The following is a 113,617-nucleotide window of genomic DNA, read 5'->3' on the forward strand; positions in this document are numbered from 1 at the left end:
GTGGATCGGGAACCGGTGCTGACGGCATTCCGGCGACACGCGCCGCACGTGCCGGTCTTGGAGGCGGTCCCTGGCGACACTGGAGGGGTCATGGATCGCGTCGTGGAACTGGCCACCGGGATGATCGACGGCGAGGGGACGGTTCTGCTGGCCCCCGCAGCGGCCTCCTTCGACCAGTTCTCCAGCTACGCGGACCGGGGAGAGCGCTTCGCCCAGGCGGTGCGCGGCTGGATCGGACGGGGGAGCGCGGATGACGCAGACGGCTCACCCACCGCGCACTGAGAGCCGCGGTCTCGCGGCTCGCGTCTCGCTCGGCAGGCTCTTCGTCCCGCCGTCCACCGAGTTCGTGATGATCGCGTCGACCGCGGTGCTGCTGACCATCTTCGGTGTCGTGATGGTGCTCTCGGCCACCAGCGCGAGCCCGACGGCACCACTGGAAGGCGCGCTGAAGCAGGGGGTGTTCGCGCTCATCGGCATCCCGCTGATGTTCCTCGTGAGCCGCCTGCCGATCGTCTTCTTCGGGAGGATCGCCTGGCCGGCGCTGATCGTCGCCGTCATGTTCCAGCTGCTCGTCTTCGTGCCGGGCATCGGCGTCTCCTCCTACGGCAACCGGAACTGGGTGAACATCCCCGGCCTCGGCCAACTGCAGCCGTCCGAGTTCCTCAAGTTCGTGCTGGCGATCTGGATCGCCTTCGTGCTGCTGCGCAAGCAGGCCAAGCTCGGCACCTGGCACCAGGTCTTCATCCCCGTCGTCCCGGTGTCGGTCCTCGCCATCGGCACGGTGATCGCCGGGAACGACCTGGGCACGGTGATGGTGCTCGTGCTGGTCGTGCTCGGGTGCCTGTTCTTCTCCGGGGCCAAGCTGCGGCTGTTCATCCTGCCGCTGCTGCTCGGGCTGATGGCCGTGCTCGGGTTCGCGCTGACCAGCGAGAACCGGATGAACCGCATCCTCTCGGCCTTCGATCCCCGTGCCTGCGACCCGACCAACGAGTGCTATCAGGCCGTGCACGGCATGTGGGGGCTCGCCAACGGCGGCTTCTTCGGCGTGGGGCTCGGCAACTCCCAGGAGAAGTACTGGCTGCCTGCCGCATCGAACGACTACATCTTCGCAATCATCGGCGAGGAGCTGGGCATGCTCGGTTGCCTGCTCGTGCTGGCGCTGTTCGGCGTCTTCGCCGTCGGCGCGTTCCACATCATCCGCAAGACCACCGACCCGTTCATCCGTGTCGCCTCGGGGGGGATCGTGGTCTGGATCATCGGCCAGGCGCTGTTCAACATCGGCGTCGTCCTGCGCATCCTCCCCGTGATGGGCGTTCCGCTGCCGTTCATGTCCCAGGGCGGCACATCCCTGCTGTCGGTGATGATCGCCTGCGGTGCGCTGCTGGCCTTCGCACGCACGATCCCGGCCGCCGCGAAGGAGACCGCTGGGCGCTCGAGCGCAGGTCGCAGGGGTAAGGTCGCTCGGTGACCACCTATCTTCTGGCCGGCGGGGGAACCGCCGGCCATGTGAATCCTCTGCTCGCCGTCGCCGATCGGCTTCGCGAACGCGACGACGCCCGCGTGCTGGTGCTCGGCACGCAGGAGGGGCTCGAATCCCGGCTCGTGCCCGCCCGCGGCTACGACCTGCTGGTCGTGGACAAGGTGCCCTTCCCTCGGCGACCGAACGGTGCGGCGCTGGCCTTCCCCGTCCGCTTCCGTCGCGCGGTGTCGCAGGTGCGCGCGCACATCCGCGCGCACGGCGTGGACGTCGTGGTCGGGTTCGGCGGCTACGCGGCCGCCCCCGCCTACGTCGCCGCACGGCGCGAGAAGGTGCCGTTCGTCGTGCACGAGGCCAACGCGAGGCCGGGACTGGCCAACGTGCTGGGCGCGCGCCGCGCGGCCGCGGTCGGCGTCGCCTTCGAAGGCACTCCGCTGCGCGGCGGCGAGGTCGTCGGAATGCCCCTGCGCCGTGAGGTCGTGGAGATCGATCGGCAGGCATTGCGCGCCGAGGCGGCGGCCGAGTTCGGGCTGGACCCCGCGAAGCCGGTGCTGCTGGTCTTCGGTGGATCTCTGGGAGCGCTGCGGCTCAACAACGCCTTCGCCGACTCCTGGCAGGACGTGCTGGACGCGGGCTGGCAGCTGCTGCACGTCACGGGTGAGCGCAGCGACCTGACGAGTCCGGACGTGCAGGGGTACAGCCTGCGCCGCTACGTGGACCGGATGGACCTCGCCTTCGCCCTCGCCGATCTGATCGTCTCCCGCGCCGGGTCGGCGACGGTCAGCGAGATCAGCGCGCTCGGCCTGCCGGCCGTGTACGTGCCGTACTCGGTGGGCAACGGCGAGCAGCGGCTGAACGCCGGCTCCGCCGTGGCTGCCGGTGCCGCCCTGCTGCTGGACGACGCGACCTTCGACGGCGACGTGGTGCGCAGGCAGGTGGTGCCGATGCTGGGCGACCGCGAGCGCATCGCCCGGATGACGGATGCCGCGCAGCATGTCGGCACCCGCACCGGCACCGAGAACCTCATCGGTCTCATCGATCGCGCTCTGGCGCGAAAGTAGAATGGTGTCGACATGATCAGACCCGACCTCACCCTTCCCATCCCCGAGACCATCACCTCCGCGCACTTCATCGGCATCGGCGGCTCCGGGATGAGCGGGCTCGCCAAGATGTTCCTCGATGCCGGCATCCGCGTCTCCGGATCCGATCGCTCCGACAGCGACAGTCTGCGCGCGCTGGCCGCCGCGGGCGCGACCGTGCACGTGGGTCACGACGCCGCGCACCTGGGGGACGCCGACACGGTCGTCCACACCGGGGCGATCTGGCCGGAGAACCCGGAGTTCGTCACCGCCAAGCAGCGCGGCCTGCACGTCATCCACCGTTCGCAGGCGCTGCACTGGCTGATCGGCGGACGCCGCCTGGTCTCCGTCGCCGGCGCGCACGGCAAGACGTCGTCCACCGGGATGCTCGTGACGGCGCTGCAGGCGCTGGGCACCCACCCGAGCTTCGTCAACGGCGGTGTCATCGAGCAGCTGGGGGTCTCCAGCTCCTCGGGCACCGACGAGCTGTTCGTCATCGAGGCCGACGAGTCCGACGGCACGTTCCTGCTCTACGACACCGCGGTCGCGCTGATCACGAACGTCGACCCCGACCACCTGGACTTCTTCAGCTCCGAGGACGCCTTCTACGACGCCTTCGTGCGCTTCGGCGACGAGGCCACCGAGGCCGTGGTGATCTCCAGCGACGATGCGGGGGCTCAGCGCGTGCGCGACGCCCTGAGCCACCGGCGCGTCGTCACCTTCGGTCGTGACGCGGAGGCGGACCTGCGCGTCGAGGACATCGACACCTCCGGCGCCGTCGCCGCGACGCTGGTGCACGACGGCGAGTCCGTGCGCATACGGCTCGCCGTGCCCGGCGCGCACAACGCGGTCAACGCCGCAGGCGTCGTCGCGGTGCTGATCACACTCGGTCACGGCCTGGCCGACGCCGCCCACGCCGTGGAGGGGTTCGCCGGAACGGTGCGCCGCCTGGAGCGGCACGGCGAGGCCCGCGGTGTTCAGGTGTACGACGACTACTCCCACCACCCGACGGAGGTGCGCGCCGCGCTGGAGGCGATGCGCGGCATCGCGGGAACGGGCCGACTCATCGCCATCCAGCAGCCGCACACCTACTCGCGCACCCAGCACATGTATCGCGAGTTCGCCGCCGTCCTGGAGGAGCTCGCGGATCACACCGTGATGCTCGACGTCTACGGCGCGCGGGAGGATCCCGTGCCCGGCGTGACCGGTGAACTGGTCAGCGGTGCGTTCGCCGACCCCGCCAAGGTGCACTACGTGCCGGATTGGCAGGCAGCCGCCGATCACACCGCAGAGGTGGCTCGTGACGGCGACGTCGTCGTGACCCTCGGCTGCGGCGACGTCTACCGGATCATCCCGCAGGTGCTCGACTCCCTCCGGCGGACGTCCGAGGTCTGAGCCATGCGTCGACCGGCCCCCCTCCCGGCCTCCGCCGGGCAGCCTGAGAAGGCCGAGGCGGAGGGTCGCCGCGAGCCCGGGTCCCGGGTGTTCGGCTTCCGCGGCGCTGCCGTCGACGAGGCGGGTCGCGCGGATGCCGAGGAGCAGCCGACCGGCGGGCCCATGGCGGGCGCGGACGGGGACGCGGTCACCGCCGTCATCGACGACGCCGTTCGTCCCGCAAGGGGGGACGACACGACGCCGCCCGTGCGCAGCAGCGACGTGTGGCGCGCCGCGCGTGCCAGGCGCAAGGCGCTGCGCGCGGAGATCCGGCGCTTCACCCAGCGCTCGCGCCGCAGGCGCATCGTGCTGTGGGGTTCACTCGGGGCGGTGCTGGCGCTGATTCTCGGCAGCATCGTGGCCGCCTACAGTCCGCTGTTCGCGGTGGAGAAGATCACGGTCGCCGGTGCGCGCACGCTCGACGCTGCCGCTGTGCAGCAGGCGCTCGACGGTCAGATCGGCGCACCTCTCGCGCTCGTGGACGCGAGCGCGGTGAAGGCCGCACTGACGCAGTTCCCCATGATCGAGTCCTACGCACTCGAGGCCCGGCCGCCGCACGACCTGCTCGTGCGCATCGTCGAGCGCACGCCCATCGGCGTCATCCGGTCCGAGGCCGGGTACACGCTGGTGGACGCCGCCGGAGTCGTCCTGGCGACGACGCCGGAGAAGCCCGACGGGCAGCCGACACTGTCGATCACGAGCGGGGTGAGCTCGGCGGCCTTCCGAAGCGCCGGACTGGTCGTGCGATCCCTGCCTGCGCAGCTGCGCGCTCAGGTCGCGACGGTCAAGGCGTCGTCGGCCGATGACGTGACGCTCACTCTGGGAGACGGGAAGACCGTCGTGTGGGGGAGCGAGGAGGACTCCGTCGAGAAGGCGCTGGTGCTCGTCGCGCTGATCGAGAAGGCGCCGGACTCGCGGACCTTCGACGTGTCCGCGCCCACGGTGCCGGTGGTGCGCTGAGGCGCTTCCGCGCTGCGGACCACGCCGGCGCGACGTGTTGTCGCGGAGATCGCCCCGACACGCCGTGTCGTTGCGCCCCCAGGGCCGGCTTGCGCTTAGCGTCGAGGACGAGAACGCAATACCGGGAAACAGTTTAACCCTCTCGTAGAGGTTGAAGGTTTATCCCTCGTCAGGCTCGAATAACGGAGGCCGGCCATGAGCCAGAACCAGAACTACCTCGCCGTGATCAAGGTCGTCGGCGTCGGCGGTGGCGGCGTCAACGCCGTCAACCGAATGATCGATCTCGGACTCCGCGGAGTCGAGTTCATCGCCGTGAACACCGACGCGCAGGCGCTGCTGATGAGCGACGCCGACGTCAAGCTCGACGTGGGTCGCGAACTCACTCGCGGACTCGGCGCGGGGGCGGACCCGGAGGTCGGACGCCGCGCCGCGGAGGACCATGCGGAGGAGATCGAGCAGGCCCTCACCGGCGCCGACATGGTCTTCGTCACCGCCGGAGAGGGCGGTGGCACCGGAACCGGTGGCGCACCCGTCGTCGCCCGCATCGCCAAGTCGATCGGCGCCCTCACCATCGGTGTCGTGACCAAGCCGTTCTCCTTCGAGGGTCGTCGCCGCCAGAGCCAGGCCGAGGCCGGCGTCGCAAAGCTGAAGGAGGAGGTGGACACCCTCATCGTCGTGCCGAACGATCGTCTGCTCGAGATCAGCGACCGCGGCATCTCGATGATCGAGGCCTTCGCCACCGCCGACCAGGTGCTGCTCGCCGGTGTGCAGGGCATCACCGACCTCATCACCACTCCCGGTCTCATCAACCTCGACTTCGCCGACGTGAAGTCGGTGATGCAGGGTGCCGGCTCGGCGCTGATGGGCATCGGATCCGCCCGCGGCGCGGACCGCGCGATCAAGGCTGCCGAGCTCGCGGTCGAGTCCCCTCTGCTGGAGGCCTCCATCGAGGGTGCGCACGGCGTGCTGCTGTCGATCCAGGGTGGTTCCAACCTCGGCATCTTCGAGATCCACGACGCGGCGGACCTCGTCAAGGAGGCCGCGCACCCCGAGGCCAACATCATCTTCGGAACGGTCATCGACGACACCCTCGGCGACGAGGTGCGCGTCACGGTCATCGCCGCCGGGTTCGACGGGGGCTCGCCCTCGCCGCGTCTCGAGCCGATGGTCGTGGAGCGCCCGGCGGCGAACCCGCTGCCCGAAGTGCGCCTGGACGCCGACTCCCGCGAGGAGCGCGTGGAGCCGGTCAAGCCCGTTGTTCCCGCTCCCGTGACGTCGAGCATCGAGCCCGCGTTCAGCGACGACAGCGATCTCGACATCCCCGAGTTCCTCAAGTGATGAGCGCCTGACGACAGCGATGTCCGCACCTGACCTGGCCGCCCGGCTGTCGGCGATCGACGAACGGATCGCCGACTCCGCGCGCGGTGCCGGCCGCGATCCGGCTGAGATCACCCGGATCGTGGTCACCAAGTTCCATCCGCCTCAGCTCGTCCGCGACCTGCACGCCCTCGGGGTCCGCGAGCTGGGCGAGAACCGCCAGCAGGAGCTGACGGCGAAACGCGCCGCCCTTCGAGAGCCTCAGGGACCACATCTCGATGACCTGCGCTGGCACTTCATCGGACAGGCACAGACCAACAAGGCAGCGGCGATCCGACGGGCATCCGACGTGGTGCACTCGGTCGATCGTGCGCGTCTGGCCGACGCCCTGCACCGCGCCGCGACCGACGACCGCGTCCTCGACGTGCTCGTCCAGGTGAATCTGACCGAGGATCCCGGCCGGGGCGGCAGCACACTGACGGATGCCGAAGCGCTGGCGGAGCACGTGCTGGGCCTGGATTCGCTGCGCCTGCGCGGCGTCATGGCCGTGGCCCCTCTCGACGAGGAGCCGGCTTCGGCGTTCGGCCGACTGCGCGACGTCGCCGACCGCATCCGCCTGCTCTCACCGGAGGCCACCTGGATCTCCGCCGGCATGACCGGCGACTTCCCGGCGGCGATCGCCTCCGGCGCGACACACCTGCGGATCGGTTCCGCAATCACCGGACCCCGCCCCGACCGGGGTTAACCTGTGAACCAGACCAACCCGAACCGTTCAACCGGAGGACACGATGGGTAACCCGCTGAAGAAGACCATGGTGTATCTCGGCCTCGCCGACGAGGAAGAGGTCTTCGAGGAGGAAGCCGCTCAGGCTCCCGCTCGCACGCCGCGCGACCGCAGCGAGCGCGAGCAGCGCGAAGAGCAGCCTCCCGCTCCCGTCACGCCGCTGCGCCGCCCCACCGCGGTGCGCCAGCCCTCCGCGGGCGCGGTCAACGAGATCCTCACCGTGCACCCCAAGCAGTACCGCGATGCGCAGGTCATCGCCGAGAACTTCCGCGACGGCGTTCCGGTGATCATCAACCTGTCGCAGATGAGCGATGCGGACGCGCGGCGACTGATCGACTTCGCCAGCGGGCTCTCGCTGGGTCTCTACGGTCGGATCGAGCGGGTGACCAGCAAGGTGTTCCTGCTGTCGCCCGAGAACATCGCGGTGTCCGGCCAGGGCGGCCTCGCCCAGGCGGAGTCCGCCTCGTTCGACTCCTGACCTTGGGTGCTGTGCTCGGCGTCATCGGCAGCATCGTCGAGCTGGTGCTGACGCTGTACGTCCTCGTGCTCATCGCGCGCCTCGTCCTGGACTACATCCCGCTGTTCAACAGGCAGTGGCGTCCGAAGGGCGCCGGCCTGGTGCTCGCAGAGCTGGCGTACACGCTCACCGACCCGCCGATCCGGTTCTTCCGTCGGGTCGTGCCGCCGTTGCGGCTGGGCAGCATCTCACTCGATTTCGGGTTCGCGCTGACCATGATCGTCGTCCTCATCCTGATGACGGTCGTGCGCGCCCTCACATGACCTGCCGGATGCGTGCTCATCGCGTCGCACAGGCTGGGGGGCTATGCTTGGCTCCCAGGCGCGCGCCCCGGGTACGCGTCGACTGAACACCGCGCCATCGTCTGACGACTGGCCGAAAGAACTCATCGAAAGAGGAGCCACCCATGGCACTTACCCCGGATGACGTCGTCCACAAGGAGTTCCAGCACGTCCGGTTCAAGGACGGTTTCGACCCTGAAGAAGTCGACGACTACCTCGACGAGATCGTCGTCGAGTGGCGCAAGACCATCGAGGAGAACAACGAGCTCAAGGCGAAGCTCGCCGCGTTCGAGTCGGGTGAGGGCGCTGCCGCTCCGGTCGCCGAGGCTCCGGCGGCTCCTGTCCAGGCGGCACCCGCCGCGGACTCCTCGGCCACCGGCACGTCCGCGGGCATCATCGAGCTCGCACAGCGTCTTCACGACGAGCACGTCGCCGAGGGCGAGGCCAAGCGCAGGCAGCTCATCCAGGAGGCCGAGGCCGAGGTGGCGCGCATCCGCAGCGAGGCCGAGGCCAAGCAGCGCGAGGAGTCGGCTCGTCTCGAGCGCGAGCGCAACACCCTGGAGGGTCGCATCACCGAGCTCCGCGAGTTCGAGCGCGACTACCGCGGAAAGCTGCGTGCGCTGATCGAGGGTCAGCTCCGCGACCTCGACCAGAAGTCGTCGACGGACGCCACGCCCGTCTCCGCCATCGGCCTGTAGGTCACCGTTGGCAGGACGTCGTCCCCTTTCTCGGTCGGCGGCCGGTGCGATCGTTGCGGTCCTCGCAGCGGTCGTGCTGGCCGCCGACCAGTTCGTGAAGTACCTCACCGTCGAACACCTCCCGCTGCAGGAGTCCGTTCCGGTGCTGGGCAACTTCCTTCAGCTGTTCTACATCCGCAATTCCGGCGCGGCGTTCTCGATCGGCGCCGGGATGACCTGGATCTTCACGATCGCGCTGACGATCGTGGCGGGCGTGATCGTCTGGAAGACGCTGAGTGTGCACTCCCGCCTCTGGGCCGTCGTGCTCGGCGCGCTGCTCGGCGGCGTCCTCGGAAATCTCACCGACCGGCTGCTGCGTGAGCCCGGCTTCGCCGTCGGACACGTCGTCGACATGATCTCGATGCCCTGGATGCTTCCGGCGATCTTCAACGTGGCGGACATCTTCATCGTCACCGGCATGATCGCCGTGGCGCTGCTCGTGGTCATCGGCCTGCGACTGGACGGCACGCGCGAGCGCGACCAGGTCACCGGCGAGGACGCGGCTCCGGCAGCGGATGCCGAGCCGGCGGCGTCCGCGAACGAGGCCTGAGCGTGCAGAGCCGCAGTCTGCCCGTCCCCGACGGGCTGGACGGATCCCGCGTGGACGCCGCGCTGGCGAAGATGCTCGGTTTCTCGCGCACGTTCGCGGCAGAGGTCGCCGAAGCAGGCGGCGTGCTGCTGGACGGCGCGCAGCTGGGCAAAGCCGACCGGCTGCGTGCCGGGGGCTGGCTCGAGGTGAGCTGGACCCCCAGGGAGGAGCCGCGCATCGTGCCCATCGCGGTCCCGGAACTGGGGATCGTGCACGATGACGACGACATCGTCGTCGTGGACAAGCCCACGGGCGTGGCCGCACATCCCTCGGTCGGATGGGAGGGACCGACCGTCGTCGGCGCCCTCGCGGCCGCCGGGTTCCGCATCGCGACCAGCGGCGCCCCCGAGCGTCAGGGCGTCGTGCACCGGCTGGACGTCGGCACGAGCGGCCTGATGGTGGTGGCCAAGACCGAGTCGGCGTACACCGCACTCAAGCGCGCCTTCAAGGAACGCACGGTGCAGAAGATCTACCACGCGGTCGTGCAGGGGCACCCCGATCCGCTCGCCGGCACCATCGACGCCCCCATCGGGCGCCACCCGAACCACAACTGGAAATTCGCGGTGGTCCCCGACGGCAAGCCGTCGGTCACGCACTACGAGACGCTCGAGGCGTTCCCCGGGGCGTCACTGCTGGAGATCCACCTGGAGACCGGCCGCACCCATCAGATCCGCGTGCACATGGCCGCCCACCGGCATCCGTGCGTCGGCGACCCGCTGTACGGGGCGGACCCGACCCTGTCGGCGAAGCTGGGGCTGACCCGCCAGTGGCTGCACGCGCACCGGCTGGGCTTCTCGCATCCCGCGACGGGCGAGTGGGTGCAGTTCGAATCCCCGTATCCCGCGGACTTCCAGCACGCGCTGGAGATCCTCGATCCGGGACGTCCGCCGGAGCACTGAGGGGTCGCAGCACTGGGGCCCGGAGCACTGAGCGGCGTCGTTCAGAGCCGGGAGCTGCGCGCGGCGGTGACGACGCCCGCCAAGGTGAGCTCCAGGAAGGTGATCAGGTCCTCGGTGCGATCGCGCTCCGGCGGCATCGGCGCCTCATCTCCGGCCGACGCCATAGCCACGAACGTCTCCTCGGCGAACGCCACCCAGGAGCGCAGGGCAAGACGCAGCGCCGAACTGTCGGGCTCGCCGCGCTCCGTCAGCGCCTCGCGCAGCCGCTCGGCGTTCGCCTCCCGCGCCTCGTCGACGAGCGCGCGCACGGTGGGATCGCCGCTGGCGGCGCCGCGCACCAGGGAGAAGAACGTGCCGCGGTGGTCGGCGACGAAGCTCATGATCCGCACCAGCACGTCGTGCACGCGTTCCTCGGGGTCGAGGTCCGGCCGGGGGAGGGTCGAGTGCAGCAACGCGTCGCGTGCGGCCTGGACGACAGCACGCTGCATGCCCTGTCGTGTGTCGAAGTAGTGGAAGATCAGGGCACGGGAGACGCCCGCGCGCGCGGCGAGCACGTCGATCGTGAGGTCGTCGAGCGCGTGATCGGCGAGGAAGCTCACGCCTGCGGAGATGAGCTGAGCACGGCGGGCGTCCGGGCTGAGACGGACGCGGCGCTCGACGGACATGGGGTGATCCTATCGGCCGCCGGTATTGACTCGAAGTCAATGAGGGGTATTCTGGCTGGGCGCCGACGACGACGCGAGCACTGGAGGATCGATGAAGTTCCGCACGCCGAAGAAGCTGATCACGAAGGCCACCGCCACGCACGCGGGTCGGATCACCCTGGCGGCGGTGCCCGTGGGCATCGTCGCAGCCGTTCTCATGGGCGGAGTCGCGCAAGGGCAGGTGCCCGTGTCGTTCGCGGTGTCCGGCAGCCAGTTCCAGATCAGCGCCAGCCTTCTGGAGGGGACGGGCTTCTCGCAGTACGCCGGTGTCGCCGAAGACACGGAGGGCGGCGACCACACCGTCGCGATCGCGAACATCAAGAGCGCCACGCTGGCCGATCTCTGCCAGTCCGTGGTCTCGGAGACACCGCTCGGCAAGGTCGGCGTGCTCATCAAGGCCGGCGGCGGCGGCAGTCCGGCCAGCGCCTCCGACCTGCAGATCGGCATGACCGGACTCGGAGGCGACGCGTCGTTCGGGAACATCCGCATCGGCGTGGATGCCTCGACGGTGAGCACCGGTGCGAAGGGATCCGCAGGGGATTTCGCACAGGATGCCGACACCGTCACCATCAAGAACCTGCAGCAGACCGCATGGAGCACCCAGGCGTCCGTCTTCACCCTGACCGGCATGACGCTGGAGCTGACGGACGGATCGCAGGGATGCTTCTGAGCAGAGGCGTCACCGTGACCGAGGACGAGCGGATCGCCGCCGGCCACCAGCGATCCGAAACCGCCGCGTCGACGTTCCGGCAGTGGCGGCGCGGCCGGCCGTTCGTCGGGGGAGTGCTGCTGGTGATCTCGGGGATCGAGATGTTCTTCTCCGGCCAGCTGGACTTCGGTGAGCTGCACATCCAGCTGGGCATCGAGGGTCTGCAGGCGACCGTCATCCCCATCGCGCTCGTGCTGCTGGGCATCCTGGTGATCACGATGCCGACGCACCACGTCTTCTACGGGGTGATCGCCCTGGCGGTGGCGCTCTACTCGCTGGTGGGAGTGAACCTCGGCGGCTTCGTCGTCGGGATGCTGCTGGGATGCATCGGCGGGATCCTCGTGGTCGCCTGGATGCCATGGGAACGCCGTCAGCCGCATGCGGATGACGATTCGGATGCGGATGACGCCTCGCGGGCGGTCATCGAGGGGCTCGACGCGTGAGCCGACGCCCTGCTCGCTCCATCACCGCTGTCGCGGCGCTGTGCCTGCTGCTCACCCCGCTCATGGTCGGGGCGGCGGCGTCCACAGCCGTGCGCCCGGCGCTGTGCATCCCGATCCTCTGGTGCCCGAAGCCGTCCGCGACCCCCACGCCTGCGCCGACGCCGTCGTCGTCGCCCGCGCTTCCCGGCATCCCGCTTCCCGGCACCCCGACACCGGCGGCACCGACGGTTCCCGGCGAGCCGACGCCGAGCGCCCCGGGGACGACGCAGCCGGATGAGGCCGCCCCGGATGCGACGCCCGCGCCGGCCGTGCCGGATGACGGCGCCCCGATCTTCACGAAGACGCCGGCGCAGATGTCCTCCCAGGGACTGTCGTTCACCGGTCTGAAGGGCATCGCCCTGGTGACCGTGCCGACGAATGACGGGGGCAGCATCCGCGCGCTGAAGCTCAGCGCCGACACCATCACCATCACCGGGTTCGCGCTCTCCGTGCGTCCGGCCGGCGGTCCCGGTCTCGTCACGGATGCGGACACCATGACGCTGCGGGGGCACGTGTCGGTCTATCTCGGCTCGCTCACGGCGACCGCGCAGAACGGGAAGTCGCTCACCATCGGCGCCGACACGCCGCCGTCGTTGGATGACATCGAGCCAGGGCTGCTGCACGTGGACATGGGTCTGGTCGGCACGATCGCCGACTCGATCGCGTACACGAACACTGATCAGCGCATCGTCGCCGCGAAGTGACGCGACTGCTCGCGAGTGGCGTGCCGGGGCGCGTCAGCGCGTGACGCGACCGCCGCGGAAGTGCGCGGGATCGTCCTCGGCCATGGCGAGAGCGATCTTGCGCACGTGCGCGTCGTCGACCTCGCTCATCATCTCCGCGAGGTCGTAGAAACCGACCTCGGTCAGCTCGCCGTCGGCAGGATGCGGTTCGCCCGACACCCAGGTGCAGCGGAAGACGATGTCGAGGTAGTCGACCTGGTCGCCGTTGACGTAGGTGATGCGCGGAAGGGGCTGCACCAGTGCCAGGCGGTCGACCGACACCACCACCCCGGCCTCCTCGAGGCACTCACGGGCGGCGGCATCCGCGGGCTCCTCACCCGGTTCGACGATGCCCGCGATGGTCTGCCACGCGCCGTTGTCGGCCCGCTTTCCCAGCAGCACCTGCTGGTCGCGGAACACGACCGCGGTCGTCCCGACGAGGGGGAGCGGGTCGTGTCCGATGCGCTCGCGCAGGGCGAGCACGAAGTCAGGGGTGGCCATGCGGTTCAGCGTAGCGGGCACGGTCCGGGGGGCCGCCGTCGGATGCCGCGGGTAGGCTCGAGGCATGGCATCCGACTCCTTCGTGCACCTGCATGTCCACAGCGAATACTCCATGCTGGACGGCGCCGCGAAGATCTCCGCGATGACCCAGGCGGCCGCCGATTACGGGATGCCGGCGATCGCCGTGACCGATCACGGCAACACGTTCGCGGCCTTCGAGTTCTACAATGCGGCGCGCGCCGCCGGGGTCAAGCCGATCATCGGGCTCGAGGCGTACGTCACCCCGGGAACGCACCGCAGCGACAAGTCGCGGGTGTCATGGGGATCCCCCGATCAGAAGAGCGACGACGTCTCCGGATCGGGCGCGTACACCCACATGACGATGTGGAGCCAGAACAAGGAGGGGATGCACAACCTCTTCCGGCTCAGCTCGCTCTCCAGCCTCGAGGGCTACTACTTCAAGCCCCGCATGGACCGCGAGCTGCTGCAGACCTACGGCAAGGGCCTGATCGCCACGACCGGATGCCCCTCCGGTGAGATCCAGACGCGGCTCCGGCTCGGACAGTACGACGCGGCACGGGCCGCGGCCGCCGAGTTCCAGGACATCTTCGGCAAGGAGAACTACTTCGCCGAGATCATGGATCACGGCCTGTCCATCGAACGCCGGGTCATCACCGACCTCATCCGGCTGTCGAAGGATCTCGACATCCCCCTCGTCGCCACCAACGACTCGCATTACACGCACCAGCACGAGGCCGACGCGCATGAGGCGCTGCTGTGCGTGCAGTCCGGCTCCACCATGGACGACCCGAACAGATTCAAGTTCGACGGCGACGGCTACTACATCAAGACCGCGCAGGAGATGCGCCAGCTGTTCCGCGATCACCCCGAGGCGTGCGACAACACGCTGCTGATCGCCGAGCGCTGCGAGGTCGAGTTCGACACCTCGGCGAACTACATGCCGCGCTTCCCGGTCCCCGACGGCGAGACCGAGGACAGCTGGCTCGTCAAGGAGGTCGAGAAGGGCCTGCACTACCGCTACCCGGCCGGCATCCCCGACAAGGTGCGCAAGCAGGCCGAGTACGAGGTCGGCATCATTCTGCAGATGGGCTTCCCCGGCTATTTCCTCGTCGTCGCCGACTTCATCAACTGGGCGAAGGACAACGGCATCCGCGTCGGCCCCGGCCGCGGCTCCGGTGCAGGCTCCATGGTCGCGTACGCGATGCGGATCACCGACCTCGACCCGCTGGAGCACGGGCTCATCTTCGAGCGGTTCCTGAACCCGGACCGCGTCTCGATGCCCGACTTCGACGTCGACTTCGACGACCGGCGCCGGGGTGAGGTCATCGACTACGTCACCGAGAAGTACGGCTCCGAGCGCGTCGCCCAGATCGTCACCTACGGCACGATCAAGTCGAAGCAGGCGCTGAAGGACGCCGGCCGCGTGCTGGGCTTCCCGTTCAGCATGGGTGACCGTCTCACCAAGGCCATGCCGCCGGCCGTGATGGGCAAGGACATGCCGCTGAGCGGGATTTACGACAGTTCGCACCCCCGCTACAAGGAGGCCAGCGAGTTCCGCGCGCTGATCGACACCGATCCCGAGGCGAAGACGGTCTTCGATCGCGCCCTGGGACTCGAGGGGCTGAAGCGGCAGTGGGGTGTGCATGCCGCCGGCGTGATCATGTCGTCGCATCCGCTGCTCGACATCGTCCCCATCATGAAGCGCGAGCAGGACGGCCAGATCGTCACGCAGTTCGACTATCCGTCGTGCGAGGCGCTCGGCCTGATCAAGATGGACTTCCTCGGGCTGCGCAACCTCACCATCATCTCCGACGCCCTGGACAACATCCGCACCAACCGCGGCGAGGAAGTCGACCTGGAGCATCTCGCTCTGGACGACCGCGCGGCGTACGACCTGCTCACCCGGGGCGACACCCTGGGCGTGTTCCAGCTCGACGGCGGGCCGATGCGCTCCCTGCTGCGCCTGATGAAGCCGGACAACTTCGAGGACATCTCCGCGGTCATCGCGCTGTACCGCCCGGGCCCCATGGGTGCCAACTCGCACACCAACTACGCGCTGCGCAAGAACGGACTGCAGGAGATCACGGCGATCCATCCCGAGCTCGAGGAGCCGCTGCGCGACATCCTCGACGGCTCGTACGGCCTGATCATCTATCAGGAACAGGTGATGGCCATCGCCCAGAAGGTGGCCGGGTTCAGTCTCGGACAGGCCGACATCCTGCGCCGGGCGATGGGCAAGAAGAAGAAGTCCGAGCTGGACAAGCAGTACGAGGGCTTCCACCGGGGCATGATCGACCGCGGCTTCGGCGAAGGCGCCGTCAAGGCGCTCTGGGACATCCTGCTGCCCTTCTCCGACTACGCCTTCAACAAGGCGCACTCCGCTGCCTACGGGCTGGTGTCGTACTGGACCGCGTACCTGAAGGCGCACTATCCGGCCGAGTACATGGCCGCGCTGCTCACCAGCGTCGGCGACTCCAAGGACAAGATGGCCATCTACCTCAACGAGTGCCGCCGCATGGGCATCAGGGTGCTGCCGCCGGACGTCTCGGAGTCGATCAACTTCTTCGCCGCCGTCGGCGAAGACATCCGCTTCGGACTCGGCGCCGTGCGCAACGTCGGCAGCAACGTGGTCGACGGGATCATCGCCTCGCGCGCGGACGGTCCGTTCACGTCCTTCCATGACTTCCTGAACCGGGTGCCCCTGCACGTGGCCAACAAGCGCACGGTGGAGTCGCTGATCAAGGCGGGCGCCTTCGACTCGATGGGCGACACGCGCCGGGCGCTGATGGAGATCCATGAGGATGCCGCCGAAGCCGCCGTCGACCGCAAGCGCAACGAGGCGCAGGGGGCCATCGGGTTCGATTTCGACAGCCTCTACGACGGGACCGAGGAGGCGCCCCCGGCGAAGGTGCCCGACCGGCCCGAGTGGATCAAGAAGGACAAGCTCGCCTTCGAACGCGAGATGCTCGGCCTGTACGTCTCGGATCACCCGCTCGCGGGCCTGGAGGTGCCGCTGGCGAAGCACGCGTCGATCTCGATCAACGACCTGCTCACCTCGGAGGACCTGCAGGACGGCGACCAGGTGACCGTCGCGGGCCTGGTCACCAGCGTGCAGCACCGCGTCGCCAAGGCGAGTGGAAACCCCTACGGCATGATCACCGTGGAGGACTTCAACGGCGAGGTGACGGTCATGTTCATGGGCAAGACGTACACCGAGTTCCAGCACACGCTGCAGCAGGATTCGATCCTCGCCGTCCGCGGCCGCATCTCGCGGCGCGACGACGGGTTGAACCTGCACGCGCAGTCGGCGTTCGCGCCGGACATCGGCTCCTTCGACGCGGCGGGCCCGCTCGCCCTGCTGGTGGCGGAGCAGCGAGCGACCGAACGCGTGATGCTCGATCTCGCGGAGGTGCTGCGCCGCCATGCGGGCGAGACGGAGGTGCTTCTGCGTGTGCATCGCGGCGGGTCGGCGAAGGTCTTCGAGGTGCCGATGCCAGTAAAGGTGTCCGCCGATCTGTTCGGAGACCTCAAGTCCCTCCTCGGACCCGCCTGCCTCGGCTGACGGTACACGCGAAGACACCTCCCACCGCGGGTTCGGGACGAATCGGTAGGATCGGGACTCGCGCGCCCGCGTGACGACGCGAACGCGACAGCGACGAAAGGACAGCTCTGATGAGCACCGAAGAGGCGAGCACCGGCTCGGGCGCAGAGCCCGAACGGGACGTCATCGGCTTCGTGCCTGCGCTGGGAGGCGCGGGCGACGAGGCCGCCGACGGGGCAGCGGGGGGCGAGAACCCCACCGATGCGCCGCAGGTCGACCACGTGCCCGACGCGACTGACCACGTTGCCCACCCGACCGATGACGACGCGAGTATCGACAGTCCTGAGGCCGGCGGCGACGACGCGCGTGTCGACGAGGAAGCGATCGACGACGACGCCGTCTTCTACGAGGACCAGGTGGAGCCGGAGTACGGCATCCTCGGCTTCACTCTTCGCGAGCTCGTGATCGTCGGCGCGTGGGCACTGGCGTTCCTCGTCTCCTTCTTCCCCGTGCTGCATGGCGGAGCATCCGTGTGGACCAGCGGCATCGACTGGATCCTGACGATCGGCGTCCCGACGGCCGCCGTCTTCCTCGTCGTGCTCCGCAGGTTCTCGCCCGAGGGCATCCGACGCGTCGGCTCCCTGGGCATCGACCAGTTCGCCTCGGTCGCCGCCGCGGTGGCGGCAGTGACCTGGACGCAGGTGGTGTGGCACCAGGTCACGGCGAGCATCCAGAGCGGAGCGCTCCTCCTCGGATGGGTGCCGGTCGTCGCGCTGGTCGCGACTCTCGCGCTGGTCGCGGCCACCGTGGTCGCCCCTCTCATCCCCGGGCTGCGGGAGGACTTCGAAGGGCGCATGGAGACGCTGGCGCACCGCAACGCCGATCCCGTGCGGCCCGTGATCCGCCGCCCCCGGCCGGTTCCCGCCCCGCCCGTCGTCGATGCGGAGGCCGACGACGAGTCCCAGATGGTCGCCGCGACGGCGGAGACCGCCGTCGACCCGGAGCCGGGAAACACCCCGATCGCCGGCGCCGACGCGACGGAAGAGGCGGAGGGGGAGGCGGATGCCGATGCCACGCGCGTGATCGAGGTGGTTCCGGACGTCGAGGCTCCGCAGCCGCAGGCCGCCTCGGTCGCCGGACTCCCCGCTGATCCGGGACCGCGCCAGGAGGGGACCGCCTACACCGACCCGATCGGCGCGCTCCACGAGATCTTCGAATCCCGGGGCACGCCCGTGCCGGGCGACGCCGAGCATCCCCCCGGGGGCCAGGACCCTGCCGGGCGTGACGGGTCCGAGCAGAACCGGGCGGGGGGAGAGGCCGAGGCGCTGCTCCGGCGCAACCGCAGCGAGTACGTCCGGGACGTGCAGACCGAGGCGCAGCCGTTCTGGATCCTCGCAGCCACGGAGCGCGACGTGCTCGACGAGCGGGGACAACCGCTGTACCGCATCGGACCGAACGCATGGACGCTCGTCATCGAGGACCGCGACGGCGCCTACGTCGTGCGGCACGACGACGGCCGCATCGGCTACCTCCACGACCTCTCCGACATCACGAAGGGCTGACCACGTGCGCACCATCGATCTCCGGGGCCGCCGTCTCTCCGCCGCCGACATGCTCGCCGCCGTACCCCGGGCGACCTCGGCGCGTGCCGAGGCCCTCGCCGCGGCCGCGCAGATCGTCGACGACGTCCGCACGGACGGCGTGGCCGCCCTGCGCGAACAGGCCGAGCGCTTCGACCGCGTGACCGGTCATGCGATCCGAGTTCCCGCCGAGCACCTCGCGGATGCCGCGGCATCCGTCGACCCCGAGGTCCGCGCAGCGCTCGAGACCGCGATCGACCGCGTGCGCCGCGGATCCGCCGCACAGGTGCCCGCCCCGCGCATCACCGAGATCGAGCCGGGTGCCCGCATCACCCAGCGCTGGCAGCCGGTGACCCGCGCCGGTGTCTACATTCCGGGCGGCAAGGCTCCGCTCGCCTCCAGCGTCGTGATGAACGTCGTTCCGGCGCAGGTCGCCGGCGTCACCAGCATCGCGCTGGCTTCCCCGCCGCAGGCGGGCCACGGGGGGCGGGTGCATCCCACGATCCTCGCGGCGGCGGCACTGCTCGGCGTCGACGAGGTGTATGCGATCGGGGGCGCGGGCGCCATCGGAGCGCTCGCCTACGGCGTGGCGGAACTCGGCCTGGATCCGGTCGACGTCGTGTCCGGTCCCGGCAACAACTATGTCGCCTCGGCCAAGCGCGCGGTCGCCGGCGTCGTGGGCACTGATTCGGAGGCGGGCGCGACCGAGATCCTCGTCGTGGCCGATGCCCGGGCCGATGCCGAGCTCATCGCCGCCGACCTCATCAGCCAGGCGGAGCACGACGAGCAGGCGTCGGTCGTGCTCGTGACCGACGCCGCCGACCTCGCCGAGCGCGTCGCCGCGGAGGTGGCACGCCGGGCCGCCGCGGCCGTCCACGCCGATCGCGTCCGCGCGGCCCTGGCGGGGCCGCAGTCCGCGATCGTCCTCGTCGACGACCGCGCGATGGCCGAGGCGTTCAGCAACGCCTACGCGCCCGAGCACCTGGAACTGCACCTCGCGGACGCCGCCGAAGCGGCCGAGCGCTTCACCAGCGCCGGTGCGGTCTTCGTGGGCGATCAGACCCCGGTGAGCCTCGGCGACTACATGGCGGGCAGCAACCACGTGCTGCCCACCGGGGGACAGGCCCGCTATGCGGCCGGACTCGGTGCCTACACGTTCCTGCGTCCGCAGCAGGTGATCGAGTACGACCACGCGGCTCTCGCGCGTGCGCGTGCGGGTGTCGTCGCGCTCGCGAACGCCGAGATCCTGCCCGCCCACGGCGATGCCGTGCAGGCGCGCTTCGTCGCCGCGGACGACGGACGTTCAGATGACGTGGAGGGCGCCGAGTAGGCTGGGCCATCATGCACTGCCCCTTCTGCCGGCACCCGGACTCCCGCGTCATCGATTCCCGCACCAGCGACGACGGTCTCTCCATCCGTCGGCGACGGCAGTGCCCGGAGTGCGGCGGGCGCTTCTCGACGACCGAGACCGCGAGTCTGATGGTCATCAAGCGCTCGGGAGTGCTGGAGTCCTTCAGCCGCGACAAGGTGATCGCGGGGGTGCGCAAGGCCTGCCAGGGGCGTCCCGTCACGGATGCCGACCTGGCGGTGCTCGCCCAGAAGGTCGAGGAAGCGGTGCGGCAGACCGGCGTGTCGCAGCTGGACACCAATGAGATCGGGCTAGCCATCCTCGGTCCGCTCCGCGAGCTGGACGAGGTCGCGTACCTCCGCTTCGCGAGCGTGTATCAGGAGTTCGACTCACTGGACGACTTCGAGCGCTCCATCAGCGAGCTGCGCGCCGACCACGCGAAGACGGGATCGGATTCCCCCGACCGCTAATCTGGTCAGTGATGTATCCCCTGCTCTTTCGTCTCGTCCTCTCGCGCCTGGACCCCGAGTTCGCTCATCACGCCGCGATGGCGGTGATCCGCGCACTCGGCGTGCCGCCGTTCTCCTGGGCGGCTCGGGCGCTCACCGCACCGGCGCCGGAGCTGAAGGTGCAGGCGCTCGGGCTGACCTTCCCGTCGCCCTTCGGCGTCGCAGCCGGATTCGACAAGAACGCCGTGGGGGTGCGAGGACTCGACGCGCTCGGATTCGGGCACGTGGAGGTCGGAACGGTCACGGCGATCCCGCAGGACGGGAACCCGAAGCCGCGACTGTTCCGGCTGGTCGCCGATCGCGCCGTGATCAACCGGATGGGATTCAACAACGAGGGTGCCGAGGCCGCCGCCCGTCGTGTGGCGGCGCTGCGCCGGCGGGCTCCGAAGGCGGTGATCGGCGTGAACATCGGCAAGAGCCGTGTCGTCGCCGTGGACGACGCGGTCGGAGACTACGTGGCATCCGCCGCCCTGCTCGCGCCGCTGGCGGACTATCTGGCCGTGAACGTGTCCTCGCCCAACACGCCCGGTCTGCGGGGACTGCAGGCGATCGAGACGCTCGCCCCGCTGCTGCGCGCCGTGAAGCAGGCGGCGGGCTCGACGCCGCTGCTGGTGAAGATCGCGCCCGACCTCCCCGATGACGAGATCGCGGGCATCGCCCGCCTCGCCGTCGACGAGGGACTCGCCGGCATCATCTCCCACAACACCACGATCGCCCGCGAGGGTCTTCTCACCGATGTCGCGGTCGTCGAGGCGGCCGGCGCCGGTGGCCTCTCCGGCGCGCCCCTCAAGGAGCGGGCACGCGAGGTGCTCGCGCTGGTGAGATCCGCGGTTCCCGCCGACTTCTGCGTGATCGCCGTGGGCGGCGTCGAGACGGCGGAGGATGTGCAGCGTCTTCTGGATGCCGGTGCGACTCTCGTGCAGGGCTATACGGCGTTCCTGTACCGCGGCCCGTTCTGGGCACGACAGATCAACCGGGGCCTGAGGCGGCGCTGAGCCACCGCAGGTCGTCCCGGTCGCTGAGCCTGCGCTCGGTCCCTGAGCCCGTCGGTCACCGGTCCCTGAGCCTGTCGAACGGTCAGGCCGGGTACTGCCCGCGCTTGACCTGCGGCTTCGGCAGGCGCATGAACCGCATCTGCAGCGCGCGCATCGCGGCGTACCAGCCGAGCCCGCGCTCGCGCCGCTCGGCGCCGAACTTCGCGGCGGCCTTGCGCTTGACACGGGCGCTGAGCAGCACCATGTCGAGGATCGCGATGAGGAGGTACCCCCACAGCGCGGCCATCGCCCAGAGCTGGATGTTCGGAACCGGGACGAGGTTGAGGAGGATGACCAGGAGCATGGCGGCCATCAACCACTCCGAGATGTGCCAGCCGGCGTCGACGTACTCGCGCACCCAGCGGCGCTGGGGTCCCTTGTCCCGCGCCGGCAGGTACTTGTCCTCGCCCATCTCCATGCCGATGCGGGCACGCTGACGGCGCTCCTGCAGGTCCGCCTTGGCGGCCGCGCGCGCCTCCTTGGTGTTGGCGACGAGCGGACGACGGTTGGCGGCCTCGCGCTCGGCACGCGTCGGCGTGGGGCGTCCCTTGCCCGCGGCGGGCGTCTCGGGGGCGTCGTCGTTGGCTGCAGGAGTGGGCTTGGGCACGTTCGACCTCAGTTCGGAATCGGGTTCGCCTTAAGATTACTCGCATGACCTCGACTTCACCGTCGGCACAGCCGGCATCCGAGACCGCCGTCCTCGAAGCAGTCGCACTCGGCATTCCCGCCGCGCTCTCCGATCTCGGCGGTCTCGTGCGCATCCCCGGCATCGCCTGGCCCGCATTCGACCAGAGCCAGCTGGAGCGCAGCGCCGAGGCGATCGCCGGACTCGCTCGCGACACGGGCGTCTTCGACGAGGTGCGAGTGCTGCGCGCCCACGTGGACGACACCGAGGAACTCGGTCAGCCCGCCGTCCTCGCCACCCGCGCCGCGCGCAACGGCCGGCCCACGATCCTGCTCTACGCGCACCACGACGTGCAGCCGCCCGGAGACGACGAGCTGTGGGAGACGCCGCCGTTCGAGCCCACGGTCCGCGACGGCCGCCTGTACGGACGCGGAGCCGCGGACGACAAGGCGGGCATCATGGCCCACATCGCGTCTCTGCGCGCCGTCAGCGACGTGCTCGGCGAGGACTTCGACCTCGGCGTCGCGCTGTTCATCGAGGGGGAGGAGGAGTACGGTTCCCGATCCTTCGCCCGCTTCCTGCGCGACAACGCCGAGGCGCTGCGCGCCGACGCGATCGTCGTCGCCGACTCGGGAAACCTCGATTCCGAGACCCCTGGTCTGACCGTCTCCCTGCGCGGGAACGCGCGATTCACGCTGCGCGTGCGAACGCTCGAGCACGCGTCGCACTCGGGGATGTTCGGCGGCGCCGTACCCGACGCCATGATGGCAGCGGTCACGCTGCTCGCCACGCTCTGGGACTCCGACGGCGGCGTCGCCGTGACGGGCATGACGCACCGCGAAGGACAGACCCCCGAGTACACGGAGACGACCCTGCGCGACGAGGCGGGTCTGCTGCCCGAGACGACCCCGATCGGCCGGGACGACATCCTCGGCCGCATCTGGAACAAGCCGTCCATCACGATCACCGGCATCGACGCCACGAGCGTCGCGCAGGCGTCCAACACACTGCTGCCCGAAGTCAGCGTCGTCATCAGCGCCCGCGTGGCCCCGGGGCAGTCGGCGAAGGAAGCCTACGCGGCGCTCGAATCGCACCTGCGCGCGCACGCCCCGTTCGGCGCCGAACTCGACTTCAGCGACGTCGACCTGGGCGACGGCTTCCTCGTCGACACGGGTGGTTGGGCGGTCGACCTGACGCGCGGCGCCATGTCCGACGGCTACGGCCGGGAGCCCGTCGATCTCGGCGTGGGCGGCTCCATCCCCTTCATCGCCGATCTGGTGCGCGAGTTCCCTGAGGCGCAGATCCTGGTCACCGGCGTGGAGGATCCGCATTCGCGAGCGCACAGCCCGAACGAGTCCCTCCACCTGGAGACGTTCCGCAACGCGGTCCGCACGGAGGCGCTCCTGCTCGCGCGGATGAACGCCAGGCACGCCGGATCGTGACGACACGGCCGTGCGGGCGGGGGACCGCCCCCGGCCGCACGGGCGGCGGTAGAATCGGCCGTGAGCAGCAGGCCCTGCTGCCGTTCTGCAAGGAGTGACATGAGCGACACCACACTGACCGAAGCGGCCACCGGCGCGCACAACGTCTCGCTGACGGATGCCGCAGCGCAGAAGGTCAAGAGCCTTCTCGAGCAGGAGGGCCGCGACGACCTGCGTCTTCGCGTGGCCGTCCAGCCGGGCGGATGCTCCGGCCTGATCTACCAGCTCTACTTCGACGAGCGCTACCTCGAGGGCGACGAGACCGTCGACTTCGACGGCGTCGAGGTCATCGTCGACAACATGAGCGTCCCCTACCTGGACGGAGCCTCGATCGATTTCAAGGACACCATCTCGGAGCAGGGGTTCACCATCGACAACCCCAATGCAGGCGGCAGCTGCGCATGCGGGGACAGCTTCCACTGAGTCCGTCCAGCCTGCGTGGTTGGCATGAATCAGGTGTGAGGTTGCCCTAGACTGAGGTTGCTCCTGTCCGAGATCTGAAAGGTGCATCGTGCCCTCGAAACGCCGCCTTCGTTGGGCCGCACTCCCTCTGGGAGTCGCGGCAGCCGTGGCATTGGCAGGATGTTCTGCCAATGAACTCCATGGCTTCCTCCCCGGCTTCGTGGAGGGCGCCCCTGCGGCGACGAACCAGACCGAGACCGTCGCCGGCCTGTGGGTCACCTCCTGGGTGATCCTGCTGATCGTCGGCGTCGTCACCTGGGGTCTGATGGCCTGGGCCCTGGTCATGTACCGCCGTCGCGCGGGACAGACCGGCCTTCCGGTCCAGCTTCGGTACAACATGCCGATCGAGATCCTCTACACCGTCATCCCGCTGATGCTGGTGCTGGGCATGTTCTTCTTCACCGCGCGTGACCAGGCCGACATCGAGACGCAGTGGGACAATCCCGACGTCAGCGTCACGGCGATCGCCAAGCAGTGGGCGTGGGACTTCCAGTACAACGGTGAGGAGGAGGACAACTCCGATGCCGTCTGGACCATGGGCGTCCAGGCCGACGCCGACGAGAACGGCGACATCGATCGCGCGAAGCTCCCCACGCTGGTGCTCCCCGTGGGCCAGCAGGTCACGATTCACCTGCAGTCCCGCGATGTGGTCCACTCCTTCTGGATCATCGACTTCCTCTACAAGAAGGACATGTACATCGGCAGGGACAACACGTGGTCGTTCATCCCGACCCGTGTCGGCGAGTACGACGGCAAGTGCGCCGAGCTCTGCGGTGAGTATCACTCGATGATGCTCTTCAACGTGAAGGTGGTCTCGCAGGACGACTACGACGCCTACCTCCAGTCCCTCGAGAACCAGGGCAACACGGGCGACATCAACGACGCCTACGATCGACTCAGCAATCTCCCGGGCACCGGCGCCAGCACCGATGCCGGGGAAGGGGAATAAGCCATGACGACCACAGCAGAACCCACAACGACGCAGGGCGCTCGTCCGACGACGATCCCGCCGCGTCAGGCCGCACTTCTCACCTCCACGCGCGTGGAGCAGAAGGGCAACATCGTCGTCAAGTGGATCACCTCGACGGACCACAAGACCATCGGGTACATGTACCTGATCACCTCGGTGCTGTTCTTCCTGCTGGGCGGCGTGATGGCCCTGGTCATCCGCGCGGAGCTCTTCGCGCCCGGCATGCAGATCGTGCCCACCAAGGAGCAGTACAACCAGCTCTTCACGATGCACGGCACGATCATGCTGCTGATGTTCGCGACCCCGCTGTTCGCCGGCTTCGCCAACGCGATCCTGCCGCTGCAGCTCGGTGCACCCGACGTGGCGTTCCCGCGGCTGAACGCGTTCGCCTTCTGGCTCTTCAGCTTCGGCTCCATCATGGCGGTGGCCGGCTTCCTCACCCCGCAGGGTGCGGCCTCGTTCGGATGGTTCGCCTATCAGCCGCTCGCCAACGCCACCTTCTCCCCGGGGGCAGGTGGAAACCTGTGGATGCTGGGACTGGGCATGTCCGGTTTCGGAACGATCCTGGGTGCGGTGAACTTCATCACCACGGTCATCACGATGCGCGCGCCCGGCATGACCATGTGGCGCATGCCGATCTTCTCGTGGAACACGCTGATCACCAGCCTTCTCATCCTCATGGCGTTCCCCGTCCTGGCCGCGGCCATCCTGGCCGCAGCCGCAGACCGCATCCTCGGGGCCCACGTCTACGACGTGGCCAACGGCGGCGTGCTGCTGTGGCAGCACCTGTTCTGGTTCTTCGGACACCCTGAGGTCTACATCATCGCGTTGCCGTTCTTCGGAATCGTCTCGGAGATCTTCCCGGTGTTCAGCCGCAAGCCGATCTTCGGGTACAAGACCCTCGTGTACGCGACCATCTCCATCGCCGCGCTGTCGGTGTCGGTGTGGGCCCACCACATGTACGTCACCGGGGGAGTGCTGCTGCCCTTCTTCGCGCTGATGACGATGCTCATCGCGGTGCCGACGGGTGTGAAGATCTTCAACTGGATCGGCACGATGTGGCGAGGGTCGATCACATTCGAGACGCCGATGGTGTTCTCGCTCGGCTTCCTCGTCTCGTTCGTGTTCGGTGGTCTCACCGGCGTGATCCTGGCATCGCCGCCTCTGGACTTCCACATCAGTGACACCTACTTCGTCGTGGCGCACTTCCACTACGTCGTCTTCGGCACCGTGGTGTTCGCGATGTTCGCCGGCTTCTATTTCTGGTGGCCGAAGTGGACCGGCCGGATGCTCAACGAGCGGCTCGGGTACATCCACTTCTGGATGCTGTTCATCGGCTTCCACATGACCTTCCTCGTCCAGCACTGGCTGGGTGTCGACGGCATGCCGCGCCGTTACGCCGACTACTCGACCTACGACAACTGGGAGTGGGGCAACCAGGTCTCCACGATCGGTGCCGTCATCCTGGGCGCCTCCATGCTGCCGTTCTTCCTGAACGTGTGGATCACCGCCCGCCGGGCGCCGAAGGTCATGGTCGACGACCCGTGGGGCTACGGGGCATCGCTCGAGTGGGCGACCTCCTGCCCTCCGCCGCGCCACAACTTCACGTCGATCCCGCGCATCCGCAGCGAGCGCCCTGCCTTCGACCTGAACCACCCCGAGGCCGCCGAGCACCCGGTCGCCGCACCGGCCGGCGCCGCAGCTGGAGAGGCCAAGTAACCCATGCGCAGCAACATCGTCGTCTGGTGGATCATCACCGGATTCTTCCTGGTCACCTCGGCGCTCTACACGGCCTGGAGCATCCTCGACACCAACCACGGCTACGTGGAGTGGGTCGGCACCATCGCCCTGCTCTTCGTCGCGTTCATGGGCGCCATGATTGCGGTCTACCTTCGCAAGACCTACCGGGCGCAGGGCGGCGAGCTGCCCGAGGACGTCCTCACGGCGGACATCGACGACGGAGACCCCGAGCTCGGGGAGTTCAGCCCCTGGTCCTGGTGGCCGATGGTCCTCGCCGGGTCTGCCATGGTGTTCCTGCTCGGACTCGCCGTCGGACACTTCCTGCTGCCGATCGGCGTGGCGTTCTTCATCGTCGCCATCGTGGGCTGGGTGTACGAGTACTACCGCGGTCACTTCGCCCGCTGAGTTCCAGAATCGCGGAAGGCCCCGGAGCGTCAGCTCCGGGGCCTTCCGCTGTCGTCCTGCTCGTCTTCGCAGGATATCGTTCGGGTCAGGCGCGGGTCCGCACACGCGGGACGCCCGTGAGCGGGTCGATCGGGCGGCGATGCACCCCGTCGTGGTCTTCGACGGGGTAGCCCTCGCGCACCCAGTACTCGAAGCCGCCGATGAGCTCACGCACGGCGTACCCGAGCTTCGCGAACTCGAGCGCGCCCTTGGCGCCGGCATTGCATCCCGGACTCCAGCAGTACACGACGACTGCAGTGCCCTCGGGGATCTCCTGAGGCGCCCGCGCGGCGATCTCCCGGTAGTGCATGTGCACGGATCCGGGAACGCGGCCCTGGGCCCATGCCTCGTCCGATCGCACATCGACCACCGTGATCTGCTCTCCGGCTTTGCGGGCGGCGTGCAGATCGCTGGCGTCCGTCTCGTACTGGAGTTTGGCGGCGAAGAAGTCCTGGCGATCGATCATGGCCTCAGGCTACTCCGGAGGGGCGGCCGGCCGCGGCCGGGGGACGCGACGTTACGACCTCGCCCCCGCACTGCGACATGACGCGAGCCAGGACATCGTGGGCGACAGCACGGATCAGCCGTCGGCCACAGGGTGAACACACGCTGCCCCGACTGCACTGAGCGACTGCACTGAGGTCACCGGAGATGCGCTGAGCCCACCGGAGATGCGCTGAGCCACCGGAGATGCGCTGAGCCACCGGAGATGCGCCGAGGGCCCCGTCTGCATCAGACGGGGCCCTCGAGGCGGGGGAGTGCGTGCTACTCGCCGTCCTCCGACTTCTTCTTCGAGCGCTTCTTGTCTGCCGGCTCCTGCGCGATCACGGAACTCGGCGTGTTCGGCGTCTCGCCGACCCTGGCGTCGACCGGGGCCAGCTGGTCCTCCGAGGTCACACCGGCACGAGCGTGCGCACCGAGGATCTCCTCGGTCTCGATCTCCGCGTCGTGCGCCAGGGTGTGCTGCTGGTGCGCATCGGCTTCCTCGATCTGCGTCTGCGTGAGCGGCTGCAGGCGGTCCTCGAAGAACCAGCGCGAGACGGACGAGCGCAGGTTCTCGTGCCACGGGATGCGTCCCTTGGCGTTGGGTCGCACGACCAGAGGCTCATAGGTCTCGTAGTCGATGAGCTTCCAGCGGTCGTACACGTCGACCGGCTGGTGGACCTCGATGTACTCCCCACCCGGGAGGCGCACGATGCGGCCGGACTCGTAGCCGTGCAGGACGATCTCGCGGTCCTTCTTCTGCAGCGCGATGCAGATGCGCTTGGTGATGAAGTATCCGAGCACCGGTCCGATGAACAGCAGCGCCTGGAGGGTGTGGATCACGCCCTCCATCGTCAGCATGAAGTGCGTGGCCATCAGGTCCGACGAGGCGGCCGCCCACATGACGGCGTAGAAGATCACGCCGGCGGCGCCGATGGCGGTGCGCGTGGCGGCGTTGCGCGGGCGGTCGGCGATGTGGTGCTCGCGCTTGTCGCCGGTGACCCACGCCTCGATGAAGGGGTACAGCGCGACGACGACGATGAACAGTCCGAGGACCGCGACGGGGATCAGGATGCCCAGCGACAGCGTGAACTGGCCCAGCTGCACATCCAGGTGCGGCGGCGCCAGACGCAGGGCGCCGTCGGCGAAGCCGATGTACCAGTCCGGCTGGGTTCCCGCCGAGACGGGGGACGGGTCGTAGGGCCCGTAGTTCCACACCGGGTTGATCTGGAAGAACGTCGCGATCAGGACGATCGTGCCGAACACGATGAACAGGAAGCCGCCCATCTTCGACATGTAGACCGGCATCATCGGGTAGCCCACGACGTTGCTGTTCGTGCGGCCGGGACCGGCGAACTGCGTGTGCTTGTTGATGACCATCAGCATCAGGTGCAGCACGATGAACGCGATCACCAGCAGCGGCAGCAGCAGGATGTGCAGGGTGTACAGACGACCGACGATGTCGCTGCCGGGGAACTCGCCGCCGAACAGCAGGAAGGACGTCCAGGTGCCGATCAGCGGGAGTCCCTTGACCATCCCGTCGATGATGCGCAGTCCGTTGCCGGAGAGCAGGTCATCGGGAAGCGAGTAGCCGGTGAAGCCCTCCGCCATGGCCAGGATGAACAGCACGAAGCCGATCACCCAGTTCAGCTCGCGCGGCTTGCGGAACGCTCCCGTGAAGAACACGCGCAGCATGTGGATTCCGATGCCGGCCACGAACACCAGAGCGGCCCAGTGATGGATCTGGCGCACCAGGAGACCACCGCGCAGGTCGAAGGAGATGCGCAGGGTCGACTCGAGTGCCGCCGACATCTCGATGCCCCGCATCGGCTCGTAGGCACCGGTGTAGTGGGTCGGGACCATCGACGCGTCGAAGAAGAACGTCAGGAACGTTCCGGACAGGAAGACGACGACGAAGCTCCACAGCGCGATCTCGCCGAGCATGAACGACCAGTGATCGGGGAAGATCTTCCGCCCGAGCTCCTTGACGAAGCCGGAGAGGCTGGTGCGCTCGTCGAGATAGTTCGCCGTCGCGCCGAGGAAGCGACCGCCGAGCGGCTTCTCCCTCGCCTCTGCGGGCTTGGTGTCCTCATGAAGAGTTGCGGTGCTCAATGACGCTCCCAGAAGCTCGGGCCGACGGGTTCGGTGAAGTCGCTCGTCGCGATGAGGTAGCCCTCGTCGTCGACGGCGATCGGCAGCTGCGGCAGCGGACGGGCGGCCGGGCCGAAGATGACCTTGGCGTGGTCGGTGACGTCGAACTGCGACTGGTGGCAGGGGCAGAGCAGGTGATGCGTCTGCTGCTCGTAGAGGGCGACGGGGCAGCCCACGTGGGTGCAGACCTTGGAGTACGCGACGATGCCGTTGTACGACCAGCTCTTGCGTTCCTCGGACTCGATCAGCTGCTCCGGACGCAGACGCATCAGCAGAACGATCGCCTTCGCCTTCTCCTCGAGCAGTCCGCCCGCGTGACCGAGCTCCTTCAGGCCCTCGGGGATGACGTGCACGGCCGAGCCGAGGGTGACATCCGCGGCGCGGATGGGAGTGCCCTCGGGATCGTGCACCAGGCGGGTGCCCGCCTCCCACATGGTGTGCTTGAGGAGCGCGACCGGGTCGCCGGCCTGGGGGTCCTCGGGCGTTGCGAACGGAGCGAGCCCACGGAACAGCGTGATGCCGGGGACGATCGATGCCACGACGGCCGCGATCAGCGAATTGCGGATCATGGCGCGCCGGCCGAAGCCGGACTCCTCGTTGGCCTCCGCGAAGGCCTGGACGGCTGCCTCGCGGGTCGCGTCCTTCCCGCGGGTGGGGTGGCGGTACTCGACGAACTCATGGTCGTTCATCAGCGCCTTCGACCAGTGGATGGCGCCGAGGCCGATGCTCAGCAGCGCGAGTCCGATGCCCAGACCGATGAACAGGTTGTTGTAACGGACATCGATGAGCGAACCCGACTCGATGGGGAACAGCATGTACGCCGCGACCGCCCAGATGCTGCCTGCCAGCGACAGGTAGAAGAGCGTGTAGACGGTGCGCGCCGCCGCCTTCTCGGACTTGGGGTCCTTGTCCGTCATCCGCTCGCGGTGTGGGGGCAGTCCCGGATCCTGTGCGGGATCGCTGACTGCGACGCCCAGCCCCGGCGAGGGCTGGTAGGCCCTCTCGAGAGCCTGCGTGTCGTCGTCGTGTGCCATGGTGCTCCTCGTGCCTAAATCTTCGATGAAACTGCGTCAGTTGGACTTCGCCGTGATCCACACGGTGAGGGCGACGAGTGCGCCGATGCCGAAGATCCAGATGAACAGGCCCTCAGAGACGGGGCCCAGCGAGCCGAGGGTGAATCCGCCGACCTGCACCTCCTGCTGCTGGAAGACCAGCGCGGCGATGATGTCGCGCTTGTCCGACGTGCTGAGGTTCATGTCGCCGAAGACGGGCATGTTCTGCGGGCCCGTGACCATGGCGGCGTAGATGTGCAGCGCACTGGTCGAGGTCAGCGCGGGAGCGTACTTGCCCTCGGTGAGCGCCCCACCGGCGGCGGCGACGTTGTGGCACATGGCGCAGTTGATGCGGAACAGCTCCGCACCGTGCGAGACGCTCACCTCGTCGGAGGCGTTGTCCGGGTCGACCTCGCCCGCGGTGACCCAGTCGGCGGGGTACTCCGGTCCCGGAGCGACCGACTGCACGTAGGCGGCCATCGCACGGATCTGCGGCTCGGTGAACTGCACGGGCTTCTGCGGCGCCTGCGGCCCCTGCATCTGCAGCGGCATGCGGCCGGTGGCCAGCTGGAACTCCACGGACAGCTCGCCGACGCCGATCAGGCTCGGGCCCTCCTTGGTCCCCTGCAGGTCAAGGCCGTGACAGGTGGCGCAGTTCGCCGTGAACAGCTTCTGCCCGTCCGCTGCGGTCAGCTCGGCCGCCGCGGAGGTCTGCGTGTCCGCGGTGGATGCCATCGCAGCCGATGCGCCGGCGTACACGCCTCCCGTGAGCAGCAGACCGGCGCCGATGATGGCGGCGGCGGCGAAGGGACTGCGTCGACCGCGCGAGCGGTGCTTCTTCTCTCGTGCCATTTCGAAAAACCGCTCCGCTCTTATTTCAGGAAGTAGATGACGAAGAACAGGACCACCCAGACGACGTCGACGAAGTGCCAGTAGTACGACACGACGATCGAGGAGGTCGCCTCCTTGTGGCGGAAGTTCTTCACGGCGTAGGCGCGACCGATGACGAGCACGAAGGCGATGAGGCCGCCCGTCACGTGCAGGGCGTGGAATCCGGTCGTGATGTAGAACGCCGAGGCATAGGAGTCCGCCGAGATGGGCATGCCCTCCGCGACCAGCTGGGCGTACTCCCAGACCTGACCGCTGACGAAGATCGCGCCGAGGATGAAGGTGAGCCAGAACCACTCCACCATGCCCCAGCCGAACAGCCGGCGGCGGCCGGCCGCGTTCACCGAGCCGCGAGCCACATGATAGGGCTGCAGGTCCTCGGCTGCGAAGACGCCCATCTGACAGGTGAACGATGACGCCACCAGGATGAGGGTGTTCACGAGCGCGAAGACCACGTTGAGATGTTCGGTGCGGTCGGCCCAGAGCTCCGGTGAGGTGCTGCGAAGGGTGAAGTAGATCGCGAAGAGTCCCGCGAAGAACATCACCTCGCTGCCGAGCCACACGATGGTGCCGACAGCGACCGGATTGGGGCGCTTGATGGTTCTTGCCGCCGGGGCATGCGTCGCTGAGGTGGTCACCATCCCATTATGGCCGATTCCGCTCGCCGATTCTTGCACCCCCTTCGGCCGTTTCGCTGTCCGGACACTTAGGCCAGCCTAAGAATGTTCTGCGAATCCGCCCGGTTCCGGGACAATTGCGCAGGTCACGCCGGAAGTGCCCGCGCGCCCGGTTCCGCCTCGATCCGACATCTTCTCTCGGCGCTTCACCGCGTCGGAATAGGATCTCAGTCATGATCGACACCCCGACCTGGCCCGACCTGCTCCTGTCCCTGCTCGACCGGCAGGACCTGAGCGTGTGGGAGTCGACCTGGGCAATGCGCAAGGTCATGCGGGGAGAAGTCACGCAGGCGCAGCTGGCCGCCTTCCTGGTGGCGCTGCGCGCGAAGGGCGAGACCGTCGACGAGGTCGTCGGATTCCGGGATGCGATCCTCGAGGCGGCTGTGCCGCTGCCGGTCTCCTCGGACGTGCTCGACATCGTCGGCACGGGCGGCGATCGGGTCGGCACGGTGAACGTGTCGACCACGGCGGCCATCATCATCGGCGCGACCGGGATCCCCGTCGTCAAGCACGGCAACCGCGCGGCGAGTTCGTCCTCCGGCTCCTCGGACGTTCTCGCGGCGCTGGGGCTGAACATCTCCCTCGACCCCGGGCGCGTCGCATCCGTGCTGGATCGGACCGGCATCACCTTCGCCTGGGCGGCGGCCTTCCACCCGGGTTTCAAGCACGCCGGAGCGGTGCGCTCCGAGCTCGCCGTGCCGACGGTCTTCAACGTCCTGGGGCCGCTGTGCAACCCGGCCCGGGCCGAGGCGAACGCGGTGGGCGTGGCGCGCCTGGACCGCGTCCCGCTGATCACCGGAGTCTTCCGCACGCGCGGTGCCACCGCGCTGGTGTTCCGAGGCGACGACGGACTGGACGAGCTGACCACGACCGGCCACAGCCGGATCTGGGAGGTCGTGCGCGGCGACATCCACGAGCACGATCTCGATCCGCGCGACCTCGGCATCCCGCTGGCCGATCTCTCCGATCTCGTCGGCGGCTCGCCGGAGCACAATGCGCGGGTGCTGCGCACGACGCTGGAGGGCGAACGCGGACCGGTGCGCGACATCGTCCTGCTGAACGCGGCCGCGGGCATCGTCGCGTACGAGCTGTCCCATGACGCGTCGCTCACTCAGCAGCCCATCGTCGAGCGCCTGCGGGAGGCGTACGCGGCGGCGAGCGCCGCCGTCGACGACGGCAGGGCGGCCGCGAAGCTGGACGACTGGATCAGCGCCACCCAGGACGCGAACGGTGCCTGACCGGGCCGCCTGATCATGGATGCCGTCGACGCGCTGCTCGAGATCGCCCGCCTGCTGGAGCGCGAGCGCGCGTCGCGATATCGGGCCAGGGCCTTCCGTCAGGCGGCGGCCGTGCTGCGCGAGCTGTCCGAGGAGATCACGGGCGATCCGTCGCGCCTGCGCGAGCAGAAGGGCATCGGCGCGTCGACGTTCGAGGTCATCCGGCAGGCGCAGCAGGGCCGTGTGCCCGATTACCTCGTCGAGCTGCGCGGCGTCGTGGAACCCGAGGTGGCATCCGCGCTTCGCCCTCTCCTGCGCGGCGATCTGCACAGTCACACCGAGTGGTCGGACGGCACCACGTCCATCGAGGAGATGGCGCAGGCGGCGCGAGCCCTCGGTCACCGATACCTGGCGATCACCGATCATTCTCCGCGACTGCGCGTGGCCAGGGGACTGTCCGCGGAGCGGCTGCGAGAGCAGATCCCGCTCGTGCGGGCGCAGTCCGACGACGCTCTGACACTGTTCGCCGGCATCGAGGTCGACATCCTCGACGACGGCGCGCTGGACCAGGAGCCGCAGCTGCTCGCGGAACTGGACGTCGTCGTGGCGTCCGTGCACTCGAAGCTGCGCATGGATGGGGCCGCGATGACACGGCGGATGATCGCCGCGGTGTCCGACCCGCACGTGAACGTCCTCGGGCACTGCACGGGAAGGCTCGTGCAGGGGGAGCGGGGCACGCGCCCGGCATCGGACTTCGACGCCCGCGCCGTGTTCGCGGCGTGCGCCGACAATGGCGTCGCGGTGGAGATCAACTCGCGTCCCGAACGGCAGGATCCCCCGGACGAACTGATCGCGATCGCGCTGGAGGAAGGATGCCTGTTCTCCATCGATTCCGACGCCCACGCACCGGGGCAGCTCTCGCTGCTCGACCACGGGGCGGCGCGCGCCGAGGCCGCGGGGGTGCCGCCGGAGCGGATCGTCACCACGTGGGGACCGGATCGCCTGCGCGCATGGGCGAGCGCAGAACAAGAGGAGTAGCGCCGAAGCGGGCTGGGCGGGTCAGTCCATCGACGCCAGCGCACTGAGCGCGCGGGTCATGGACGAGCCGAGGTTCCACTTCTCCGCGAGGGCCGCGGCGGCGTCCGACTCGGCGGGGTCCAGCGCGCGCACCCGCGCGCCCGGTGCGGTGATGTCGAGATCGGTCGCCACCCGCACGACGTCCGGAGCGACATCCAGGTAGTCGGATGCCGCAGCGAACCGCGCGGATACCGTCGCGCTGAGCCGACCGTCCGCCGCGGCCGCGCGGATGCCGGGCAGATCGCCGTGCGCCTGCAGCAGCGTCGCCGCGGACTTCTCGCCCACGCCCTTGACTCCAGGCAGGCCGTCGGAGGCGTCACCGCGCAGGGTGGCGAAGTCGGCGTACTGCGAGGGGAGGACCCCGTACTTGTCGACGAGCGTGGCATCCGTCACGATCTCGAGGTTGCTCATTCCGCGCGCCGTGTAGATGAGGCGAACGTCGCGGGCGTCGTCCACGAGCTGGAAGAGGTCGCGGTCCCCGGTGACGATATCCACCGGGACGGTGGCGCGGGTCGCGAGCGTGCCGATGACGTCGTCGGCCTCGTGCTCGGCCACCCCGATGATCGGGATGCCGATGGCGCCGAGCGCCGCGCGGATCAGCGGGATCTGCTGCACGAGCGGGTCGGGGGTCTCCTCGACATCAGGGCCGGTGGCCACCACCTCGGCGACGCGGTGCGCCTTGTAGCTGGGCACGAGGTCCACGCGCCACTGCGGCCGCCAGTCATCGTCCCAGCAGGCGACGATCTGCGTCGGCCGGTACAGCGTCACGAGCTTGGCGATGATGTCCAGCAGCCCGCGTACGGCGTTGACGGAGGAGCCGTCCGGCGCCTTCACCTTGTCCGGCACACCGTAGAAGGCCCGGAAGTACAGACTGGCGGTGTCGAGGAGCATCAGGCGTTCGGTCACGGGCTCAGCCTAGACACCGAAGTCCTCCGCGGACGCGTCCCGACGGACGGGAGCTTCGCCGGGCGGGGGAATCTGATAATCTGGAGTGTCACTTCTGGGCGTGCATCCGCATCCCTGGTGACATCGCAATCCCAATCCATTCGCCTCGGCACATCCTGGCATGCCGGCAGTCGAGGCCCGAGCTTCCATCTACAAGGACAACCCACTACATGACTAGCGCAACGACCGCCACCAAGCAGGTCGCAATCAACGACATCGGATCTGCTGAGGACTTCCTGGCCGCGGTCGAGAAGACCCTGAAGTTCTTCAACGACGGCGACATCATCGAGGGCACGATCGTCAAGATCGACCGCGATGAGGTTCTGCTCGACGTCGGATACAAGACCGAGGGCGTCATCCCCTCGCGTGAGCTCTCCATCAAGCACGACGTCGACCCCAACGAGGTCGTCGCCGTCGGTGACCTGGTCGAGGCTCTCGTCCTTCAGAAGGAGGACAAGGAAGGCCGACTGATCCTCTCCAAGAAGCGTGCGCAGTACGAGCGCGCCTGGGGAGATGTCGAGAAGATCAAGGAGAACGACGGCGTCGTCACCGGCACCGTCATCGAGGTCGTCAAGGGCGGTCTCATCGTCGACATCGGCCTGCGCGGCTTCCTGCCCGCCTCGCTCATCGAGCTGCGTCGCGTCCGCGACCTCACCCCGTACCTGGGTCAGGAGCTCGAGGCGAAGATCCTGGAGCTGGACAAGAACCGCAACAACGTCGTCCTGAGCCGTCGTGCGCTGCTCGAGCAGACGCAGTCCGAGTCGCGCTCGAACTTCCTCAACAACCTGCACAAGGGTCAGGTCCGCAAGGGTCAGGTCTCCTCGATCGTCAACTTCGGTGCGTTCGTCGACCTGGGCGGCGTGGACGGTCTCGTGCACGTCTCCGAGCTGTCCTGGAAGCACATCGAGCACGCCAGCGAGGTCGTCGAGGTCGGCCAGGAGGTCACCGTCGAGATCCTCGAGGTGGACCTGGACCGCGAGCGCGTCTCCCTGTCGCTGAAGGCGACGCAGGAGGACCCGTGGCAGGTCTTCGCCCGCACGCACGCGATCGGCCAGATCGCTGCGGGCAAGGTCACCAAGCTCGTCCCGTTCGGCGCGTTCGTCCGTGTGGCGGACGGCATCGAGGGCCTCGTGCACATCTCGGAGCTGTCCAGCAAGCACGTCGAGCTGGCCGAGCAGGTCGTCTCGGTGGGCGAGGAGGTCTTCGTCAAGGTCATCGACATCGACCTCGAGCGTCGTCGCATCTCGCTGTCGCTGAAGCAGGCCAACGAGTCGGTCGACCCCAACGGCACCGAGTTCGACCCGGCCCTGTACGGCATGCTCGCCGAGTACGACGAGAACGGCGAGTACAAGTACCCGGAGGGCTTCGACGCCGAGACGGGTGTCTGGAAGGAAGGCTTCGACGCCCAGCGCGAGGCATGGGAGCAGGAGTACGCCGCTGCCCAGGCTCGCTGGGAGGCGCACAAGGTCGCCGTCACCAAGGCTGCCGAGGCCGAGGCCGCTGCAGGCGACGACTTCGCCGCCGCGCAGTCGTTCACGAGCGACTCCAGCGCCGGCACGCTGGCCGACGACGAGGCCCTCGCCGCTCTGCGCGAGAAGCTCTCGGGCGGCAACGCGTAAGCATCACCGCAGTCGAACGGGCCGTCACCTTCGGGTGGCGGCCCGTTCCGCGTCTCTCAGGGGCCGGGACGCAGCATGCCAGAATGGGACGATGCCGCTCATCGCCCTCACCGGAGGCATCGCGTCCGGGAAATCGACCATCGCCGCACGATTGGCCGAGCACGGTGCGATCATCGTCGACGCGGACAGGATCGTCCGCGAGGTGCAGCGGCCGGGGACGCCGGTGCTCGCGCGGATCGCGGCGGAGTTCGGTGGGGATGTCATCGGCGCCGACGGCGAGCTGGACCGGGTGGCTCTGGGGGCGAAGGTGTTCGGGGACCAGGATGCGCTCAGCAGACTCAACGCGATCGTGCACCCCGCGGTGCGTGCGGAGTCCGCCCGTCGGTTCGCGGCGGCCTTCGCGGAGCGAGCCGATGCCGTCGTGGTGTACGACGTGCCGCTGCTCGTCGAAGCGCGGGCGGACGATCCGTGGGACCTCATCGTCGTGGCCGACGCGCCGGTCTCTCTGCGGGAGCGGCGTCTGGTCGAACTGCGGGGGATGGGGGTCGACGAGGCGAGGTCGCGTCTCGCCTCCCAGGTGTCGGATGCCGCTCGCCGCGCCGTCGCGGACGTGCTGATCGACACGTCCGGCACGCTGGAGAGCACCCGGGCGCAGGTGGATGCGCTGTGGGAGCGGATCCGGTCGCGCCGACTGCGCTCGGACGGGGCCTGATCGGCCGCACGCGGCGCGGAGCAGGAGGCTGCGCGACCCCGATGTCGGAGGACCCGCTTACGCTGGATGGATGCAAACCACACGAAGCGTCCGTCCGTTCGAGGTGGTCAGCGAGTACGTCCCGGCCGGTGACCAGCCGAAGGCGATCGCCGAGCTCGCCGGACGCATCAACGCCGGCGAGACCGACGTCGTGCTGCTGGGTGCGACCGGCACCGGCAAGTCGGCGACCACGGCCTGGCTGATCGAGCAGGTGCAGCGGCCGACCCTCGTGCTCGCGCACAACAAGACTCTCGCCGCGCAGCTGGCGAACGAGTTCCGCGAGCTCATGCCGAACAACGCCGTGGAGTATTTCGTCTCCTACTACGACTACTACCAGCCCGAGGCGTACGTTCCCCAGACCGACACCTTCATCGAGAAGGACTCCTCGGTCAACGCCGAGGTGGAGCGGCTGCGGCACTCCACGACCAACTCGCTGCTGAGCCGGCGCGATGTGGTCGTCGTCTCGACCGTGTCCTGCATCTACGGACTCGGCGCGCCCGAGGAGTACCTCAGGGCGATGGTGGCGCTGCAGGTGGGGGAGCGCTACGACCGCGACGCGCTGATCAGGCAGTTCATCGCCATGCAGTACAACCGCAACGACGTCGACTTCTCGCGCGGCAATTTCCGCGTGCGGGGTGACACGATCGAGATCATCCCGGTGTACGAGGAGCACGCGATCCGCATCGAGCTCTTCGGCGACGAGATCGAGGCGCTGTACTCGCTGCACCCGCTCACCGGAGAGATCATCGAGAGGCTCGACTCGGTGCCGATCTTCCCGGCCTCGCACTACGTCGCCGGCACCGATGTCATCCAGCGCTCCATCGGCACGATCGAGGCCGAACTGGAGCAGCGCCTCGCGGAGCTGGAGCGCCAGGGCAAGCTGCTCGAGGCTCAGCGCCTGCGCATGCGCACGACGTTCGACCTGGAGATGCTCCAGCAGCTCGGGTTCTGCTCCGGCATCGAGAACTACTCGCGGCACATGGACGGGCGCCAGGCAGGCGAGCCTCCGCACACGCTGCTGGACTTCTTCCCTGACGACTTCCTCATGGTCATCGATGAATCGCACGTGACCGTGCCGCAGATCGGCGCCATGTACGAGGGCGACGCCTCGCGCAAGCGCACCCTGGTGGAGCACGGCTTCCGTCTGCCCAGCGCTCTGGACAACCGGCCACTGCGCTGGGACGAGTTCAAGAACCGCATCGGCCAGACGGTGTACCTGTCCGCGACACCGGGCAAGTACGAGATGGGCATCGCCGACGGCGTGGTCGAGCAGATCATCCGTCCCACCGGACTCGTGGACCCGCAGATCATCGTCAAGCCGTCCAAGGGTCAGATCGATGACCTGCTCGAGGAGATCCGCGTGCGCGCCGCGCGCGACGAGCGCGTTCTCGTGACGACGCTCACGAAGAAGATGGCGGAGGAGCTGACGGACTTCCTCGGCGAGCACGGTGTGCGCGTCAGATACCTGCATTCCGATGTCGACACGCTGCGGCGGGTCGAACTGCTCACGGAGCTGCGCGCCGGCGTCTACGACGTACTGGTCGGCATCAACCTGCTCCGCGAGGGGCTCGACCTCCCGGAGGTCTCGCTCGTGGCCATCCTGGACGCCGACAAGGAAGGGTTCCTGCGCTCGGGCACGTCGCTGATCCAGACCATCGGCCGCGCGGCGCGGAACGTCTCCGGCGAGGTGCACATGTACGCCGACAACATGACGGACTCGATGCGCAAGGCGATCGACGAGACCGACCGGCGTCGCGAGAAGCAGCTCGCCTACAACACCGAGCACGGGATCGACCCGCAGCCACTGCGCAAGCGCATCGCCGACATCACCGAGGTGCTCGCCCGCGAGGCGGCCGACACCGCCGACATGCGCGCCGGACGGAACAAATCCGGTCGGGGCAAATCGCCCACGCCGAACCTCCGACGCACGGGGATCGCGGCCGAGGGCGCCATGCAGCTGGAGGAGACGATCGGCGACCTCTCGGATCAGATGCTCGCGGCGGCCGCGGAGCTCAAGTTCGAGCTCGCCGCGCGGCTGCGCGATGAGGTGCAGGATCTCAAGAAGGAGCTGCGCGCCATGGAACGGGCAGGGCACGCCTGAGCGCGGAGCGCAGGGATACGGGGTGCAGGGCCGCCGGGGGCGGCTGACCCGCCGCGCACCGCGGCGGCTGACGTGCGCCCTACGGGCACTGCATCAGCGGCTTCGGACCTCGGCGGTCGAACGTGTGCTGGTTCATCGGACTGCCGCACAGTGGGCACGCCCGTTCGGCACGCTCCTCTGCGCTGGGCGGAAGGGTGCTCTCATAGGGACCCACGGAGGCCGGGCCCGCATACCTGATCAACCGCGAGTTGAACCAGGTGTACAGGCCGCCCGCCTGACGGATGCGCGTGCGCAGCGGGAGACGCTCGGACGAGTTCGGCATGATGATTAGTGTACTAACTGTTCGTGTTTGTGCCTATGATCGAATCGTGTCGACGGATGACGATCTTCTTCTGCTGGAGAATCAGCTCTGCTTCTCGATGGTGACCGCTGCGCGAAACGTGGTCTCGATCTATCGGCCGATTCTCGCTCCCCTGGGGCTGACGCACCCGCAGTACCTGGTGATGCTCGCCCTGTGGGAGCGTTCGCCGCGAGCGCTCCATGACCTGGCGCACGAGCTCGCGCTCGAGCCGGCCAGCGCCTCGCCGCTGGTCAAGCGTCTCGAGCGCGACGGGCTGCTAGAGCGAACTCGCAGTGCCGAGGACGAGCGCCGTCTGGAGATCGCCCTCACCGAGAAGGGGCGCGCGCTGCGGGCACAGGCCGTCGGCGTGCCGCGAGCGGTCATGGCCAGTGCGGGCATCGATCTGCAGGCCGCCGCCGGCCTGCGCGAGGCGCTCAAACCCTTCTCCGGTGCCCACCCGGCAGACAGCTGATCGGGCTGCACGGGAACGTCGAGCGGGCGCGATCGGGTCCGGATGATCCGCCCACGCCCTCCGGCCGACCCGGAGCGTTCACGAAGGCTGAAAGCGCTCTCGGCCCCAGTGTCGGTGGTCACTCATAGACTTGACCGGTGCCAATCGTTCCCGTCGCCTCCTCCGGAAAACTCAGTGTCCGCGGTGCCCGCGTGCACAATCTCAAGAACGTCGACATCGACATTCCTCGCGACTCCCTCGTCGTGTTCACGGGCCTGTCCGGGTCGGGCAAGTCCAGCCTCGCATTCGACACCATCTTCGCCGAGGGGCAGCGTCGCTACGTCGAATCCCTCAGTGCCTACGCGCGTCAGTTCCTCGGCCAGGTCGATCGGCCCGATGTCGATTTCATCGAGGGACTGAGCCCGGCGGTGTCGATCGATCAGAAGTCGACGAACCGCAACCCGCGCTCGACCGTCGGCACGATCACCGAGATCCACGACTACATGCGCCTGCTGTGGGCGCGCATCGGCGTCCCGCACTGTCCCGAGTGCGGTGAGCGCATCCAGCGCCAGACCGTCCAGCAGATCGCCGATCAGCTCGTGGAGCTGCCTGAGCGCACCAGGTACCAGATCGTCGCTCCGGTCGTCACGCAGAAGAAGGGCGAGTTCACCGATCTGTTCAAGGAGCTCGGCGCCAAGGGGTACTCCCGTGCGATCGTCGACGGGGATCTGATCCAGCTGGCGGAGCCGCCGAAGCTGAAGAAGAGCTACAAGCACGACATCGCCGTCGTGGTCGACCGGCTGGTGGCATCCGACGACATCCTCGGTCGCGTGACCGATTCCGTCGAGACCGCACTGGGCCTGGCCGGCGGAATCATGCAGGTGAACTTCGTCGACGAATCGGGCGACGACGCCTGGCAGTCGTTCTCCGAGAAGCTGGCCTGCCCCAACGGGCATCCCATCGCGCTCACCGAGATCGAACCGCGCACCTTCTCCTTCAACGCGCCGTTCGGTGCATGCCCGGCCTGCGCGGGACTCGGCACCCGCATGTCCGTGGACTCCGACCTGCTGCTCGGCGACGAGGAGCTCTCGATCCGCGAGGGCGCGATCCTGCCGTGGACGACGCAGGGCAAGGGTCTGTTCCAGTACTACGAGCGGCTGCTGGAAGGGCTCGCGCGCGACCTGGACTTCTCGCTGGACACCCCGTGGAACCAGCTGCACTCCGACGTGCGCGAAGCGGTGCTGCGCGGCGACAACTACAAGGTCAGCGTCAAGTGGAAGAACCGCTACGGGCGTGAGATGCGCTACACCTCCGGCTTCGAGGGGGTCGTGCCGTACATCGAGCGGCAGTACCTGCAGGCGGAGTCCGACACTCAGCGCAGCCGCTGGGGCGAGTACCTGCGCGAGGTGCCGTGCCCGGTCTGCGACGGCGCACGGCTGAAGCCCGAGGTGCTCGCGGTGAAGGTGCACGGCCATTCCATCGCGGAGGTGTCGAATCTGAGCCTGGCCGATGCCAGCACGTTCATGCACACCCTCGAACTCACCGACCGCGAGGCGAAGATCGCCGCGCAGGTGCTGCGCGAGATCCGGTTGCGGCTGGAGTTCCTGCTGCAGGTGGGTCTGTCGTACCTGAACCTCGGTCGCTCGGCCGGCTCGCTCTCCGGCGGCGAGGCGCAGCGCATCCGGCTGGCGACCCAGATCGGATCGGGACTGACCGGCGTGCTGTACGTGCTGGACGAGCCCTCGATCGGGCTGCACCAGCGCGACAACCGACGTCTGATCGAGACGCTGGTACGGCTGCGCGACCTCGGCAACACTCTGATCGTCGTCGAGCATGACGAGGAGACCATCGAGGCGGCCGACTGGGTCGTCGACATCGGCCCTGGCGCAGGCGTGAACGGCGGCTCGGTGGTCCACTCCGGTCCGTATTCCGCGCTGCTCAGCGAGACCGAGTCCATGACGGGCGACTACCTGGCGGGGCGGCGCGAGATCGCCACGCCGAAGAAGCGTCGCAGGATCGACAGGAAGCGGATGCTGAGCGTCGTGGGCGCCCGCGCCAACAACCTCCGCAACGTCACGGCCGATTTCCCGCTGGGCGTGCTCACCGCGGTCACGGGTGTGAGCGGGTCCGGGAAGTCGTCCCTCGTCAACGACATCCTCTACCAGGTGCTCGCCGCACGACTCAACGGTGCCCGCACGGTGCCGGGAAAGCACACCCGAGTCACGGGGCTCGACAACCTCGACAAGGTCGTGCACGTCGACCAGGCGCCCATCGGGCGCACCCCGCGGTCGAATCCGGCCACGTACACGGGTGTGTTCGACCGCATCCGCACCCTCTTCAGCGAGACGCCGGAGGCGAAGGTCCGTGGCTACCTGCCGGGTCGATTCAGCTTCAACGTCAAGGGCGGACGCTGCGACGCATGCTCGGGTGACGGCACCATCAAGATCGAGATGAACTTCCTCCCGGACGTGTACGTGGACTGCGAGGTCTGCCACGGCAAGCGGTACAACCGCGACACGCTGAGCGTGCACTACAAGGGCAAGAACATCGCAGAGGTCCTCGAGATGCCCATCGCCGAGGCCGCGGAGTTCTTCGAGCCGATCCAGGCGATCCACCGCTACATGAAGACGCTCGTCGACGTCGGCCTCGGCTATGTGCGACTGGGCCAGGCGGCGACCACCCTCTCCGGCGGCGAGGCGCAGCGCGTCAAGCTCGCCACCGAGCTCCAGCGTCGCAGCAACGGCCGCAGCATCTACGTGCTCGACGAGCCGACCACGGGCCTGCACTTCGAGGACGTCCGCAAGCTCCTCGAGGTGCTCAACGGACTCGTCGACAAGGGGAACACCGTGATCGTCATCGAGCACAACCTCGATGTCATCAAGTCGGCGGACTGGGTGATCGACCTGGGCCCGGAGGGCGGCTCGGGCGGCGGAGAGATCCTCGCGACCGGCACGCCGGAGAACATCGCCGCCGTCGAGGAGAGCCACACCGGTCGCTTCCTCGCCGAAGTGCTGGGCACGTCGACAGCCGGTCGGGCCCGCAAGGCGGGCTGATGGCCGACATCCTGCCGTATCGACCGCGCACGGGCGAGATTCCCACGGACCCGGGCGTGTACCGCTTCCGCGACGCCGAGGGGCGCGTGCTCTACGTCGGCAAGGCGAAGAACCTGCGTCAGCGGCTGTCGAACTACTTCGCACCGCTGCGCACGCTGCACGAGCGCACCCGGCGGATGGTCACGACCGCGGCGTCCGTGGAGTGGACGGTGGTCGCCACCGACGTGGACTCCCTTCAACTGGAGTACATGTGGATCAAGGAATTCGATCCGCCCTTCAACGTGCGCTACAAGGACGACAAGTCCTATCCGTTCATGGCGATCACCCTCGCCGACGAAGCGCCCCGGGTGCTCGTCACGCGCAACCGCAGGATCCCCGGCGCACGCTACTTCGGGCCCTTCCCGAAGGTGTGGGCCGTGCACGACACGATCGACCTGATGATCAAGGCGTTCCCGATCCGCACCTGCAGCGACGCCAGTTACAAGCGCGCCATGCAGACCGGCCGGCCATGCTTCCCCGGACAGATCGGGAAGTGCGGCGGACCGTGCTCCATGACCGTCACGATCGAAGAGCACCGCGCCATGGTCGACGACTTCGTCGCCTTCATGGCCGGCGGCGACGAGCGGTTCACCCGTGACCTCACGACGCGGATGCGGGCGGCATCGGCAGCCATGGACTACGAGGCCGCCGCGAAGTACCGCGACAAGCTGGCGGCCATCGAGGCGGTCCTGGGCAAGAGCGCGCTGGTGCTGCCGGCGGATGAGGACGCCGACCTGTTCGGCGTCGCCGAGGACGAGCTGTCCGCGGCCGTGCACCACTTCGTGATCCGCGGTGGTCGTGTGCGGGCCGTCCGCTCGCTCACCCTCGACAAGGAGCTCGACATCGCGGGCGGCGAGCTCGTGGACCAGGTGCTCCAGCGCGTCTACGGCGACGCCACCGACATCCCTCGCCGTGTCCTGGTGCCGGTGCTGCCGGACGACGCGGCGGAGCTGGAGCAGTGGCTGCGGGATCGCCGTGGGCGCAGGGTCGAGATCGCCGTGGCCCAGCGCGGTCAGCGCGCGGAGCTGATGCGCACCGCGACACTGAACGCCCAGCAGGCGCTGCTGCGGCACAAGACCCGTCGCACCAGCGACTACGTCGCACGGACGCAGGCGCTCACCGATCTGCAGGAGGCACTGGGCATGACCGAGGCGCCGCTGCGGATCGAGTGCTTCGACATCTCGCACCTCGGCGGCACCAACGTGGTCGCCTCGATGGTCGTGTTCGAGGACGGTCTGCCCCGCAAGGACCAGTACCGCTCCTTCAACATCGCGGAGACGACCGACGACACCGATTCGATGTACCAGGTGCTGATGCGCCGGCTGGCCCGCGTCGACGCGACGCCGGAGGACGACGAGGAGGACGAGGCCGCACCCGGTAGGCGCCGGCCGCGCTTCGCCTACAAGCCGCAGCTGCTGGTCGTCGACGGCGGTCAGCCGCAGGTTCAGGCGGCCGCACGCGCGCTGCGGGACAGCGGGCGCACCGACATCGCGCTGTGCGGCATCGCCAAGCGGCTCGAGGAGATCTGGCTCCCCGACGACGAGTTCCCCGTGATCCTGCCGCGCACCAGTGAGGCGCTCTACCTGGTGCAGCGGCTGCGGGACGAGGCCCACCGCTTCGCGATCACTCATCAGCGCCGCCGCAGGCGACGCGACATCAGCAGCGTGCTGAGTGAGATCCCCGGGCTCGGCGAGTCCCGGATCAAGGCACTGCTTCGGCACTTCGGCTCCGTCACCGCGCTGCGTGCGGCGACCGTCGAGCAGATCTGCGAGGTCTCGGGCATCGGCCCGACGCTGGCCGCGAGCATCCACGGACACCTCGTGGGCGAGCAGGCCGCCCCGACTGGATAGGCTGGAGGCCGAGGAAGGGAGCCGACGATGGCGGCGGCAGAAGAAGGCGAGTTCCTGATCGTGACGGGAATGTCGGGCGCTGGCCGCACGACGGCCGCCAACGCGCTCGAGGATCTCGGCTGGTACGTCGTCGACAACCTGCCTCCGCAGATACTTCGTCCGCTCCTCGAACTCACCGACATGGGCGCGGGCAACCTGCCCAAGATCGCCGCAGTGGTCGATGTGCGCGGTCGCAGCCTGTTCGACGACTTCCCCGACGTGGCCAGCGCGCTGCGCGCCCGCGGCGGCGTGAAAGTGCTCTTCCTCGACGCCTCCGACGACGTCCTGGTGCGGCGGTTCGAAGCCGTTCGCCGTCCGCATCCGCTGCAGGAGGACGGGACGCTGCTCGACGGCATCCGGACCGAGCGCGGACGCCTCGCCCCGATCCGCGCGTCGGCGGACCTGCTCATCGACACGTCGGGGCTGAACATCCACCAGCTCGCCACCAAGGTCTCGGACATGTTCAGCGAGGAAGGCGCTGCGCGCCATCGCCTCACGCTGCTCAGCTTCGGCTTCAAGTACGGTCTGCCCACCGACGTCGATCATGTCGCTGACATGCGATTCCTGCCCAACCCGTATTGGAACGAAGAGCTCCGCGATCACACCGGACAGCAGGACGACGTGAGGGAGTACGTACTGTCGCGTCCCGGAGCCGCCGAGTTCCTCGACGCGTACGTGCAGATGCTGCGTCCGGTGCTCGAGGGATATCAGCGCGAGAACAAGAGCCACTCCACGGTCGCGATCGGCTGCACAGGGGGGAAGCATCGCTCGGTGGCGGTGGCGGAGGAGATCGCCCGGCGACTCGCCGACGCGCCAGGGGTCGCCGTGAACGTGCGGCACCGTGACCTCGGCCGCGAATGAGCGCGTCCCGCGGCGGTGCGGACGCGCACGGCCTTGTAGGCTGGTTCCTTGCGTCGCGATCCGGCGCGAGGATCGTGAAGGAGTCCCGTGGCACTAACCACCGACGTCAAGGCTGAGCTCGTCAGCATCCGCAACGCACCCCCGACGGTGCGTGTCGCCGAGGTGACGACCATTCTTCGTTTCGCGGGTGGGCTGCACTCCATCGCCGGCCGCGTGGCGGTCGAAGCCGAGGTGGATGCCGAGACCCTCGCCCGCCGCGTCAGCCGCGATCTCGCCGAGATCTACGGAGTCCGACCGGAGATCGCACAGGTGAAGTCCAGCACCGCTCAGAGCAGCGGCATCAACGACGGCGTCCGCTGGGCCGTCCGCGTGATCGGCGCGGGGGAGACCCTGGCCCGCCAGACCGGCCTGCTCGATGCGCGCCGACGGCCCGTGCGCGGCCTGCCCAACCGGCTCACCACCGGATCGCCCGAGGAACTCGCCGGCATCTGGCGCGGTGCGTTCCTCGCCGCCGGATCACTCAGCGAGCCCGGTCGCTCGGCGGTGCTCGAGGTGTCCTGCCCATCCGGCGAGGCCGCCATGGCGCTGGTCGGCGCCGCGCACCGCCTCGGCGTGGCGGCGAAGGCCAGGGAGGTGCGGGGACTGCCGCGTGTCGTGGTCCGCGAGGGCGAGGCGATCCGCACGATCCTCACGGCGATGGGTGCCAGGCGCACCGCCGTCACCTGGGAGGAGATGCGTCAGCGCCGAGAGGTGCGCGCCGGGGTGAACCGCCTGGTGAACTTCGACGACGCCAACCTCCGCCGCTCCGCCCAGGCCGCCGTCGCAGCGTGCGCACGGGTCGAGCGCGCGCTCGAGATCCTCGGTGACGACGTGCCCGAGCACCTGCGCACAGCCGGGAATCTGCGCCTGGCGCACCGCGACGCCAGCCTCGACGAGCTCGGCCATCACGCCGACCCTCCGATGACCAAGGACGCCGTCGCCGGGCGCATCCGCCGGCTTCTCGCCATGGCGGACAAGCGAGCCCAGCAGGAGGGCATCCCCGGTACGGATGCCGCCGTCCCCGCCGGACTCGACGACTAGCTCTTCGTCGGCGCTTCGTCACGTCGGGAAGGTTCTCTCGCCGCGGCCTGTTGCCGTCAGTAGGATGTGAAACGTCTGCTCCGCGACGCATACGGCACCGCGGAGAACGCAAGCGCCGCGGCGCGGCGCGGATTGGATGATATCGACATGGCGACATACACGCTCCCCGAGCTCCCCTACGATTTCTCGGCACTCGAACCTCACATCAGCGGCAAGATCATGGAGCTGCACCATGACAAGCACCATGCGGCCTACGTCGCGGGCGCGAACGCCGCCCTGGAGGCACTCGCCGAGGCGCGTGACAGCGGGAACCTCGCCAACGTGAACAAGCTCGAGAAGGACCTGGCGTTCAACCTGGGCGGCCACGTCAACCACTCGATCTTCTGGACCAACCTCTCGCCGAACGGCGGCGGTCAGCCGGAAGGCGAGCTCAAGACGGCGATCGAGGAGTTCTTCGGCTCGTTCGAGAAGTTCCAGGCGCACTTCACCGCGGCAGCCATGGGCATCCAGGGCTCCGGGTGGGCCGTTCTCAGCTGGGACTCGATCGGCTCCCGTCTGATCATCCAGCAGATGTTCGACCAGCACGCGAACACCGCGATGGGCACCATCCCGCTGTTCCAGCTGGACATGTGGGAGCACGCCTTCTACCTGGACTACTTGAACGTCAAGGCGGACTACGTCAAGGCGGCGTGGAACATCGCGAACTGGGAGAACGTCGCGCAGCGGTTTGACACAGCACGCGAGAAGACCACCGGTCTGCTGGTACTGTCGTAAAAGATGGGCGTCCTGATGGGCGTTTTGCCCATCAGGACGCCGTTGTCCGTGCAATCCGCGAATTTTACGCACTTCCTTGATTAAGAACCAGGAGACTTTCGTGTCTGTCAAGATCGGTATCAACGGCTTCGGTCGTATCGGGCGAAACTTCCTTCGCGCAGCCCTCGCACAGAACGCTGACCTCGAGATCGTCGCGGTGAACGACCTCACGGACAACGCCGCACTCGCCCACCTGCTGAAGTACGACTCCGTCGGCGGACCGCTGGGCGTCGAGGTCTCGTACGAGGGCGACGTCATCACCGTCGGCGGCAAGGCCATCAAGGTTTTCGAAGAGCGTGACCCCGCTGCACTTCCCTGGGGCGAGCTGGGTGTCGACATCGTCATCGAGTCCACCGGACGCTTCACCAAGGCCGCGGATGCGGGCAAGCACATCGCCGGAGGGGCCAAGAAGGTCATCATCTCCGCGCCGGGCACGGACGTCGACGGCACCTTCGTCGTGGGAGTGAACGAGGACACCTACGACGCCGCGAACCACAACATCATCTCCAACGCGTCGTGCACCACGAACTGCCTCGCGCCGCTCGCCAAGGTCTTCAACGACGCCTTCGGCATCGAGCGCGGCTTCATGATGACCGCCCACGCGTACACCGCCGACCAGAACCTTCAGGACGGCCCGCACAGCGACCTGCGTCGTGCACGTGCCGCGGCGATCAACATCGTCCCCGCCTCGACCGGTGCGGCCAAGGCCATCGGCCTGGTCATGCCCGAGCTCAACGGCAAGCTCAGTGGCTCCTCGTACCGCGTGCCGGTTCCCACCGGCTCGATCGTCGACCTGACGATCATCGCCGATCGCGACGACCTCACCATCGACGAGGTCAACGCCGTGTACCGCGAAGCCGCCGCGAGCGGTCGCCTGCAGGGCATCCTGGAGTACACCGAGGACGAGATCGTGTCGAGCGACATCCAGCTCAACCCGCACTCGTCGATCTTCGACTCCGGCCTCACCAACGTCAGCGGAAACCTCGTCAAGGTCTCCAGCTGGTACGACAACGAGTGGGGCTACTCGAACCGCCTGGTCGACCTGACCGAGTACGTCGCCGAGCGTCTCTGATCTATGACCCTGCGCACCCTCGACTCGCTGGGGTCGCTCGAAGGCCGGCGCGTCATCGTCCGTTGTGACCTCAACGTCCCGCTCCGGGACGGCGTCATCACGGACGATGGCCGCGTCCGCGCCTCGCTGCCGACCCTGAACGCGCTCATCAACGCCGGCGCACGCGTGATCGTGTGCTCGCACCTCGGTCGCCCCGACGGAGCGCCCGACCCGCAGTACAGTCTCGAGCCGGTCGCGCAGCGCCTGTCCGAGCTGCTGGGAAAGCCTGTCGCGTTCGCTCGCGACACGGTGGGGGAGTCCGCCCGCTCAGCGGTCGCCGCGACCGAGGACGGCGGGATCGTCGTGCTCGAGAACCTGCGCTTCAACGCGGGTGAGACGGCTAAGGACGACGAGACCCGTAAGGCCTTCGCCGAGCAGCTCGCCGAACTGGGCGATGCGCTGGTCTCCGACGGCTTCGGCGTCGTGCACCGCAAGCAGGCCAGCGTCTACGACCTGGCGAGCATCCTGCCCTCCGCGGCGGGACTGCTGATCGCGACCGAGCTGGATGTGCTGGACCGCCTGACCGAGAAGCCCGAGCGGCCGTACACGGTCGTGCTCGGCGGCTCCAAGGTCAGCGACAAGCTGGGCGTCATCGCCCACCTGCTGCCGCGCGTCGACCGCCTGCTGGTCGGCGGCGGGATGCTGTTCACGTTCCTCGCGGCCGAGGGTCATGCCGTGGCGTCGAGCCTGCTCGAGAAGGACCAGCTCGACACCGTCCGCGGCTACATCGCCGAGGCGAAGGAGCGCGGCGTGGAGCTCGTGCTACCCACCGACGTGGTCGTCGCCTCCGCGTTCGCGGCGGATGCCGATCATGAGACGGTCGCGGCGGATGCCATCGAGCAGAGCTCGTTCGGCGCCTCCGGCATCGGCCTCGACATCGGACCCGACACGGCCGCGCGCTTCGCCGAGGCGATCCGGGGCTCGAAGACAGTGTTCTGGAACGGGCCGATGGGCGTGTTCGAGTTCCCCGCCTTCGCAGGGGGGACGAGGACGGTCGCTGAGGCGCTCACCGAGGTCGACGGCCTCAGCGTGGTCGGCGGCGGCGACTCCGCGGCCGCCGTGCGCCAGCTCGGGTTCTCCGACGACAGGTTCGGACACATCTCGACGGGCGGAGGCGCCAGCCTCGAGTTCCTCGAGGGCAAGAAGCTACCCGGACTGGAGGTCCTCGGATGGCAGTGAACTCTGCGAACTCGTCTGCTGCGCAGAACCGGCGCACCGCACTGATTGCGGGCAACTGGAAGATGAACCTCGATCACCTGCAGGCGGTGGCGACGGTGCAGAAGCTGCACTGGACGCTGAAGGACGCCGGCCACGAGGGCGACTCGGTGGAGGTCGCGGTCTTCCCGCCCTACACCGACATCCGCTCCGTGCAGACTCTCATCGATGCCGACAAGATCCCCTTCGCGCTCGGCGCGCAGGACGTCTCGGCCCACGACTCGGGCGCCTACACGGGTGAGGTCTCGGGTGCTTTCCTGTCGAAGCTCGGCGTGCGCTATGTGATCATCGGTCACTCGGAGCGCCGCGAGTACCACCACGAGAGCGACGAGATCGTGGCGGCCAAGGTGAAGGCGGCGTTGAAGCACGGTCTGGTGCCGGTCATCTGCGTCGGCGAGACCGCCGAGGACCTGGAGAAGTTCGGCGCCAGCGCTGTTCCCGTCGGTCAGCTCGAGAAGGCGCTCGAGGGGGTGCCGGCGTCGGCCGACGTCGTCGTGGCGTATGAGCCGGTCTGGGCGATCGGGTCCGGGCAGGCGGCGACTCCGCAGCAGGCGCAGGACGTCTGCGCGGTGCTGCGCGGTGTGGTCGCGAAGTCCTTGGACGAGGATGCCGCAGCCCGCACCCGCGTGCTCTACGGCGGATCGGTGAAGTCGGGCAACATCGCCAGCTTCATGCGCGAGCCCGATGTGGACGGCGCCCTGGTGGGCGGCGCGAGCCTCGTGGTGGACGAGTTCGCAGCGATCGTACGCTTCGAAAAGCACGTCGGAGTGTGAGTCGGACCGGGCGCCGCGGCGCCTCGTCCTATAATCGACACCTAGGCGGGTCTTCTCAGGCCCTGGCGAAAGGCTTCATTCCGTGGTGGTACTCGAGTTTGTCCTGCAGGTGGTGCTGGGTATCAGCAGCGTCCTGCTGACGCTCCTCATCCTGCTTCACAAGGGTCGCGGCGGCGGCCTGTCCGACATGTTCGGTGGTGGCATGAACGCCGCCGTCGGCTCGTCCGGTCTGGCGGAGCGCAATCTCAACCGCTTCACGGTGGTGCTGGCCCTCATCTGGTTCGTGGCTATCGTCGCGCTGGGCCTGATCACGAAGTTCTCGGTCATCTGATGGCGACCGGAGGAAACGCGATCCGCGGCACGCGCGTCGGATCGGGCCCGATGGGCGAGCAGGATCACGGGTACCACGCCGACCGGATCGCCGTGTCGTACTGGGACGGTCTCGGCAACGAGACCGTGCGGTACTTCGCCGCCGGGCTCCCTGAAGAGGAGATCCCCGACACGATCGACCACCCGCACTCGGGACTTCCCGCAGGTCGCGATCGGCAGAACCCGCCGGCTCTCGCCAAGCCCGAGCCGTACAAGACGCACCTCGCCTACGTGAAGGAGCGTCGCACCGACGAGGAAGCCAAGCAGCTTCTCGAGGATGCCCTGACGCAGCTGCGCGAGCGCCGCGGCCAGGGCTGACGCCAACCCCGCATTCGTCAAGAGCCCCCGGCATCGACGTGCCGGGGGCTCTGTCGTCCGTCGCGCACGATCGCCGTCGGGGCAGCCGACTTCGATGCTGCGAAGATCACCCGGCTGTGGTCCGCGTGTCACCCGGGACCGCACGGTCGCGCCCGGATGCCCGCTCCTGACCGGGAACCACGACGAACCGCGGCGCGCGGCTCCGATCGTTCGGCTATTCGCGGCCTGCTCGGCCGGCCCGCGACGGCGTCACTTCGCGTAGCCTCGTTCCAGACGAATCTTCGGGGGAGGAGCACGCAGGAGGCAGCCAGGTGACGAGTGTGGATCCGTATGACCCCGACCGAGCGTACGACGAGCTCATCCAGGCGATGGCGGCGAAGGACCCGACGGAGATCGCACGTGTGGCCAACGACCATGCGTGGGTCCTGACCACCTACCATTACGAACTGCTCATGCGGGCGCTCGACTCCCTCCCGTCCGAAGCGTTCTCGCAGTTCGACATTCTGCGACTCGTGCATCCAGTGGCATCCGTACTTGCACGCAGCCATCCCCACTCATCGTGCTCTGCGGACAGCGCTGAACCTGTCGTCCTCGAAGGCCGCAGGATGAATGAGCACCTGGCCAAGCAGATGATCGTGAGGCGCCTGAACGGAGATGTGAAGTCCTCCCTGGAAGTCGCCGAGCGGCTGGACGAGAGGCTCGCGACCTTCGTCAGCGGTGGCGGGCACGGGTGGTGCCCGATCGCCCTCTTCCGATTCCAACTCGCCTACACCTATCTGCTCGACGGTCAGTCAGAAAGGGCGCTGAAGAGCTTCGGCACGGCCCTTCAGCTCTCGGAGCTCATGCCCGGCGACCATGTCCGCAGGGATGCGGCGATCCGCTCGGCCGTGGTGCATGCGCTGCGCGGATCGCGCAGTCGCGCGCTGAGCTGTCTGCAGCTGGCAGATCACCAGCCGGAGTCCCCGGCGTTCTTCGCGGCGTTCAACCGCACCGCCGAGAACATCGTCGTGGCGCTCATCGACGTCGACCGGATGGCGCCGGAGGCGGGGGACCACGTCGAGGCGTTGGGGCTCTCCTCTCCGATCGACGAGCTCTGGCCGCTCATCGCCCTCGTGCGGGCGCGTTTCGAGCTCGCACAGGGGCGGCCGATGGCTGCCATGGAAGAGGTGTCACTCGCCTTCGGATCCCATCTCTGGAAATCGGACACGCTCGCGGACGACGTGCGCATCGCCTGCCTGACCGAGGCGTTCCTCGCGCTCGGGCAGGTCGGGGTCGCGCGAACCATCTGCGACGAGGGCTCCGGTCGCCTGCCACTGGAACGGCTCGCGAGGGTCAGGGTGCTGATCCACGAGGGTCGGCTGGCGGATGCCATGCGGGCGTGCCGGGAACTGACCAGCTCTCGCGACATCGCCCCGGCGACCCGCGCGGAGGCGACGATCCTGCAGGCCTGGGTCGAGTTCGAGCTGGACGGCGAGATCGATCCGTCCGTCGCGCGCACAGTCTCCCAGATCGCGGTCATCGGCGATCAGCTGCGCGTGTTCACCACGGTGCCCGAACCCCTGATCGCCGCCGTGACTCGCGCGATCCCGGAGGCGGAGGCTTCCGTCCTGACGCGCATCCTGCAGGGCCTGCGTCACGCCGCGCCCCGCCGACGGCGCCCGCGACTCACGGCGAGCGAGCTGAAGGTGCTGGCGGAACTGCCCACATCGGCGAAGACCGCCGAGATCGCGAAGAGGCTGTTCGTGACGCAGAACACGGTCAAGACCCAGCTGGCGTCCATCTATCGGAAGCTCGGCGTCGGCAACCGCAGCGACGCGGTCGCCGCCGCCGTGCGTCTCGGCCTGCTCGACCCTTCAAGCGGCTCGGACGCCGAGCCGCGACCGGGCCTCCGTCCTGCAGCGATCGCGCACACCGCGGCGGGTGAGAGGAGGGTGAGGCAGAGGGGGACGAGGTATGAAAATCCCGCCGCGCCGGGCGCCGACAGGCAGCGCACTGGTTCGCTGTCCTGACGACGTTCCTCGTCGGCATCCCCCGAGGAGAGCAGGCGTCGAGGTCACCAAGGGAGAGATGCATGACTCAGCAGGTGCGCACAAGCCGCACGCCGTCGGCCTCCGTCTGGAGCCGTCCCGTGGTCGCGGCCTCGGTGCCCATCCCGTCGGTTGCCGGCTACGCGCCCGTACGCTCCGTACTCACACAGGTGGAGCACCGCTGCGATGACGGCACCTGGCTGTTCCTGCTCGAGGGCGCGACACGCGAGGCGGCCGTCGATGTGACCATCGACTCACGACGACTGTCCGCCGTCGGCCTGCAGAGGCAGGACGATGACCGCTGGGAGCTCAACCCGGAGTACTCCGGCGCAGACCACGCCGATCCGCACTCGCTGGCCGAGTTGACCGATGCGCGCGCCAGGCTCACCATCCACTACGCGGACGGGGAGAGCGAGGTCCTCGCTCTCGTCAATCACCGCGGCGGAACATCGTGCTCCCGCCGCGGTGCAGAGCACGTGCAGCCACGCCGTCATCGCGCCGTCGCCGTCATCCGGCCGCTGGACGCGGTCGCCGGATAGGTCCCGGCGCCATGCCCATCCCCCGCACGGTATGGCGTCGGTCGGGGAGGAGCGTTCCCCAGTGGTCCTCCCCGCTGGGGCGGGTCCATCCCGCACCGCACGAAGGCCTCCACCTGTCCACAGGCGGAGGCCTTCTCAGCGTCAGTGCGGAGCGAGGATGCACCCACGGGAGTAAGGAGAAGGCCCCCACGGAGGTGGGTGCCTTCTCTGATCGGAGGGGCTGACGGGAATCGAACCCGCGTCATTAGTTTGGAAGACTAAGGCTTTACCATTAAGCTACAGCCCCGAAAATGCGCCACACTGCAGGAGCACCTCGTAAAGCATAGCGGACGGCGGGAGTGCTCCCGTCCGTTAGACTCGGTGAGGCCGTTCCCGTGCGCGCGGGTTCAAGCCGGGGCGTAGCTCAGCTTGGTAGAGCGCCCGCTTTGGGAGCGGGAGGTCGCAGGTTCAAATCCTGTCGCCCCGACCACGGCCTCCAGACTTCATGCCGCACCATCCCTGCGGAAATCACAAGGAGAACACACCAGTATGGCCAACAGCACCGTCGAGAAGCTGTCCCCGACCCGCGTCAAGCTCAGCATCACGGTCACCCCGGAGGACCTCAAGCCGAGCATCGCGCACGCCTACGAGCACATCGCTCAGGACGTGCAGGTCCCCGGCTTCCGCAAGGGCAAGGTCCCGGCGCCCATCATCGACCAGCGCGTCGGCCGCGGTGCGGTCATCGAGCACGCCGTCAACGAGGGGCTGGACCGCTTCTTCCGCGAGGCCGCCACCGAGCACAGCCTCCGCGTCGTGGGTCGTCCGTCGGCCGACATCACCCAGTGGCCGAATGAGAAGGACTTCTCCGGCGACCTGCTCGTCGACGTCGAGGTCGACGTGCGCCCCGAGATCGAGCTGCCCTCCTTCGAGGACATCACGATCACGGTCGACGCCGTCGAGGCCGACGACGCCGCCATCGACACCGAACTCGACGAGCTGCGCGCCCGCTTCGGCACGCTGATCCCCGTCGACCGGCCTGCGGCGAAGGGCGACTTCGTCGAGCTCGACCTCATCGCCACCATCGCGGACGCCGAGATCGACCGCGCCGACGGCGTGTCCTACGAGGTCGGCTCGGGCGAGCTTCTCGAGGGGATCGACGAGGCCATCGACTCGCTCACCGCCGGTGAGCAGACCACGTTCCGCTCGACTCTCGTCGGCGGAGACCACGCCGGCGAGGAGGCCGAGGTCTCCGTCACCGTCAAGGCCGTCAAGGAGCGCGAGCTTCCGGAGGCCGACGACGACTTCGCGCAGATGGCATCCGAGTTCGACACCATCGCCGAGCTGCGCAGCAGCCTGGCGGAGCGCGTCGCGCAGCAGGGCGTCTTCACGCAGAGCTCGGCCGCACGCGACCAGCTGCTCGACACGCTCCTCGAGAAGGTGGAGATCCCGGTCCCCGCACAGCTCATCGAGGACGAGGTGCACAACCACCTCGAGAACGAGAACCGTCTCGAGGACGATGTGCACCGCGCCGAGGTCGCCGAGGCCAGCGAGAAGCAGTTCCGCACGCAGGTGCTGCTGGACACCGTCGCCGAGAACGCTGACGTGCAGGTCTCCCAGGAGGAGATGAGCCAGTACATCATCCAGTCCGCCGCGCAGTACGGCATGCCGCCCCAGGAGTTCATCGAGGCGCTGCAGAGCTCGGGGCAGCTGCCCGCGCTCGTCGGCGAGATCGCTCGCAACAAGGCGCTCGCATCGCTGCTCGGCAAGGTCAAGGTCGTCGACAGCAACGGCAAGCCCGTCGACCTGTCCGAGTTCATCGGCGACGCCGACGAGGCGGACGAGGCCGAAGAGGCCCCCGCCGAGGAGAAGCCGGCCAAGAAGCCGGCGGCGAAGAAGGCTCCGGCCAAGAAGGCCTCCGACAAGGCCGACAAGGCCGACGACGGCGAGAAGAAGCCGGCGGCGAAGAAGGCTCCGGCCAAGAAGACCGCCGCGAAGAAGGACGAGGCCGAGAAGGCCGAGTGATCGCGGATCATTCCCGGGGAGGGCGGATGCCGATGGCATCCGCCCTCCCTTTTTCTGCGACGGAGACCGCATCCGCCGACCAGGTCGCCGCGCTGATATGCCGACGGCGAACACGGGAGAAGCAGCATCCGGTCGCCGGTAGATTCGAATCACCGACACACGGAAACAGGAGCTGACATGGCTGAACCCCTGATGGCGACGAGCGTCTTCGACAGGTTGCTGAAGGATCGCATCATCTGGCTGGGCTCTGAGGTGCGCGATGAGAACGCGAATGAGATCTGCGCGAAGATCCTCCTTCTCGCCGCCGAGGATCCCGAGAAGGACATCTACCTCTACATCAACTCGCCCGGCGGCTCGATCACCGCGGGCATGGCCATCTACGACACGATGCAGTTCGTGCCGAACGACATCGTCACGGTGGGCATCGGAATGGCGGCGTCCATGGGACAGCTGCTGCTGACCAGTGGCACCAAGGGCAAGCGCTACATCACCCCGAACGCCCGCGTGCTGCTGCACCAGCCGCACGGCGGCTTCGGCGGCACATCCAGCGACATCCAGACACAGGCGCAGCTGATCCTCTCGATGAAGCAGCGTCTCGCCGAGATCACGTCCGGTCAGACCGGCAAGAGCGTCGAGCAGATCAACGCGGACGGCGATCGCGATCGCTGGTTCACCGCCACCGAGGCGCTCGAGTACGGCTTCGTCGACCACATCCGCGAGCACGCCTCCGACGTGCACGGCGGTGGCGGAACCGGCGCGGACCACGCGGACAAGTAGGACAGGACGAGACACATGCACACACCCACCTTTCGCGCCGCCGGAAACCTGCCCTCCAGCCGCTACGTGCTGCCGCAGTTCGAGGAGCGCACCGCCTACGGCTTCAAGCGCCAGGACCCGTACAACAAGCTGTTCGAAGATCGTGTGATCTTCCTCGGCGTGCAGGTCGACGACGCGTCGGCCGATGACGTGATGGCGCAGCTGCTGGTTCTGGAGAGCCAGGACTCCGATCGCGACATCACCATGTACATCAACTCGCCCGGTGGCTCCTTCACCGCCATGACGGCGATCTACGACACCATGGAGTACGTGGCGCCGCAGATCCAGACCGTCGTGCTCGGCCAGGCGGCATCCGCGGCGTCCGTGCTGCTCGCCGCTGGTGCGCCCGGCAAGCGTCTCGCACTGCCGAATGCGCGCGTGCTCATGCACCAGCCGGCGATGGGTGAGGCCGGTCAGGGGCAGGCCTCCGACATCGAGATCCAGGCGCGGGAGATCCTGCGGATGCGCACCTGGCTGGAGGAGACCATGGCCCGTCACACCGGTCAGCCGGTCGAGAAGGTCCACAACGACATCGATCGCGACAACATCCTCTCCGCCGAGCAGGCCAAGGAGTACGGCATCGTCGACCAGGTGCTGAGCTCCCGCAAGCGCATCTCCTGAACTGACATCGAGAAGGAGCGGCCCGGATCCGTCCGGGCCGCTCCTTCGCGTTCGCGGCCAACGGATGCGCGTGATCCCGGCGTGTCTGTGCGCATATGAGCACGCACGTGCGCGCTCGTCGGGGCCCTTCTAAGCTGGAAGGGAAAGGAGGATGCCGTGGATGACGAACTGCTGATGGTCCGAGTCGCCGAGCTCTCGTACGACGAGAACAAGACCCAGGACGAGATCGGGGCGCTTCTCGGCATCTCCCGCTGGAAGGTCGGCCGTCTGCTCGTGCAGGCCCGCGAACACGGCATCGTGCGCATCGAGATCGTGCACCCTCGAGCCCGGCGTCTCGGTGCCGAGCGTGCGCTCATCGAGCGCTTCGGTCTGAAGGGTGCCGTCGTGGTTCCCGCACCCGACGACCCGGGTGCCGTGCTGGAGCGCGTCGCCAGGGCGGCGGCGGACATGCTCACCGCGCTGCGCCCGGTTCCGCGCACGCTCGCGGTCAGCTGGGGGCGCACGCTCACAGCCGTCGCGGACGCGCTTGCGGACGGATGGGCGCACGGCGTCGCCGTCGTGCAGGCCAACGGGGGAGTGAGCCTGAACCGCCGTTCGGGTGGTGCGTCATCCGTCGCCATCACCATCGCGCAGCGCGGTTCCGGACAGGCGGTGCTGCTGCCGAGCCCTGCGATCCTCGAGCGCGTGGAGACCAAGCAGGCCATCGAGTCCGATCGCACGGTCGCGGCCATTCTCGACCAGGCGGCGCACGCAGACATGCTCCTGTTCACGGCGGGTCCGTGCGACCCTGACTCGGCGCACGTCGAGAACGGGTATCTCACCGTCGACGACATCGCCGAGCTCGCCCGCCGCGGCGCCGTCGGCGACGTGCTCGGCCGCTACATCGATGCGGACGGCAACATCGTCGACCCGCATCTCGACGCCCGCACTGTGGGCGTCTCCCTCGATCAGGTGCGCTCCGCACCCCGATCCATCTTCGTCAGCGCCGGCGCCGCGAAGCACGACATCGCGCGTACAGTCGTCAGCACCGGGCTGTGCAGCGTTCTGGTGACTGACGAATCCACAGCACGAGCACTCTTGGAGGAGATGTGACGACCACAGAACTCATGCGGCGCAACGCCGTCGACGTGCTGGGCGGTGAGCCCGACGACGCGACCCTGCGCCGATTCCTGCACGGACTTCCCGGCGTCGACGCGGTGGGCCTCGAGCAGCGGGCCGCCGGTCTGGGCACCCGCTCGATAAAGACCACTTCGAAGGCCTGGGCGCTCGACAAGATCATCTCGTTGATCGACCTCACCACCCTCGAAGGCGCCGACACGGCCGGCAAGGTCCGCTCGCTGGTGGCGAAGGCGAAGACGCCGGATGCCTCCGACCCGGCCACACCGCTGGTCGCAGCCGTCTGCGTGTACGGCGACATGGTGGGCCACGCCGTCGAGGCGCTGGGCTCGATGCACGGCGACCCGGATGACGGACGCATCTCCGTCGCCGCCGTCGCCACCGCGTTCCCGTCCGGTCGCGCCTCCATCGAGGTCAAGCTCGCGGATACCGCGGACGCCGTCGCCGCGGGAGCCGATGAGATCGACATGGTCATCGACCGCGGAGCGTTCCTGGAGGGACGATACAGCCTGGTCTTCGACCAGATCGCCCGGGTCAAGGAGGCCTGCCGCCGTGAGGACGGCAGCTATGCCTCGCTCAAGGTCATCATGGAGACCGGTGAGCTGAACACCTACGACAACATCAGGCGCGCCTCGTGGCTGTCGATCCTTGCCGGCGGCGACTTCATCAAGACCTCCACCGGCAAGGTGTCGCCCGCGGCGACCCTGCCCACCACGCTGCTCATGCTCGAGGCCGTGCGCGACTGGCACCGGGCGACGGGCGAGAAGATCGGCGTGAAGCCGGCCGGCGGCATCCGCTCGTCCAAGGACGCCATCAAGTACCTCGTCACGGTCGCCGAGACCACGGGCGAGGAGTGGCTGCAACCGCACCTGTTCCGCTTCGGCGCATCGAGCCTGCTCAACGACGTGCTCCTGCAGCGTCAGAAGCTCACGACCGGCCACTACTCCGGTCCCGACTACGTGACCATCGACTAGGACCTCTGATATGTCATTCCTGGAATACGCTCCCGCCCCGGAGTCGAAGGCGATCCTGAACCTCAAGGACAGCTACGGGCTGTTCATCGGCGGTGAATTCGTCGACGGCTCGGGTCCCTCCTTCCACACCATCTCGCCCGCGGACGAGAGCCGCATCGCCGAGATCGCCTCGGCATCCGAAGAGGATGTCGACCGCGCCGTCGCAGCGGCGCGCCGCGCCCACGACAAGGTGTGGTCGAAGATGAGCGGCCGCGACCGCGGCAAGTACCTGTTCCGCATCGCCCGCCTCGTGCAGGAGCGTGCCCGGGAGCTGGCCGTGGCCGAGAGCCTGGACAACGGCAAGCCGATCAAGGAGAGCCGCGACGTGGACGTGCCTCTGGTGGCCGCGTGGTTCTTCTACTACGCGGGCTGGGCGGACAAGCTCGACTACGCCGGGCTCGGCGCGAACCCCAAGGCGCTCGGCGTCGCGGGTCAGATCATCCCGTGGAACTTCCCGCTGCTCATGCTCGCGTGGAAGCTCGCACCGGCTCTCGCCGCCGGCAACACCGTCGTGCTCAAGCCTGCCGAGACCACACCGCTGACGGCGTTGATCTTCGCGGAGATCCTGCAGCAGGCCGATCTGCCCGCCGGCGTCGTGAACATCATCACCGGAGCCGGTGCGCCGGGCGCCGCGCTCGTGCGCCACCCGGATGTCGACAAGGTGGCCTTCACCGGGTCCACCGGGGTCGGCCGCGACATCGCCAAGGCGATCGCCGGCACCGACAAGCGCGTCACGCTCGAGCTGGGCGGCAAAGCCGCGAACATCGTCTTCGACGACGCGCCGATCGACCAGGCCATCGAGGGCATCGTGAACGGCATCTTCTTCAATCAGGGCCACGTGTGCTGCGCCGGCAGCCGCCTGCTGGTGCAGGAGTCCATCCACGACGAGGTCATCGACCGGCTCAAGGACCGGCTGTCGACGCTGCGCCTGGGTGACCCTCTGGACAAGAACACCGACATCGGCGCCGTCAACTCCGCCGCTCAGCTGGCCCGCATCCGTGAACTCAGCGACATCGGCGAAGCGGAGGGTGCCGAGCGCTGGACGGCGGACTGCGCCGTCCCCGACAAGGGGTTCTGGTTCGCGCCGACGATCTTCACCGGCGTCGAGGCGTCGCACCGCATCGCCCGCGACGAGGTGTTCGGCCCCGTGCTGTCGGTGCTGACCTTCCGCACGCCGGCCGAGGCGATCGCCAAGGCCAACAACACGCCGTACGGCCTGTCCGCGGGCATCTGGAGCGACAAGGGCTCCCGCATCCTCGCCGTCGCCGACCGGCTGCGCGCGGGCGTGGTGTGGGCGAACACCTTCAACCGCTTCGACCCGTCGAGTCCGTTCGGCGGCTACAAGGAGTCCGGCTACGGCCGCGAGGGCGGCCGGCACGGCCTGACCGCATATCTGAAGGGGGCATCGGCATGAGCGCGCGTCTCACCGTTCCGAAGACGTACAAGCTCGCGATCGGCGGGGCGTTTCCTCGCAGCGAGTCCGGCCGCACCTACGAGGTGCTCTCCGCCAAGGGCGACTTCCTCGCCAACGCCGCCAAGGCGTCGCGCAAGGATGCCAGGGATGCCGTCGTCGCCGCCCGCGCGGCGGTGAAGGGCTGGTCGGGCGCCACGGCGTACAACCGCGGGCAGGTGCTCTACCGCGTCGCCGAGATCCTCGAGGGGCGTCGTGCCCAGTTCATCGACGAGATCGCCCGGCAGGAGGGTGTCAGCATCGCGGCCGCCGGGGCGCAGGTGGATGCCGCCATCGACCTCTGGGTCTGGTACGCAGGCTGGTGCGACAAGTACACGCAGCTCGCGGGCAACGCGAACCCCGTCGCAGGACCGTACTTCAACATCTCCGTTCCGGAGCCGACCGGGGTCGTCGCGCTCGTCGCGCCACAGGACTCCGCACTGCTCGGTCTGGTGTCGGTCATCGCGCCCGCACTGGTGACCGGCAACACGGTCGTGGCGATCGCCAGCGAGCGGTTCCCCCTCTCGGCGATCAGCCTGGCCGAGGTGCTCGCCACCAGCGACGTGCCCGGGGGAGTCGTCAACATCCTGACGGGATCCGCTGCCGAGATCGCACCCTGGCTGGCCTCGCACGCCGACGTCAACGCGATCGACCTGGCCGGAGCCGGCGACCTGGACTGGGTCGACCTCGAGATCGCCGCCGCCGACACGCTGAAGCGCGTGCTGCGCCCCGGCGCGGTCTCCCACGGCGCCGTCGAGCAGAGCCTGGACCGGATCACCGCGTTCACCGAGACGAAGACCGTGTGGCACACCAAATCGATGCTTTGACGATCGCCTCGGACGCATGGGGGGCCCGGTTCTGCTGACGGCGGACCGGGTCCTTCGTCTTGCGCGCCAATACGGCCCGGTGTCGGTGCGGGCGGTTAGGCTCGATTGACGGCACAGGATCCCGCCTGGCCGCTCGCTTCGAGGAGGACGCGCATGGCACGCATCGGTGAGAGCGCCGACCTGTTCAAATGCTCTTTCTGCGGGAAGAGCCAGAAGCAGGTGCAGCAGCTGATCGCCGGCCCCGGCGTGTACATCTGCGACGAGTGCGTCGAGCTGTGCAACGAGATCATCGAGGAGCGGATGGCCGAGGCCGGGGGAGGCCCCGTCGCCGACTTCGAGCTGCCCAAGCCGCGGGAGATCTTCGCCTTCCTCGAGGAGTACGTGGTCGGTCAGGATGACGCGAAGCGCTCGCTCTCCGTCGCCGTGTACAACCACTACAAGCGGGTGCGCGCACGCGGCACCATCCAGTCCGCCGAGCAGCGGGCCGAAGAGGTGGAGGTCGCCAAGAGCAACATCCTCATGCTCGGCCCGACCGGAACCGGGAAGACATATCTCGCGCAGACGCTCGCGAAACGGCTCAACGTGCCGTTCGCGGTCGCCGATGCCACCGCCCTCACCGAGGCCGGCTACGTCGGCGAGGATGTCGAGAACATCCTGCTGAAACTGCTTCAGGCGGCCGACTACGACACCAAGCGCGCCGAGACCGGCATCATCTACATCGACGAGATCGACAAGATCGCCCGGAAGGCCGAGAATCCCTCGATCACGCGCGACGTGTCCGGCGAGGGCGTGCAGCAGGCGCTGCTGAAGATCCTCGAGGGCACGGTGGCCTCCGTTCCTCCGCAGGGCGGTCGCAAGCATCCGCACCAGGAGTTCCTGCAGATCGACACGACGAACGTGCTGTTCATCGTGGCGGGCGCGTTCGCCGGTCTGGAGGACATCATCTCCGCGCGCGTCGGCAAGCACGGCGTCGGCTTCGGCGCCCCGCTGCACGACAAGGGCAAGGATCTCGACCTGTTCAGCGAGGTGCTCCCGGAGGACCTGCACAAGTTCGGTCTGATCCCGGAGTTCATCGGTCGCCTCCCCGTCGTCACCTCGGTGTCGCCGCTGGACCAGGACGCGCTCATCGAGATCCTCACCGGTCCCCGCAACGCCCTGGTCAAGCAGTATCAGCGCATGTTCGAGATCGACGGGGTGCAGCTGGAGTTCGACGAGGACGCGCTGCGCTCCATCGCCGACCTCGCGGTGCTGCGCAAGACCGGCGCCCGGGGCCTGCGCGCGATCCTCGAGGACGTGCTGGGGCCGATCATGTTCGAGATCCCCTCGGCCGACGACGTCACCAAGGTCGTCGTGACCAAGGCAGCGGTCGACGAGGGCGCCCCGCCCACAGTCGTGCTCGCCCGCAAGCGCAAGAGCGCCTGAGCCTCACAGCACAAGCGCGCAGAAACGCACGACTCCGCAGATATCCGAGCAGGATCTGCGGAGTCGAGCGTTTCTGCGGCGGATGCCGGTCAGCTGTCCAGCCCGCGCCTCTTCAGCAGCGGGGCGATCTCGGCATCCCGGCCGCGGAAGTCGCGGTAGGCCTCCAGCGGGTCCTTCGACCCGCCCACGCCCAGCAGACGGTCACGGAAGCGATCGCCGTTCTCGCGGGTGAGGCCGCCGTTCTCGCGGAACCACTCGACGGTGTCGGCGTCGAGCACCTCGCTCCAGATGTACGAGTAGTAGCCCGCGCTGTAACCGCCGGAGAACACGTGCGCGAAGTATGTCGACGAATAGCGGGTCGGTACGAGCGGGTTCAGCAGGCCGATGTCGGCGAGTGCTGCCGCCTCGAAGCCGGCGACGTCATCGATCGCGGCCTCGGAGCCGACCCGGTGCCAGGCCTGATCCAGCCACGCCGCAGCCAGGTACTCGCTGGTCGCATGCCCCTGGTCGAACGTCTCGGTGGCGCGCAGACGCTCGACGACGCCGGCATCCAGCGGCTCGCCCGTCTCATGATGGCGGGCGTAGTTGTCGAGCACCTCGCTCCACAGGATCCACATCTCGTTGACCTGGCTCGGGAACTCCACGAAGTCGCGGAAGACGTTCGTGCCAGCGAAATGCGGATAGGAGACCCGGGCGAACAGCCCGTGCAGGGCGTGCCCGAACTCATGGAACAACGTGGTGACCTCGTCGAGGGTGAGCAGCGTCGGCTGCCCGTCTCCCGGCTGCGACACGTTGAGGTTGTTGACGACGACCGGCAGGGTGCCCCGCAGCGCGGACTGGCTGACGATCGGGTTCATCCACGCCCCGCCGCGCTTGGAGTCGCGGGTGTACAGGTCGAGTACGTACAGCCCCACCGCGGACCCGTCGGCGTCGTGCACTTCGAACACGCGCGCCCCGGGATGGTAGGCCACCAGGTCCTCGCGCTCGGTGAACGTCACCCCGTACAGCCTGCTCGCGGCGAAGAAGACGCCGTCGCGCAGCACCCGCTCGGCCTCGAACCACGGCCGGAGGGCGGTGGCGTCGATGTCGTAGCGGTCCTGGCGCACCTTCTCCGTGTAGTACGCCCAGTCGTGCGCCTGCAGCGGGAACGGGTCGGTCTCGGAGACGTCGATGATCTGCTGCAGGGCCACGCGCTCCTGCTCGGCGTTGCGCGCGGACGGAACGGCCAGGTCGCGCAGCATCCGCTCCACTGCTTCGGGACTGCCCGCGGTCTCATCGGCCGTGACATACGCGGCATGGGATGGGTAGCCGAGCAGAGCGGCGCGCTCGGCGCGCAGACGCACGATCTCCGTCAGCACGACGCCGTTGTCGTTGGCGTTCCCGCGGGAACCGCGCGACAGTGAGGCCTCGAGGATGCGCCGACGACTCTCGCGGACTGTCAGAGAGGCGAGGTACGGGTGCCCGCTGAACAGCGGTAGGTTCACGAGGAACCCGCCCTTCTCGCCGCGGTCGGATGCCGCTCTGGCCGCGGCGCTGAGCTCGCCCGCCGTGAGACCGTCGAGCTCGGCCTCGTCGTCGAACAGCACCGCGAGGTCGTTCGTGTCGTTCAGGAGGTTCTTCTCGAAGACAGTGCTCAGCGTCGACAGCCGCTTGTTCAGCTCGGTGAGACGCGCCTTCGCTTCGTCGGCGAGCGCGGCTCCGGCGTGGGTCATCTCGCGGTGATGCCGTTCGACCAGATAGCGCTGCTCGGCATTCAGCGCCAGCTCGTCGAGCTGCGCGTGCACCTGCGAGACCCGCTGATACAGCTGCGCGTCCAGCCGGATCGCATCCTCATGTGCGGCCATCAGCGGCGCGAGCTGCTCGTCGATCTCCTGGATCTCCGGTGTCGCATCCGCGGAACTGACCGTGTAGAACGCGTGCGCCACCCGGTCGAGCAGTTCACCGCTGCGCTCCAGCGCCACGAGCGTGTTCTCGAAGGTGGGCGCTGATCGCACGGACGTGATCGCGCGCACCTCACGCAGGTGCTCCTCGAAGGCCTGCCGGAACGCCGGGAGGTAGTGCTCGGGGCGGATCGCCGCGAAATCGGGCAGTCCGTAGGGGAGTGCGGACGGGGACAGCAACGGATTCTCGGCCATCCCCTGAGCCTAGACGTGTCCGCGTACGGTGCCCTCAGCTGCTGCTCAGGCGCGCCATCACCCGCTGCAGCGACTCGATCACCTGCCGCACCGACCGGCGGCGCAGGTGCTCGGGACGCGCCAGCACGTCGATGGCACGCAGTGTGTTCACCCCGCGCAGCGGCAGGCGCACGATGTCGCGGTCGTCCACGCTGCGCGAGGTGTAGCGGGGCAGCATCCCGATGGCATCGCCGGTCGCCACGACCGCCGCGACCGCCCCGTAGTCGTTGATCCGGTGCCGCACCTGCACCGGCTGGTTCGCGACCGCGGCGATCGCCCGGAGGACGTCGTCGGGCGAGTAGCCGATGCGGCTGGTCACCCAGCTCTCTCCCGCGACGTCTGCGGGGGAGAGGGACCGCCGGGAGGCGAGCGGGTGCGTGGCGGCCACAGCGACGTCCAGCGGCTCGCGCACCAGCGTGAGACTGCGGATGCCGCTGCTCGGCCACGGCGCGGAGTGGTCCATCCGATGGGCCAGCACCAGATCGTAGCGCGCGGTGAGCGCGGGGAAATCGCTCTGCGCGACGTCTTCGTCGGTGAGGTGCACGGTGGGAGCAGGCTGCGACGCGGACAGCTCCCGCAGTAGCGGGCCGAACAGTGCCTGGCCTGCGCTGTGGAAGCCGCTCACCGTGACCGAGCCGGTGACGTCGTGCTCGAAGGCGTCCAGCGCGTTGCGGGCCGCGGCCATCGCGTCGATGGCCTCTCCGCCGGATGCCGCCAGGACCTCTCCGGCCGCGGTGAGCGTCAGCGTGCGACCCTGCTTGCGCGTCAGCGGTGTGCGGAATCCGCGCTGCAGTGCCGCCAGCTGCTGAGAGACAGCCGACGGAGTGACCCGCAGCGCTTCGGCGACGGCGGTCACGCTGCCCAGCGCGCCGAGCTCACGCAGGATCTGCAGCTGATGGAGCTCCACGTCCGCGATCCTACACATAAGTGCTGACTAAACGGATGATGCAGGAAGCGGTGATTGCTCTACACGGTCGAGTGCGGTCAGATCGAATCATGAAGGCACTGTTCAAGCCCGCCGCAGCCGCCGGGCTGGAGCTCGTCGACCGGCCCGATCCGGTCGCCGGCGCGGCTGACGTGGTCATCCGGGTGCTCCGCACCGGCATCTGCGGCACCGACCTGCACATCCGCCGCTGGGACGACTGGGCGGCCTCCGCGGTGGTCGCCCCTCTCGTCCCCGGCCATGAGTTCTACGGCGAGGTGGTGGAGATCGGACCGCTCGTGCGCGACATCGCCGTCGGCGACCGCGTCTCGGGCGAAGGACACATCGTCTGCGGAACGTGCCGCAACTGCCGCGCAGGACGGCGCCAGATGTGCATCCGCACGATCGGGCTCGGTGTGCAGCGCGACGGCGCCTTCGCCGAGCTCGTCTCACTGCCCGCCACCAATGTCTGGGTGCACCACGAGGACGTCATCCCCGAGCTCGGCGCGATCTTCGACCCGCTCGGCAATGCCGTGCACACCGCCCTGACGTACCCGCTCGTCGGCGAGGACGTCCTGGTCACCGGGTGCGGCCCGATCGGCCTGATGGCGATCGCCGTCGCCCGGCACGCCGGCGCGCGATTCATCACCGCGACCGACGTCAGCGCGTCGCGTCTGGAGATGGCACTGACCATGGGAGCAGATCAGATCATCGACGTCTCCCAGCACGACGTGCGCGAGGCGCAGGTCGCCCTGGGCATGCGCGAGGGATTCGACATCGGCTTCGAGATGAGCGGCGCACCGAAGGCTCTCCCCGCCATGATCGACAACATGAACCACGGCGGACGCATCGCGATGCTCGGGCTGCCGAGCTCGAGCTTCGGCATCGACTGGGGCAAGCTGGTCACGCACATGCTCACCATCAAGGGCATCTACGGCCGTGAGATGTTCGAGACCTGGAATGCCATGGGCGCGATGCTGCAGACCAGCGCCACACTGCGCGACGCGATCAGCCGCGTCGTCGCCGAGGTCCTCCCGGCGCGCGACTGGGAGAAGGGCTTCGCCGCCGCGGAGTCGGCGGGCACGGGCAAGATCATCCTCGACTGGACAGAACTGTAGAAGGCGGACCCGATATGTACACGACATTCCAGACGCATGTGGCGGACGAGCTCGCCGGCATCGAGGCGGCCGGCCTCACCAAGTACGAGCGGGGCATCCACGGGCCGCAGCGCGCGCAGATCACCGCGGACGGTGCCGAGGTGCTGAACTTCTGCGCGAACAACTACCTGGGTCTCGCGGATGATCCGCGGATCCTGGATGCCGCGAAGACCGCGCTGGACGAGTGGGGCTACGGCATGGCCAGCGTGCGCTTCATCTGCGGCACGCAGGAGCAGCACCTGCAGCTCGAGCGTCGGCTGTCGGCATTCCTCGGCACCGAGGACGCGATCCTCTACTCCTCGTGCTTCGACGCGAACGGCGGGGTCTTCGAGACGCTGTTCTCGGCCGAGGACGCGATCATCTCGGACGAACTGAACCATGCGTCGATCATCGACGGCATCCGGCTGTCCAAGGCCCGCCGACTGCGCTACCGCAATCGCGACATGGCCGATCTCGAACAGCAGCTGAAGGATGCCGCTGACGCGCGGTTCCGGGTGATCGTCACGGACGGCGTGTTCTCGATGGACGGCTACATCGCGCCGCTGCAGGAGATCTGCGATCTGGCCGAGCAGTACGACGCGCTCGTGTTCGTCGACGACTCGCATGCGGTCGGCTTCATCGGCAAGAACGGGCGCGGCACGCCCGAGCTGTGCGGGGTGTCCGACCGGGTGGACATCTACACCGGCACGTTCGGAAAGGCCCTCGGCGGCGCATCCGGCGGATACGTGGCCTCTCACCGCGACATCGTCGCCCTGCTGCGCCAGCGCTCGCGCCCGTACCTGTTCTCCAACACGCTCGCCCCGTCGATCGTCGCGGGAACCCTCACTGCTCTCGACCTGGTCGAAGGATCAGCGGACCTGCGCGCGAAGCTGCAGGAGAACGCCGCACTCTTCCGCACGCGGATGACGGAGGAGGGGTTCGATCTGTTGCCGGGGGAGCACCCGATCGTGCCGGTGATGTTCGGTGACGCCGCTCAGACCGCGGAGATCGCGGCGGCCATGCAGGAGCACGGCGTGTACGTGACGGCCTTCAGCTTCCCTGTCGTGCCGAGGGGTCTCGCACGCATCCGCGTGCAGCTCTCGGCCGCACACACGGCCGAACAGGTGGAGCGCTGCGTGGCCGCGTTCGTGGCTGCCCGCGCCCTCGTCGACTGAGACCGACTGCAAGGAAACATTTGCAAAGAAATGCTTGCAAAGAGTTCTTTGCAAGAGTATCTTTGCATGCATGACGGAGAACGAGTACGGTCGCACGCTGGAGCCGGGTGCCCTCAAGGCGCTGGCGCACCCGCTGCGGGTGCGGATCTACAACCTGCTCAGTGAGCGCGGCCCTCAGACCGCCAGCAGCCTGGCGGCACTGATCGGGGAGACCTCGGGCGCCACCAGCTATCACCTGCGCGCTCTGGCCGCGCAGGACCTCATCTGTGAGGTACCCGACCGGGGCACGGCCAGAGAACGCTGGTGGGAGCGCCCCAAGGGGCGCATCAATCTGCCCGGCCCCGCGGAGACGATGACCCCATCGAGCCGGGCCGCCGCCCAGATCGTCACGGCGGAGTTCCTGCGCCTGCGTCATCAGGCTCTGATGGACTACGTCAACCGGCCCGAATCCGAACAGCCGGACGAGTGGCGCGACGCCGGCCTCATCATGACGACGATGCTCGACATCACCCCCGAGCAGATGGCGGACGTCAAGCAGCAGCTCTCCGATGTGGTGGAAGCAGCGATCGAGCGCTACGCCGGGCAGGAGTCCCGACCGGGCGCGCGACGCGTGACACTGCGTGCGGAGATCTTCGACCTTTCCCCCACGGGAGCCTCTCTCACGACCGACAAGGAGCGATCATGACCAGTGCGACGCTTCATCTCGCTGCCCCCACCCCCTTCGAGCGCGGGCTCAAGGCACTCGCCGAGGCGATCTCGCGCCACGTCGACCACCGCATCATCCTGCGCGCGGAGCGCCGCGAGATCGCGGTCGACGTGCTGCGCGAACAGCAGGCGCGTCGGCAGGATCCGCGTGCACTCGACATCGCGCTGCTCTCGCTGGGCTCGCGCCCGCGCTGAGCGGCTCGCCGACCGTCGGGCACTCGGCCTGACGAACGCGCGCACCGTGGACGAGCACCCGGCGACACCCCCTTCCGCCGCGGCGACGATCGACGTGAAGGGGTGAGCGCGCACGGGTGGCTCAGCGCGTCGCGCCGACCGGGACGGCAGCCTCCGCTGCGACCGGCTTCGCGCGCCCCGGCAGGATGAGGCAGACGCCCACCGCGACCACGGTGAAGCCGACCGCCCACCAGAAGGCGGTGTCGAATCCCGCCGCGAGGCCCGTGATGTCCGTCGCACCGCGAGTGGTCGCCTCGAGTATGACGGCGAGGACCGCCGTGCCGAAGGCGCCGCCGAGCTGCTGCGCGAGCCGCGTGATGATGCTCGCGTGCGGGACCTCGTCACGTTCGAGGCCGACGAACGCGACCGACATCATCGGAATCATAACGCCGCCCATGCCGAAGCCGCGCACCACGAGTGCGGCCATCAGCCAGAGCGTGTTCGTGGTGGCGTCCGCGACGGCGAACGGGACTGTGCCGAGTCCCATGACGATGAACCCGGCCACTGCCACGGAGCGTGCGCCGAGCGAGTCGGTGAGCCGTCCGGCGATCGTCCGGCTGAGCAGGGCGCCCACACCCTGCGGGATCAGCAGGAGCGCCGCGGTGAGCACGTCCGTGCCGCGCACGATCTGGAAGTAGAGCGGCAGCAGCAGCATCGATCCGTAGAGTGCGGCTCCCGACAGGAACAGGATCGCGCCCGATGTCGCCACCGTCCGCCGTTTCAGCAGCCCCATGTCGATCAGCGCCCCGGTGCGTCGACGCACCTGGCTGAACACGAAGGCCACGGCGAGCATGAGCCCGGCGACCGCAGGAAGCCACACGTCGGCACGCGAGAGTCCGCCGTCCTGGCTGACGTTGGAGAGTCCGTACAGGATGCCGACGAGCGCCGGCGCGATCAGCACCAGACCCAGCCAGTCCAATGCCGGACGTCCACGCGGGGGGTCGGAGGGGAGGAGTCGCCACGCGAGAGCGAGACCGATCAGGCAGAACGGCACGTTCACCCAGAAGATCCAGTGCCAATCGAGCCAGGTGAGGATGAACCCGCCGAGGCTCGGACCGATGATGGGCCCGAGCGCAGCCGGCAGGCTGACCATCGCCATCAAGCGCCCGAGGCTGGCGCCGGCCGGGACCTGCTGGACAGCCAGGGTCGCCATGAGAGGCATCATCAGACCGCCGCCGATGCCCTGTACGACGCGGAACGCGATCAGGCTGGAGGCGTCCCATGCCAGGCTGCAGGCGATCGAGGCGACCAGGAAGATCGTGAGCGCGATCATCCACAGGCGTTTGCCGCCGAGCCGAGCCTGCGCCCATCCGACGATCGGGATGGCGACGCCCAGGGCGAGCAGATAGGCGGTGGTCACCCACTGGATGGTGCTCACCGGCACGTCGAGGTCGGTGGCGAGCGTCGCCAGCGCGACGCTCATGATGGTTCCGTCGAAGATGACGGCCAATCCCCCGGTGACCAGCACCAGCGCCGAGACGATGGCGCTGCGCGGGACGGCGGGCGCGGACGTGGAAGTCATGCGAACTCCTTCAAATAAGATACAGATGTGTATCTACTGTCGCAAGTGTACGCCGATGGGATAAGATACACAAATGGATCTTGAGAAGCCCGGAAGACGTCGACGGGGGCAGGAACTGGAAGACGCGATCCTGGCCGCCGGCTGGGCGCAGCTGGTCGAGGGCGGCTACAACGCGTTCACGATCGACGCGGTCGCCGAACGCGCCGGCACCAGCCGTTCGGTGATCTATCGTCGCTGGCCCGATCGCGACGACCTGCTGGAGGCGGCGATCACGCACGGCCTGAATCAGGGGCGCGAGATGACACCGCCAGACACCGGCAGTCTGCGCGGGGACATGATCGAGGCGCTGCGACGATCGAATCTGCTGCGCGGCTCGATCGCGCCGCTGATGAGCGTCTTCATGGGTGCCTACTACGCCGACTCGGGTCGCACCTTCGCCGACGTGCGCGAGCGCGCGCTGGGGCCGCGAGGCGGTGGCCCCCTCGACATCATCCTCGAGCGGGCGATCGCCCGAGGCGAGGCGGATGCCGCGAAGCTGACCCCGCGGGTGCGGTCGGTCGCGGTCGACCTGTTCCGCCACGAGATGCTCATCAACGCGGCGCCGCTGACGGACGAGGTCATCGACGAGATCGTCGATGAGGTGTTCCTGCCGCTTGTGCGACCCGACAGGACGTGACGGGAGAGTCGGGCTCTAATCCTGGAAGGGGCGGGCGACGACCTCGCCGGATGCCGTGAGCAGGACCTCCCACCCGGCATCCAGCTCGGCCAGGGGCCGGCCCTCCAGCCACGTGAGGGTCCAGTGGCCCTTCAGTCCGCGATCCTCGACCTCGGCGATCGCCGGGCGCAGCTCGGCCGGCACCGAAGCCGGCGGCTGCGTCCCGGCCGCCCAGCGCGTTCCGAGCTGCATCACTGCTCCACCGGGGCGAGCTCGATCGCGGTGACGGACAGGTCCTCGCCTTCCACGACGGTGAGCTCCGCGATCCGACCGACGGCCCGCAGGTCATCGGCGGCGGCGCGCAGCGCATCCGCCTTGGCCGGAGGGGCCGCGATCGTCGCGCTCGAGACCGGCGTCTTCTGCGATGCCTTGGCCTCGGTCTTGGCCCGGCGGATGCCGATCAACGCCTCGCTGGCGACGGCGAGCACGGTCGGGTCGCCGTCGAAGCCCCGGGGTTCCGGCCACTCGGACGTGTGGATCGAGCCCGCCTCGAACCAGGACCAAGCCTCCTCGGTCGCGAACGACACGATCGGGGCCAGCAGGCGCAGCAGCGTCGACAGCGCCAGGCGCAGCGCGAGGGCGGCGGAGGCCTGTCCGACATCCGTCTGGTCGTAGGCCCGCTCCTTGACGAGTTCCAGGTAGTCGTCGCAGAAGGTCCAGAAGAACGCCTCGGTGACCTCCAGCGCCTTGGCCTGGTCGTAGTTCTCGTACGCGGCGGTGGCCTCGCGCGTCACGGCGTCCAGCGTGGCGAGCATCGAGGCGTCCAGCGCGTGGGTGATCTGTGCGCCCTCGGGCACAGGGAAGGACAGCACGAACTTCGCCGCGTTGAGGATCTTGATCGCCAGGCGGCGGCCGATCTTCACCTGGGTCGGGTTCTGGGGGTCGAAGGCCGCGTCCATCCCCAGCCGGCTCGACGCTGACCAGTACCGCACGGCGTCCGAGCCGTGCTTGTCCAGGATGTCGGCGGGGGTGACCACGTTCCCCTTGGACTTGGACATCTTCTTGCGGTCGGGGTCCACGATGAAGCCGGAGATCGCGGCGTTGCTCCAGGGTGCCCGCTGATCCTCCAGGGTCGAGCGGAGCATGGTCGAGAACAGCCAGGTGCGGATGATGTCCTGGCCCTGCGGGCGCAGGTCGAACGGTGCGACCAGGTTCCACAGCTCCTCGTCGCGCTGCCACCCGCCGGCGAGCTGCGGGGTGAGGGAGGAGGTCGCCCACGTGTCGAAGATGTCCTGCTCGGCGACGAAGCCCCCGGGCACGCCGCGTTGCTCCTCGGTGTAGCCCGCCGGCACATCGGTGGTCGGATCGATGGGCAGCGCGTCGTGAGCCGGGGTGAGCACGCGGTCGTAGTCGCGCTCGCCGTTCTCGTCGAGGCCGTACCAGATCGGGATCGGCACGCCGAAGAAGCGCTGACGCGAGACCAGCCAGTCGCCGGTGAGGCCGCCGACCCAGTTCTCGTAGCGCACACGCATGAAGTCGGGGTGCCACGACAGCCGCTTGCCGTTCTCGAGCAGCTGGTCGCGCAGCTCCGGGTCGCGTGCTCCGTTGCGGATGTACCACTGGCGGGTCGAGACGATCTCCAGCGGGCGGTCGCCCTTCTCGAAGAACTTCACCGCGTGACTGAACGGCTTGCCCACCTCGACGAGCTCGCCCGACTCACCGAGCAGCTCCACGACGGTCTTGCGGGCACTGAACACGGTCTTGCCGGCCAGCTGCGCGTACGCGGCCTTGCCTGCATCCGTCCGGATCGCTTCAGGGGCATCGGTCAGCACGCGACCGTCCTTGCCGAGGATGGTGCGGTTGGGCAGATCCAGCTCCCGCCACCACACGATGTCGGTCACGTCGCCGAAGGTGCAGATCATCGCGATGCCGGAGCCCTTGTCGGGCTGGGCGAGGTGGTGCGCGAGCACGGGCACCTCGACGTCGAAGAGCGGCGTTCGCACCGTGGTGCCGAACGAGGCCTGGTAGCGCTCGTCGTCCGGGTGGGCGACCAGGGCGACGCAGGCGGCCAGCAGCTCGGGACGGGTGGTCTCGATGTGGATATCGCCCGAGCCGTCGGAGCGGTGGAACGCCAGCCGGTGAAAGGCGGCCTGCTGCTCGCGGTCCTCGAGCTCGGCCTGAGCGATCGCGGAGCGGAAGTCGATGTCCCACAGCGTCGGCGCCAGCGACTGGTACGCCTCACCGCGCTCCAGCCCGCGCAGGAACGCCAGCTGGCTCTGCCGAATGGTGTCGTCGGAGATGGTGCGGTACGTCTGGGTCCAGTCCACGCTGAGACCGAGCTGGCGGAACAGCGCTTCGAACTGCTTCTCGTCCTCGAGCGTCAGCTTCTCGCACAGCTCGATGAAGTTGCGGCGGCTGATCGGCACCTGGTCGGCGGCGCGCGAGGACTTGTTGTCGCCGCCCTCGAACGGCGGCGTGAAGTCAGCATCGTAGGGGAGCGAGGGGTCGCAGCGCACGCCGTAGTAGTTCTGCACGCGGCGCTCGGTGGGCAGGCCGTTGTCGTCCCAGCCCATCGGATAGAACACCTTCTTGCCGCGCATCCGCTCGAAACGCGCCTTGATGTCGGTGTGCGTGTACGAGAACACGTGACCGATGTGCAGGCTGCCGGATGCCGTCGGCGGCGGGGTGTCGATGGAGTAGACGCCGTCACGACCGGATGCCGACGCGCCGGCGCGATCGAAGAGGAAGGTGCCCTGCTCGGACCAGCGTTCACCCCACTTCGCTTCAAGGCCCTCGAGGACAGGCTTGTCGGGGATCTGGTTCGATGCGGACGCGGCCATGTCGGTCTCCTTGAGCGATGTGTGCGGCACTGTGTGAGCGTGCCTGAGTGTGGGTTGTCCGAGAAGTCTATCGGCTGCCCCGCCGATCGGTTTTGATCGACCGCGTCCAAGAATCGCCGGGTAGGATGGGGTGTTCCCCTTCCGCACCTTCTCGAGGTCTCCGAATGCCTTCTCTCCCCGTGCGTCTGCTCTCGCTCGCCGCGCTCACCGCAGCATCCGTCCTGGTGCTCAGCGCCTGCGCCGGTCCGGCCTCGGACGGCGGCGACAGCGCCGGCGCGTCCGACCCGAACGCCGAACTGGTGTGGGCGATCGAGGGGGCGAACCTCGCCAACGGGCACATGGACCCTCAGACCAGCCAGCTCGACGTGTCGGCGATGGTGCAGCGGCAGGTGCTGGACTCCCTGGTGTTCCAGGAGCCCGATGGCTCGTTCTCGCCCTGGCTGGCCACGAGCTGGAAGGTGTCGGACGACGGCAAGGTCTACACCTTCGAGCTGCGCGATGACGTGACCTTCAGTGACGGCACCGCGTTCGACGCGGCGGCCGTCAAGGCGAACTTCGACCGCATCATCGATCCGAAGACCGAATCCGCGCAGGCGGCCAGCATGCTCGGCGGCGACCTGTACGCCGGAACGAAGGTGATCGACGACCATACGGTCGAGGTCGACTTCACGCAGCCGTACGCCCCGTTCCTGCAGGCCGCGAGCACCGCGCAGCTGGGTTTCTGGTCGCCGAAGGTGCTGGAGTCCTCGGCCGATCAGCTCAAGGCGGGCGGCCCGGACGTGTCGATCGGCACCGGGCCGTTCGTGCTCAGCGAGTACACCGCCGACCAGGAGCTCGTCTTCACCCGCAACGACGACTACACGTGGGGTCCTGATGGCGCGAAGGCTCCGAAGATCAAGACGCTGCGCGTGGAGGTCCTGCCCGAGGCGTCGGTGCGCGCCGGTGTGCTGAGCTCGGGTGAGGCGCAGGTGGCCAGCAAGCTGCCGCCGAACGCCGTCTCCGGTCTCGGCGATGACGTCACGGTCGCCGCGAAGGAGTACCCGGGCCTGCCGTACTCGCTGTTCCTGAACGAGAAGTACGGCGTGTTCGCCGACCAGAAGGTGCGCGAGGCGTTCGCGCTGTCCATCGACGTGGACGCCGCGGTCGAGCAGATTTTCTTCGGTCAGTTCCCGCGCGCGTGGAGCATCCTCGGCCCCACCACCCCCGGCTACGACAAGGCGCTCGAGGGCACCTGGGCGTTCGACCCCGACAAGGCGAACACGCTGCTGGACGAAGCCGGCTGGACCGAGCGGGGCGCGGACGGCATCCGGGTCAAGGACGGCAAGCGCCTGTCCGCGCGCTGGATCGCCTGGACCCCCGTCTCCGACGACCGCACGGCGCTCGCCAACGCGATCCAGTCCGACCTGAAGAAGGTCGGCTTCGAGATCGTCCGCGAGACGCTCGAACCCGCCGCGTACAACGAGCAGTACGGACCCAAGACGTACGACCTCACCGACTGGGACTTCTCCGGCGTGGATGCCGATCTGCTGCGCAGCCACTTGGGCACCGACGGCTTCCAGAACGCCTCGCAGGTCAGCGACCCGGAGGTGGACGAGCTGCTCGCCGAGGGCCTCGCGACCAGTGACCCCGCTGAGCGGGCGGCGATCTACACCGAGCTCCAGCAGTGGAACGCCGAGCACGTGGCGATCGTGCCGTTGTACGTCGCCTCGCAGATCACGGCATCCGCGACCGACGTGCAGGGCCTGAGCTACGACCTCTACGGCCGTCCGCTGTTCTATGCCGTGAGCCTCGCGGGCTGACATCCTTGTCCACGTGGCACGTGTCCTGAGTCGGCTCGCGGGGATCGCGGCCTCCGCCCTCTTCGTGCTGTGGGGCGCCGCGACGCTGGCTTTCCTCGCCTTCCGGGTGATCCCCGGAGATGCCGTCTCGGTGATGCTGGGACCGCAGGCGCAGGTCAGTGAACAGGTGAAGGCCGGCATCCGCGCGGACCTCGGGCTGGATCGTCCGCCGCTGGAGCAGTACTTCGGATACCTCGCAGGACTGCTGCACGGCGACCTGGGCCGGTCGTACCAGCTGCGACTGCCGGTGACGGAGGTGATCGGTCGCCAGCTCGGCCCGACGCTGCAGCTGACGGCCGTGGCGCTGCTGATCGCGCTGGTGCTCGCCTTCGCCGTGGCGCTGTTCGCGCGACGTGGCGTCGCACGGGCGCTGGTGGTCGCGGTCGAGCTGACCGTGCTCTCCTCACCGGTGTTCTGGATCGGTCTGCTGCTGCTGGCGGTGTTCGCGTTCGGCCTGGGCTGGTTCCCCGTCGCCGGCTCCCGCAGTCCCGCCACCATCGTGCTGCCGGCGCTGACCCTGGCTCTGCCTGTCGCCGCCCTCGTCGGCCAGGTGCTGCGCGACGGCATCGACCAGGCCGAACGACAGCCGTTCGCCGAGACCGTGCGTGCACGCGGCGCCGGACCGGCACGGCTGGTGCTGCGCCACTCGCTGCGGCACGGTGCGGCGAACACGCTGACACTCACCGCGTACCTGGTCGGGTCGCTGCTGGGCGGGGCCGTGCTCGTGGAGACGGTGTTCGCCCGGCCCGGCCTCGGCCGGGTGACCCTGGCCGCCATCATCAACCGCGACTTGCCCGTGGTCGCGGGCATCATCATGCTCAGCGCCCTGGTGTTCGTGGTCGTCAACGTGACCGTCGAACTGCTGCATCCGCTGCTCGACCCGAGACTGCGCGAGCGCAGGCCGTCGCTCGCCGATCGCGTCGCGGCGCCCGCGCTCCGGGAGCGGCGATGAGAGCCCGCACGGCCGGGATATGGGTGGCCGCGGCATTCCTCGCCCTCGTGGCGCTCGCCGCCGTCGCCCCGGGGGTGCTGGCGTTGCAGGACCCGCTCCAGACCGACGTGCGGGCCGCCCTGCAGCCCCCGAGCGCCGCGCATCTGTTCGGCACCGACCAGTCCGGCCGGGACGTGCTCTCCCGGGTCGTGCACGGTGCCGCCCGCTCGGCGGGAATCGGGCTGCTGGCGACGGTGCTCGCGCTGGTGGTCGGACTGGTGGTCGGGTCGCTGTCCGGCATCGCCCCGCGGACGGTCGACACGGTGACGATGCGGGTCACCGACATCCTGCTCGCGTTCCCGGAGTTCCTCGTCGCTCTGATCGTCGTGGCGGTACTGGGACCGGGCGGTGTGAACGTGGCGATCGCCGTGACGGTCGCGGCCGTGCCGGTGTACATCCGGATGGCGCGCACCCAGACGAGGACCCTGCGGGTCGCCGAGCACGTCGAAGCCGCGCGCATCCTCGGGGTGGGGCGCATGCGGGCATTCACGCGACACGTGGTCCCGGGGGTGGTCGGGGCGCTCAGCGTGCTCGCGACGATCGGCATCGGCTCGGCGATCCTCGCGGCGGCGGGACTGAGCTTCCTGGGGCTCGGACCGGCAGAGCCCGACCCGGAGTGGGGCCTGATGCTCGCGGGTGGTCGCAACGTGCTCGGGCAGGCCTGGTGGATCTCCGTCTTCCCGGGGCTCGCCATCACGCTCACCGTGATCAGCGCGACGGTGATCGGGCGCACGCTGCGCGGGCGGGCCGACAGGGGTGCGATGTGACCGCCGTGGACGTGCAGGGCCTGCGGATCGGGATCGGTGGTCGCGTCGTCGTGGACGATGTGAGCTTCACCGTCGAGCCGGGGGAGTGCGTGGCGATCGTGGGCGAGTCCGGCGCGGGCAAATCGCTCACGGCCCGCGCCCTGCTGAGACTGCTTCCGGAAGGGGCGGTGACATCGGTGTCCCGCCTGGAGATCGACGGAACGGATGCCGCGCGCTCGGATGAGCGCGGGTGGCTGCGCCTGCGCGGACGCTCGGTCGCTCTGGTCTCGCAGGATGCCCTGGCCGCGCTGGATCCGCTGCGCCGGATCGGTCGTGAGATCGCGGAGCCGATGGAGATCCACCGACTGCACGGCGAGGACCGGGACGCGCGGGTGCTCGACCTGCTGACGTCGGTGTCGATGCCGGATCCGCAGCGGGATGCCCGCCGTCGTCCGCACGAGCTGTCAGGAGGAATGCGGCAGCGTGCGCTCATCGCCTCGGCGCTCGCCGCGGAGCCCGCCGTGCTGGTGGCGGACGAGGCGACGACCGCCCTGGACGCCACGGTGCAGGCCCGCGTCCTCGACCTGCTGCGCGCGATCGCGGACGCGGGCACCGCGGTGGTGTTCATCAGCCATGACTTCGCCGCCGTCCGACGGGTCGCCGACCGGGTCCTCGTGATGCGCGACGGGGTGATCGTCGAGCAGGGCGCCGTCGATGCGGTGATGCGCGCACCGCGCACGGAGTACACCCGGACGCTGGTCGCGGCCAGTGTCCCTGAACCGCGCACGCAGGCGAGGGCGGGTACGGAGCCGCTGCTGCGAGCTCGGGGAGTGCAGGTGTCCTTCGACCGACCCGCTGTCCTCGACGCGACGTTCGTCGTCTCCGTCGGTCGGACGCTCGGAGTCGTCGGTGAGTCCGGCTCGGGCAAGACCACGCTCGCCCGGGTGCTCGTAGGCGTGCAGCGACCGGATGCCGGGACGCTGACCTGGTCGTCGCCGCAGCGCGTGCAGCTCGTGCACCAGAACCCGCTGGGCGCGTTCGATCCGCGCTGGACCGTCGCGCGCTCACTGGCCGAGGCGCTGCAGGCTGCGGGCGTGCGACGCGGGGAACGGTCCCGTCGCGTGACCGCGCTGCTCGCCGAGGTGGGGCTCGACCCGTCTCTGGCTCGCCGGCGTCCGCACGAGCTCTCCGGTGGGCAGCGCCAGCGCGCCGCCATCGCCCGTGCGCTTGCCGCGGATCCGCAGGTGCTGGTGCTCGACGAGCCGGTCTCCGCCCTGGACCCCACCGTGCGTCAGCAGGTGCTGGCGCTGCTGGCGCGACTGCAGGACGAACGGGAGCTGACCATGGTGTTCGTCTCGCACGACCTCGGTGTGATCGCCGCCGTGTGCGACGACGTGCTGGTGATGCAGGACGGCGTGATCGTCGAGCAGGGCCCGGTGGGGGGCGTGTTCGCCGCTCCCCGGCATCCATTCACCCGGGAACTGCTCGCGGCGGGCTCCTGACCCGGACGGCTCCGGCGTCAGTCTCGGAGGGTGATGCCCGCTGATGCCGCGAATGCCGGGGCGAGCAGCTCGGCCTGCCGGTATGTCAGAGTCGTGCCACGCAGCGAGGCGACATCGAGGAACGACAGCGCGTCCAGTCCGCGCAGGTCGACGTGCTCGGCGCGCAGGCCCCGGGTGTCGACCTCATCGGAACGACTGTCGGCGAAGGCGAGACGGGTGAGCGTCGCGCCGGGCAGGTCGAGGGCGGTGATCTGGCACGACTCGACGCGTACATCGACGGCCTTCGCCGCCGCCAGGGTCAGGTAGTCGACGCGCACGCCGTGCAGCTCCAGCTCCCCGATGCGGGCGTCGCTCAGGTCCAGGGTGCCGATCCGTCCGCCGGAGATGCGCACCCGGCGCAGGTTCGCCGATCGTGCCGACAGATCCGCGATCCGCAGCTCCTGCAGCTCGACGTCCATCAGAGTCGCGCCGCGCAGGTCGAGCGCACCGGCCGTACCGGTGAGCACGCACTGCTCCAGTGAGGAGTGCGCCAGGTCGGCGTCGCCGGCGAGCTCGATGCGGGAGGCGATGAAATCCGCGCTGCGCTGAGCACGCGCGGCTTCGAGGCGCTCGGGCAGATCCGGTGCGGAGACGAGGGGCGGGCGAGGGTCGTCGCTGCGGCGGGCCATGCGCTCGACTCTAGGGGAGGCCGGCGACCTGTCGCGGATCGATACCCACCGTCCGGTTCGCGCAGAAGAAGGCGCTTCGAGCGGGTCTAATCCGACGATCGATCCGCGTGAGATGCCTCTCTCCGCGTGAAGCGACGCACCCAGCGGATCCGCGCACTGCAGTCATTCGCCCTCCACATTCTCGGGATCATGGGAATCGTCCACAGATCGTGGGTGCGGTGTGTCCGCCTGCCCGCGGACTGGACACGCTGTCTGGATGACCTCACGGATCACAGATCTCATGGACTTCATCCACGACCGCGGCGGCATCGTGCGCGCAGGTCCTGTGAGGGATCAAGGATTCAGTCGACAGGTCGTGGACGGCGCGATTGCGGGAGGACTGCTCACGCGCCCGCGCCGCGGATGGCTCGCCGCGCCGAGCGCACCGAGAATGCTCCGTGATGCTGCGGGATTCGGCGTGGTGCTCACGTGCCGTACCGCCGCGCAGCACTACGGGCTATGGGTGCACGACAGCGATGGGGATCCGCATATCGCGGTTTCCCCGAACCGCACTGGACATGTCAGGCTCGTGGCGAAGGTCCACTGGGGTAGGCCGCTGGTTCCGCGGCATCCGGATGCTCTTATCGACTCCATCGAGAACGTGCTCGCCTTCATCGCAGTGTGCGAACCGTTCGAGCAGCCAGTCGCGACGTGGGATTCCGCGTTCAATAAGGGGCTCATCGAGATGGCGGCCATGTCCCGGCTCCCGCTCCGCCCTGCGGCACGCCGCGTGCTTGCGGAAGCCACACCCTACGCGGATGCCGGACTGGAGACCTATCTACGGATCCGATTGCGATGGCTACGTGTGCCGCTGCGTATTCAGATCTGGATTCATGGGCACCGCGTCGATGCGCTGATCGGCGCACGACTCGTGCTTCAGATCGACGGCAAGCACCACGTCGGCGCTCAGCGCTCCGAGGACATCAGACACGACGCGCAGCTGACACTGCTCGGGTACCACGTCATCCGTGTGTCGTACACGCAGATGATGTTCGACTGGCCGATGGTTCAGGATCTCATCATGCGGGCAGTTGCGCAGGGCCTGCACCGCGCGCCCTGAATGGCCCTGCGCATCGCACGGAAGAATGCGCTTGCCGCGGCTGGATTGCGGAGCCGGATCCGCGTGGAGCGCAGTTCTCCACGCGGAGCGCGGGCGCGGCTGCCGGATGAGTGGGGGGAAGACGAGCGCCAAGGTGACTCCCGGGCTGTAGAATGGCCGCACAAGCACTGATCCGGCCATCACCGGGGAGCTCTCGGAAGAACGGGCGCACGTCCCAGTAGAACCGAGCGGGGCAGGCCCGTCATCGCCGCAGTGAGAGAGGCATCGCCGTGAGGCGGGGCACGCAGGGTGGTACCGCGGTCCGCGCGAAAGCGAGGGTCGTCCTTGCAGCAGCATCCACCCACGACACTGCGAGCAGACATGACCTACCCCCGCCCCTCGTCCTTCGGACCCGCCGCCGACCCTTCGACAGGCTCAGGCCAGGCGCGCAGCGTCGTCCCCAGCCCGCGGTTCCCCGAGATCGAGACCGAGGTCCTCGACTTCTGGAAGCACGACGACACCTTCCGGGCGTCCATCGCGCAGCGCGAGGGCGCGGACGAGTGGGTCTTCTACGACGGCCCGCCCTTCGCCAACGGCCTGCCGCACTACGGGCACCTGCTCACCGGGTACGCGAAGGACGTGTTCCCGCGCTTCCAGACGATGCTCGGCAAGAAGGTCGACCGTGTGTTCGGGTGGGACACGCACGGCCTGCCCGCCGAGCTCGAGGCGATGAAGCAGCTCGGCATCACCGAGAAGAGCGAGATCGAGGCCATGGGCATCGACGTCTTCAACGCCAAGGCGCGCGAGTCGGTGCTGACCTATACGCGCGAATGGCAGGACTACGTCACCCGGCAGGCGCGCTGGGTGGACTTCGAGCGTGGCTACAAGACGCTCGACCTGGGCTACATGGAGAGCGTGCTCTGGGCGTTCAAGACGCTCTACGACAAGAACCTCGCCTATGAGGGCTACCGGGTGCTGCCGTACTGCTGGCGCGACGAGACCCCGCTGTCCGCGCATGAGCTGCGCATGGACGACGACGTGTACCAGGACCGTCAGGACCCGTCGGTCACCGTCACCTTCCCGCTCGTCGGCGCGAAGGCCGAATCCCTCGGACTCACCGCGGTGCGCGCCCTCGCCTGGACGACCACGCCGTGGACGCTGCCGACCAACCTCGCCCTGGTCGTCGGCCCCGACATCGAGTACGTCGTGCTGCCCGCCGGCCCGAACGGCGCCGCGGACATCGTGCCCGGCGACGACCCCGCCGAGAGCGACGCGCACCGCTACCTGCTCGCCCGCGATCTGCTCGGCGGATACGCCAAGGACCTCGGGTACGAGTCCGCCGAGGACGCGCTCGCCGCCGTCGACGCGACCCACCGAGGCTCGGAGCTGCAGGACGTCACCTACGACCGCCTGTTCGACTACTACGCCGACACCGAGACCTGGGGCACCGAGAAGGCCTGGCGGATCCTGGTCGACGACTACGTCACCACCACCGACGGCACGGGCATCGTGCACCAGGCACCCGCCTACGGTGAGGACGACCAGCGCGTGACGGGCGCCGCCGGCATCCCCACGATCATCTCCCTGGATGACGGCGGACGGTTCCTGCCGAGCGTCACCGATGTCGCCGGTCTGCTCTGGATGGACGCCAACACGCCGCTCATCCGCCTGCTGCGCGGCGCCGGGCGGATGCTGCGCGAGCAGAGCTACGTGCACTCCTACCCGCACTGCTGGCGGTGCCGGAACCCCCTGATCTACAAGGCCGTCTCGAGCTGGTTCATCCGGGTCACCGACATCAAGGACGACATGCTCGCGAACAACGAGCAGATCACCTGGGTGCCCGAGAACGTCAAGCACGGGCAGTTCGGCAAGTGGCTCGAGGGCGCCCGCGACTGGTCGATCAGCCGCAACCGCTACTGGGGTTCTCCGATCCCGATCTGGAAGAGCGACGACCCCCAGTACCCGCGCGTGGACGCCTACGGCTCGCTGGCCGACCTGGAGCGCGATTTCGGCACGCTGCCGCGCAACCCCGAGGGCGAGGTGGACCTGCACCGCCCCTACATCGACCAGCTCACGCGGCCGAACCCCGACGACCCCACGGGCAGGAGCACCATGCGCCGCATCGAGGACGTCTTCGACGTGTGGTTCGACTCGGGCTCGATGCCCTATGCGCAGGTGCACTACCCATTCGAGAACCAGGAGTGGTTCGACTCGCACGCGCCCGCCGACTTCATCGTCGAATACATCGGGCAGACCCGCGGGTGGTTCTACGTCATGCACGTGCTGTCCACCGCCCTGTTCGACCGCCCGGCATTCACGGGAGTGAGCTGCCACGGCATCGTGCTCGGCAGCGACGGCTACAAGATGTCGAAGTCGCTGCGCAACTACCCGGACGTCAGTGAGGTGCTCGACCGCGACGGTTCGGATGCCATGCGCTGGTTCCTCATGTCGAGCTCGGTGCTGCGCGGCGGCAACCTCGCGGTCACCGAGGAGGGCATCCGCGCCGGCGTCCGCGAGTTCCTGCTGCCGATGTGGAACTCCTGGTACTTCTTCGCCACCTACGCCAATGCCTCGGGCGGATACGAGGCGACGTGGCGGACGGATTCCACCGACGTGCTCGATCGTTACATCCTCGCCCGCCTCGGCGACCTCGTCCGCGAGGTGCGCGTCGACCTGGAGGGACTGGACTCCACCACGGCTTCCGCTCGCCTGCGCGACTTCGCCGAGATCCTGACCAACTGGTACATCCGCCGTTCGCGGGACCGGTTCTGGGAGGGGGTCACCGAGGATCCGCAGAGCCGTGAGGCCTTCGACACCCTGTACACCGTGCTCGAGACCGTCTGTCGGGTGGCGGCGCCGCTCGTGCCGCTGGTCAGTGAGCGCATCTGGCAGGACCTGACCGGCGGACGCAGCGTGCACCTGACCGACTGGCCCGACGCAGAGCGGTTCCCGGCGGCGGACGACGTGCGCGACGCCATGGACGCCGTGCGCGAGCTGAGCAGCGTGGGCAATGCGCTGCGCAAGAAGGAGAAGCTGCGCGTGCGCCTGCCGCTGGCACGTCTGACCGTCGTGTCACCGCTGGCGGATGCCCTGGCGCAGTTCGAGGGCATCCTCCGCGAGGAGCTGAATGTGAAGTCCGTCGAGCTCGTGCCGCTCGCCGACGACACGGCGGTGTCCTACGGCATCAGTCACCGTCTGAGCGTGAACGCCCGAGCCGCCGGTCCTCGCCTGGGCAAGGACGTGCAGCGCGTGATCGCCGCTGCCAAGGCGGGGCAGTGGAAGGAGTGGAAGGGCGTCGTCGTCGCGGGCGGCATCGAACTGCAGCCGCACGAGTACGAGCTCGCCCTGGAGACCACGGGGCGCCCGGAGGGCGAGGCCCTCGCACTCGTGCCGACCGGCGGCTTCATGCTGCTCGACACGGTCACCACGACGGAGCTGGAGGCCGAGGGCCTGGCCCGCGACGCGATCCGCGTCGTGCAGGAGGCGCGCAAGAACGCCGGTCTGGACGTCAGCGACCGCATCGTGCTGGCGCTGAACGTCTCTCCGGCGAACGCCGAGGCCCTGCAGCAGCACGCCGAGCTGATCGCGCGGGAGACCCTCGCCATCGGCTTCGCCGTGCAGGCGACCGAGGGCATCGAAGGCCTCCTGGCCGATGTCACCAGTCCAGGCGACGGAGTGTTCCGCAGCGGGGCGAAAGCCCTGGGCGCGGGCAAGGAAGCCGTCATCATCACCATCGACGCCACGGCCATCGACGCGACCGCGCAGGAGGACACCGAGTGAACGACGAACAGCGTGCCGACGCCGTCTACGAGGCGCTTCTGGAGCGCGCGGGGGAGCGGTGGGTGCAGCCGCGCAAGGAGCGCACCGCGCGGATACTGACCCTGTTGGACGACCCGCAGCGCACCTATCGGGTGGTGCACATCACCGGCACCAACGGCAAGACGTCCACGGCCCGCATGATCGAGAGCCTGCTGCGCGCGCATGGACTGCGCACGGGGCTGTTCACGAGCCCGCATCTGAAGCGCTTCACGGAGCGCATCATGATCGACGGGGAACCCATAGACGATGGTGCGGTCGCGGATGCCTGGGATGAGATCGAACCGTTCGTCGGCATCGTCGACGCCGAGCTCGAGGCCGCGGGCGATGCTCCGCTGACCTTCTTCGAACTGCTGACGGTGCTCGCCTTCGTCGCGGCCGCGGACGCGCCTGTCGATGTGCTCGTGCTGGAGGTCGGCATGGGCGGCTCGTGGGATTCCACGAACACCGCCGACGGCGACGTGGCCGTCTTCGCACCGATCGCGCTGGACCACGCCGATCGTCTCGGCGACACGATCGAGGCGATCGCGGAGGTCAAGGCCGGGATCATCAAGGACGGCGCCGCCGTCGTCTCCGCCGAGCAGCGACCCGAGGCCCAGGCCGTGCTGCGCCGGGTGGCCGAGCAGAAGGGTGCGACGATCGCCTTCGAGGGCGATGCGTTCGGCCTGTCAGCGCAGACGCTCGCCGTCGGCGGACAGCTGATCAGCATCAAGGGTCTCGCCGGCGAGTACCCCGACGAGTACCTGCCGCTGTACGGCGCCCACCAGGGCCACAACGCGGCTCTGGCCGTGGCCGCCGTCGAGTCGCTGATCGGTGGCGCGACGAACCCCATCGCCGCAGACATCGTCTCCGATGGGCTGCAGAATGCGACGTCGCCCGGCCGTCTGCAGCTGGCCGGAATCGCACCGACCGTCGTCGTGGACGCCGCGCACAACCCGCACGGTGCAGCCTCGCTCGCCCGCGCACTGGCGGACAGCTTCGACTTCGACGAATGGGGACTCGTGCTGGGGATCTTCGCCGACAAGGACACCGCAGGCATCGTCGACGAACTGCTTCCCGCTGTCAGCGAGGTCTTCGCCACCTCGCCGGACTCCGACCGGGCAGCGGATGCCGACACCATCGCCGACCTCGTGGAAGCCCATGATCGCCGGGCGAGCGTGCACCCCACCCTCGCCGAGGCCGTCGACGCGGCACGGGAGTGGGCGGCATCGTCCGACCGCCGTGCCGTCGTGATCGCCGGTTCCATCGTGCTCGCGGGAGAAGCGCTGCGACTCTCCGAGGACGAGGACTGGAAGAGCGGGTGGCGCGCATGAGCACTCCTCGCGCACGCGCACCGCGCACCCTGACGCAGAAGCTCGGATCCATCGTGCTGGGGTTCGAGGCGATCGTCGTGTTCCTGGCAGGACTGACCGTCTACGGCCTGAAGGCGCTGCCCGAGGGCATCCCGCCGTGGTGGGGCGTCGTCGGCGGCTCCGTGCTCGCAGTCGCCATGATCGCCCTCGCCGGCGCCATCGCGCGGCCGGGGGCGATCATCGTGGGCTGGGTGATGCAGGTGCTCGTGCTCACCGCCGCGCTGCTGGTGCCCGCCATCGCCCTCGTCGCTCTGATTTTCGGCGGCATGTGGGGATATGCGACGATCGTGGGGGCCCGGGTGGACCGCAACGCCCCCGCCGACACCTCGACCGAGCCTCACACAGAGAGCGAATGACATGGCCACTGAAGAAACACTCGTCCTCGTCAAGCCGGACGGCGTCGCCCGCGGCCTGACCGGCGACATCCTCGCCCGCATCGAGGCGAAGGGCTACGCGCTGGTGGACATCCGCCTCGTCGAGCCCGACCGCGATCGCCTGGCCGCGCACTACGCCGAGCACGAGGGCAAGCCGTTCTACGAGCCGCTGCTCGAGTTCATGATGTCCGGCCCCTCCGTGGCGATCCGCCTGGCGGGCAACCGCGTCATCGAGGGTTTCCGGTCGCTGGCCGGCACCACCGACCCGACCACCGCGGCCCCGGGCACCATCCGCGGCGATTTCGGCCGCGACTGGGGAGCGAAGGTCCAGCAGAACCTCGTGCACGGCTCCGACAGCCCCGAATCGGCTGCGCGTGAGCTGAGCATCTGGTTCGCCTGACCCGACGCGAAGAAGAAGGGGACGTCCTGTGGGACGTCCCCTTCTTCGTGCCCTCACGTCTCAGAACAGCAGTCCGGCCATCTCTCCGAGGAAGTCCAGTCCGGCCAGCTGCGCCATGGCGATGACGACCGCGTAGGCGAGGATCGTCATGAGCGGCACCCAAGCCATCATCCGCCCGGCCCAGCGCTGCACCCCCGTCGAGCGCGTCAGGGTTCCGTTTCGCAGCAGCTGCACCACGGTCGCGATGAAGGTCGGAATGGTCACCGCCCACGTCACCATGCACCAGGGGCACAGCACGGCCAGGCTGTAGATGCTCTGGCCGATCAGCCAGCAGATGAAGGCGAACGCGCCGAGCACGCCGAGTCCGAACAGGCCCCAGAACCAACGGGGAAAGCGCACGCCCGCGAGCACAGCGACGCCCATCACGAGCACGGCCATCCATCCGGCCACCCCAATGAGTGGGTTGGGGAAGCCGAACGCGGCGCCCTGCCAGGATCCCAGGTTCTTGTCGCACTGGATCAGCACGCTCACGAAGCAGCTGGTCTGCTCGGAGGGATTCTCCAGCAGGAAGAACTTCTCCAGAGTCAGCTGGAAGGCCGCCCACCAGCCCACCAGGCTCGCGATGATCAACCAGATCCCGTACCCGACGTGCCGTGCGCGCTGCGTGGTCATACAGGGATTATCCCAGCGCCGGCTATGCGGTTCACGGGAGGCCGACGCGCGCGTTGCCGTGCTGATGCCACCGGCATCGCCGCGAGGTGCGATAATGGCTCGAGATGACATCGCGAGCCTTCGCGATCGAATCGTCAAGACTTCGGGGTCATGTGCCCCACGTGATCTCGCCAACGAGCAGATCGCACACCGATTGAGTTCGCGGCTGCTGTATCGCCGCACGAGTTTCCGCGGCACCCAGTGCCCGCGCAGGGAGTAAGCCAGAGATGGCCGTTGATAACGATGACAAGACCACCCCTACCCCCGACACGACGCCGGCCCAGCCGGTAGCAGAGGACTCCGCCATCGCGGAGTCCGTCGTGGACACGGCAGGGACCGAGACCGAGTCGGAAGCGGCGGATGCTCAGGCAGACGCGACAGCACCGGCCGAGGAGACCTCCGAGGCGGCTGCGGCGCCCGAAGCAGCTGCTGAACCTCAGCCCGAGACCTCCGCAGAGCCTGAGACTCCCGCAGAGCCTGAGACTCCCGCAGAGCCTGAGACTCCCGCAGAGCCTGAGACTCCCGCAGAGCCCGAGGCTCCCGCGGAGCCTGAGACTCCCGCAGAGCCCGAGGCTCCGCAGCCGGTGACCGCGGTGAGCCTGGGGCTGCTTCCGGAGGTGTTCGTCTCGAAGGTCTCCACGCAGCTGCACTTCTATGCCCCCGAGATCGTCCCGCTGCCGGCACCCGCCCGACGGGACGAGGACGACAGCGACGACGACGACCGCGGCTCCTCGTTCTCGCGTCGCGGCGGCCGTCGCCGTCGCGGATCGGACGGCGACGACAGCCGTGACGAGCCGCGTCATCGTCAGCGGAGCGTCGAGTACATCACCGAGCCGAAGGCGATCAAGGGATCGACCCGTCTCGAGGCGAAGAAGCAGCGCCGTCGGGACGGTCGGGATGCCGGCCGGCGCCGTCCGGTCGTGACCGAGGCTGAGTTCCTCGCGCGGCGCGAGGCCGTCGACCGCATGATGGTCGTGCGGGCCAAGAACGGTCGCACGCAGATCGGCGTGGTCGAGGACAACGTGCTCGTCGAGCACTACGTCGCCCGCAACCAGGATGCCTCGCTCATCGGGAACGTCTACCTCGGCCGCGTGCAGAACGTGCTGCCCAGCATGGAGGCCGCCTTCGTCGACATCGGTCGGGGCCGCAACGCGGTGCTGTACTCCGGAGAGGTCGACTGGGACGGTGTCGAGACCGGCAACCAGCCCCGCCGCATCGAACTGGCGCTGAAGCCGGGTGACCGCGTGCTGGTGCAGGTCACCAAGGACCCGGTGGGCCACAAGGGCGCCCGCCTCACCAGCCAGATCTCACTGCCCGGACGCTACCTGGTGTACGTGCCGGGCGGGTCGATGAACGGCATCTCCCGCAAGCTGCCCGACAACGAGCGCGCGCGCCTGAAGCGCATCCTCAAGGAGGTGCTGCCGGAGTCCTCCGGCGTGATCGTCCGCACCGCCGCCGAGGGCGCCACCGAGGAGCAGCTGACCCGGGACGTGCAGCGCCTCACCTCGCAGTGGGAGCACATCCAGAAGCTCGTGAAGTCCCAGCAGGGCGCGACCCTGCTGCACGCCGAACCCGACCTGCTGGTCAAGATCGTCCGCGACGTCTTCAACGAGGACTTCACGCGGATGCTGATCCAGGGCGAAGAGGAGCACCGCACCATCACCGCTTACCTCGAGAGCGTCGCCCCCGACCTGCTCGAGCGCGTGGAGACCTATACCGACGACGTCGACCCCTTCGACGCGTACCGCATCACCGAGCAGATCGAGAAGGCCCTCGACCGCAAGGTCTGGCTGCCCTCGGGCGGCTCGCTCGTCATCGACCGGACCGAGGCGATGACGGTCGTCGACGTCAACACCGGCAAATTCGTCGGCTCCGGCGGAAACCTCGAGGAGACCGTCACCAAGAACAACCTCGAGGCGGCGGAGGAGATCGTCCGACAGCTGCGCCTGCGCGACATCGGCGGCATCATCGTCGTCGACTTCATCGACATGGTGCTCGAATCCAACCGCGATCTCGTGCTGCGTCGTCTGATCGAATGCCTGAGTCGTGACCGCACGAAGCACCAGGTGGCCGAGGTCACCTCGCTCGGCCTCGTGCAGATGACGCGGAAGAAGATCGGCCTCGGGCTGCTCGAGACCTTCAGCGAACCGTGCGAGGTCTGCGCGGGTCGCGGCGTGGTCGTGCATCATGACCCGGTCGCGAAGCACCGCACCGGCTCCGCGAGCAACCAGGGACGTCGCTCCCGTGGATCCTCCTCGTCGCAGCAGTCGAGCCAGCAGTCCGCCGCTGCGCAGCCGGCCGGCGTCACGCACAGCATCACCGAGGGAGCGAAGTCGGCGCTGGCCGTGATCGCGGCTTCCACGATCGTCCCGGCGACGGGGGAGCACCTCACCGAGGCCGCTGATATCCCCACGGTGCCGACTCCGGCGCCTGTCGCGACCGAACGGCCGAAGAAGTCCCGCAAGAAGCGCGGAGCCGAGCGCAAGGGTCCCCGCAGCGAGGCCGAGCAGCTGCTCGACTCCGTGCTGGACGCACTCCCGGAGCCGAAGGCGCCGGGCCACGGGCGCAATCGTCGCCGTGTGACGACGGCGATGCTGACCGCGTCACCGACCGCGATCGGCGAGTCCTCCGACCCGGTCCCGGGCTCGGACGCGCAGTCCTGAGGCGATCAGTCGCCTGGTGAGCTCCTTGCCTCCGACGTGCTGCGCGCCGGAGGCGATGAGCCGCGCCAGTGCTTCCGCGGGCACGTCGTAATGGTCGAGGTCGAACGCCCGTCGGTGGATGCCGTTGACCGCCGCGAAGGCGTGCAGCTCGTCGAGGCTCTCATCGCTGACCAGGTGCGACCACAGTCGACCATGGGCGGGCCAGATGGGATCATCGATCAGGACGGTCATGCCGTGAGCATACGGCCCGGACACGCTCCGGGCGTCGCTTTGCGGCATCGCCTCGCATCCGGTAAAGTTGTCCTTTGGTGCGAGACCCCTGTCGGCTCTTGAAGTCGTAGGAGAAGCCTTGCGTCTGCACCGTCGCCACGGCGTGGTACGCAAGCGACAGTCTTCCCGTGAGATTCCCGGAGCGATCCGCTCCCCAACGAAACAGGTATGAAGTGGTTTACGCAGTAGTGCGCGCCGGTGGCCGGCAGGAGAAGGTCGAGGTCGGCACCATCGTTCAGCTCGATCGTGTTCGGGCTGCCCAGGGTGAGAACATCGAGCTTCCCGCCGTGCTTCTCGTCGACGGCACCACGGTGACCACCGACGCCGACAAGCTGGCGAAGGTCACGGTCACGGCTGAGGTCATCGGCAACCTCCGCGGCCCGAAGATCATCATCCAGAAGTTCAAGAACAAGACCGGTTACAAGAAGCGTCAGGGGCACCGCCAGGACCTCACGCGCGTCAAGATCACCGGCATCAAGTAAGCACGGAACAGGATCAGGACATGGCACATAAGAAGGGCGCGAGCTCGACCCGCAACGGTCGTGACTCCAACGCACAGCGACTCGGAGTGAAGCGCTTCGGCGGTCAGGCCGTCAACGCCGGCGAGATCCTCGTCCGTCAGCGCGGCACGCACTTCCACCCCGGCGCAGGCGTCGGCCGTGGCGGTGACGACACCCTCTTCGCACTCGAGGCGGGCGCCGTGCAGTTCGGCACCAAGGGCGGCCGCAAGGTCGTCAACATCGTCGCTGCCGCTCAGTAAGCAGCAGCATCTCGAGACGGGGCGGGCTTCGGCTCGCCCCGTCTGCGTATCCGCGCATCCGGCCTCGGCCGCGCGCGGGCGCGAATCAACAGGAGCAGCCCCATGGTCACGTTCGTCGACACCGTCACCCTGCATCTGCGCGCGGGCAGGGGCGGCAACGGCTGCGTCTCCGTGCGCCGTGAGAAGTTCAAGCCGCTCGGCGGCCCCGACGGGGGCAAGGGCGGCGACGGCGGGAACATCGTGCTGGTCGCCGACCCGCAGGTGACAACCCTCCTGTCCTACCACCACTCGCCGCACCGCAGCAGCGGCAACGGCGGCTTCGGCATGGGCGACCTGCGCTCGGGTGCGGACGGCGAGTCGTTGGAGCTGCCGGTGCCGCTGGGGACGGTCGTGAAGTCCGTCGACGGCGAAGTCCTCCACGACATGCTCATTCCCGGCGAGCGATACGTCGCCGCAGAAGGAGGCCGCGGCGGTCTGGGCAACGCCGCCCTGGCTTCGCCGAAGCGCAAGGCCCCGGGTTTCGCGCTGCTGGGCACGCCAGGGCACGAGATATCCATCCAGCTCGAACTGAAGACGGTCGCGGATGTCGCACTGGTCGGGTTCCCCTCCGCCGGCAAATCCAGCCTGATCGCCGCCATGTCAGCCGCGCGTCCGAAGATCGCGGACTATCCGTTCACCACGCTGCATCCCAACCTCGGCGTCGTGCAGGCCGGCGAGAGCCGCTACACCGTGGCCGACGTGCCCGGCCTCATCGAGGGCGCGAGCGAGGGCAAGGGGCTCGGTCTGGAGTTCCTTCGTCACGTGGAGCGGTGCAGCGCACTGCTGCATGTGCTCGACTGCGCGACGCTCGAGCCCGGACGCGACCCGGTCTCCGACCTGGACGTCATCCTGGCCGAGCTCGGCGCCTACGAGGTTCCCGAGGGGCAGATTCCGCTCCTCGATCGACCGCAGCTGATCGCGCTGAACAAGATCGACGTGCCCGAGGCGCGCGAGCTCGCCGAGATGGTGCGTCCCGATCTCGAGGCGCGCGGCTTCCGCGTGTTCGAGATCTCCACGGCGTCCCGTGAGGGTCTGCGCCAGCTCAGCTTCGCCCTGGGCGAACTGGTCGATGAGCACCGCGTCAACACCGCCGTCGAGGCCCCGCCGGAGCGCATCGTCATCCGCCCCAGGCAGTCCCGCGAGCAGTTCACCATCCGTGTGGAGGGGGGAACCTACGGCGACATCTATCGCGTGCTGGGCGAGAAGCCGGTCCGCTGGGTGCAGCAGACCGATTTCCAGAACGAGGAGGCGGTCGGGTATCTCGGAGACCGTCTCGAACGCCTCGGCGTCGAGGACGCGCTGCTGAAGGCAGGCGCGGTTCCCGGCTCCACCGTCGTCATCGGCACCGGAGACAACAGCGTCGTCTTCGACTGGGAGCCGTCGATCGCCTCCACCGCCGAGCTGATGTCGTCGCCGCGAGGCACCGACATCCGCATCGGCGGCGGCAGCCGTCGCACCACGAGCGAGCGCCGCGAGCGCTACTACGAGCGGATGGATGCCAAGGCAGCCGCCCGTGCCGAGCTGGAGGAGCAGAGGCTGGCGTCCCGCGAGGGTGAGGAGTGAGGGCGCTGCACCGCGCGGACCTGGCGTCCGCCGGACGCATCGTCGTCAAAGTGGGCTCCTCATCGATCAGCGGAGAGGCGTCCTGGCGGATCCCGATGATCGTGCAGGCGCTGTCGGCGGCGCACCGCCGCGGTGCGGAGATCATCCTGGTCTCCTCGGGGGCGATCGCGACCGGCATCCCGGTGCTCGCGCTCGACTCGCGTCCGACGGACCTGGCGACCCAGCAGGCAGCCGCCGCTGTCGGCCAGAACATGCTGGTGTTCCGCTATCAGGAGGCGCTTCGACCGTTCCGCATCGTCGCAGGGCAGGTGCTGCTCACCACCGGCGACCTGGAGAACCCGACATCGCGCAGCAACGCGCGTCGTGCGATGGACCGGATGCTGGCGCTGGGGGTGCTGCCGATCGTCAACGAGAACGACACCGTCGCCACGCAGGAGATCCGCTTCGGCGACAATGACCGGCTGGCCGCGCTCGTCGCCCAGCTGCTGCACGCTGACGCGCTGGTGCTCCTCAGCGATGTCGACTCGCTGTACACCAAGCCGCCCACCGATCCGGCTGCGGAGCCCATCGACCGGGTCGCGGCCGACGCCGATCTCACCGGTCTCGAGTTCGGGGCGTCCGTCGTCAACAGCGTCGGCACCGGGGGAGCGGCGACCAAGGTCTCCGCGGCGCGAATGGCCGCAGCGAGCGGCATCGGCGTGCTCGTCACCAGCGCCGATCTCGTCGGCCGGGCTCTCGAGGGCGCCGCTGTCGGCACCTGGTTCGAGCCCGCCGTCGTCGACTGAGCTCTCCGGTCATGCGGCGCGCCGGCAACTCCCTGCGCCGATACACTGACCGGATGAGCACCCCTGTCGTCGACCCGCCCGCCCAGCCCGCTGATTCCGCTGAGACGCCGCAGGATCGTCTGGTTAGGGCCAAGGAGGCTTCGCGGTCCGTCGCGCAGCTCACCAGCAGCGCCCGCACCGACGCCCTGCTGGCGATCGCCGCCGCCATCGACGCGAACGTCGAGCGGATCGTCGCGGCGAACGCCCTCGACATCGAGCGCGGTCGGGACGCCGACATCGGCGATGCTCTCATCGACAGGCTGCGCCTGGATGGGGTCCGGGTGGCGTCGTTGGCATCCGCGGTCCGCGATGTCGCGCTGCTGCCGGACCCGATCGGACAGATCATCGGCGGACACCGGATGCCGAACGGCGTCACCCTCGAGAAGGTGCGCGTCCCCTTCGGCGTGGTGGGCGCCATCTACGAGGCGCGTCCCAACGTCACAGTCGACATCGCCGCCCTCGCCCTGCGGGCGGGCAATGCCGCTGTGCTGCGCGGCGGCAGCGCGGCTCGCTCCTCGAACACCGTGCTGGTCGAGGTCATGCGCGGCGCGCTCGACTCGGTCGGCGTCGACCCCGAGGCGATCCAGACCGTGGACGACTTCGGGCGCGACGGTGCGAGAGCCCTCATGCATGGACGGGGATTCGTCGATGTGCTGGTGCCGCGCGGCAGCGCAGCGCTCATCGAGACGGTGGTGACCGAATCGACGGTGCCGGTGATCGAGACCGGTGCGGGAGTGGTGCACATCGTCCTGGACGAGTCGGCGCCGCTGGACTGGGCCCGCGACATCGTGGTGAACGCGAAGGTGCAGCGCCCGAGCGTCTGCAACGCGGTGGAGACCGTGCTGGTGCTGCGCCAGGCCGCGCCGCTGCTGGTGCCCGTCGTCGCCAGTGCGCTGCAGAGCGAGGGCGTCGCCGTGCACGGCGACGACATGGTCGCCGGTCTCGTCTCGAACGTGATCCCCGCCACGGAGGAGGACTGGTCGACCGAGTACCTCAGCCTCGACATCGCGATGAAGGTCGTCGACACCCTCGATGACGCACTGGCGCACATCCGTCGGTACAGCACGGGTCACACGGAGTCGATCATCACGACCGATTCGCGCAACGCGGAGCGCTTCCTCGCCGAGGTCGACTCGGCGGTGGTGATGGCCAACGCCTCGACGCGCTTCACTGACGGAGCGGAGTTCGGCTTCGGGGCGGAAGTGGCGATCTCGACGCAGAAGCTGCACACTCGCGGGCCGATGGGCGTTTCCGAGCTGACCAGCACGAAATGGGTGGCCCGAGGGTCAGGTCAGACCCGGGCGTGAGGACTAGACTGGTGAGGCGTTTGCTTGACCGCTCAGAAACGGAGCCAGAATGAACCTCGTCGCTCAGATCGCGATGGCCGCAGCGGAAGCCGAGCACCACGGCAACGTGGCGGCGGACACGCTGATCTTCGGCCTCATCGCCGCTGGCATCTTCGCCCTGATGGGCCTGGTGACGCTGTCGTACCGCAATGTCGCCAACCGTCACTCCGCGAAGGCTGAGGCATACGCCCGGAAGCACGGCAGGGACGGCCACGGCCACTAGGCGCGCATGCAGGATTCCACCGCTCGGGCACCGCGCATCGGCGTGATGGGTGGCACTTTCGACCCCATCCACCATGGTCACCTGGTCGCTGCCAGTGAGGTGGCGCACTCCTTCGATCTCGACGAGGTCGTCTTCGTGCCCACGGGCGAACCCTGGCAGAAGCAGAATGTGTCCCCCAGTGAGCATCGCTATCTGATGACGGTGATCGCCACGGCATCCAACCCCGGTTTCACCACGAGCCGCGTCGACATCGACCGCGACGGTCCCACCTACACGATCGACACCCTGCGTGATCTGAAGGCGCAGCGGCCCGATGCGGAGCTGTTCTTCATCACGGGTGCGGATGCCGTTGCGCAGATCGTCAGCTGGAGGGACCATGATGAGCTCTGGGAACTCGCGCATTTCGTCGCGGTCTCCCGACCCGGACACGTGCTGAGCACCGACGGCTTGCCCACCGACAAGGTGAGCCAGCTCGAGGTCCCGGCGCTGACGATCTCGTCGACGGCGTGTCGGGAACGGGTCGCAGACGGGCAGCCCGTCTGGTACCTGGTGCCGGACGGGGTCGTCCAGTACATCGCAAAGCATCATCTGTATCGGAGCAAGGCATGAGCACATCGGATCAGAACGGACACGGCCAGCTCACGCGCAAGCAGCTGCGCGAGATCCGCCTGACCGGTTCGACGCCGGTCATCACGGGAGAGGAGCCGGCAGCCGCGGCACAGCCGTCGACGGTCCTTCCGCGCGCCGCGGAGCCTGTGGAGATCGCTCCCGTCCCCGACGTCGAGGTGACGGAATCGGACGCTCCGCTGACGCGCCGCCAGATGCGCGCTCTCGAGCATCTGCGGGCTGCAGGGGAGGAGCAGGCCGGTGACTCCGCGGCCGAGCCGCAGGCCGTGGACGCGCCCGATGCCGAGCCGGCGCACGCAGTGGTCGAGTCTGAGGCCCCCGTCGTCGAGCCGGAGCCGGTCGTCGAGATCGCGCACCCCCTCGCCGACGAGTCGGTGGCACAGCGGCAGCCCGTGGAGCCGGCGTCCCGCCCCGTCGAGCCGCAGTCCTCGGACGAGCTCGTCTCCGCCGTGCCCGTGTTCGATGCGGGCACCGATCGCGACCAGGTCGCGGAGATCTTCGAAGGGCCCTCCGACGAGGCTTCCCCCGATCATGCGGTGACGCCGGACGCCGAGGCGGCCGGCTCGGATGCCGAGCACACGAGCGACGAGGTGGAGGTCGTCACCGCTGAGCGCCCGGTGGTCGGCGCGGCATTCGGACTCGGTGTCAAACCCGAGAAGCCGGCCGGCGCGCTGTTCGACGATCTGCTCGAGGGCGGATCGTCATCGGGATCGCAGCATTCCGCGTCCACCGCCCTGATCTTCACGCCCTCCTCGGGCGCCGGGTCCCTCTCCGGCCCGATCGCGTCGACCGGCGAGCTGCTGATCACCGGCACCTACGCGCTTCCCGACGGCATCGGGTCTCACGGTCACGCGCACGGCACGACGGACGGCAGGGATGCCGACGCCGTGCTTCTGGACGGCGAACTCGCGCCGGCGTCCTCTCCCACGCCGATCGCGGCAAGCTCCGCGGTCAGCACGTCCAAGTCCGCCGGCGAGGTCATCCGTCCCCCGGCACCCGACAAGGGCAACAAACTCATGCTCACACTGGCGATCGTCGCCGGCGGACTCGCGCTCGCGCTGGCTGCCACGCTGATCATCGCCTCCACCACAGGAGTCTTCGGCTGATGCAATCCCCTGAGAACGCGATCGAGATGCTCCAGATCGCCGCCGACGCGGCCGATTCGAAGGGCGGCGAGGATCTGATCGCGCTCAACGTCTCGGAACCGCTGCCCCTGGTGGATGTGTTCCTTCTCGTCACCGGCAGCAGCGAACGCAACGTCGCCGCCATCGCCGACGAGATCGAGGACCGGCTCGTCGAAGCCGGACACAAGCGCGTGCGCCGTGAGGGGCGCGCCGAGGCGCGCTGGGTTCTGCTGGACTTCGGCGACCTCATCGTGCATGTCTTCCACGCCGAGGAGCGCGTGTACTACGGGCTCGAGCGGCTCTGGAAGGACTGCCCGGTCATCCCGATCGAACTCACCGAGCGGGTGTCGGGGGAGTAGCTCCGTCAGTCGCCGTCGAGGCTGCCCTCGGCGTCGGCATCCTCATCGGCCCCGGCGGCGAGCCGGTCGGCCGTAGCGCTGTCGACCTGGTCGGGATCGGTGTCCGGATCGAGCACCTGCTCTCCGTCGACTTCGCGAGTTCCGGCATCGACCTCGGGGTCGGTGTCGGGGTCCTGCGGCAGGAAGTTGGGTGTGGGGTTCGACATGGTCGGCTCCTTTTGTAGCGGATGACGCGAACCTACGCGAGTCCGCGACCGCCGTGCAGCCGGTTGACGGCGGCGCCCGCCCACGCTATCCGGTCGGACTCCTGCCGCGACACTCCCGGCGGCCGGCCCCGATTGGCGATGGTTCGAACGCCCGTAGTATGCTTTACAGGTTGCCGCGGCTCCGGTCCGGCACGAGATGGGCCTGTGGCGCAGCTGGTAGCGCACCTGCATGGCATGCAGGGGGTCAGGGGTTCGAGTCCCCTCAGGTCCACCATCTTCCGATCACGGCTCCGTCACCGGCTGTCGAAGAATCGTGCGCAACCTCTCCGGCGCGGTCCTTCGGGCATCGCTGAGATAGATCTCATGGTGTCTGCCGGTGACCCGCAGGCCGTTCTGCGGGATGAACGCGCCGTGCATGCGCTCCAGGAGCGGACCCTCCTCGTCGTACGGACCGACGTGGAGGGTCTGAACGCACCGTCCTTCGGACAGCACCTCGAAGCGGATGTCGTCGATGCGGGCGGGTGGGTTCTTCGCTCCGGCCTGCTCCACGGCGTGGTGGACGTGACGACGGTCCAGCCAGTCCGGGACCATCAGCATCATCGTCCACTGCCAGCGCGACTTGTCCCGTGCCACGGTGAAACTGTCCATATCCTCCGCCCACCAGAGCCCTTCCAGTGGCGGGACGACGTAATCGCGGCCGAGCTCCTGTCTGCTGAGGAACTTCAGCTTGTAGGCCACCGGGTACAGTGCGGCCAGCGCCCCCGCGTAAGCGGGAGAGATGTTCGGGTCGCCGTGCCCGTCGATCATCAGGTACTGCAGGTCGGGAACGTCGACGAGGCGGAAGGCGCCTCGCGGCGCCCGGTAGCAGTCGAGGGACTTCTTGACGTCGATCTTCTCCGGCATGGGACACCAGGACCCGCGGGGCGAATCACGACCTTCCTGTCTCGTCGAGCTTCGTGAGTCAGAATACTGCGGGGGGCGAGCACCCGTCTCCAGCCGCTGGGCCCGCTCAGGCGAACACGCTCATCGCGTACAGCGCGAAGACGAACAGGTGCACCGCCCCGTGCAGCGGCGTGAGTCTGCGCGCGGTGAAGGTCGCGAGCGTCAGCAGCAGCGTCATGCCGAGCAGCAGCAGGTCGACCGGGGTCTCGGCCAGCAGCACGGGTCTGTCGGCGAGCAGCCCGATCACCAGCACCGCGGGGATCGTCAGACCCGCCGTGGAGACCAGCGCCCCATGGCAGAGGTTGCTCACCCGCTGCATCTCACCGAGCGCTGCGGCGCGGATCGTCGTGATCGTCTCGGGCAGGAACACGATCAGAGCGATCAGGACGCCGGACAGCGCCACGGGCGCTCCGGCGTGCGCCAGAGCCTCGTCGAGCAGCGTCGCCATGTCGTGCGAGAGCAGGACGATCGGCAGCACCATCGCGACCAGCAGCGCGCTGCGCGCGATGAGCTCAGGGCGCTGCCGCCGCAGCACCGCCCCACCGGCGCCGTGTGCGGGATCACGCGGAGACCTCGCCGGCGGAGTCTCGGCGACCTCCTGGAAGTCTGCGCGCTGCGCGCCCATCTGCCGGATGAGGAAGAACCCGTAGAGGGCGATCGTGAGCACGATCACGACGACGGATTGGGCTGGGGTGTAGGCGCCGCGCGTGCCGATCAGCGCCGGGAACGCGAATGCGACGGAAAGCAGCGCGATCAGCATCCCCAGATACGACGAGACGCCGGTGGGGTTCGCCCGCAGGCGCGCATGGCGCATCCCGCCCACCACCAGCGCGACGCCGATCACCAGGTTCAGGATGATCATCGACACCGCCATCACGGAATCGCGGGCGATCGTGGGGTGCTCACCGGGCCCGAGCATGACCGCCGAGATGAGGATCACCTCGATGGCGGCGATCGACAGGGTGAGCACCAGTGTGCCGTAGGGGTCTCCGAGGCGGCGCGCAAGGTGTTCCGCCTCGGTCACCACGCCGAAGGCGCTGGCGACGATCACCGCCACGATGCCGGCGAGGACCAGCCAGAGCAGCCACAACGGCAGCGGACCCGCCAGTGCGGGACGGAGGAGGGAGACGAGCAGAACCGAGGCCCAGCCCAGGAGCAGGCGGGAGATGGCGGTCGGGGTCAGGACGAGTGTGACGGTGGGAGTCGAGTGTCGCACGGGCGGCGCCGAATCTGCGGGGCCGTCCCTGCGTGTGATCTCTCCGCCGGGTCGTCCCGCCGGTCGCTTGTCCTTCAGAGTACCCAACCCGGAACATCCCCGGTGGTGCCGACGTTGATCGATGGCGTGAGCATCCTCGAGAGCGTCGTCATCGGAGCAGGCCAGGCCGGCCTGTCGGCGTCCTACCATCTGAAGCGACTCGGCATCGAGCACCTCGTCCTCGATGCGAACGATCACGCCGGGGGTGCCTGGCAGCACCGCTGGGATGCACTCACCATGCTCGACGTCCACGGCGTCGCGGAACTGCCGGACGGGGCACCGCCCGCGCGCACGACGCTGCGCGCCAATCAGGCGGTGCCAGCGACCTTCGCGGAGTACGAGCGCGCACACGCGCTGCCCGTCATCCGGCCGATCGTCGTGTCGCGCGTCACGGACGAAGAGGGGCTCCTGGTGGTGCACGCGGATGCCGGGCAGTGGCGCGCTCGGACGCTCGTCAACGCGACCGGCACCTGGTCTTCCCCCTTCCTGCCGCACTACCCGGGCATGGAGACGTTCCTGGGCGAACAGCTGCACACCGTGGACTACCCCGGACCCGATCATTTCCGCGGCAAGCGGGTGCTGGTCGTCGGCGGAGGCGCATCCGCCGTGCAGTTCCTCGGCGCGCTCGCACCCGTCACCGACACTCTCTGGGCGACGCGTCGCCCGCCGGTGTGGCGAACCGATGACTTCACTCCGGAAGCGGGTGCGGCCGCCGTCGCCCTGGTCGAGAAGCGCGTCGCGCAGGGGCTGCCGCCGGAGAGCGTGGTGAGCGTCACCGGGCTGATGCTGCGTCCTCAGGAGCGGGAGGCGGAGCTGCTCGGGGCCTACTCGGCTCCCCGTCCGATGTTCCAGCGCATCGAGCCGGACGGGGTGCGCTGGGCCGACGGCTCCTTCGAGCCGGTCGACGTGATCCTCTGGGCGACGGGCTTCCGTCCCGCGATCGCTCACCTCGCGCCGCTGCGTCTGCGCAGTCCGCACGGCGGTATCCAGTTGGACAGGCAGGGCAGGGGCACCACGGCGGTCGCCGACCCGCGCATCCAGCTGGTCGGCTACGGCCCGTCGGCGAGCACGATCGGCGCCAACCGGGCCGGTCGTGCCGCGGCCAAAGGCGTGCAGCGGCAGCTGGCTCTCAGCAGGACGGCAGGCACCGCGGCGTAGCCTGGCACGCATGCGCCGAGCACTCCGCGGGACCGTGACGGCGGCGATGGCAGTGGTTCTGCTGGCGGCGTGCACCCCGGCGAGCCCGCACCGGGAGCTGCCACCGACCACCGCTGCGCCGTGGTCGGCCCGGACACCCGCGCCGACGCCCACCGTCGACCCGGCGGTGGCCGCCGTCGGCCGGATGAGCACGGCCGAGCAGGCGGCATCCGTCGTCATGGGGCACGTGGGCGGGACGGATCCCGCCGCGCTGCGCGCCTTCATGGCATCCGGACCGCACGGCGCGCCGCTGGGCGGCTTCATCCTGATGGGGGCGAACATCTCCGACGACGCGGCCCAGGTCAGGGCCGCCACCGCCGCACTGACTCTGGATCCGGCCCTGCCGCCGCTGATCGCGATCGACCAGGAGGGCGGCGTCGTCTCACGACTGCCCTGGGATGGGCTGCCCGGCGGGCGGGCGCTGCAGGCAGAGGACGCCGCGCGCACCCGGGAGGTCTTCGCGCAGCGGGCGGAGCTCGTGGCCGACTCCGGAGCGAACGTGAACTTCGGCATCGTCGCCGATGTGCCCCGTGGACCGTCATCGTTCATCTCGGCCCGTGCACTGGGCGCCGACCCGGAGGCGGCGTCGGAGCGGGTGTCGGCCGCCGTGGACGGTGAGCAGGGCATCGTGCTGTCGACCCTGAAGCACTTTCCCGGACATGGGGCGGCTCCCGGTGACTCGCACCACAGCATCCCGACGACCAGCGAGACGCGCGCGCAGTGGCGCGTAGCGGACGCGAAGCCGTTCATCGCGGGGATCGATGCCGGGGCCGAGCTGCTGATGTTCGGCCATCTCGCCTACACCGACGTCGATGCGGCCCCTGCGTCGCTTTCCGCGCGCTGGCACGCCATCGCCCGGGACGAGCTGGGCTTCCGCGGCGTGATGATCACCGACGACCTCGGGATGCTGAGCTCGTCGGGCGTCGCCGCCTACCGGGATCCGGTCGCCAACGCCGTCTCCGCGATCGCTGCGGGCAACGACATGGTGCTGATGGTCGCCGGCTCCACCGCGGAGACCGCAGCCGAGATGGCTGCCGGCCTCGCCGCAGCCGTCGACGCAGGCGCTCTGCCGGCAGAGCGCCTGCAGGACGCGGCCGAGCATGTGATGGCCCTGCGCATGCAGCTCGCAGAGGACTCGGCTGCGGCCGGCTAGGAGGGCGGCGACCCGGCGCGGCGTCGCGTCAGCCCAGCCACGCGTCCAACAGCCGCTCGCGCAGCGCGGCTCCGCGCTCGGCGAACCCGCGCTGACGGCGCACGTACTCCGCCTTGCCCTCGGGGGTCTCGATGCGCACGGGCTGAACGTCCCAGTCCGACAGATCGTAGGGTGCGGCCTCCATGTCGAGCAGGCGGATGTCCCGCGCCAGCGCGAAACAGTCCAGGAGCAGCTCGCCGGGCACGAGCGGCCCCAGCTTCACCGCCCACCGGTACAGGTCCATGCCGGCATGCAGACATCCCGGCTGCTCCAGATCCGGCTGCGAGTCGCGCGTCAGCGGCAACCGGTTGCGCGGCACGGCCTCGTCGGTGAAGAACCGGAAGGCGTCGAAGTGCGTGCAGCGCAGCTCGTTCGCCTCGACGACGGCATCCGTCCCCGCCTGTCCCAGCCGCAGCGGCACCGCATGACGATGCGTACCCGCGCGATACACCATGGCCCATTCGTGCAGGCCGAAGCATCCGAACTGACCCGGTCGCGATGCCGTGCGGCGCAGCATCCGTTCCACCAGGTCGGCGAGCTGCGGCTTCTCCGAACGGAACCGCGTCCGGTCGGGGAACACGGCGTCGCGGGATCCGCCGGCGGAGTACCAGCGCCATCCGGCGCGCTCCGGGGCCTCCTCGAGGGTGACACCCGCCCCTGGGTGCCAGCGCCGCAGCAGCGCGGGTTTGTACGCGTAGTAGGTGAACAGGAAGTCCCAGACGGGATGCTTCTCCCCGCGTGCGGCGCGCTCCCGGTGCTGCGCGGTCAGAGTGTCCGCCCGAGCCTCGTGCCGTGCCGCGCGCTCGGTCCATTCGGGGCGCGTCAGCGGGGCGCCGTTCGACGCGCTGTCCGAGGTCGTCATGCCTTCGGATCGATGAGGCCGACTTCGCCGAGACGATCGCGCAGTCCGGCGCCGTCCTCGGCACTGACCCAGGGTGCCTCGTCGCCGATGTGCTCGGCCGACGCGCGGCCACCCGCGAGCACGGCCTCAGCCGGCAGCAGGCGCCGGATGGCCACTCCGGCGACCGAATCCGGGTGTTCTTCGAGGAACTGGGAGTAGATCGCCTCATCGTGCTGGCCGTCGTCGCCGATCAGCAGCCAGCGCACCTCGGGGAACTGCTCGGCCAAGCGACGCAGGTTGCTGAGCTTGTGCTCGCGCCCGCTGCGGAACCAGCGATCGTGCGTGGGCCCCCAGTCGGTGAGCAGCATCGCGCCTGCGGGGAACAGGTTGCGGCTGAGGAACCGGCGCAGCGTGGGAGCGATGTTCCAGGCGCCGGTGGAGAGATAGATCATCGGCGCGCCCGGGTGATCGCGGCGCAGCTGCTCGAGCAGCACGGCCATGCCGGGCACGGGGGCGCGCGCATGCTCGTCGAGCACGAAGGAGTTCCAGGCGGCGACGAAGGGACGCGGCAGCGCGGTGACCATGACCGTGTCGTCGACGTCGCAGACCACACCGAAATGCTCGCCCTCGGCGACGACGAACACCGTCGCCTCGACCGGCTCGCGTCCCTCGACCGACATGGTGAACGTCTGCCAGCCGGGTTCCAGCTCGGCGTCGATGACGGTGTCCACCACGCCGCCGCGGTCGGCGACCACATCGTGGGTGCGGCCACCGATGTGAATCTGGACGGAGGCGAAACTGACCGGGATGCTCACGAACGCCCGCCAACCCCGTACCCCGGCACCCTCGGCGCGCGAGTTCTTCAACGGCGGCGGGACGATCAGCACCCGGCCGACCACGCGCACCCAGCCCGATCCGGCATAGCCCGGGAAGGGGACGACGGTCGCCGAACGTCCCCGTCGGCGGGCGCGTCGCTCGCGCCAGACGTGGAAGCGGTGCTCGAGACGAGCGAACCAGTGGATCTTGGCCGCTGAGGCTGGGGACATCCCCCTCAGTCTTTCACGCTTCCGAGCGCGGCTCATCCGACATGTGGCGTTCCTCGCGCTTCGCGATGATCTTCTTCACCAGCAGGAGCACGACCAGCAGCGCGACGATGATGCCGACGAACACGTATCCGGCGTAGTGCACCCGCTGTGAGAGCTCCTTGAAGCTGCCCGCAGCACCGGCAGCGAGACCCACATAGATCGAGGCCCACAGCACGCAGGCGGGCAGTGTCCACGCCATGAAGCGGCGGTAGGCGTAGCCGCTCATGCCGACCGTCAGCGGCACCAGGGAGTGCAGCACGGGCAGGAACCGGGACAGGAAGATGGCGATTCCGCCTCGGCGCAGCAGGTACCGCTCGGAGCGCGCCCAGTGCTCCTCGCCGATGCGGCGGCCCAGCCAGGACGCGCGGATGTACGGACCCGCCCAGCGTCCCAGCCAGAAGCCCAGCGATTCGCCGAGGAGTGCGCCGACGACGACGGTCGCACCCAGCAGGACGCCCTGCAGCCACGAGCTCACACCGATCGCCGCGACCAGGACGATCGTGTCGCCCGGCACCACCAGGCCGATCAGGATGCTGGTCTCGAGCATCATCGCGAAGCCGGCCAGGGCGGTGCGGAGGACCGGATCGACGGACTGCACCGTCTCGATCGCCCAGAGCACGAAGTCGTCCACCCCACGAGCGTAGAGCCTCGGCCGTGGTCCTACGCTGTGAACGTGCCTGCACCCCGTCCGCTCTCCGCTCTGCCACTGGACGGCGTCCCCGACGCCGAGCTCCTCTTCGTCCGGCTCTTCGCTCAGGAGGACGCGGCGTTCTGGCTGGACGCGGGGCCGGAGGCCGCTGCGGGATGGAGCATCCTGGGTGCCGGTCGGATCGAGACAGACCCCGACGCCGTGCGCGCCGTGGCGCTGACGGCCTCGGATCCGCATACGCGCGAGCTGCCGTTCGCGGGCGGATGGGTCGGGTGGCTGGACTACGAATCGGGAGCGGCGGCTCTCGGCGCGCCGACGACCGGTGTCGCGCCGGGCGGCGCGTGGATCGCCGTCACCCGCGCGATCGCCGTGGATCACGCCGCCGGGCGCGCATTCGTCCTGGCGGATCCGGCCGAGCTGACGGCGTGGCACGGCGAGGTGACCACCGCATTGCAGGCCGGTCCGCTGCCGCCCCCTTCCCGTGTCGACGTCGTCCGCGAGGCGTCCGCCCGTCACGGGGTGGCGGAGTACCAGGGTCTGATCCAGGACTGCCGTGCCGCCATCGAGCGCGGGGACGCATATCAGCTCTGTCTCACGACGCGCTTCTCGGTCGAGCCTCCCGTGGACTCCCTGGACGTCTACCGCCGGTTGCGCGCGGCCACGCCCGCGCACCACGGCGGATTCCTGCGGATCGGGGAGCAGCAGCTGCTCAGCGCCAGTCCCGAGCGGTTCCTCTCGGTGGTCGCCGGACGGGCATCCACCAGTCCGATCAAGGGCACCCGTCCCCGCAGCTCCGACGACGGCGACGACGCCCGGCTTGCCGAAGAGCTGCGGACGGATGTCAAGGAGCGCGCCGAGAACGTCATGATCGTCGACCTCATGCGCAACGATCTCTCCCGTGTCGGCGTGCCGGGCACGGTCGCCGTGGAGCGGCTCTGGGAAGTGGAGTCGTATCCCGCGGTCCACCAGCTCGTCAGCACCGTGAGCGTGCGGCTGCGTCCGGGCGTGAGCTTCGGCGACCTGGCGGATGCCGCGTTCCCCGCCGGCAGCATGACCGGAGCCCCCAAACTGTCGGCGACCACGATCCTGCACGGTCTCGAGCGCGGTCCGCGCGGGGTCTACTCCGGATGCTTCGGACATGTCGGACTCGACGGCCGCGTGGACCTGGCCATGATCATCCGCTCGATCGTCGTCACGCCCGACACCGTTTACGTGGGCGCCGGAGGCGGGATCACCTGGCTCTCACAGCCGGAGGCGGAGACGGCCGAGGTCGCGACGAAGGCCCGCGCGCCCCTGGCGGCCCTCGGTGCCCGGGTGCCCGCGGAGTGGGCGGCCACGACAGACACGCGATAACCTGGAGGGGCCCGATATCCGGGCCGTCCCGCACCGTCAGATTGGCTGTTCCTTGTCCGAGCATTCGTCAGAATCCCACGCCGAGTCCGTCGCGGCGATGTCCGCGCACGACATCCAGAGCAAGTGGCAGGGGTACTGGGCCGACCACGAGACGTTCCGGGCCGGCGGCTCTGAGGACGACCGCCCGCGCAAGTACATCCTCGGCATGTTCCCGTACCCGTCGGGCGACCTGCACATGGGACATGCGATCAACTATCTGTACCCGGACATCGTCGCCCGGTACTGGCGGCACCGCGGGCACAACGTGCTGAACCCGATCGGCTGGGACTCCTTCGGTCTGCCGGCCGAGAACGCGGCCATCAAGCGGGGTGCCGACCCGCGCGAGTGGACCTACAAGAACATCGACCAGCACAAGGCCGGCTTCCGCGGTTACGGCATGTCCTACGACTGGTCGCGCGTGCTGCACACCTCCGACCCGGAGTACTACCGCTGGAACCAGTGGCTGTTCCTGAAGCTGTACGAGCGCGGCCTGGCGTACCGCAAGAAGAGCGCCGTGAACTGGTGCCCCAACGATCAGACCGTGCTGGCCAACGAGCAGGTCATCGACGGTCGGTGCGAGCGCTGCGGCGCCGAGGTCGTGAAGAAGAAGCTCACGCAGTGGTACTTCAAGATCACCGAATACGCCGACCGCCTGCTGGATGACCTCGACGGTCTCGAGGGCCACTGGCCGCACAAGGTGCTGCAGATGCAGCGGAACTGGATCGGCCGCTCGACCGGCGCCGACGTCGACTTCCACATCGAGGGGCGCGACGAGCCGGTGACGGTCTTCTCCACCCGTCCTGACACGCTGCACGGTGCCACCTTCTTCGTGGTCGCCCCGGACGCCGACCTGGCAGCCGAGCTGGCCTCAGGCGCGTCCCCCGAGGTGCGTCAGCGCTTCCAGGACTACCTGGAGACGGTGCAGAAGCAGACCGAGATCGAGCGGCAGTCCACTGACCGGCCCAAGACCGGCGTCTTTCTGGAGCGCTACGCGATCAATCCCGTCAACGGCGAGAGGCTGCCGATCTGGGCGGCCGACTACGTGCTGGCGGACTACGGTCACGGCGCCGTCATGGCGGTTCCTGCGCACGACCAGCGCGACCTGGACTTCGCGCGCGCCTTCGACCTGCCGGTGCGAGTCGTCGTGGACACCACGGTCCCCGGGGGCGCGAACGAGGGCGGCGATCTGGCGGAGCTGGATCCCGCCGTCACGGGCACGGCGCTGGTCGGCAACGGCCGGATGACCGGCTCGGGGGAGCTGGACGGACTCGACAAGGTGGCCGCGATCGCCGCCACCATCGAGCGGATGGAGTCGGCGGGCACCGGTCGCGCGGCGAAGAACTTCCGTCTGAGGGACTGGCTGATCTCCCGACAGCGCTTCTGGGGAACCCCCATCCCGATGCTGCACCTGCAGGACGGATCGGTCGTTCCGGTGGCCGAGGACCGGCTGCCGGTCCAGCTGCCGAGCGTCGAGGGACTGGATCTGCGTCCCAAGGGCACCTCGCCCCTGGGTGCGGCCGAGTCGTGGGTGCGCACGGTGGACTCGGCGTCCGGCGAGCCCGCGCTGCGCGACACCGACACCATGGACACGTTCGTGGACAGCTCCTGGTACTTCCTGCGCTTCCTCTCTCCGAACAGCGACCGCTTCGCCTTCGATCCGGAGGAAGCGAAGCGCTGGGCGCCGGTGGACGGCTACTTCGGGGGCGTCGAGCACGCCATCCTGCACCTGCTGTACGCGCGGTTCATCACCAAGGTGCTGCACGACATGGGTCTGATCGACTTCGACGAACCGTTCTCCAACCTGGTCAACCAGGGCATGGTGATCATGGACGGCGCGAAGATGTCCAAGAGCAAGGGCAACCTCGTCGAACTGTCCGACCTGTTGGGCAAGTACGGCGCCGACGCCCTGCGCCTGGGGCTGGCGTTCGCCGGCCCGGTGGAGGATGACAAGGAGTGGAACGGCGTCTCGATCTCGGGCGCCCACAAGTTCCTCGCTCGCGTGCTGCGCGTCGGAGACGAGACCGCGGCTCCGGTCGGTGCGGACGCCGCGGCCGGTGACGCGGGCCTGCGTCGCGTGACGCACCGTCTGCTCGCGGATGCACCCGGTCTGCTCGAGCAGACCAAGTTCAACGTGCTCGTCGCACGCCTGATGGAGCTGGTGAACGGCATTCGCAGGACGATCGACAGCGGTGCCGGCGCGGCGGATCCCGCCGTGCGCGAGGCCGCCGAGGCCGTCGCCCTGATGCTGGAGCCGATCACTCCGCACACCGCGGAGGAGCTGTGGGAGCGACTGGGGCATGTTCCGTCGGTCAGCGCCGTGCCCTGGCCGGATGCCGACCCGAGGCTGCTCGTGGAGGACACCGTCACGACCGCCGTGCAGGTGGGTGGCAAGGTTCGTGCCACGATCGACGTGCCGGTCGGCATCTCGGATGCCGACCTGGAAGCGGCAGCGCGTGCGGATGAGCGCGTTCAGCGAGCGCTCCAGGGCAAGGAGATCGTGCGGGTGATCGTGCGCGCCCCGAAGATCGTGAACTTCGCCGTCAGGGGCTGAGGCGGCTGGGCGGCGTGCTGTCAGATCGCGAGGTCGGAGAACAGCACGCTGCTCGCCATGAAGGCTGCGACCACCGGGCATACCGCGTCGACCTTCATGCCGCGTGAGCGGATGTCGTCGAGCGCATCGGCGATGAGATCGCCTGCGATGCCGCGACCGCGGAAGTCCGGGTCGACGTCGGTGGAGAGCACGACGATCAGACCCGGCTCCTCGCGGTACAGGAGGCTCGCGATCTCCCGTCCGGCGAGCGTGGCCGAGTACACACCGCGCTCGGCGAGCCTGCGCACCGTCACCTCTTCGTCGGTCTCGGCCGAAGGCGTGTCCACATCGCGCAGGGCCTCTGCCCTCACGTCCTCGGCGTTGTCCTCGCTGGTCATGTCCCACTCCTTCCGTCGTGCGGTTCGGCGGCGGGTGGGACCAGCCGCGGTCTGCTTGGCGCAGCCCGAGGGCCGCCTGAAACCCGGTGTTCCCGCTCTTACCTCGCGACTCGGCCGAACGCTCCTGACAGGGTTGACCGCGCAGACTCCATACGTGTGACGCGGGATCACGTGACACGGAATCCCTGCACATCCGCCTGACGCAGGGGAGTTCTCCACATCCACCGGGGAGCGGGGGTCGTCCCCGGCCGCGGATGCGTAGCGTGACGACGTGCCCGCTTCGGAACCGACAGATCACGACGCACCGCCGCGTCCGCGTCTGAGGCTCGGCATCGGCGCCGCGATCACGGTGGGTCTCGTGGTGCTCTCCGCGGCCGTCGGCTGGGGAATCCTGCGCGGGCAGGCGTCTCCGACGGAGGCGATCGCACTGGATCGCGGTGGCGATGGCAGCGTGGTGACGGCCGATCCCGGTACCGGCGGCCTCTATGTGCATGTCCTCGGAGAGGTTGCGCGGCCCGGGCTGTACATCCTCGACCCGGATGCTCGCCTGGTCGACGCCCTCGCCGCTGCCGGCGGCACGCTCGAGACCGCCGATCTGAGGGCGGTGAATCTCGCACGCCCGCTGAGTGACGGCGAGCAGGTGGACGTCCCGGTGCAGGGTGAGAAGGCCGCGGCGGATGGGGCGGGCGCCTCGGCGGTGGGCGCGGACGGCACGATCGACCTCAACGCCGCGACGCAGGCAGACCTGGAGACGCTGCCGCGGATCGGACCGGCGCTCGCGCAGCGCATCCTCGAGTGGCGAGAGGAGAACGGCCGGTTCCGAGCGGTCGAGGACCTGTTGGCGGTTCCCGGTATCGGGGAGAAGCTGCTCGCCGGACTGCAGGACAAGGTGCGCGTGTGAAGGACCTGCGCACGAGCTTGCTGGCCGTGATCCTGTGGGTCGTGGCGCTGCTGTGCATCCTGCTGCCCGTGCTCGCCCTGCCGCTTGCGGCCGCCTGCGGTGCGGGCGCCGTTCTCGCGGTCATCACCCGTCGTGCGACGCGCCACTCGGCGAGCGGGTCTCCGGTGAACGGACTGGTCGTGCTGATCCTGTTGTGCTGCGCGGCTGTGGGGCTGAGCGTCGCCGCGGCACAACCGCAACGGGCGCTGCTCGCGCAGTCCGACGGGCGGGCGGTGGAAGCAGTCGTGACGGTGTCGTCGTCGGCATCCGTGGGATCAGACGGACGTCTGTGGTTCGATGGGCAGACCTCCGAGATCGGAGCGCCGGGAGCCCTGGAGGCGCTCAGCGCTCCGGTGCGCGTCGGGGTGGAGCCGATCGACGGCGCGGACCTCGGCGCCGTGCTGCGCGTGACGGGCCAGGCCAAGGGCACCGCTCCGGCTGAGCACGCAGGGCTGGTGATCTTCGCCACTCGCGTGCAGATCGTCGCCCCGGCATCCGGAGTCCTCGCCGTCGCCGCGAACACCCGTGCGGAATTCGTCGCCCGCGCCACCCGGCTGCCCGAGCCCGGCGCGGGTCTCCTCCCAGGCCTCGCCGTCGGCGACACTCGCGCGGTCTCCGAGCAGCTGAACGCGGCGATGATCGCATCCGGACTGAGCCACCTCACGGCGGTGAGCGGGGCGAACTGCATGATCGTCGTCGCCGCGGTGTACTGGCTCGTGTCCATCGCGGGCGGCGGCCGCATCCTGAGGGTGCTGCTGGCGCTGCTGGCCCTCGGCGCGTTCGTGGTGCTCGTGACGCCCGAGGCCAGTGTGGTGCGCGCAGCCGTGATGGCTGCGCTGGCGATGCTCAGCGTGCTGCTCGGGCGTCCGAGCGCGGGGCTGGCCATGCTGTCGCTGGCCGTCTGCGGCCTGCTGATCGCGGACCCCTGGTTCGCCGCGTCGCCGGGCTTCGCCCTGTCGGCCGCGGCGACAGCGGCGCTGCTGATGCTATCCCGACCGCTGCTGCGCGGACTCGGACGATGGATGCCGGCGCCGCTGGCCCTCGCCCTGTCGGTGCCGCTGGCGGCGCAGGTGGCGTGCGGGCCGATCATCGCCCTGTTCTCGGACCAGCAGTCGCTCGTCGGGGTCGCTGCGAATCTCATCGCCGCACCTGCTGCACCGATCGCGACGGTGATCGGCCTGCTGGCCTGCCTGACTTCGGCTGCGCCGGCGGTGGCGGACCTGCTGACGGCTGCGGCCTGGTTGCCTGCCGCGTGGATCGATGTGACGGCGACTGTCAGTGCGGGTCTGCCCGGTGCGACGGTTGCGGTGGTGGCGGGGCCGGTCGCCGCGCTGGTGGTGGGACTGCTCTCCACCGCGCTCACGGTCGTGCTCGTGAGGCCGCGGTCACGCACGCTGCGCGCGGCATCCGTCGTCATCGTGCTCGTGGCACTGGGATTCGGCGGGTCACGGATGCTGCTGAACGGTCCGCTCGCCCCGTTGACGACTCCGGCGGAGTGGGCGATCGCGATGTGCGACGTCGGGCAGGGCGATGCGGTGCTCATCCGGTCGGCGGGGAGCACGGCGCTCATCGACACCGGACCGGACCCGCAGGCTCTGCGATCATGCCTCTCGCAGACGGGCGTGTCGCGCATCGACCTGCTGGTGCTCACGCATTTCGATCTGGATCATGTCGGCGGCGTGTCCGCCCTGGTCGGGACGGTGGGCACCGTGCTGCACGGGCCGATCTCCGAGGACGACGAGCGGCGGATGCTGGCGGATCTGGCCGCCGGGGGTGCGACGCTCCGGGATGCGAGCGTCGGGCTGTCGGGTGCATTGGGGGAGGCTCGCTGGCGCGTGGTCTGGCCCGACGCCGATCCGGTGGTCTTCCCGTCGGGGAACGACGCCAGCCTCGTGCTCGAGATCTCGGGCGGTGGGGTGCCGAGATCGCTGCTGCTGGGCGACCTGGGCGCGGCCTCGCAGCGCATGCTGCTCTCCTCCGGGCGCCTGCGCGGGACGTTCGCCGTGGTCAAGGTCGCCCATCACGGCAGCGGCGACCAGGAGCCGGGCCTGTACGCGGCAACCCGCGCCCCGGTCGCGTTGATCGGCGTGGGCGCAGACAACGATTACGGGCACCCGCGCGCCGAGACGCTCGCCTTCCTGGCGGCCGAGGGCTCGCGGACGCTGCGCACCGACGAGCGCGGACTGATTCTGCTGGGGATGCGGGAGAACGAGCTGCTCGTCTGGACGGCGCGCGCGTCGACGGAGAGTGGATGAGAGCCGGAGAGAAGGAGGAGGAAGATGATCGAGAAGAGAGTCGCGC

At 68.8% G+C, this 113,617-nt stretch carries 107 protein-coding genes and 3 tRNA genes (2 of these 110 only partly in view); 84 read left to right on the forward strand and 26 right to left on the reverse strand.

The features are described 5' to 3' along the window. The 12 genes from murD to ACFQY2_RS10865 form a co-directional block, all read left to right on the forward strand. A protein-coding gene (murD, locus tag ACFQY2_RS10810) for a UDP-N-acetylmuramoyl-L-alanine--D-glutamate ligase (RefSeq protein ID WP_378745796.1) crosses the window boundary here: on the forward strand, nt 1–282 show its final stretch. 1,254 nt of this gene lie to the left of the window's left edge; only the last 282 of its 1,536 coding nucleotides appear in the window; the start codon falls outside the window, past its left edge; its stop codon occupies nt 280–282. Next, on the forward strand, nt 251–1,468 hold the full coding sequence (locus ACFQY2_RS10815) for a putative peptidoglycan glycosyltransferase FtsW (RefSeq protein ID WP_378745797.1): 1,218 nt from the start codon (nt 251–253) through the stop codon (nt 1,466–1,468). Before murD ends, ACFQY2_RS10815 begins: the two co-directional genes overlap by 32 nt. Continuing rightward, entirely contained in the window at nt 1,465–2,538 is a 1,074-nt protein-coding gene (locus tag ACFQY2_RS10820) for a glycosyltransferase (protein ID WP_378745798.1), read from the forward strand. Before ACFQY2_RS10815 ends, ACFQY2_RS10820 begins: the two co-directional genes overlap by 4 nt. A 12-nt stretch (nt 2,539–2,550) precedes the next feature. Next, nucleotides 2,551–3,951 (forward strand): UDP-N-acetylmuramate--L-alanine ligase, encoded by a 1,401-nt coding sequence (gene murC, locus ACFQY2_RS10825; RefSeq protein WP_378745800.1) that lies wholly within the window; start codon nt 2,551–2,553, stop codon nt 3,949–3,951. Between the two features lie 3 nt (nt 3,952–3,954). Then, complete coding sequence (locus tag ACFQY2_RS10830; protein ID WP_378745801.1) at nt 3,955–4,950, forward strand: FtsQ-type POTRA domain-containing protein; 996 nt, start codon at nt 3,955–3,957, stop codon at nt 4,948–4,950. A gap of 195 nt (nt 4,951–5,145) precedes the next feature. After that, nucleotides 5,146–6,288, forward strand: a complete 1,143-nt coding sequence (ftsZ, locus tag ACFQY2_RS10835; RefSeq protein ID WP_378745802.1) for a cell division protein FtsZ — start codon at nt 5,146–5,148, stop codon at nt 6,286–6,288. A 19-nt stretch (nt 6,289–6,307) separates the two neighbouring features. Next, on the forward strand, nt 6,308–7,012 hold the full coding sequence (locus ACFQY2_RS10840; RefSeq protein WP_378745803.1) for a YggS family pyridoxal phosphate-dependent enzyme: 705 nt from the start codon (nt 6,308–6,310) through the stop codon (nt 7,010–7,012). Between the two features lie 43 nt (nt 7,013–7,055). After that, on the forward strand, nt 7,056–7,529 hold the full coding sequence (locus tag ACFQY2_RS10845) for a cell division protein SepF (RefSeq protein WP_378745804.1): 474 nt from the start codon (nt 7,056–7,058) through the stop codon (nt 7,527–7,529). Nucleotides 7,530–7,531: 2 nt separating this feature from the next. After that, nucleotides 7,532–7,831, forward strand: coding sequence for a YggT family protein (locus ACFQY2_RS10850; protein ID WP_378745805.1), 300 nt, complete (start codon nt 7,532–7,534; stop codon nt 7,829–7,831). Between the two features lie 143 nt (nt 7,832–7,974). Further along, complete coding sequence (locus tag ACFQY2_RS10855) at nt 7,975–8,547, forward strand: DivIVA domain-containing protein (RefSeq protein WP_378745807.1); 573 nt, start codon at nt 7,975–7,977, stop codon at nt 8,545–8,547. Between the two features lie 7 nt (nt 8,548–8,554). After that, nucleotides 8,555–9,136 (forward strand): signal peptidase II, encoded by a 582-nt coding sequence (lspA, locus tag ACFQY2_RS10860; RefSeq protein WP_378745808.1) that lies wholly within the window; start codon nt 8,555–8,557, stop codon nt 9,134–9,136. A gap of 2 nt (nt 9,137–9,138) precedes the next feature. Continuing rightward, complete coding sequence (locus ACFQY2_RS10865) at nt 9,139–10,074, forward strand: RluA family pseudouridine synthase (protein ID WP_378745809.1); 936 nt, start codon at nt 9,139–9,141, stop codon at nt 10,072–10,074. Between the two features lie 41 nt (nt 10,075–10,115). On the opposite strand, the gene ACFQY2_RS10870 is transcribed toward ACFQY2_RS10865, so the two are convergent. Next, nucleotides 10,116–10,739 carry a TetR/AcrR family transcriptional regulator gene (locus ACFQY2_RS10870; protein WP_378745810.1) on the reverse strand — a complete coding sequence of 208 codons (624 nt, stop codon included), beginning with the start codon at nt 10,737–10,739 and terminating at the stop codon, nt 10,116–10,118. Nucleotides 10,740–10,830: 91 nt separating this feature from the next. On the opposite strand from ACFQY2_RS10870, the gene ACFQY2_RS10875 reads away from it, so the two are divergent. The 3 genes from ACFQY2_RS10875 to ACFQY2_RS10885 are packed head-to-tail and all read left to right on the forward strand — an operon-like array spanning nt 10,831 to nt 12,673. Next, nucleotides 10,831–11,448 carry a DUF6230 family protein gene (locus tag ACFQY2_RS10875; RefSeq protein ID WP_378745812.1) on the forward strand — a complete coding sequence of 206 codons (618 nt, stop codon included), beginning with the start codon at nt 10,831–10,833 and terminating at the stop codon, nt 11,446–11,448. After that, entirely contained in the window at nt 11,439–11,930 is a 492-nt protein-coding gene (locus tag ACFQY2_RS10880) for a DUF6114 domain-containing protein (RefSeq protein WP_378745813.1), read from the forward strand. Before ACFQY2_RS10875 ends, ACFQY2_RS10880 begins: the two co-directional genes overlap by 10 nt. Next, nucleotides 11,927–12,673 carry a hypothetical protein gene (locus ACFQY2_RS10885; protein WP_378745814.1) on the forward strand — a complete coding sequence of 249 codons (747 nt, stop codon included), beginning with the start codon at nt 11,927–11,929 and terminating at the stop codon, nt 12,671–12,673. The genes ACFQY2_RS10880 and ACFQY2_RS10885 overlap by 4 nt, the downstream gene beginning before the upstream one ends. A gap of 33 nt (nt 12,674–12,706) precedes the next feature. On the opposite strand, the gene ACFQY2_RS10890 is transcribed toward ACFQY2_RS10885, so the two are convergent. Then, on the reverse strand, nt 12,707–13,192 hold the full coding sequence (locus tag ACFQY2_RS10890) for an NUDIX domain-containing protein (protein ID WP_378745815.1): 486 nt from the start codon (nt 13,190–13,192) through the stop codon (nt 12,707–12,709). Nucleotides 13,193–13,256: 64 nt separating this feature from the next. On the opposite strand from ACFQY2_RS10890, the gene dnaE reads away from it, so the two are divergent. From dnaE to ACFQY2_RS10915, 5 genes are all read left to right on the forward strand, one after another. Beyond that, a complete protein-coding gene (gene dnaE / locus ACFQY2_RS10895) occupies nt 13,257–16,775 on the forward strand; it encodes a DNA polymerase III subunit alpha (RefSeq protein ID WP_378745817.1) in 3,519 nt (1,172 codons plus the stop codon). A gap of 110 nt (nt 16,776–16,885) precedes the next feature. Continuing rightward, nucleotides 16,886–18,316, forward strand: a complete 1,431-nt coding sequence (locus tag ACFQY2_RS10900) for a hypothetical protein (RefSeq protein WP_378745818.1) — start codon at nt 16,886–16,888, stop codon at nt 18,314–18,316. A 4-nt stretch (nt 18,317–18,320) separates the two neighbouring features. Next, nucleotides 18,321–19,664 (forward strand): histidinol dehydrogenase, encoded by a 1,344-nt coding sequence (gene hisD / locus ACFQY2_RS10905; protein WP_378745819.1) that lies wholly within the window; start codon nt 18,321–18,323, stop codon nt 19,662–19,664. 11 nt (nt 19,665–19,675) lie between these two features. Beyond that, complete coding sequence (gene nrdR, locus ACFQY2_RS10910; protein ID WP_378745821.1) at nt 19,676–20,152, forward strand: transcriptional regulator NrdR; 477 nt, start codon at nt 19,676–19,678, stop codon at nt 20,150–20,152. Between the two features lie 11 nt (nt 20,153–20,163). Further along, nucleotides 20,164–21,186, forward strand: coding sequence for a quinone-dependent dihydroorotate dehydrogenase (locus tag ACFQY2_RS10915; RefSeq protein ID WP_378745822.1), 1,023 nt, complete (start codon nt 20,164–20,166; stop codon nt 21,184–21,186). Between the two features lie 82 nt (nt 21,187–21,268). Here the strand turns inward: ACFQY2_RS10915 and ACFQY2_RS10920 are convergent, their stop codons facing one another. Beyond that, complete coding sequence (locus ACFQY2_RS10920) at nt 21,269–21,832, reverse strand: DUF3043 domain-containing protein (protein ID WP_378745823.1); 564 nt, start codon at nt 21,830–21,832, stop codon at nt 21,269–21,271. Nucleotides 21,833–21,876: 44 nt separating this feature from the next. Between ACFQY2_RS10920 and ACFQY2_RS10925 the strand changes: the two genes are divergently transcribed. From ACFQY2_RS10925 to ACFQY2_RS10945, 5 genes are all read left to right on the forward strand, one after another. After that, entirely contained in the window at nt 21,877–23,292 is a 1,416-nt protein-coding gene (locus tag ACFQY2_RS10925; protein ID WP_378745824.1) for a dipeptidase, read from the forward strand. A gap of 99 nt (nt 23,293–23,391) precedes the next feature. Further along, a complete protein-coding gene (erpA, locus tag ACFQY2_RS10930; RefSeq protein WP_378745826.1) occupies nt 23,392–23,754 on the forward strand; it encodes an iron-sulfur cluster insertion protein ErpA in 363 nt (120 codons plus the stop codon). A gap of 88 nt (nt 23,755–23,842) precedes the next feature. Next, on the forward strand, nt 23,843–24,742 hold the full coding sequence (coxB, locus tag ACFQY2_RS10935; protein ID WP_378745827.1) for a cytochrome c oxidase subunit II: 900 nt from the start codon (nt 23,843–23,845) through the stop codon (nt 24,740–24,742). A 3-nt stretch (nt 24,743–24,745) separates the two neighbouring features. After that, nucleotides 24,746–26,482 carry a cytochrome c oxidase subunit I gene (gene ctaD / locus ACFQY2_RS10940; RefSeq protein ID WP_378745828.1) on the forward strand — a complete coding sequence of 579 codons (1,737 nt, stop codon included), beginning with the start codon at nt 24,746–24,748 and terminating at the stop codon, nt 26,480–26,482. A 3-nt stretch (nt 26,483–26,485) separates the two neighbouring features. Then, the gene (locus ACFQY2_RS10945; protein ID WP_378745829.1) at nt 26,486–26,908 is read left to right on the forward strand and encodes a cytochrome c oxidase subunit 4; all 423 of its coding nucleotides are present in this window, start codon (nt 26,486–26,488) and stop codon (nt 26,906–26,908) included. An 85-nt stretch (nt 26,909–26,993) separates the two neighbouring features. On the opposite strand, the gene ACFQY2_RS10950 is transcribed toward ACFQY2_RS10945, so the two are convergent. From ACFQY2_RS10950 to ACFQY2_RS10970, 5 genes are all read right to left on the reverse strand, one after another. Beyond that, nucleotides 26,994–27,413, reverse strand: coding sequence for a rhodanese-like domain-containing protein (locus tag ACFQY2_RS10950; protein WP_378745830.1), 420 nt, complete (start codon nt 27,411–27,413; stop codon nt 26,994–26,996). A gap of 299 nt (nt 27,414–27,712) precedes the next feature. Further along, nucleotides 27,713–29,542, reverse strand: a complete 1,830-nt coding sequence (locus ACFQY2_RS10955) for a cytochrome bc complex cytochrome b subunit (protein WP_378745832.1) — start codon at nt 29,540–29,542, stop codon at nt 27,713–27,715. After that, nucleotides 29,539–30,615, reverse strand: a complete 1,077-nt coding sequence (locus tag ACFQY2_RS10960) for a Rieske 2Fe-2S domain-containing protein (RefSeq protein WP_378745833.1) — start codon at nt 30,613–30,615, stop codon at nt 29,539–29,541. The genes ACFQY2_RS10955 and ACFQY2_RS10960 overlap by 4 nt, the downstream gene beginning before the upstream one ends. 36 nt (nt 30,616–30,651) lie before the next feature. After that, nucleotides 30,652–31,485, reverse strand: coding sequence for a c-type cytochrome (locus ACFQY2_RS10965; protein WP_378745834.1), 834 nt, complete (start codon nt 31,483–31,485; stop codon nt 30,652–30,654). Nucleotides 31,486–31,505: 20 nt separating this feature from the next. Continuing rightward, complete coding sequence (locus ACFQY2_RS10970; RefSeq protein ID WP_378745835.1) at nt 31,506–32,162, reverse strand: heme-copper oxidase subunit III; 657 nt, start codon at nt 32,160–32,162, stop codon at nt 31,506–31,508. Between the two features lie 209 nt (nt 32,163–32,371). On the opposite strand from ACFQY2_RS10970, the gene trpD reads away from it, so the two are divergent. After that, the gene (gene trpD / locus ACFQY2_RS10975) at nt 32,372–33,436 is read left to right on the forward strand and encodes an anthranilate phosphoribosyltransferase (protein WP_378745836.1); all 1,065 of its coding nucleotides are present in this window, start codon (nt 32,372–32,374) and stop codon (nt 33,434–33,436) included. Nucleotides 33,437–33,451: 15 nt separating this feature from the next. Continuing rightward, complete coding sequence (locus ACFQY2_RS10980) at nt 33,452–34,453, forward strand: PHP domain-containing protein (RefSeq protein WP_378745837.1); 1,002 nt, start codon at nt 33,452–33,454, stop codon at nt 34,451–34,453. Between the two features lie 21 nt (nt 34,454–34,474). On the opposite strand, the gene ACFQY2_RS10985 is transcribed toward ACFQY2_RS10980, so the two are convergent. Beyond that, nucleotides 34,475–35,398, reverse strand: coding sequence for a 5'-3' exonuclease H3TH domain-containing protein (locus ACFQY2_RS10985; protein WP_378745838.1), 924 nt, complete (start codon nt 35,396–35,398; stop codon nt 34,475–34,477). 209 nt (nt 35,399–35,607) lie between these two features. Between ACFQY2_RS10985 and rpsA the strand changes: the two genes are divergently transcribed. The 3 genes from rpsA (at nt 35,608) to uvrB (ending at nt 39,908) form a co-directional block, all read left to right on the forward strand. After that, the gene (gene rpsA / locus ACFQY2_RS10990) at nt 35,608–37,056 is read left to right on the forward strand and encodes a 30S ribosomal protein S1 (RefSeq protein ID WP_378745839.1); all 1,449 of its coding nucleotides are present in this window, start codon (nt 35,608–35,610) and stop codon (nt 37,054–37,056) included. Between the two features lie 91 nt (nt 37,057–37,147). Next, nucleotides 37,148–37,768: a dephospho-CoA kinase gene (coaE, locus tag ACFQY2_RS10995; RefSeq protein WP_378745840.1), complete on the forward strand. Its 621-nt coding sequence runs from the start codon at nt 37,148–37,150 to the stop codon at nt 37,766–37,768. A 70-nt stretch (nt 37,769–37,838) separates the two neighbouring features. Continuing rightward, nucleotides 37,839–39,908 (forward strand): excinuclease ABC subunit UvrB, encoded by a 2,070-nt coding sequence (gene uvrB / locus ACFQY2_RS11000; protein WP_378745842.1) that lies wholly within the window; start codon nt 37,839–37,841, stop codon nt 39,906–39,908. 79 nt (nt 39,909–39,987) lie between these two features. Here uvrB and ACFQY2_RS11005 read toward each other — a convergent pair whose 3' ends face one another. Then, on the reverse strand, nt 39,988–40,230 hold the full coding sequence (locus ACFQY2_RS11005; protein WP_378745843.1) for a hypothetical protein: 243 nt from the start codon (nt 40,228–40,230) through the stop codon (nt 39,988–39,990). Between the two features lie 46 nt (nt 40,231–40,276). Here ACFQY2_RS11005 and ACFQY2_RS11010 point away from each other — a divergent pair, with 46 nt between their 5' ends. The 13 genes from ACFQY2_RS11010 to ACFQY2_RS11070 all read left to right on the forward strand — a co-directional run bounded on the left by ACFQY2_RS11010 (nt 40,277) and on the right by ACFQY2_RS11070 (nt 54,786). Further along, complete coding sequence (locus ACFQY2_RS11010) at nt 40,277–40,720, forward strand: MarR family winged helix-turn-helix transcriptional regulator (RefSeq protein ID WP_378745844.1); 444 nt, start codon at nt 40,277–40,279, stop codon at nt 40,718–40,720. Nucleotides 40,721–40,857: 137 nt separating this feature from the next. After that, nucleotides 40,858–43,752 (forward strand): excinuclease ABC subunit UvrA, encoded by a 2,895-nt coding sequence (gene uvrA / locus ACFQY2_RS11015; RefSeq protein ID WP_378745845.1) that lies wholly within the window; start codon nt 40,858–40,860, stop codon nt 43,750–43,752. Next, nucleotides 43,752–45,641: an excinuclease ABC subunit UvrC gene (gene uvrC / locus ACFQY2_RS11020; protein WP_378745846.1), complete on the forward strand. Its 1,890-nt coding sequence runs from the start codon at nt 43,752–43,754 to the stop codon at nt 45,639–45,641. Before uvrA ends, uvrC begins: the two co-directional genes overlap by 1 nt. Nucleotides 45,642–45,668: 27 nt before the next feature. Next, the gene (rapZ, locus tag ACFQY2_RS11025) at nt 45,669–46,541 is read left to right on the forward strand and encodes an RNase adapter RapZ (protein ID WP_378745847.1); all 873 of its coding nucleotides are present in this window, start codon (nt 45,669–45,671) and stop codon (nt 46,539–46,541) included. An 87-nt stretch (nt 46,542–46,628) separates the two neighbouring features. Continuing rightward, on the forward strand, nt 46,629–47,621 hold the full coding sequence (gene whiA / locus ACFQY2_RS11030) for a DNA-binding protein WhiA (protein WP_378745848.1): 993 nt from the start codon (nt 46,629–46,631) through the stop codon (nt 47,619–47,621). Nucleotides 47,622–47,768: 147 nt separating this feature from the next. Next, a complete protein-coding gene (locus ACFQY2_RS11035; protein WP_378745850.1) occupies nt 47,769–48,395 on the forward strand; it encodes a superoxide dismutase in 627 nt (208 codons plus the stop codon). 100 nt (nt 48,396–48,495) lie between these two features. Continuing rightward, complete coding sequence (gene gap, locus ACFQY2_RS11040) at nt 48,496–49,506, forward strand: type I glyceraldehyde-3-phosphate dehydrogenase (protein ID WP_378745851.1); 1,011 nt, start codon at nt 48,496–48,498, stop codon at nt 49,504–49,506. 3 nt (nt 49,507–49,509) lie between these two features. Further along, nucleotides 49,510–50,724, forward strand: coding sequence for a phosphoglycerate kinase (locus ACFQY2_RS11045; RefSeq protein WP_378745852.1), 1,215 nt, complete (start codon nt 49,510–49,512; stop codon nt 50,722–50,724). After that, nucleotides 50,715–51,533 carry a triose-phosphate isomerase gene (gene tpiA / locus ACFQY2_RS11050; RefSeq protein ID WP_378745853.1) on the forward strand — a complete coding sequence of 273 codons (819 nt, stop codon included), beginning with the start codon at nt 50,715–50,717 and terminating at the stop codon, nt 51,531–51,533. The genes ACFQY2_RS11045 and tpiA overlap by 10 nt, the downstream gene beginning before the upstream one ends. An 82-nt stretch (nt 51,534–51,615) precedes the next feature. Next, nucleotides 51,616–51,864: a preprotein translocase subunit SecG gene (gene secG, locus ACFQY2_RS11055; RefSeq protein ID WP_378745855.1), complete on the forward strand. Its 249-nt coding sequence runs from the start codon at nt 51,616–51,618 to the stop codon at nt 51,862–51,864. Next, on the forward strand, nt 51,864–52,220 hold the full coding sequence (locus ACFQY2_RS11060; RefSeq protein WP_378745856.1) for an RNA polymerase-binding protein RbpA: 357 nt from the start codon (nt 51,864–51,866) through the stop codon (nt 52,218–52,220). The genes secG and ACFQY2_RS11060 overlap by 1 nt, the downstream gene beginning before the upstream one ends. 311 nt (nt 52,221–52,531) lie before the next feature. Next, nucleotides 52,532–54,229 (forward strand): LuxR C-terminal-related transcriptional regulator, encoded by a 1,698-nt coding sequence (locus ACFQY2_RS11065; RefSeq protein ID WP_378745857.1) that lies wholly within the window; start codon nt 52,532–52,534, stop codon nt 54,227–54,229. 62 nt (nt 54,230–54,291) lie between these two features. After that, nucleotides 54,292–54,786, forward strand: a complete 495-nt coding sequence (locus ACFQY2_RS11070; protein WP_378745858.1) for a hypothetical protein — start codon at nt 54,292–54,294, stop codon at nt 54,784–54,786. Nucleotides 54,787–55,001: 215 nt separating this feature from the next. Here ACFQY2_RS11070 and ACFQY2_RS11075 read toward each other — a convergent pair. Then, nucleotides 55,002–55,072, reverse strand: a tRNA-Gly gene (locus ACFQY2_RS11075). Nucleotides 55,073–55,178: 106 nt separating this feature from the next. Here ACFQY2_RS11075 and ACFQY2_RS11080 point away from each other — a divergent pair. From ACFQY2_RS11080 to clpX, 9 genes are all read left to right on the forward strand, one after another. Continuing rightward, a tRNA-Pro gene (locus tag ACFQY2_RS11080) sits at nt 55,179–55,255 on the forward strand. Nucleotides 55,256–55,314: 59 nt separating this feature from the next. Further along, a complete protein-coding gene (gene tig / locus ACFQY2_RS11085) occupies nt 55,315–56,787 on the forward strand; it encodes a trigger factor (RefSeq protein WP_378745859.1) in 1,473 nt (490 codons plus the stop codon). 126 nt (nt 56,788–56,913) lie between these two features. Next, nucleotides 56,914–57,564: an ATP-dependent Clp protease proteolytic subunit gene (locus tag ACFQY2_RS11090; RefSeq protein ID WP_378746161.1), complete on the forward strand. Its 651-nt coding sequence runs from the start codon at nt 56,914–56,916 to the stop codon at nt 57,562–57,564. 15 nt (nt 57,565–57,579) lie between these two features. Continuing rightward, nucleotides 57,580–58,224 (forward strand): ATP-dependent Clp protease proteolytic subunit, encoded by a 645-nt coding sequence (locus ACFQY2_RS11095; RefSeq protein WP_378745860.1) that lies wholly within the window; start codon nt 57,580–57,582, stop codon nt 58,222–58,224. 156 nt (nt 58,225–58,380) lie between these two features. Further along, nucleotides 58,381–59,316, forward strand: coding sequence for a sugar-binding transcriptional regulator (locus ACFQY2_RS11100; RefSeq protein ID WP_378745861.1), 936 nt, complete (start codon nt 58,381–58,383; stop codon nt 59,314–59,316). Between the two features lie 14 nt (nt 59,317–59,330). After that, nucleotides 59,331–60,314, forward strand: a complete 984-nt coding sequence (gene deoC / locus ACFQY2_RS11105; RefSeq protein ID WP_378746162.1) for a deoxyribose-phosphate aldolase — start codon at nt 59,331–59,333, stop codon at nt 60,312–60,314. Between the two features lie 10 nt (nt 60,315–60,324). After that, nucleotides 60,325–61,767: an aldehyde dehydrogenase family protein gene (locus ACFQY2_RS11110; RefSeq protein WP_378745863.1), complete on the forward strand. Its 1,443-nt coding sequence runs from the start codon at nt 60,325–60,327 to the stop codon at nt 61,765–61,767. Beyond that, nucleotides 61,764–62,630 carry an aldehyde dehydrogenase family protein gene (locus ACFQY2_RS11115; RefSeq protein WP_378745864.1) on the forward strand — a complete coding sequence of 289 codons (867 nt, stop codon included), beginning with the start codon at nt 61,764–61,766 and terminating at the stop codon, nt 62,628–62,630. The genes ACFQY2_RS11110 and ACFQY2_RS11115 overlap by 4 nt, the downstream gene beginning before the upstream one ends. Before the next feature lie 153 nt (nt 62,631–62,783). Further along, the gene (clpX, locus tag ACFQY2_RS11120; RefSeq protein WP_378745865.1) at nt 62,784–64,052 is read left to right on the forward strand and encodes an ATP-dependent Clp protease ATP-binding subunit ClpX; all 1,269 of its coding nucleotides are present in this window, start codon (nt 62,784–62,786) and stop codon (nt 64,050–64,052) included. Nucleotides 64,053–64,141: 89 nt separating this feature from the next. Here clpX and ACFQY2_RS11125 read toward each other — a convergent pair whose 3' ends face one another. After that, nucleotides 64,142–66,187, reverse strand: coding sequence for a M3 family metallopeptidase (locus ACFQY2_RS11125; protein WP_378745866.1), 2,046 nt, complete (start codon nt 66,185–66,187; stop codon nt 64,142–64,144). Nucleotides 66,188–66,221: 34 nt separating this feature from the next. Continuing rightward, nucleotides 66,222–67,133, reverse strand: coding sequence for a LysR family transcriptional regulator (locus ACFQY2_RS11130; RefSeq protein ID WP_378745867.1), 912 nt, complete (start codon nt 67,131–67,133; stop codon nt 66,222–66,224). Nucleotides 67,134–67,222: 89 nt separating this feature from the next. Between ACFQY2_RS11130 and tdh the strand changes: the two genes are divergently transcribed. From tdh to ACFQY2_RS11150, 4 genes are all read left to right on the forward strand, one after another. Continuing rightward, the gene (gene tdh / locus ACFQY2_RS11135; protein ID WP_378745868.1) at nt 67,223–68,266 is read left to right on the forward strand and encodes an L-threonine 3-dehydrogenase; all 1,044 of its coding nucleotides are present in this window, start codon (nt 67,223–67,225) and stop codon (nt 68,264–68,266) included. Between the two features lie 14 nt (nt 68,267–68,280). Beyond that, nucleotides 68,281–69,459, forward strand: coding sequence for a glycine C-acetyltransferase (locus tag ACFQY2_RS11140; RefSeq protein ID WP_378745869.1), 1,179 nt, complete (start codon nt 68,281–68,283; stop codon nt 69,457–69,459). A gap of 70 nt (nt 69,460–69,529) precedes the next feature. Next, nucleotides 69,530–70,144 (forward strand): helix-turn-helix domain-containing protein, encoded by a 615-nt coding sequence (locus tag ACFQY2_RS11145; protein WP_378745870.1) that lies wholly within the window; start codon nt 69,530–69,532, stop codon nt 70,142–70,144. Further along, on the forward strand, nt 70,141–70,359 hold the full coding sequence (locus tag ACFQY2_RS11150; RefSeq protein WP_378745871.1) for a hypothetical protein: 219 nt from the start codon (nt 70,141–70,143) through the stop codon (nt 70,357–70,359). Before ACFQY2_RS11145 ends, ACFQY2_RS11150 begins: the two co-directional genes overlap by 4 nt. Before the next feature lie 121 nt (nt 70,360–70,480). Here the strand turns inward: ACFQY2_RS11150 and ACFQY2_RS11155 are convergent, their stop codons facing one another. Beyond that, the gene (locus ACFQY2_RS11155; protein WP_378745872.1) at nt 70,481–71,920 is read right to left on the reverse strand and encodes an MDR family MFS transporter; all 1,440 of its coding nucleotides are present in this window, start codon (nt 71,918–71,920) and stop codon (nt 70,481–70,483) included. A 73-nt stretch (nt 71,921–71,993) separates the two neighbouring features. Between ACFQY2_RS11155 and ACFQY2_RS11160 the strand changes: the two genes are divergently transcribed. Further along, nucleotides 71,994–72,596 carry a TetR/AcrR family transcriptional regulator gene (locus ACFQY2_RS11160; RefSeq protein ID WP_378745873.1) on the forward strand — a complete coding sequence of 201 codons (603 nt, stop codon included), beginning with the start codon at nt 71,994–71,996 and terminating at the stop codon, nt 72,594–72,596. Between the two features lie 15 nt (nt 72,597–72,611). Here ACFQY2_RS11160 and ACFQY2_RS11165 read toward each other — a convergent pair whose 3' ends face one another. Together ACFQY2_RS11165 and valS are read right to left on the reverse strand one after the other, a co-directional pair. Continuing rightward, complete coding sequence (locus ACFQY2_RS11165) at nt 72,612–72,827, reverse strand: hypothetical protein (protein ID WP_378745874.1); 216 nt, start codon at nt 72,825–72,827, stop codon at nt 72,612–72,614. After that, on the reverse strand, nt 72,827–75,415 hold the full coding sequence (gene valS, locus ACFQY2_RS11170) for a valine--tRNA ligase (RefSeq protein ID WP_378745875.1): 2,589 nt from the start codon (nt 75,413–75,415) through the stop codon (nt 72,827–72,829). Before valS ends, ACFQY2_RS11165 begins: the two co-directional genes overlap by 1 nt. 164 nt (nt 75,416–75,579) lie before the next feature. Between valS and ACFQY2_RS11175 the strand changes: the two genes are divergently transcribed. Genes ACFQY2_RS11175 through ACFQY2_RS11190 form a run of 4 tightly spaced genes read left to right on the forward strand, consistent with a single transcriptional unit; the run spans nt 75,580 to nt 80,492 of the window. Continuing rightward, nucleotides 75,580–77,214 (forward strand): ABC transporter substrate-binding protein, encoded by a 1,635-nt coding sequence (locus tag ACFQY2_RS11175; protein WP_378745877.1) that lies wholly within the window; start codon nt 75,580–75,582, stop codon nt 77,212–77,214. Between the two features lie 13 nt (nt 77,215–77,227). After that, nucleotides 77,228–78,205, forward strand: coding sequence for an ABC transporter permease (locus ACFQY2_RS11180; protein ID WP_378745878.1), 978 nt, complete (start codon nt 77,228–77,230; stop codon nt 78,203–78,205). Continuing rightward, complete coding sequence (locus tag ACFQY2_RS11185; RefSeq protein WP_378745879.1) at nt 78,202–79,011, forward strand: ABC transporter permease; 810 nt, start codon at nt 78,202–78,204, stop codon at nt 79,009–79,011. The genes ACFQY2_RS11180 and ACFQY2_RS11185 overlap by 4 nt, the downstream gene beginning before the upstream one ends. Then, nucleotides 79,008–80,492, forward strand: a complete 1,485-nt coding sequence (locus tag ACFQY2_RS11190) for an ATP-binding cassette domain-containing protein (RefSeq protein ID WP_378745880.1) — start codon at nt 79,008–79,010, stop codon at nt 80,490–80,492. The genes ACFQY2_RS11185 and ACFQY2_RS11190 overlap by 4 nt, the downstream gene beginning before the upstream one ends. Nucleotides 80,493–80,509: 17 nt before the next feature. Here the strand turns inward: ACFQY2_RS11190 and ACFQY2_RS11195 are convergent, their stop codons facing one another. Further along, the gene (locus tag ACFQY2_RS11195) at nt 80,510–81,160 is read right to left on the reverse strand and encodes a pentapeptide repeat-containing protein (RefSeq protein WP_378745881.1); all 651 of its coding nucleotides are present in this window, start codon (nt 81,158–81,160) and stop codon (nt 80,510–80,512) included. A 256-nt stretch (nt 81,161–81,416) separates the two neighbouring features. Here ACFQY2_RS11195 and ACFQY2_RS11200 point away from each other — a divergent pair, with 256 nt between their 5' ends. From ACFQY2_RS11200 to ndk, 5 genes are all read left to right on the forward strand, one after another. Then, entirely contained in the window at nt 81,417–82,259 is an 843-nt protein-coding gene (locus ACFQY2_RS11200) for an endonuclease domain-containing protein (RefSeq protein ID WP_378745882.1), read from the forward strand. A 360-nt stretch (nt 82,260–82,619) separates the two neighbouring features. Beyond that, nucleotides 82,620–86,018, forward strand: coding sequence for an isoleucine--tRNA ligase (gene ileS, locus ACFQY2_RS11205; protein WP_378745883.1), 3,399 nt, complete (start codon nt 82,620–82,622; stop codon nt 86,016–86,018). Further along, nucleotides 86,015–87,367: a bifunctional folylpolyglutamate synthase/dihydrofolate synthase gene (locus ACFQY2_RS11210; RefSeq protein WP_378745884.1), complete on the forward strand. Its 1,353-nt coding sequence runs from the start codon at nt 86,015–86,017 to the stop codon at nt 87,365–87,367. Before ileS ends, ACFQY2_RS11210 begins: the two co-directional genes overlap by 4 nt. After that, nucleotides 87,364–87,762 (forward strand): DUF4233 domain-containing protein, encoded by a 399-nt coding sequence (locus ACFQY2_RS11215; protein ID WP_378745885.1) that lies wholly within the window; start codon nt 87,364–87,366, stop codon nt 87,760–87,762. Before ACFQY2_RS11210 ends, ACFQY2_RS11215 begins: the two co-directional genes overlap by 4 nt. Nucleotide 87,763: 1 nt before the next feature. Beyond that, nucleotides 87,764–88,180: a nucleoside-diphosphate kinase gene (ndk, locus tag ACFQY2_RS11220; RefSeq protein WP_378745886.1), complete on the forward strand. Its 417-nt coding sequence runs from the start codon at nt 87,764–87,766 to the stop codon at nt 88,178–88,180. A gap of 60 nt (nt 88,181–88,240) precedes the next feature. On the opposite strand, the gene ACFQY2_RS11225 is transcribed toward ndk, so the two are convergent. Next, nucleotides 88,241–88,852 (reverse strand): vitamin K epoxide reductase family protein, encoded by a 612-nt coding sequence (locus ACFQY2_RS11225; protein ID WP_378745887.1) that lies wholly within the window; start codon nt 88,850–88,852, stop codon nt 88,241–88,243. 266 nt (nt 88,853–89,118) lie between these two features. Between ACFQY2_RS11225 and ACFQY2_RS11230 the strand changes: the two genes are divergently transcribed. Next, nucleotides 89,119–91,554 (forward strand): Rne/Rng family ribonuclease, encoded by a 2,436-nt coding sequence (locus tag ACFQY2_RS11230; protein WP_378745888.1) that lies wholly within the window; start codon nt 89,119–89,121, stop codon nt 91,552–91,554. On the opposite strand, the gene ACFQY2_RS11235 is transcribed toward ACFQY2_RS11230, so the two are convergent. Beyond that, entirely contained in the window at nt 91,495–91,785 is a 291-nt protein-coding gene (locus ACFQY2_RS11235) for a DUF4031 domain-containing protein (RefSeq protein ID WP_378745889.1), read from the reverse strand. The two genes, ACFQY2_RS11230 and ACFQY2_RS11235, sit on opposite strands and share 60 nt — an antisense overlap. A 212-nt stretch (nt 91,786–91,997) precedes the next feature. Between ACFQY2_RS11235 and rplU the strand changes: the two genes are divergently transcribed. The 9 genes from rplU to rsfS all read left to right on the forward strand — a co-directional run bounded on the left by rplU (nt 91,998) and on the right by rsfS (nt 98,689). Continuing rightward, complete coding sequence (gene rplU, locus ACFQY2_RS11240; protein ID WP_378745890.1) at nt 91,998–92,306, forward strand: 50S ribosomal protein L21; 309 nt, start codon at nt 91,998–92,000, stop codon at nt 92,304–92,306. A 20-nt stretch (nt 92,307–92,326) separates the two neighbouring features. Continuing rightward, the gene (gene rpmA / locus ACFQY2_RS11245; protein WP_307365333.1) at nt 92,327–92,584 is read left to right on the forward strand and encodes a 50S ribosomal protein L27; all 258 of its coding nucleotides are present in this window, start codon (nt 92,327–92,329) and stop codon (nt 92,582–92,584) included. A 102-nt stretch (nt 92,585–92,686) separates the two neighbouring features. Then, the gene (gene obgE / locus ACFQY2_RS11250; RefSeq protein WP_378745892.1) at nt 92,687–94,186 is read left to right on the forward strand and encodes a GTPase ObgE; all 1,500 of its coding nucleotides are present in this window, start codon (nt 92,687–92,689) and stop codon (nt 94,184–94,186) included. Continuing rightward, a complete protein-coding gene (proB, locus tag ACFQY2_RS11255; protein WP_378745893.1) occupies nt 94,183–94,971 on the forward strand; it encodes a glutamate 5-kinase in 789 nt (262 codons plus the stop codon). The genes obgE and proB overlap by 4 nt, the downstream gene beginning before the upstream one ends. A 53-nt stretch (nt 94,972–95,024) precedes the next feature. Then, nucleotides 95,025–96,317, forward strand: coding sequence for a glutamate-5-semialdehyde dehydrogenase (locus ACFQY2_RS11260; protein WP_378745894.1), 1,293 nt, complete (start codon nt 95,025–95,027; stop codon nt 96,315–96,317). 49 nt (nt 96,318–96,366) lie between these two features. Beyond that, nucleotides 96,367–96,579 (forward strand): hypothetical protein, encoded by a 213-nt coding sequence (locus tag ACFQY2_RS11265; RefSeq protein WP_378745895.1) that lies wholly within the window; start codon nt 96,367–96,369, stop codon nt 96,577–96,579. Between the two features lie 6 nt (nt 96,580–96,585). Next, complete coding sequence (nadD, locus tag ACFQY2_RS11270) at nt 96,586–97,188, forward strand: nicotinate-nucleotide adenylyltransferase (RefSeq protein WP_378745896.1); 603 nt, start codon at nt 96,586–96,588, stop codon at nt 97,186–97,188. Further along, nucleotides 97,185–98,312 (forward strand): hypothetical protein, encoded by a 1,128-nt coding sequence (locus tag ACFQY2_RS11275; RefSeq protein WP_378745898.1) that lies wholly within the window; start codon nt 97,185–97,187, stop codon nt 98,310–98,312. The genes nadD and ACFQY2_RS11275 overlap by 4 nt, the downstream gene beginning before the upstream one ends. Next, on the forward strand, nt 98,312–98,689 hold the full coding sequence (rsfS, locus tag ACFQY2_RS11280) for a ribosome silencing factor (protein ID WP_378745899.1): 378 nt from the start codon (nt 98,312–98,314) through the stop codon (nt 98,687–98,689). Before ACFQY2_RS11275 ends, rsfS begins: the two co-directional genes overlap by 1 nt. Before the next feature lie 5 nt (nt 98,690–98,694). Here rsfS and ACFQY2_RS11285 read toward each other — a convergent pair whose 3' ends face one another. Beyond that, nucleotides 98,695–98,895 (reverse strand): hypothetical protein, encoded by a 201-nt coding sequence (locus ACFQY2_RS11285; protein ID WP_378745900.1) that lies wholly within the window; start codon nt 98,893–98,895, stop codon nt 98,695–98,697. A 198-nt stretch (nt 98,896–99,093) separates the two neighbouring features. On the opposite strand from ACFQY2_RS11285, the gene ACFQY2_RS11290 reads away from it, so the two are divergent. Then, a tRNA-Ala gene (locus tag ACFQY2_RS11290) sits at nt 99,094–99,169 on the forward strand. A gap of 8 nt (nt 99,170–99,177) precedes the next feature. On the opposite strand, the gene ACFQY2_RS11295 is transcribed toward ACFQY2_RS11290, so the two are convergent. Together ACFQY2_RS11295 and ACFQY2_RS11300 are read right to left on the reverse strand one after the other, a co-directional pair. Then, nucleotides 99,178–99,798, reverse strand: coding sequence for a GyrI-like domain-containing protein (locus tag ACFQY2_RS11295; RefSeq protein ID WP_378745901.1), 621 nt, complete (start codon nt 99,796–99,798; stop codon nt 99,178–99,180). A gap of 106 nt (nt 99,799–99,904) precedes the next feature. Next, entirely contained in the window at nt 99,905–101,053 is a 1,149-nt protein-coding gene (locus ACFQY2_RS11300; RefSeq protein ID WP_378745903.1) for a calcium:proton antiporter, read from the reverse strand. A 126-nt stretch (nt 101,054–101,179) separates the two neighbouring features. On the opposite strand from ACFQY2_RS11300, the gene ACFQY2_RS11305 reads away from it, so the two are divergent. Together ACFQY2_RS11305 and ACFQY2_RS11310 are read left to right on the forward strand one after the other, a co-directional pair. Further along, nucleotides 101,180–102,250 (forward strand): NAD(P)-binding domain-containing protein, encoded by a 1,071-nt coding sequence (locus tag ACFQY2_RS11305; protein ID WP_378745904.1) that lies wholly within the window; start codon nt 101,180–101,182, stop codon nt 102,248–102,250. Between the two features lie 10 nt (nt 102,251–102,260). Next, complete coding sequence (locus ACFQY2_RS11310) at nt 102,261–103,442, forward strand: glycoside hydrolase family 3 N-terminal domain-containing protein (RefSeq protein WP_378745905.1); 1,182 nt, start codon at nt 102,261–102,263, stop codon at nt 103,440–103,442. 28 nt (nt 103,443–103,470) lie between these two features. On the opposite strand, the gene ACFQY2_RS11315 is transcribed toward ACFQY2_RS11310, so the two are convergent. The 3 genes from ACFQY2_RS11315 to ACFQY2_RS11325 are packed head-to-tail and all read right to left on the reverse strand — an operon-like array spanning nt 103,471 to nt 106,038. Continuing rightward, complete coding sequence (locus tag ACFQY2_RS11315; protein WP_378745906.1) at nt 103,471–104,343, reverse strand: 3-methyladenine DNA glycosylase; 873 nt, start codon at nt 104,341–104,343, stop codon at nt 103,471–103,473. Continuing rightward, entirely contained in the window at nt 104,340–105,368 is a 1,029-nt protein-coding gene (locus ACFQY2_RS11320) for an App1 family protein (RefSeq protein ID WP_378745907.1), read from the reverse strand. Before ACFQY2_RS11320 ends, ACFQY2_RS11315 begins: the two co-directional genes overlap by 4 nt. 13 nt (nt 105,369–105,381) lie before the next feature. Further along, complete coding sequence (locus ACFQY2_RS11325; protein ID WP_378745908.1) at nt 105,382–106,038, reverse strand: DedA family protein; 657 nt, start codon at nt 106,036–106,038, stop codon at nt 105,382–105,384. 42 nt (nt 106,039–106,080) lie between these two features. On the opposite strand from ACFQY2_RS11325, the gene ACFQY2_RS11330 reads away from it, so the two are divergent. Both ACFQY2_RS11330 and leuS read left to right on the forward strand, forming a co-directional pair. Next, entirely contained in the window at nt 106,081–107,409 is a 1,329-nt protein-coding gene (locus ACFQY2_RS11330) for an anthranilate synthase component I family protein (protein ID WP_378745909.1), read from the forward strand. 16 nt (nt 107,410–107,425) lie between these two features. Then, nucleotides 107,426–109,999, forward strand: a complete 2,574-nt coding sequence (gene leuS, locus ACFQY2_RS11335) for a leucine--tRNA ligase (protein WP_378746163.1) — start codon at nt 107,426–107,428, stop codon at nt 109,997–109,999. A 20-nt stretch (nt 110,000–110,019) separates the two neighbouring features. On the opposite strand, the gene ACFQY2_RS11340 is transcribed toward leuS, so the two are convergent. Continuing rightward, nucleotides 110,020–110,376, reverse strand: a complete 357-nt coding sequence (locus tag ACFQY2_RS11340; RefSeq protein WP_378745911.1) for a GNAT family N-acetyltransferase — start codon at nt 110,374–110,376, stop codon at nt 110,020–110,022. A gap of 271 nt (nt 110,377–110,647) precedes the next feature. Between ACFQY2_RS11340 and ACFQY2_RS11345 the strand changes: the two genes are divergently transcribed. The 3 genes in view from ACFQY2_RS11345 to ACFQY2_RS11355 are tightly spaced (at most 24 nt apart) and all read left to right on the forward strand, a layout consistent with a single transcriptional unit that may run on beyond the window. Next, nucleotides 110,648–111,277 (forward strand): helix-hairpin-helix domain-containing protein, encoded by a 630-nt coding sequence (locus ACFQY2_RS11345; protein ID WP_378745912.1) that lies wholly within the window; start codon nt 110,648–110,650, stop codon nt 111,275–111,277. Next, complete coding sequence (locus tag ACFQY2_RS11350; protein WP_378745913.1) at nt 111,274–113,571, forward strand: ComEC/Rec2 family competence protein; 2,298 nt, start codon at nt 111,274–111,276, stop codon at nt 113,569–113,571. The genes ACFQY2_RS11345 and ACFQY2_RS11350 overlap by 4 nt, the downstream gene beginning before the upstream one ends. A gap of 24 nt (nt 113,572–113,595) precedes the next feature. Beyond that, nucleotides 113,596–113,617, forward strand: the beginning of a protein-coding gene (locus ACFQY2_RS11355; protein ID WP_378745914.1) for a hypothetical protein. It continues 464 nt past the right edge of the window; only the first 22 of its 486 coding nucleotides appear in the window; the start codon lies at nt 113,596–113,598; its stop codon lies beyond the right edge, outside the window.

The sequence above is a fragment of the Microbacterium sp. GCM10027623 genome (genome assembly GCF_042666935.1).
Lineage (GTDB): Bacteria > Actinomycetota > Actinomycetes > Actinomycetales > Microbacteriaceae > Microbacterium.

Excerpts from the sequence above, each read along its gene's own strand:
- ACFQY2_RS11110 (WP_378745863.1), top strand. The coding sequence starts at position 60,325 with ATGTCATTCCTGGAATACGCTCCCGCCCCGGAGTCGAAGGCGATCCTG.
- ACFQY2_RS10900 (WP_378745818.1), top strand. The coding sequence starts at position 16,886 with ATGAGCACCGAAGAGGCGAGCACCGGCTCGGGCGCAGAGCCCGAACGG.
- ACFQY2_RS11310 (WP_378745905.1), top strand. The coding sequence starts at position 102,261 with ATGCGCCGAGCACTCCGCGGGACCGTGACGGCGGCGATGGCAGTGGTT.
- ACFQY2_RS11340 (WP_378745911.1), bottom strand. The coding sequence starts at position 110,376 with ATGACCAGCGAGGACAACGCCGAGGACGTGAGGGCAGAGGCCCTGCGC.
- erpA (WP_378745826.1), top strand. The coding sequence starts at position 23,392 with ATGAGCGACACCACACTGACCGAAGCGGCCACCGGCGCGCACAACGTC.
- ACFQY2_RS10980 (WP_378745837.1), top strand. The coding sequence starts at position 33,452 with ATGGATGCCGTCGACGCGCTGCTCGAGATCGCCCGCCTGCTGGAGCGC.
- ACFQY2_RS11160 (WP_378745873.1), top strand. The coding sequence starts at position 71,994 with ATGGATCTTGAGAAGCCCGGAAGACGTCGACGGGGGCAGGAACTGGAA.
- ACFQY2_RS11230 (WP_378745888.1), top strand. The coding sequence starts at position 89,119 with ATGGCCGTTGATAACGATGACAAGACCACCCCTACCCCCGACACGACG.
- ACFQY2_RS11285 (WP_378745900.1), bottom strand. The coding sequence starts at position 98,895 with ATGTCGAACCCCACACCCAACTTCCTGCCGCAGGACCCCGACACCGAC.
- ACFQY2_RS11200 (WP_378745882.1), top strand. The coding sequence starts at position 81,417 with ATGACCTCACGGATCACAGATCTCATGGACTTCATCCACGACCGCGGC.
- ACFQY2_RS11155 (WP_378745872.1), bottom strand. The coding sequence starts at position 71,920 with ATGACTTCCACGTCCGCGCCCGCCGTCCCGCGCAGCGCCATCGTCTCG.
- ileS (WP_378745883.1), top strand. The coding sequence starts at position 82,620 with ATGACCTACCCCCGCCCCTCGTCCTTCGGACCCGCCGCCGACCCTTCG.
- ACFQY2_RS11315 (WP_378745906.1), bottom strand. The coding sequence starts at position 104,343 with ATGACGACCTCGGACAGCGCGTCGAACGGCGCCCCGCTGACGCGCCCC.
- nrdR (WP_378745821.1), top strand. The coding sequence starts at position 19,676 with ATGCACTGCCCCTTCTGCCGGCACCCGGACTCCCGCGTCATCGATTCC.
- ACFQY2_RS11005 (WP_378745843.1), bottom strand. The coding sequence starts at position 40,230 with ATGCCGAACTCGTCCGAGCGTCTCCCGCTGCGCACGCGCATCCGTCAG.
- tpiA (WP_378745853.1), top strand. The coding sequence starts at position 50,715 with ATGGCAGTGAACTCTGCGAACTCGTCTGCTGCGCAGAACCGGCGCACC.
- trpD (WP_378745836.1), top strand. The coding sequence starts at position 32,372 with ATGATCGACACCCCGACCTGGCCCGACCTGCTCCTGTCCCTGCTCGAC.
- tdh (WP_378745868.1), top strand. The coding sequence starts at position 67,223 with ATGAAGGCACTGTTCAAGCCCGCCGCAGCCGCCGGGCTGGAGCTCGTC.
- ACFQY2_RS10845 (WP_378745804.1), top strand. The coding sequence starts at position 7,056 with ATGGGTAACCCGCTGAAGAAGACCATGGTGTATCTCGGCCTCGCCGAC.
- clpX (WP_378745865.1), top strand. The coding sequence starts at position 62,784 with ATGGCACGCATCGGTGAGAGCGCCGACCTGTTCAAATGCTCTTTCTGC.
- ACFQY2_RS11320 (WP_378745907.1), bottom strand. The coding sequence starts at position 105,368 with ATGTCCCCAGCCTCAGCGGCCAAGATCCACTGGTTCGCTCGTCTCGAG.
- ACFQY2_RS11225 (WP_378745887.1), bottom strand. The coding sequence starts at position 88,852 with ATGACCACGCAGCGCGCACGGCACGTCGGGTACGGGATCTGGTTGATC.
- ndk (WP_378745886.1), top strand. The coding sequence starts at position 87,764 with ATGGCCACTGAAGAAACACTCGTCCTCGTCAAGCCGGACGGCGTCGCC.
- ACFQY2_RS11260 (WP_378745894.1), top strand. The coding sequence starts at position 95,025 with ATGAGCACCCCTGTCGTCGACCCGCCCGCCCAGCCCGCTGATTCCGCT.
- obgE (WP_378745892.1), top strand. The coding sequence starts at position 92,687 with ATGGTCACGTTCGTCGACACCGTCACCCTGCATCTGCGCGCGGGCAGG.
- ACFQY2_RS11195 (WP_378745881.1), bottom strand. The coding sequence starts at position 81,160 with ATGGCCCGCCGCAGCGACGACCCTCGCCCGCCCCTCGTCTCCGCACCG.
- ACFQY2_RS10960 (WP_378745833.1), bottom strand. The coding sequence starts at position 30,615 with ATGGCACACGACGACGACACGCAGGCTCTCGAGAGGGCCTACCAGCCC.
- ACFQY2_RS11150 (WP_378745871.1), top strand. The coding sequence starts at position 70,141 with ATGACCAGTGCGACGCTTCATCTCGCTGCCCCCACCCCCTTCGAGCGC.
- ACFQY2_RS10875 (WP_378745812.1), top strand. The coding sequence starts at position 10,831 with ATGAAGTTCCGCACGCCGAAGAAGCTGATCACGAAGGCCACCGCCACG.
- ctaD (WP_378745828.1), top strand. The coding sequence starts at position 24,746 with ATGACGACCACAGCAGAACCCACAACGACGCAGGGCGCTCGTCCGACG.
- ACFQY2_RS11045 (WP_378745852.1), top strand. The coding sequence starts at position 49,510 with ATGACCCTGCGCACCCTCGACTCGCTGGGGTCGCTCGAAGGCCGGCGC.
- ACFQY2_RS11265 (WP_378745895.1), top strand. The coding sequence starts at position 96,367 with ATGAACCTCGTCGCTCAGATCGCGATGGCCGCAGCGGAAGCCGAGCAC.
- nadD (WP_378745896.1), top strand. The coding sequence starts at position 96,586 with ATGCAGGATTCCACCGCTCGGGCACCGCGCATCGGCGTGATGGGTGGC.
- dnaE (WP_378745817.1), top strand. The coding sequence starts at position 13,257 with ATGGCATCCGACTCCTTCGTGCACCTGCATGTCCACAGCGAATACTCC.
- valS (WP_378745875.1), bottom strand. The coding sequence starts at position 75,415 with ATGGCCGCGTCCGCATCGAACCAGATCCCCGACAAGCCTGTCCTCGAG.
- ACFQY2_RS11295 (WP_378745901.1), bottom strand. The coding sequence starts at position 99,798 with ATGCCGGAGAAGATCGACGTCAAGAAGTCCCTCGACTGCTACCGGGCG.
- ACFQY2_RS10890 (WP_378745815.1), bottom strand. The coding sequence starts at position 13,192 with ATGGCCACCCCTGACTTCGTGCTCGCCCTGCGCGAGCGCATCGGACAC.
- ACFQY2_RS11140 (WP_378745869.1), top strand. The coding sequence starts at position 68,281 with ATGTACACGACATTCCAGACGCATGTGGCGGACGAGCTCGCCGGCATC.
- ACFQY2_RS10970 (WP_378745835.1), bottom strand. The coding sequence starts at position 32,162 with ATGGTGACCACCTCAGCGACGCATGCCCCGGCGGCAAGAACCATCAAG.
- ACFQY2_RS11145 (WP_378745870.1), top strand. The coding sequence starts at position 69,530 with ATGACGGAGAACGAGTACGGTCGCACGCTGGAGCCGGGTGCCCTCAAG.
- ACFQY2_RS11275 (WP_378745898.1), top strand. The coding sequence starts at position 97,185 with ATGAGCACATCGGATCAGAACGGACACGGCCAGCTCACGCGCAAGCAG.
- ACFQY2_RS10965 (WP_378745834.1), bottom strand. The coding sequence starts at position 31,485 with ATGGCACGAGAGAAGAAGCACCGCTCGCGCGGTCGACGCAGTCCCTTC.
- ACFQY2_RS10840 (WP_378745803.1), top strand. The coding sequence starts at position 6,308 with ATGTCCGCACCTGACCTGGCCGCCCGGCTGTCGGCGATCGACGAACGG.
- ACFQY2_RS10815 (WP_378745797.1), top strand. The coding sequence starts at position 251 with ATGACGCAGACGGCTCACCCACCGCGCACTGAGAGCCGCGGTCTCGCG.
- ACFQY2_RS10855 (WP_378745807.1), top strand. The coding sequence starts at position 7,975 with ATGGCACTTACCCCGGATGACGTCGTCCACAAGGAGTTCCAGCACGTC.
- ftsZ (WP_378745802.1), top strand. The coding sequence starts at position 5,146 with ATGAGCCAGAACCAGAACTACCTCGCCGTGATCAAGGTCGTCGGCGTC.
- uvrB (WP_378745842.1), top strand. The coding sequence starts at position 37,839 with ATGCAAACCACACGAAGCGTCCGTCCGTTCGAGGTGGTCAGCGAGTAC.
- rpsA (WP_378745839.1), top strand. The coding sequence starts at position 35,608 with ATGACTAGCGCAACGACCGCCACCAAGCAGGTCGCAATCAACGACATC.
- uvrC (WP_378745846.1), top strand. The coding sequence starts at position 43,752 with ATGGCCGACATCCTGCCGTATCGACCGCGCACGGGCGAGATTCCCACG.
- ACFQY2_RS10830 (WP_378745801.1), top strand. The coding sequence starts at position 3,955 with ATGCGTCGACCGGCCCCCCTCCCGGCCTCCGCCGGGCAGCCTGAGAAG.
- ACFQY2_RS11115 (WP_378745864.1), top strand. The coding sequence starts at position 61,764 with ATGAGCGCGCGTCTCACCGTTCCGAAGACGTACAAGCTCGCGATCGGC.
- ACFQY2_RS10950 (WP_378745830.1), bottom strand. The coding sequence starts at position 27,413 with ATGATCGATCGCCAGGACTTCTTCGCCGCCAAACTCCAGTACGAGACG.
- ACFQY2_RS10915 (WP_378745822.1), top strand. The coding sequence starts at position 20,164 with ATGTATCCCCTGCTCTTTCGTCTCGTCCTCTCGCGCCTGGACCCCGAG.
- ACFQY2_RS11215 (WP_378745885.1), top strand. The coding sequence starts at position 87,364 with ATGAGCACTCCTCGCGCACGCGCACCGCGCACCCTGACGCAGAAGCTC.
- ACFQY2_RS11060 (WP_378745856.1), top strand. The coding sequence starts at position 51,864 with ATGGCGACCGGAGGAAACGCGATCCGCGGCACGCGCGTCGGATCGGGC.
- murC (WP_378745800.1), top strand. The coding sequence starts at position 2,551 with ATGATCAGACCCGACCTCACCCTTCCCATCCCCGAGACCATCACCTCC.
- ACFQY2_RS11125 (WP_378745866.1), bottom strand. The coding sequence starts at position 66,187 with ATGGCCGAGAATCCGTTGCTGTCCCCGTCCGCACTCCCCTACGGACTG.
- rpmA (WP_307365333.1), top strand. The coding sequence starts at position 92,327 with ATGGCACATAAGAAGGGCGCGAGCTCGACCCGCAACGGTCGTGACTCC.
- ACFQY2_RS11165 (WP_378745874.1), bottom strand. The coding sequence starts at position 72,827 with ATGCAGCTCGGAACGCGCTGGGCGGCCGGGACGCAGCCGCCGGCTTCG.
- ACFQY2_RS10870 (WP_378745810.1), bottom strand. The coding sequence starts at position 10,739 with ATGTCCGTCGAGCGCCGCGTCCGTCTCAGCCCGGACGCCCGCCGTGCT.
- rapZ (WP_378745847.1), top strand. The coding sequence starts at position 45,669 with ATGGCGGCGGCAGAAGAAGGCGAGTTCCTGATCGTGACGGGAATGTCG.
- ACFQY2_RS11095 (WP_378745860.1), top strand. The coding sequence starts at position 57,580 with ATGCACACACCCACCTTTCGCGCCGCCGGAAACCTGCCCTCCAGCCGC.
- rsfS (WP_378745899.1), top strand. The coding sequence starts at position 98,312 with ATGCAATCCCCTGAGAACGCGATCGAGATGCTCCAGATCGCCGCCGAC.
- ACFQY2_RS11070 (WP_378745858.1), top strand. The coding sequence starts at position 54,292 with ATGACTCAGCAGGTGCGCACAAGCCGCACGCCGTCGGCCTCCGTCTGG.
- ACFQY2_RS10925 (WP_378745824.1), top strand. The coding sequence starts at position 21,877 with ATGACCTCGACTTCACCGTCGGCACAGCCGGCATCCGAGACCGCCGTC.
- ACFQY2_RS11235 (WP_378745889.1), bottom strand. The coding sequence starts at position 91,785 with ATGACCGTCCTGATCGATGATCCCATCTGGCCCGCCCATGGTCGACTG.
- ACFQY2_RS11035 (WP_378745850.1), top strand. The coding sequence starts at position 47,769 with ATGGCGACATACACGCTCCCCGAGCTCCCCTACGATTTCTCGGCACTC.
- ACFQY2_RS10880 (WP_378745813.1), top strand. The coding sequence starts at position 11,439 with ATGCTTCTGAGCAGAGGCGTCACCGTGACCGAGGACGAGCGGATCGCC.
- ACFQY2_RS10945 (WP_378745829.1), top strand. The coding sequence starts at position 26,486 with ATGCGCAGCAACATCGTCGTCTGGTGGATCATCACCGGATTCTTCCTG.
- deoC (WP_378746162.1), top strand. The coding sequence starts at position 59,331 with ATGCGGCGCAACGCCGTCGACGTGCTGGGCGGTGAGCCCGACGACGCG.
- ACFQY2_RS11175 (WP_378745877.1), top strand. The coding sequence starts at position 75,580 with ATGCCTTCTCTCCCCGTGCGTCTGCTCTCGCTCGCCGCGCTCACCGCA.
- tig (WP_378745859.1), top strand. The coding sequence starts at position 55,315 with ATGGCCAACAGCACCGTCGAGAAGCTGTCCCCGACCCGCGTCAAGCTC.
- ACFQY2_RS11185 (WP_378745879.1), top strand. The coding sequence starts at position 78,202 with ATGAGAGCCCGCACGGCCGGGATATGGGTGGCCGCGGCATTCCTCGCC.
- coaE (WP_378745840.1), top strand. The coding sequence starts at position 37,148 with ATGCCGCTCATCGCCCTCACCGGAGGCATCGCGTCCGGGAAATCGACC.